At 72.9% G+C, this 110,240-nt stretch carries 110 protein-coding genes (1 of these 110 running past the window's edge); 48 read left to right on the plus strand and 62 right to left on the minus strand.

Annotated elements, in window-relative coordinates; genetic code table 11:
* Positions 1–155: 155 nt before the first annotated feature.
* The 4 genes from ACH4F2_RS27970 to ACH4F2_RS27985 form a co-directional block, all read right to left on the minus strand.
* Complete coding sequence (locus ACH4F2_RS27970; protein WP_055421286.1) at positions 156–530, minus strand: hypothetical protein; 375 nt, start codon at positions 528–530, stop codon at positions 156–158.
* 70 nt (positions 531–600) lie between these two features.
* Positions 601–1,125 carry a roadblock/LC7 domain-containing protein gene (locus ACH4F2_RS27975; protein WP_398135517.1) on the minus strand — a complete coding sequence of 175 codons (525 nt, stop codon included), beginning with the start codon at positions 1,123–1,125 and terminating at the stop codon, positions 601–603.
* A 38-nt stretch (positions 1,126–1,163) separates the two neighbouring features.
* Positions 1,164–1,940 carry a hypothetical protein gene (locus ACH4F2_RS27980; protein WP_398135639.1) on the minus strand — a complete coding sequence of 259 codons (777 nt, stop codon included), beginning with the start codon at positions 1,938–1,940 and terminating at the stop codon, positions 1,164–1,166.
* 2 nt (positions 1,941–1,942) lie between these two features.
* Positions 1,943–2,359, minus strand: coding sequence for a hypothetical protein (locus ACH4F2_RS27985; protein WP_398135518.1), 417 nt, complete (start codon positions 2,357–2,359; stop codon positions 1,943–1,945).
* A gap of 352 nt (positions 2,360–2,711) precedes the next feature.
* On the opposite strand from ACH4F2_RS27985, the gene ACH4F2_RS27990 reads away from it, so the two are divergent.
* Positions 2,712–3,800 (plus strand): YihY/virulence factor BrkB family protein, encoded by a 1,089-nt coding sequence (locus ACH4F2_RS27990; protein ID WP_398135519.1) that lies wholly within the window; start codon positions 2,712–2,714, stop codon positions 3,798–3,800.
* A gap of 50 nt (positions 3,801–3,850) precedes the next feature.
* Here the strand turns inward: ACH4F2_RS27990 and ACH4F2_RS27995 are convergent, their stop codons facing one another.
* Positions 3,851–4,645, minus strand: coding sequence for an SDR family NAD(P)-dependent oxidoreductase (locus tag ACH4F2_RS27995; protein WP_398135520.1), 795 nt, complete (start codon positions 4,643–4,645; stop codon positions 3,851–3,853).
* A 195-nt stretch (positions 4,646–4,840) separates the two neighbouring features.
* Between ACH4F2_RS27995 and ACH4F2_RS28000 the strand changes: the two genes are divergently transcribed.
* From ACH4F2_RS28000 to tgmB, 7 genes are all read left to right on the plus strand, one after another.
* Positions 4,841–5,992: a hypothetical protein gene (locus ACH4F2_RS28000; protein ID WP_398135521.1), complete on the plus strand. Its 1,152-nt coding sequence runs from the start codon at positions 4,841–4,843 to the stop codon at positions 5,990–5,992.
* 262 nt (positions 5,993–6,254) lie between these two features.
* The gene (locus ACH4F2_RS28005) at positions 6,255–6,815 is read left to right on the plus strand and encodes a 2Fe-2S iron-sulfur cluster-binding protein (protein ID WP_398135522.1); all 561 of its coding nucleotides are present in this window, start codon (positions 6,255–6,257) and stop codon (positions 6,813–6,815) included.
* Complete coding sequence (locus ACH4F2_RS28010) at positions 6,816–7,808, plus strand: FAD binding domain-containing protein (protein WP_398135523.1); 993 nt, start codon at positions 6,816–6,818, stop codon at positions 7,806–7,808.
* A gap of 25 nt (positions 7,809–7,833) precedes the next feature.
* Positions 7,834–9,963, plus strand: a complete 2,130-nt coding sequence (locus ACH4F2_RS28015) for a xanthine dehydrogenase family protein molybdopterin-binding subunit (RefSeq protein ID WP_398135524.1) — start codon at positions 7,834–7,836, stop codon at positions 9,961–9,963.
* Positions 9,964–10,460: 497 nt separating this feature from the next.
* Positions 10,461–10,775: a YkvA family protein gene (locus ACH4F2_RS28020; RefSeq protein ID WP_398135525.1), complete on the plus strand. Its 315-nt coding sequence runs from the start codon at positions 10,461–10,463 to the stop codon at positions 10,773–10,775.
* 119 nt (positions 10,776–10,894) lie between these two features.
* Positions 10,895–11,086, plus strand: coding sequence for a putative ATP-grasp-modified RiPP (gene tgmA / locus ACH4F2_RS28025; RefSeq protein ID WP_398135526.1), 192 nt, complete (start codon positions 10,895–10,897; stop codon positions 11,084–11,086).
* A gap of 16 nt (positions 11,087–11,102) precedes the next feature.
* Entirely contained in the window at positions 11,103–12,089 is a 987-nt protein-coding gene (gene tgmB, locus ACH4F2_RS28030; protein ID WP_398135527.1) for an ATP-grasp ribosomal peptide maturase, read from the plus strand.
* Between the two features lie 27 nt (positions 12,090–12,116).
* On the opposite strand, the gene ACH4F2_RS28035 is transcribed toward tgmB, so the two are convergent.
* Positions 12,117–12,332, minus strand: coding sequence for a hypothetical protein (locus tag ACH4F2_RS28035; protein ID WP_210958264.1), 216 nt, complete (start codon positions 12,330–12,332; stop codon positions 12,117–12,119).
* A 108-nt stretch (positions 12,333–12,440) separates the two neighbouring features.
* A complete protein-coding gene (locus ACH4F2_RS28040) occupies positions 12,441–12,926 on the minus strand; it encodes a hypothetical protein (protein WP_398135528.1) in 486 nt (161 codons plus the stop codon).
* Between the two features lie 204 nt (positions 12,927–13,130).
* Between ACH4F2_RS28040 and ACH4F2_RS28045 the strand changes: the two genes are divergently transcribed.
* Positions 13,131–14,099 (plus strand): GlxA family transcriptional regulator, encoded by a 969-nt coding sequence (locus tag ACH4F2_RS28045; protein ID WP_398135529.1) that lies wholly within the window; start codon positions 13,131–13,133, stop codon positions 14,097–14,099.
* A 67-nt stretch (positions 14,100–14,166) separates the two neighbouring features.
* Here the strand turns inward: ACH4F2_RS28045 and ACH4F2_RS28050 are convergent, their stop codons facing one another.
* The 4 genes from ACH4F2_RS28050 to ACH4F2_RS28065 all read right to left on the minus strand — a co-directional run bounded on the left by ACH4F2_RS28050 (position 14,167) and on the right by ACH4F2_RS28065 (position 17,622).
* Positions 14,167–14,430 (minus strand): DUF5133 domain-containing protein, encoded by a 264-nt coding sequence (locus ACH4F2_RS28050; RefSeq protein WP_398135530.1) that lies wholly within the window; start codon positions 14,428–14,430, stop codon positions 14,167–14,169.
* Positions 14,431–14,644: 214 nt separating this feature from the next.
* Positions 14,645–16,414, minus strand: a complete 1,770-nt coding sequence (locus tag ACH4F2_RS28055) for an ABC transporter ATP-binding protein (RefSeq protein ID WP_398135531.1) — start codon at positions 16,412–16,414, stop codon at positions 14,645–14,647.
* Between the two features lie 217 nt (positions 16,415–16,631).
* Positions 16,632–17,180 carry a hypothetical protein gene (locus ACH4F2_RS28060; RefSeq protein ID WP_398135532.1) on the minus strand — a complete coding sequence of 183 codons (549 nt, stop codon included), beginning with the start codon at positions 17,178–17,180 and terminating at the stop codon, positions 16,632–16,634.
* A 28-nt stretch (positions 17,181–17,208) separates the two neighbouring features.
* Entirely contained in the window at positions 17,209–17,622 is a 414-nt protein-coding gene (locus ACH4F2_RS28065) for a hypothetical protein (RefSeq protein WP_398135533.1), read from the minus strand.
* Positions 17,623–17,846: 224 nt separating this feature from the next.
* Here ACH4F2_RS28065 and ACH4F2_RS28070 point away from each other — a divergent pair, with 224 nt between their 5' ends.
* Entirely contained in the window at positions 17,847–18,074 is a 228-nt protein-coding gene (locus ACH4F2_RS28070; protein WP_398135534.1) for a DUF397 domain-containing protein, read from the plus strand.
* A 160-nt stretch (positions 18,075–18,234) separates the two neighbouring features.
* Positions 18,235–19,155 carry a helix-turn-helix domain-containing protein gene (locus ACH4F2_RS28075; protein ID WP_398135535.1) on the plus strand — a complete coding sequence of 307 codons (921 nt, stop codon included), beginning with the start codon at positions 18,235–18,237 and terminating at the stop codon, positions 19,153–19,155.
* Positions 19,156–19,237: 82 nt separating this feature from the next.
* On the opposite strand, the gene ACH4F2_RS28080 is transcribed toward ACH4F2_RS28075, so the two are convergent.
* The 9 genes from ACH4F2_RS28080 to ACH4F2_RS28120 form a co-directional block, all read right to left on the minus strand.
* Positions 19,238–20,056 (minus strand): SAM-dependent methyltransferase, encoded by an 819-nt coding sequence (locus tag ACH4F2_RS28080; protein ID WP_398135536.1) that lies wholly within the window; start codon positions 20,054–20,056, stop codon positions 19,238–19,240.
* 145 nt (positions 20,057–20,201) lie between these two features.
* Complete coding sequence (locus ACH4F2_RS28085; protein WP_398135537.1) at positions 20,202–21,482, minus strand: ABC transporter substrate-binding protein; 1,281 nt, start codon at positions 21,480–21,482, stop codon at positions 20,202–20,204.
* Positions 21,479–22,615, minus strand: a complete 1,137-nt coding sequence (locus ACH4F2_RS28090) for a branched-chain amino acid ABC transporter permease (RefSeq protein WP_398135538.1) — start codon at positions 22,613–22,615, stop codon at positions 21,479–21,481. The genes ACH4F2_RS28085 and ACH4F2_RS28090 overlap by 4 nt, the downstream gene beginning before the upstream one ends.
* Positions 22,608–23,504, minus strand: coding sequence for a branched-chain amino acid ABC transporter permease (locus tag ACH4F2_RS28095; RefSeq protein WP_398135539.1), 897 nt, complete (start codon positions 23,502–23,504; stop codon positions 22,608–22,610). The genes ACH4F2_RS28090 and ACH4F2_RS28095 overlap by 8 nt, the downstream gene beginning before the upstream one ends.
* Entirely contained in the window at positions 23,501–24,301 is an 801-nt protein-coding gene (locus ACH4F2_RS28100) for an ABC transporter ATP-binding protein (RefSeq protein ID WP_398135540.1), read from the minus strand. The genes ACH4F2_RS28095 and ACH4F2_RS28100 overlap by 4 nt, the downstream gene beginning before the upstream one ends.
* On the minus strand, positions 24,298–25,089 hold the full coding sequence (locus ACH4F2_RS28105; RefSeq protein ID WP_398135541.1) for an ABC transporter ATP-binding protein: 792 nt from the start codon (positions 25,087–25,089) through the stop codon (positions 24,298–24,300). Before ACH4F2_RS28105 ends, ACH4F2_RS28100 begins: the two co-directional genes overlap by 4 nt.
* 784 nt (positions 25,090–25,873) lie before the next feature.
* Positions 25,874–27,160 carry a PucR family transcriptional regulator gene (locus tag ACH4F2_RS28110; protein ID WP_398135542.1) on the minus strand — a complete coding sequence of 429 codons (1,287 nt, stop codon included), beginning with the start codon at positions 27,158–27,160 and terminating at the stop codon, positions 25,874–25,876.
* A 117-nt stretch (positions 27,161–27,277) separates the two neighbouring features.
* A complete protein-coding gene (locus tag ACH4F2_RS28115) occupies positions 27,278–30,049 on the minus strand; it encodes a LuxR C-terminal-related transcriptional regulator (RefSeq protein WP_398135543.1) in 2,772 nt (923 codons plus the stop codon).
* A 228-nt stretch (positions 30,050–30,277) separates the two neighbouring features.
* Positions 30,278–31,198 carry an alpha/beta hydrolase family protein gene (locus tag ACH4F2_RS28120; RefSeq protein WP_398135544.1) on the minus strand — a complete coding sequence of 307 codons (921 nt, stop codon included), beginning with the start codon at positions 31,196–31,198 and terminating at the stop codon, positions 30,278–30,280.
* A gap of 420 nt (positions 31,199–31,618) precedes the next feature.
* Between ACH4F2_RS28120 and ACH4F2_RS28125 the strand changes: the two genes are divergently transcribed.
* Positions 31,619–32,503 carry a Gfo/Idh/MocA family protein gene (locus ACH4F2_RS28125; RefSeq protein ID WP_398135545.1) on the plus strand — a complete coding sequence of 295 codons (885 nt, stop codon included), beginning with the start codon at positions 31,619–31,621 and terminating at the stop codon, positions 32,501–32,503.
* A 29-nt stretch (positions 32,504–32,532) separates the two neighbouring features.
* Here the strand turns inward: ACH4F2_RS28125 and ACH4F2_RS28130 are convergent, their stop codons facing one another.
* Together ACH4F2_RS28130 and ACH4F2_RS28135 are read right to left on the minus strand one after the other, a co-directional pair.
* Positions 32,533–32,910, minus strand: a complete 378-nt coding sequence (locus ACH4F2_RS28130) for a hypothetical protein (protein WP_398135640.1) — start codon at positions 32,908–32,910, stop codon at positions 32,533–32,535.
* A 119-nt stretch (positions 32,911–33,029) separates the two neighbouring features.
* Entirely contained in the window at positions 33,030–33,932 is a 903-nt protein-coding gene (locus ACH4F2_RS28135) for a GNAT family N-acetyltransferase (protein WP_398135546.1), read from the minus strand.
* Between the two features lie 395 nt (positions 33,933–34,327).
* On the opposite strand from ACH4F2_RS28135, the gene ACH4F2_RS28140 reads away from it, so the two are divergent.
* Positions 34,328–34,549: a hypothetical protein gene (locus ACH4F2_RS28140; RefSeq protein ID WP_398135547.1), complete on the plus strand. Its 222-nt coding sequence runs from the start codon at positions 34,328–34,330 to the stop codon at positions 34,547–34,549.
* A gap of 91 nt (positions 34,550–34,640) precedes the next feature.
* On the opposite strand, the gene ACH4F2_RS28145 is transcribed toward ACH4F2_RS28140, so the two are convergent.
* The 4 genes from ACH4F2_RS28145 to ACH4F2_RS28160 all read right to left on the minus strand — a co-directional run bounded on the left by ACH4F2_RS28145 (position 34,641) and on the right by ACH4F2_RS28160 (position 39,981).
* Complete coding sequence (locus ACH4F2_RS28145; RefSeq protein ID WP_398135548.1) at positions 34,641–35,129, minus strand: DUF5709 domain-containing protein; 489 nt, start codon at positions 35,127–35,129, stop codon at positions 34,641–34,643.
* Positions 35,130–35,226: 97 nt separating this feature from the next.
* The gene (locus ACH4F2_RS28150) at positions 35,227–36,705 is read right to left on the minus strand and encodes a hypothetical protein (protein WP_398135549.1); all 1,479 of its coding nucleotides are present in this window, start codon (positions 36,703–36,705) and stop codon (positions 35,227–35,229) included.
* Positions 36,706–36,889: 184 nt separating this feature from the next.
* The gene (locus ACH4F2_RS28155) at positions 36,890–39,244 is read right to left on the minus strand and encodes a glycoside hydrolase family 65 protein (protein WP_398135550.1); all 2,355 of its coding nucleotides are present in this window, start codon (positions 39,242–39,244) and stop codon (positions 36,890–36,892) included.
* Entirely contained in the window at positions 39,241–39,981 is a 741-nt protein-coding gene (locus ACH4F2_RS28160; protein WP_398135551.1) for a beta-phosphoglucomutase family hydrolase, read from the minus strand. Before ACH4F2_RS28160 ends, ACH4F2_RS28155 begins: the two co-directional genes overlap by 4 nt.
* Positions 39,982–40,214: 233 nt before the next feature.
* On the opposite strand from ACH4F2_RS28160, the gene ACH4F2_RS28165 reads away from it, so the two are divergent.
* A complete protein-coding gene (locus tag ACH4F2_RS28165; RefSeq protein ID WP_398135552.1) occupies positions 40,215–40,877 on the plus strand; it encodes a nucleoside/nucleotide kinase family protein in 663 nt (220 codons plus the stop codon).
* On the opposite strand, the gene ACH4F2_RS28170 is transcribed toward ACH4F2_RS28165, so the two are convergent.
* Together ACH4F2_RS28170 and ACH4F2_RS28175 are read right to left on the minus strand one after the other, a co-directional pair.
* Entirely contained in the window at positions 40,866–41,300 is a 435-nt protein-coding gene (locus ACH4F2_RS28170) for a DUF3662 domain-containing protein (RefSeq protein WP_398135553.1), read from the minus strand. The genes ACH4F2_RS28165 and ACH4F2_RS28170 overlap by 12 nt on opposite strands.
* Before the next feature lie 90 nt (positions 41,301–41,390).
* Entirely contained in the window at positions 41,391–41,552 is a 162-nt protein-coding gene (locus tag ACH4F2_RS28175) for a hypothetical protein (RefSeq protein WP_398135554.1), read from the minus strand.
* A gap of 252 nt (positions 41,553–41,804) precedes the next feature.
* Between ACH4F2_RS28175 and ACH4F2_RS28180 the strand changes: the two genes are divergently transcribed.
* Together ACH4F2_RS28180 and ACH4F2_RS28185 are read left to right on the plus strand one after the other, a co-directional pair.
* Positions 41,805–42,722 (plus strand): MurR/RpiR family transcriptional regulator, encoded by a 918-nt coding sequence (locus tag ACH4F2_RS28180; protein WP_398135555.1) that lies wholly within the window; start codon positions 41,805–41,807, stop codon positions 42,720–42,722.
* 324 nt (positions 42,723–43,046) lie between these two features.
* On the plus strand, positions 43,047–43,430 hold the full coding sequence (locus ACH4F2_RS28185) for a hypothetical protein (protein WP_398135556.1): 384 nt from the start codon (positions 43,047–43,049) through the stop codon (positions 43,428–43,430).
* Between the two features lie 82 nt (positions 43,431–43,512).
* Here ACH4F2_RS28185 and ACH4F2_RS28190 read toward each other — a convergent pair whose 3' ends face one another.
* Together ACH4F2_RS28190 and ACH4F2_RS28195 are read right to left on the minus strand one after the other, a co-directional pair.
* Positions 43,513–44,001, minus strand: a complete 489-nt coding sequence (locus tag ACH4F2_RS28190; protein WP_398135557.1) for a flavin reductase family protein — start codon at positions 43,999–44,001, stop codon at positions 43,513–43,515.
* A 24-nt stretch (positions 44,002–44,025) separates the two neighbouring features.
* A complete protein-coding gene (locus tag ACH4F2_RS28195) occupies positions 44,026–44,862 on the minus strand; it encodes a hypothetical protein (protein ID WP_398135558.1) in 837 nt (278 codons plus the stop codon).
* Between the two features lie 129 nt (positions 44,863–44,991).
* Here ACH4F2_RS28195 and ACH4F2_RS28200 point away from each other — a divergent pair, with 129 nt between their 5' ends.
* Positions 44,992–45,726 carry a TetR family transcriptional regulator gene (locus tag ACH4F2_RS28200; RefSeq protein WP_398135559.1) on the plus strand — a complete coding sequence of 245 codons (735 nt, stop codon included), beginning with the start codon at positions 44,992–44,994 and terminating at the stop codon, positions 45,724–45,726.
* A 185-nt stretch (positions 45,727–45,911) separates the two neighbouring features.
* Positions 45,912–46,352 carry a Zn-ribbon domain-containing OB-fold protein gene (locus ACH4F2_RS28205; RefSeq protein ID WP_398135560.1) on the plus strand — a complete coding sequence of 147 codons (441 nt, stop codon included), beginning with the start codon at positions 45,912–45,914 and terminating at the stop codon, positions 46,350–46,352.
* A 56-nt stretch (positions 46,353–46,408) separates the two neighbouring features.
* Here the strand turns inward: ACH4F2_RS28205 and ACH4F2_RS28210 are convergent, their stop codons facing one another.
* Together ACH4F2_RS28210 and ACH4F2_RS28215 are read right to left on the minus strand one after the other, a co-directional pair.
* Complete coding sequence (locus ACH4F2_RS28210; RefSeq protein WP_398135561.1) at positions 46,409–46,795, minus strand: PPOX class F420-dependent oxidoreductase; 387 nt, start codon at positions 46,793–46,795, stop codon at positions 46,409–46,411.
* Positions 46,796–46,846: 51 nt separating this feature from the next.
* The gene (locus tag ACH4F2_RS28215) at positions 46,847–48,025 is read right to left on the minus strand and encodes a MalY/PatB family protein (RefSeq protein WP_398135562.1); all 1,179 of its coding nucleotides are present in this window, start codon (positions 48,023–48,025) and stop codon (positions 46,847–46,849) included.
* 231 nt (positions 48,026–48,256) lie between these two features.
* On the opposite strand from ACH4F2_RS28215, the gene ACH4F2_RS28220 reads away from it, so the two are divergent.
* Positions 48,257–49,627, plus strand: a complete 1,371-nt coding sequence (locus tag ACH4F2_RS28220) for a S1 family peptidase (RefSeq protein ID WP_398135563.1) — start codon at positions 48,257–48,259, stop codon at positions 49,625–49,627.
* 67 nt (positions 49,628–49,694) lie between these two features.
* Here ACH4F2_RS28220 and ACH4F2_RS28225 read toward each other — a convergent pair whose 3' ends face one another.
* From ACH4F2_RS28225 to ACH4F2_RS28235, 3 genes are all read right to left on the minus strand, one after another.
* Positions 49,695–50,519 carry an EamA family transporter gene (locus ACH4F2_RS28225; protein ID WP_398135564.1) on the minus strand — a complete coding sequence of 275 codons (825 nt, stop codon included), beginning with the start codon at positions 50,517–50,519 and terminating at the stop codon, positions 49,695–49,697.
* Between the two features lie 57 nt (positions 50,520–50,576).
* A complete protein-coding gene (locus tag ACH4F2_RS28230) occupies positions 50,577–50,762 on the minus strand; it encodes a hypothetical protein (RefSeq protein WP_398135641.1) in 186 nt (61 codons plus the stop codon).
* 150 nt (positions 50,763–50,912) lie between these two features.
* Positions 50,913–52,076 (minus strand): ROK family protein, encoded by a 1,164-nt coding sequence (locus ACH4F2_RS28235; protein ID WP_398135565.1) that lies wholly within the window; start codon positions 52,074–52,076, stop codon positions 50,913–50,915.
* A 154-nt stretch (positions 52,077–52,230) separates the two neighbouring features.
* Here ACH4F2_RS28235 and ACH4F2_RS28240 point away from each other — a divergent pair, with 154 nt between their 5' ends.
* From ACH4F2_RS28240 to ACH4F2_RS28255, 4 genes are read left to right on the plus strand one after another with little or no spacing between them, the layout of a single operon-like run.
* A complete protein-coding gene (locus tag ACH4F2_RS28240) occupies positions 52,231–53,127 on the plus strand; it encodes a carbohydrate ABC transporter permease (protein WP_398135566.1) in 897 nt (298 codons plus the stop codon).
* Between the two features lie 16 nt (positions 53,128–53,143).
* Positions 53,144–54,100 carry a carbohydrate ABC transporter permease gene (locus ACH4F2_RS28245; protein WP_398135567.1) on the plus strand — a complete coding sequence of 319 codons (957 nt, stop codon included), beginning with the start codon at positions 53,144–53,146 and terminating at the stop codon, positions 54,098–54,100.
* A gap of 10 nt (positions 54,101–54,110) precedes the next feature.
* On the plus strand, positions 54,111–55,451 hold the full coding sequence (locus ACH4F2_RS28250; RefSeq protein WP_398135568.1) for an ABC transporter substrate-binding protein: 1,341 nt from the start codon (positions 54,111–54,113) through the stop codon (positions 55,449–55,451).
* 14 nt (positions 55,452–55,465) lie between these two features.
* On the plus strand, positions 55,466–56,668 hold the full coding sequence (locus ACH4F2_RS28255) for a Gfo/Idh/MocA family protein (protein ID WP_398135569.1): 1,203 nt from the start codon (positions 55,466–55,468) through the stop codon (positions 56,666–56,668).
* Positions 56,669–56,726: 58 nt separating this feature from the next.
* On the opposite strand, the gene ACH4F2_RS28260 is transcribed toward ACH4F2_RS28255, so the two are convergent.
* On the minus strand, positions 56,727–57,527 hold the full coding sequence (locus ACH4F2_RS28260) for an SDR family NAD(P)-dependent oxidoreductase (protein ID WP_398135570.1): 801 nt from the start codon (positions 57,525–57,527) through the stop codon (positions 56,727–56,729).
* 49 nt (positions 57,528–57,576) lie between these two features.
* Between ACH4F2_RS28260 and ACH4F2_RS28265 the strand changes: the two genes are divergently transcribed.
* Positions 57,577–58,116: a hypothetical protein gene (locus ACH4F2_RS28265; RefSeq protein ID WP_398135571.1), complete on the plus strand. Its 540-nt coding sequence runs from the start codon at positions 57,577–57,579 to the stop codon at positions 58,114–58,116.
* Here ACH4F2_RS28265 and ACH4F2_RS28270 read toward each other — a convergent pair.
* The 3 genes from ACH4F2_RS28270 to ACH4F2_RS28280 all read right to left on the minus strand — a co-directional run bounded on the left by ACH4F2_RS28270 (position 58,100) and on the right by ACH4F2_RS28280 (position 60,855).
* Positions 58,100–59,038 (minus strand): SDR family oxidoreductase, encoded by a 939-nt coding sequence (locus ACH4F2_RS28270; RefSeq protein ID WP_398135572.1) that lies wholly within the window; start codon positions 59,036–59,038, stop codon positions 58,100–58,102. The two genes, ACH4F2_RS28265 and ACH4F2_RS28270, sit on opposite strands and share 17 nt — an antisense overlap.
* A gap of 99 nt (positions 59,039–59,137) precedes the next feature.
* On the minus strand, positions 59,138–59,767 hold the full coding sequence (locus ACH4F2_RS28275) for an MBL fold metallo-hydrolase (RefSeq protein ID WP_398135573.1): 630 nt from the start codon (positions 59,765–59,767) through the stop codon (positions 59,138–59,140).
* Entirely contained in the window at positions 59,767–60,855 is a 1,089-nt protein-coding gene (locus ACH4F2_RS28280; RefSeq protein WP_398135574.1) for an S-(hydroxymethyl)mycothiol dehydrogenase, read from the minus strand. Before ACH4F2_RS28280 ends, ACH4F2_RS28275 begins: the two co-directional genes overlap by 1 nt.
* Positions 60,856–61,037: 182 nt before the next feature.
* Here ACH4F2_RS28280 and ACH4F2_RS28285 point away from each other — a divergent pair, with 182 nt between their 5' ends.
* Together ACH4F2_RS28285 and ACH4F2_RS28290 are read left to right on the plus strand one after the other, a co-directional pair.
* Positions 61,038–62,792, plus strand: a complete 1,755-nt coding sequence (locus ACH4F2_RS28285; RefSeq protein WP_398135575.1) for an ABC transporter ATP-binding protein — start codon at positions 61,038–61,040, stop codon at positions 62,790–62,792.
* Positions 62,793–62,919: 127 nt separating this feature from the next.
* The gene (locus tag ACH4F2_RS28290; protein WP_398135576.1) at positions 62,920–63,285 is read left to right on the plus strand and encodes a nuclear transport factor 2 family protein; all 366 of its coding nucleotides are present in this window, start codon (positions 62,920–62,922) and stop codon (positions 63,283–63,285) included.
* 126 nt (positions 63,286–63,411) lie between these two features.
* On the opposite strand, the gene ACH4F2_RS28295 is transcribed toward ACH4F2_RS28290, so the two are convergent.
* The 5 genes from ACH4F2_RS28295 to ACH4F2_RS28315 form a co-directional block, all read right to left on the minus strand.
* On the minus strand, positions 63,412–63,912 hold the full coding sequence (locus ACH4F2_RS28295) for a metallophosphoesterase family protein (RefSeq protein WP_398135577.1): 501 nt from the start codon (positions 63,910–63,912) through the stop codon (positions 63,412–63,414).
* A gap of 112 nt (positions 63,913–64,024) precedes the next feature.
* A complete protein-coding gene (locus ACH4F2_RS28300; protein ID WP_398135578.1) occupies positions 64,025–64,204 on the minus strand; it encodes a hypothetical protein in 180 nt (59 codons plus the stop codon).
* Between the two features lie 84 nt (positions 64,205–64,288).
* Positions 64,289–64,708 carry a CBS domain-containing protein gene (locus ACH4F2_RS28305; protein WP_398135579.1) on the minus strand — a complete coding sequence of 140 codons (420 nt, stop codon included), beginning with the start codon at positions 64,706–64,708 and terminating at the stop codon, positions 64,289–64,291.
* 148 nt (positions 64,709–64,856) lie between these two features.
* Entirely contained in the window at positions 64,857–67,304 is a 2,448-nt protein-coding gene (locus ACH4F2_RS28310; RefSeq protein WP_398135580.1) for a SpoIIE family protein phosphatase, read from the minus strand.
* A 384-nt stretch (positions 67,305–67,688) separates the two neighbouring features.
* Complete coding sequence (locus ACH4F2_RS28315) at positions 67,689–69,035, minus strand: S1 family peptidase (RefSeq protein ID WP_398135581.1); 1,347 nt, start codon at positions 69,033–69,035, stop codon at positions 67,689–67,691.
* 564 nt (positions 69,036–69,599) lie between these two features.
* Between ACH4F2_RS28315 and ACH4F2_RS28320 the strand changes: the two genes are divergently transcribed.
* The 9 genes from ACH4F2_RS28320 (at position 69,600) to ACH4F2_RS28360 (ending at position 79,265) form a co-directional block, all read left to right on the plus strand.
* Positions 69,600–69,815, plus strand: coding sequence for a type A2 lantipeptide (locus tag ACH4F2_RS28320; protein ID WP_398135582.1), 216 nt, complete (start codon positions 69,600–69,602; stop codon positions 69,813–69,815).
* 229 nt (positions 69,816–70,044) lie between these two features.
* Positions 70,045–70,851: an HlyD family efflux transporter periplasmic adaptor subunit gene (locus ACH4F2_RS28325; protein ID WP_398135583.1), complete on the plus strand. Its 807-nt coding sequence runs from the start codon at positions 70,045–70,047 to the stop codon at positions 70,849–70,851.
* On the plus strand, positions 70,848–73,070 hold the full coding sequence (locus tag ACH4F2_RS28330) for an NHLP family bacteriocin export ABC transporter peptidase/permease/ATPase subunit (protein WP_398135584.1): 2,223 nt from the start codon (positions 70,848–70,850) through the stop codon (positions 73,068–73,070). Before ACH4F2_RS28325 ends, ACH4F2_RS28330 begins: the two co-directional genes overlap by 4 nt.
* Position 73,071: 1 nt before the next feature.
* On the plus strand, positions 73,072–75,894 hold the full coding sequence (locus tag ACH4F2_RS28335; protein ID WP_398135585.1) for an NHLP bacteriocin export ABC transporter permease/ATPase subunit: 2,823 nt from the start codon (positions 73,072–73,074) through the stop codon (positions 75,892–75,894).
* Positions 75,895–75,996: 102 nt separating this feature from the next.
* Positions 75,997–77,007: a Ppx/GppA family phosphatase gene (locus ACH4F2_RS28340; RefSeq protein ID WP_398135586.1), complete on the plus strand. Its 1,011-nt coding sequence runs from the start codon at positions 75,997–75,999 to the stop codon at positions 77,005–77,007.
* Positions 77,008–77,078: 71 nt separating this feature from the next.
* Positions 77,079–77,258: a hypothetical protein gene (locus ACH4F2_RS28345; RefSeq protein ID WP_398135587.1), complete on the plus strand. Its 180-nt coding sequence runs from the start codon at positions 77,079–77,081 to the stop codon at positions 77,256–77,258.
* 56 nt (positions 77,259–77,314) lie between these two features.
* Positions 77,315–78,346: an iron-containing redox enzyme family protein gene (locus ACH4F2_RS28350; RefSeq protein WP_398135588.1), complete on the plus strand. Its 1,032-nt coding sequence runs from the start codon at positions 77,315–77,317 to the stop codon at positions 78,344–78,346.
* Positions 78,347–78,376: 30 nt separating this feature from the next.
* Positions 78,377–79,021: a HemK2/MTQ2 family protein methyltransferase gene (locus ACH4F2_RS28355; RefSeq protein WP_398135589.1), complete on the plus strand. Its 645-nt coding sequence runs from the start codon at positions 78,377–78,379 to the stop codon at positions 79,019–79,021.
* Positions 79,002–79,265: a CDGSH iron-sulfur domain-containing protein gene (locus ACH4F2_RS28360; RefSeq protein WP_398135590.1), complete on the plus strand. Its 264-nt coding sequence runs from the start codon at positions 79,002–79,004 to the stop codon at positions 79,263–79,265. The genes ACH4F2_RS28355 and ACH4F2_RS28360 overlap by 20 nt, the downstream gene beginning before the upstream one ends.
* Before the next feature lie 150 nt (positions 79,266–79,415).
* Here ACH4F2_RS28360 and ACH4F2_RS28365 read toward each other — a convergent pair whose 3' ends face one another.
* The 6 genes from ACH4F2_RS28365 to ACH4F2_RS28390 form a co-directional block, all read right to left on the minus strand.
* The gene (locus ACH4F2_RS28365) at positions 79,416–79,850 is read right to left on the minus strand and encodes a protease inhibitor (protein ID WP_398135591.1); all 435 of its coding nucleotides are present in this window, start codon (positions 79,848–79,850) and stop codon (positions 79,416–79,418) included.
* 446 nt (positions 79,851–80,296) lie between these two features.
* The gene (locus ACH4F2_RS28370) at positions 80,297–81,904 is read right to left on the minus strand and encodes a ricin-type beta-trefoil lectin domain protein (protein ID WP_398135592.1); all 1,608 of its coding nucleotides are present in this window, start codon (positions 81,902–81,904) and stop codon (positions 80,297–80,299) included.
* A 497-nt stretch (positions 81,905–82,401) separates the two neighbouring features.
* Positions 82,402–82,779 carry a toxin Doc gene (locus tag ACH4F2_RS28375; RefSeq protein ID WP_398135593.1) on the minus strand — a complete coding sequence of 126 codons (378 nt, stop codon included), beginning with the start codon at positions 82,777–82,779 and terminating at the stop codon, positions 82,402–82,404.
* 3 nt (positions 82,780–82,782) lie between these two features.
* The gene (locus ACH4F2_RS28380) at positions 82,783–83,031 is read right to left on the minus strand and encodes a hypothetical protein (RefSeq protein WP_398135594.1); all 249 of its coding nucleotides are present in this window, start codon (positions 83,029–83,031) and stop codon (positions 82,783–82,785) included.
* Positions 83,032–83,129: 98 nt separating this feature from the next.
* Positions 83,130–85,373, minus strand: coding sequence for a glycoside hydrolase family 9 protein (locus ACH4F2_RS28385; protein ID WP_398135642.1), 2,244 nt, complete (start codon positions 85,371–85,373; stop codon positions 83,130–83,132).
* A gap of 193 nt (positions 85,374–85,566) precedes the next feature.
* Positions 85,567–88,653: a glycoside hydrolase family 2 TIM barrel-domain containing protein gene (locus ACH4F2_RS28390; protein WP_398135595.1), complete on the minus strand. Its 3,087-nt coding sequence runs from the start codon at positions 88,651–88,653 to the stop codon at positions 85,567–85,569.
* A 264-nt stretch (positions 88,654–88,917) separates the two neighbouring features.
* Here ACH4F2_RS28390 and ACH4F2_RS28395 point away from each other — a divergent pair, with 264 nt between their 5' ends.
* The gene (locus ACH4F2_RS28395) at positions 88,918–91,296 is read left to right on the plus strand and encodes a SpoIIE family protein phosphatase (RefSeq protein WP_398135596.1); all 2,379 of its coding nucleotides are present in this window, start codon (positions 88,918–88,920) and stop codon (positions 91,294–91,296) included.
* Between the two features lie 143 nt (positions 91,297–91,439).
* Positions 91,440–92,096, plus strand: coding sequence for a DUF4232 domain-containing protein (locus tag ACH4F2_RS28400; protein WP_398135597.1), 657 nt, complete (start codon positions 91,440–91,442; stop codon positions 92,094–92,096).
* A gap of 43 nt (positions 92,097–92,139) precedes the next feature.
* Here ACH4F2_RS28400 and ACH4F2_RS28405 read toward each other — a convergent pair whose 3' ends face one another.
* The 3 genes from ACH4F2_RS28405 to ACH4F2_RS28415 form a co-directional block, all read right to left on the minus strand.
* Positions 92,140–93,108 carry an aldo/keto reductase gene (locus ACH4F2_RS28405; RefSeq protein ID WP_398135598.1) on the minus strand — a complete coding sequence of 323 codons (969 nt, stop codon included), beginning with the start codon at positions 93,106–93,108 and terminating at the stop codon, positions 92,140–92,142.
* A gap of 78 nt (positions 93,109–93,186) precedes the next feature.
* Positions 93,187–93,798: a flavoprotein gene (locus ACH4F2_RS28410; RefSeq protein WP_398135599.1), complete on the minus strand. Its 612-nt coding sequence runs from the start codon at positions 93,796–93,798 to the stop codon at positions 93,187–93,189.
* Between the two features lie 10 nt (positions 93,799–93,808).
* Positions 93,809–94,243, minus strand: a complete 435-nt coding sequence (locus ACH4F2_RS28415) for a nuclear transport factor 2 family protein (RefSeq protein WP_398135600.1) — start codon at positions 94,241–94,243, stop codon at positions 93,809–93,811.
* Between the two features lie 119 nt (positions 94,244–94,362).
* On the opposite strand from ACH4F2_RS28415, the gene ACH4F2_RS28420 reads away from it, so the two are divergent.
* Entirely contained in the window at positions 94,363–94,971 is a 609-nt protein-coding gene (locus ACH4F2_RS28420; protein ID WP_398135601.1) for a TetR/AcrR family transcriptional regulator, read from the plus strand.
* On the opposite strand, the gene ACH4F2_RS28425 is transcribed toward ACH4F2_RS28420, so the two are convergent.
* The 3 genes from ACH4F2_RS28425 to ACH4F2_RS28435 are packed head-to-tail and all read right to left on the minus strand — an operon-like array spanning position 94,946 to position 96,663.
* Positions 94,946–95,146 (minus strand): ferredoxin, encoded by a 201-nt coding sequence (locus tag ACH4F2_RS28425; protein WP_398135602.1) that lies wholly within the window; start codon positions 95,144–95,146, stop codon positions 94,946–94,948. The two genes, ACH4F2_RS28420 and ACH4F2_RS28425, sit on opposite strands and share 26 nt — an antisense overlap.
* A gap of 13 nt (positions 95,147–95,159) precedes the next feature.
* A complete protein-coding gene (locus ACH4F2_RS28430) occupies positions 95,160–96,380 on the minus strand; it encodes a cytochrome P450 (protein WP_398135603.1) in 1,221 nt (406 codons plus the stop codon).
* Between the two features lie 58 nt (positions 96,381–96,438).
* Positions 96,439–96,663, minus strand: coding sequence for a hypothetical protein (locus tag ACH4F2_RS28435; RefSeq protein WP_398135604.1), 225 nt, complete (start codon positions 96,661–96,663; stop codon positions 96,439–96,441).
* Positions 96,664–96,867: 204 nt separating this feature from the next.
* Between ACH4F2_RS28435 and ACH4F2_RS28440 the strand changes: the two genes are divergently transcribed.
* Positions 96,868–97,317 carry a nitroreductase family deazaflavin-dependent oxidoreductase gene (locus ACH4F2_RS28440; protein ID WP_398135605.1) on the plus strand — a complete coding sequence of 150 codons (450 nt, stop codon included), beginning with the start codon at positions 96,868–96,870 and terminating at the stop codon, positions 97,315–97,317.
* Between the two features lie 64 nt (positions 97,318–97,381).
* On the opposite strand, the gene ACH4F2_RS28445 is transcribed toward ACH4F2_RS28440, so the two are convergent.
* On the minus strand, positions 97,382–98,302 hold the full coding sequence (locus tag ACH4F2_RS28445; RefSeq protein WP_398135643.1) for a cation diffusion facilitator family transporter: 921 nt from the start codon (positions 98,300–98,302) through the stop codon (positions 97,382–97,384).
* A gap of 208 nt (positions 98,303–98,510) precedes the next feature.
* On the opposite strand from ACH4F2_RS28445, the gene ACH4F2_RS28450 reads away from it, so the two are divergent.
* Positions 98,511–99,536, plus strand: coding sequence for a glutathione S-transferase family protein (locus tag ACH4F2_RS28450; protein ID WP_398135606.1), 1,026 nt, complete (start codon positions 98,511–98,513; stop codon positions 99,534–99,536).
* Positions 99,537–99,592: 56 nt separating this feature from the next.
* Positions 99,593–99,895, plus strand: a complete 303-nt coding sequence (locus tag ACH4F2_RS28455) for a DUF4235 domain-containing protein (protein ID WP_398135607.1) — start codon at positions 99,593–99,595, stop codon at positions 99,893–99,895.
* Positions 99,896–99,947: 52 nt separating this feature from the next.
* Here the strand turns inward: ACH4F2_RS28455 and ACH4F2_RS28460 are convergent, their stop codons facing one another.
* Both ACH4F2_RS28460 and ACH4F2_RS28465 read right to left on the minus strand, forming a co-directional pair.
* Complete coding sequence (locus tag ACH4F2_RS28460; RefSeq protein WP_398135608.1) at positions 99,948–100,343, minus strand: VOC family protein; 396 nt, start codon at positions 100,341–100,343, stop codon at positions 99,948–99,950.
* A gap of 78 nt (positions 100,344–100,421) precedes the next feature.
* The gene (locus tag ACH4F2_RS28465; RefSeq protein ID WP_398135609.1) at positions 100,422–100,886 is read right to left on the minus strand and encodes a pyridoxamine 5'-phosphate oxidase family protein; all 465 of its coding nucleotides are present in this window, start codon (positions 100,884–100,886) and stop codon (positions 100,422–100,424) included.
* A gap of 243 nt (positions 100,887–101,129) precedes the next feature.
* Here ACH4F2_RS28465 and ACH4F2_RS28470 point away from each other — a divergent pair, with 243 nt between their 5' ends.
* Complete coding sequence (locus tag ACH4F2_RS28470; RefSeq protein WP_398135610.1) at positions 101,130–102,071, plus strand: NADP-dependent oxidoreductase; 942 nt, start codon at positions 101,130–101,132, stop codon at positions 102,069–102,071.
* A 205-nt stretch (positions 102,072–102,276) separates the two neighbouring features.
* Positions 102,277–102,663 carry an anti-sigma factor antagonist gene (locus ACH4F2_RS28475; RefSeq protein WP_398135611.1) on the plus strand — a complete coding sequence of 129 codons (387 nt, stop codon included), beginning with the start codon at positions 102,277–102,279 and terminating at the stop codon, positions 102,661–102,663.
* Here ACH4F2_RS28475 and ACH4F2_RS28480 read toward each other — a convergent pair.
* A complete protein-coding gene (locus tag ACH4F2_RS28480) occupies positions 102,629–103,582 on the minus strand; it encodes a ribose-phosphate diphosphokinase (protein ID WP_398135612.1) in 954 nt (317 codons plus the stop codon). The genes ACH4F2_RS28475 and ACH4F2_RS28480 overlap by 35 nt on opposite strands.
* Positions 103,583–103,773: 191 nt before the next feature.
* Between ACH4F2_RS28480 and otr(A) the strand changes: the two genes are divergently transcribed.
* From otr(A) to ACH4F2_RS28500, 4 genes are all read left to right on the plus strand, one after another.
* On the plus strand, positions 103,774–105,666 hold the full coding sequence (gene otr(A), locus ACH4F2_RS28485) for a tetracycline resistance ribosomal protection protein Otr(A) (protein ID WP_398135613.1): 1,893 nt from the start codon (positions 103,774–103,776) through the stop codon (positions 105,664–105,666).
* Between the two features lie 186 nt (positions 105,667–105,852).
* Positions 105,853–106,515, plus strand: a complete 663-nt coding sequence (locus tag ACH4F2_RS28490) for a DUF4230 domain-containing protein (RefSeq protein WP_398135614.1) — start codon at positions 105,853–105,855, stop codon at positions 106,513–106,515.
* An 85-nt stretch (positions 106,516–106,600) separates the two neighbouring features.
* Positions 106,601–107,140 carry a VanZ family protein gene (locus ACH4F2_RS28495; protein ID WP_398135615.1) on the plus strand — a complete coding sequence of 180 codons (540 nt, stop codon included), beginning with the start codon at positions 106,601–106,603 and terminating at the stop codon, positions 107,138–107,140.
* Positions 107,141–107,270: 130 nt separating this feature from the next.
* Positions 107,271–108,518 carry a ricin-type beta-trefoil lectin domain protein gene (locus ACH4F2_RS28500; RefSeq protein WP_398135616.1) on the plus strand — a complete coding sequence of 416 codons (1,248 nt, stop codon included), beginning with the start codon at positions 107,271–107,273 and terminating at the stop codon, positions 108,516–108,518.
* Positions 108,519–108,533: 15 nt separating this feature from the next.
* On the opposite strand, the gene ACH4F2_RS28505 is transcribed toward ACH4F2_RS28500, so the two are convergent.
* Both ACH4F2_RS28505 and ACH4F2_RS28510 read right to left on the minus strand, forming a co-directional pair.
* Positions 108,534–108,770 (minus strand): hypothetical protein, encoded by a 237-nt coding sequence (locus ACH4F2_RS28505; protein ID WP_398135617.1) that lies wholly within the window; start codon positions 108,768–108,770, stop codon positions 108,534–108,536.
* 66 nt (positions 108,771–108,836) lie between these two features.
* Positions 108,837–109,646, minus strand: coding sequence for an SDR family oxidoreductase (locus ACH4F2_RS28510; RefSeq protein ID WP_398135618.1), 810 nt, complete (start codon positions 109,644–109,646; stop codon positions 108,837–108,839).
* A 171-nt stretch (positions 109,647–109,817) separates the two neighbouring features.
* Here ACH4F2_RS28510 and ACH4F2_RS28515 point away from each other — a divergent pair, with 171 nt between their 5' ends.
* Positions 109,818–110,240 carry the 5' end (the start) of a PHP domain-containing protein gene (locus ACH4F2_RS28515; RefSeq protein WP_398135619.1) on the plus strand. 609 nt of this gene lie beyond the right edge of the window, so only the first 423 of its 1,032 coding nucleotides appear in the window; its start codon is at positions 109,818–109,820; its stop codon lies beyond the right edge, outside the window.

Below are 110,240 nucleotides of genomic sequence, written 5' to 3' on the forward strand. Positions count from 1 at the left end.
TGCTACTGCCGGGGGGCCCGGGGGGGGGGGGGGGGGGGGCGCGGGGGGGCCGGGGGGGGGGGGGCGGCCCCGGCCGGGGGGGGGGGGGGGGGGGGGGGGGGGGGGGGGGGGCCCCCCCCCCCCCCCCCGCGCCCGGTTCCGCGGTTCTTCGGAGGTCAGACCTCCAGGTCGTTCTCGATCCGGCGCAGTTGGTGGCGGGCCATCGCCAGGTTGGCGCGGCTCGCGTCGAGCACCAGGTAGAGGAACAGCCCGTTCCCGCCACGGCCCTTGAGCAGGCGGATCATGTGGTACTGCGTGTTCAGGGTGATCAGGATGTCCTCGATCTCCTCCTTCAGACCGAGGTGCTCCATCGTGCGCAGCTTGGACCGCACGACGTCGGTGTTGCCTGCGGCGGCGACCTCCAGGTTGAAGTCCTTGCCGCCGCCCAGCGTGCCGAGGGCCATCCCGCTGGTGTAGTCGACCAGCGCGGCGGCGGTCGCTCCGTCGATGGAGCTGAGGCATTCCTTGAGCGAGGTCTCCAGGTTGGCCATGCGTGGGTTCCTTTCCGGACGTAATCGGTGCTCGGTTCGTGATCGCTGACGATCGGTGGTGATCGGTTGATCAGGTCAGCCGGCGGTGGCCGCCGGCCTGCGGAGTCGGCTGGTGGGCGGGCCGCTGCGGGGTGCGCACCGGCAGGGTGCCGATGGGGCGGGCCGGGTCCGCCGGGAGTGTCGTGGTGTGTTCGGCGGCCGGGGTGCGACCGCGGTCGTGGCCGAGGCGCGCGACGACCAGCTCCCCGATCCGGGCGCCGCTGCGCCGGCCCTCCAAATGCAGCCGGCCCACGTTGACCCGGCCTTCGGCGAGCAGGGTGAGCACGGCGGCCGGACCGGCGGCGTAGGTGGCGACGTAGCCGTCGGCCCCGCGCAGCAGCAGCTCGCGGAAGCCGCCCCGCGCGGTGGCGTCCGCCATGCGCTGCGCGACGCCGAGGGCGGCGGCGGTGAGCGCGGCAAGGCCTTCGGGTTCGGTGCCCGGCGCGTCGTGGGCCAGGACGAGCCCGTCGACGGTGGCCGCAAGCGAACCGGTCAACTGGGGCACGCGGTTGCGCAGTCGGTGCAGTTCGTCCAGGACGTCGCTCTCGACGGCCATGAGCAGTCTCCTTTCGGCACGCTGGCGACGCGCGCGGATCACAGGGCCTCCAAGGCGGCTCGAAGCCGTCGCAGCAGAGCCGTGTCCGGGTCGTCCCACACGACGCCGTCCGGCTGAGTGGCCGGAGCGAGGGGCTCGGGCGCGGGCGGCGCGGCGGTGACGAGGCCGTCGGCGGCCAGGCGGCGCAGTTCGACGAGGATGTGGTACGTGCGGCAGGCGAGCGCCGAGGCGATCTGGGCGGCGGTGCGGACGCCGTCGACCTGCGTCAGGGTCCGGCTGCGCCGCACCGGCAGGTCGGCGGCGCCGGCGCCGGGCACCCGGGTGAGGGGGACGGTGTCGATGTCGGGGTCCGGCCATATACGGTCCAGCAGCGCGCGCCGGCGTCCGGACTCGCGGACGACGACGTCGACCGGTACGGACCGCACGGTGCCGAGCCAGTGCACCGCACCGGGCCGGAAGCGGTGCGCACGCGCGTCATGGGCGAGGACGAAGTACGCGGCGTCGAAGAGCGCGCCCAGGTGGCAGACCTCCAGTGCCCCCGCGGCGAGCCGGCCGCTGTCCACGAGCCGGTGTCCGACCCGGGCCTGCGTGCCGCCGCGGTCGATCGCGTCCCACCAGCCGTCCGGCGCGAGGGCGCCGCTGCGGGTGAGCAGTGCTCCGAGGTCCGGGGCGAAGGCGGACTCCACGTGCACGACCCGGCCGGCCGACAGGTAGACGATGCCCCGCTCGCCCGAGAGGGCACCGGTCGCCTCCTCGGCGGCGAGTGCGCCGAGCGCCGCCGACGTCGTTCCGTGCGTGGTCCAGGCGGTCGTCAGGGTCATCCGAGCACCAGACGATCCGCCATCTCGGCCAGCCGGATGCGGGCCAGGGCGAGGTTTCCGTCGTGGCGGTCCAGCCACAGGTGGAGGAATACGGTGCTGTCGAACGGGGTGCTGACGAACCTGAGCAGGTGGTAGGCGTCGGCGGTGGTGGCGATCATGTCCTCGACCGGCGGTTCCTTCTCCGGCGCGACGACGGGACCGGCGGCGCCGGGGGCACCGGCCGCCGCCAGGGAGCCGCTCTCCGCGACGTGCCGGGCCAGTTCCGCGGTCTCCGCCGCCGTCGCCTCCCAGTCGCCGCCCGGCGCCTCGCCGACGGCGCCCAGGGCGAGACCACTGATCCAGTCGACCAGCGACGCGCCCCGCGCGCCGGGCAGTCGCATGGCTTCCAGCAGACTCTCGTCGATCCCGGGCACGCCGGATCCCCTCCCCTGCACGGCTGTGTACCGCGAACGTGACGCCGAGACTACGGAAAGTGCACGCATGCGGTGAGCGCTTTGGCATTTTCCAGAGGAACGTGCGCGCGCTGCGGCATACTGCGGTGTTTCGGCCGTGCGAGGGGCCCCGGGGTCCTGCGGGCGGGGGACGGCGCGGGCAGGCCCGCCCCGACGCGGACGGTGGGCGGGACCTGTCCGCGCGGACCACTGTGGAGACGTCCCGCCGCCCCGGACCAGGAGTGGGCGGGCGCCGCTTCGGGTGACGCCGCACACCCGGCACGCATCCCGCGCACGGGTGCGTGGGCACGCCGAGACGGGCAACCCGGGGTCCATGGCCCGACTGCATCTCCCCCATCGCGGGAAGCACACGAAGGACGCCACACCGGAGGGAACGGCGGACGGAACGGCTCCGGACAGGGCGGCGCCCGAGGACTACGGCCCTGGCTCCTCCACCGAGCGTGCCGCTCCCGACTCCCCCACCGAACTGCCGAAGCGCTCGTGGTCCGCACTGCTGCGGCGCGTGATCGCCGAGTTCAAGGACGACGAGCTGACCGACCGCGCCGCCGCCCTGACCTACTACGGCATCCTGTCGCTGTTCCCGGCCCTGCTGGTGCTGGTCTCGCTGCTCGGGATCGCCGGGCAGTCCGCCACCCAGGAAGTCCTGGACAACCTCCAGAAGCTCGCGCCCGGATCCGCGCGGGACATCATCTCCGACGCGGTGGAACAGTTGCAGGCCAAGGCCGGGCTGGGCTCCGTACTGGCGGTGGTCGGCCTGGTCGGCGCCGTCTGGTCGGCGTCCGGCTACATCGCGGCGTTCATCCGCGCCGCGAACGCGGTCTACGACGTGCCCGAGGGGAGGCCGGTGTGGAAGGTGCTGCCGCTGCGGGTCGCCCTGACCGTGGTGCTGCTCGTGCTCGCCGTGGTCAGCGCGCTCATCGTCGTGTTCACCGGCAGCCTGGCCCAGCAGGCGGGCACCGCGCTGGGCCTCGGCGACACCGCGATGACGGTGTGGTCGATCGCCAAGTGGCCGGTGCTGGTCGTGCTCGTCACGTTCATGATCGCGATCCTGTACTGGGCCACCCCGAACGCCCGGGTCCGGGGCTTCAAGTGGGTTTCGCCGGGCAGCCTGCTCGCCCTGCTGATCTGGCTGGTCGCCTCCGCCGGGTTCGCCTTCTACGTGGCCAACTTCGGCTCGTACAACAAGACGTACGGCACCCTGGCCGGTGTCATCATCTTCCTGGTGTGGCTGTGGGTGACGAACCTGGCCATCCTGCTCGGCCTGGAGTTCGACGCCGAGCTGGCCCGGCAGCGGGTGATCGACGGCGGACACCCGCCCGACGACGAGCCGTACGTGGAGCCGCGGGACACCCGGGCCTGGGACGAGGCGGACCGGCGGCGCGCGGCATCACCGGACGAGTGACGCCACCGGCACCGCCGCCGGGCCACGCGTCCGGTACGGCCGCCGGTCCGCTACGGGAGGATGGAGTCGACGTATCCCCCGTCGACACGGACGGCCGCGCCGGTCGTGGCGGACGCCTGGGGTGAGCTCAGGTAGACGACGAGGTTGGCGATCTCCTCCGGCTCGATGAGCCGCTGGAGCAGCGACTGCGGGCGGTGTTCGCGCATGAAGGCGCGCTGCGCCTCCTCCCAGGGCAGGTCGCGGTCGACCAGCTGGTACACGAAGTCCTCGACGCCTTCGGTGCGGGTGGGTCCGGCGATGACGCAGTTCACCGTGACGCCGCTGCCCGCCGCCTCCTTGGCGAAGCCGCGGCCGACCGCGAGCAGCGCCGTCTTGGACATCCCGTAGTGGATCATCTCGGCCGGGATGGCGACGGCGGAGTCACTCGCGATGTAGAGCACCCGGCCCCAGCCGCGTTCCCTCATCCGGGGGAGATGGGCGCGCGTCAGCCTGACGCCCGCGAGGACGTTGATCTCGAAGTAGCGGCGCCACTCGTCGTCGCTGATCTCCAGCGCGGGCGCCGCGCCGAAGACGCCGAGATTGTTCACGAGGATGTCGATGTCGGGCAGCGCCTCCAGGGCCCGCGCGGCGCCCTCCTCGGTACCCAGGTCGGCCGCGACCGGCACGAACGCGCCGTCCGGCACCTCGGCCCGCAGTTTCCCGACGCTCTCCTCCAGTCGGGCGGCGTCGCGTCCGTTGACGCCCACCGTGGCGCCGGCCCGGGCCAGTCCGGCGGCGATCGCCGCGCCGATGCCCTGCGAGGAGCCCGTCACCAACGCGGTTCGTCCGCCGAGGTCGAGGTTCACCGGGTCGCTCCTTCTCGTGCCGTACGGTCGGGTTCGCCGTGCTTTCGCCCACCTTCGCCCATGGCGCGTCCGGGGCCCCGCCGACCGCACCGCGACCGCGTCACGACCCGCCCGGTCGGCGGACCCCCGGGTGCTCTCCGCCGACCTGCCGCGACGATACTTGCCTGTGTCCGTGCACCTGCTTCCCGAGGACTCATGCCGACCTCCGCCACCGCCCACCCCACGACTCCGCCCACGGTGTGGCCCGCTCGCGGCCGCCACGTCGGATCCGCGGCGGAGGACACCGTCCGGCACACCCTGCAGCGGCTGAAGGACAGCCGCGGCATCGACGACTTCCTGGAACTGCCCGAGGAGCGGCCGGACGACGCGGCCGCCGGCGTCCGGATCTTCGAGGCGCGCTGGAAGGCCCCGGGGGCCGTCACCGTGCGGGCCCGGCTGCTCCTGGAGCCGGGCTCGGCCGGAGGTCAGGAGTGGACCATCCTCGCGGAGGCCGAGGAGGCCTGGGACGCCGCCTGGCCCTCTCCCGCCACGATGTTCTGGCCCGACGACCCGGACGTCACCTGGGACCGCGACGCCGCCACGGGGCTGCGGCTGCGGGGCATCAACACCCTGCCGGACGACGACAAGGCGGTACGCCGGCTGCTCAAGGCGGCCGGCCGCAGCCCGTGGAACATCCACGTCGTCGTGCACGAGGCGATGACCCCCGACCATCGCGGCCGGGTACCGCTCGCCGCTCGGCTGCCGCCCGGCCTGCGGCACCTCGTCGTCGAGCACCGCGCCGCACCGCAGCAGCTGCGGGTGGTCAACTGGGCACTGGAGGACTTCGGCGTCCAGGTGCCGCGCGGCGGCGCCGTGGTGCTGCCCGGCACCCCGGCCCCGTCCGGCTACGACGCCCAGGACTTCTCCGTCCGCACCGTCTTCCTGGACGGCTCGGAGCCCGCCGGCCTGATCGCGGCGGTGACGTCCTTCGCCTCGCTGAGCCGGCTGCTGCCGGACGGTGCGCAGGAGGCCCTCACCGCGCTGCGCGAGGACTGGCGGCTGCTGACGGTGGAGGAGGAACTGGAGCGCCAGCGCAAGCTGGTGGCCATGTACGCCGAGGCGCTGGAGGCCATGACGCAGTCCCGGGACCTGTACCGGGAGGCGGCGGAAAGCGCGGCCGAGGCACTGGCCGCGTACCGGGAGTCGGCCGGGTCCGCTCCGGCCGGGCCACCGCCGTCCGCGGCTCCCGCGACCTCCCCGCTGCGGCAGCTGACCCGCACGCTGGAACGCTTCAAGGGCGCCGGCAGAGCACTCCGTCCCGCGCCCGGCCAGGACACCTCCCGGCCGCCGGCCGAGCCCGGCGACTGACGCTCCCGGACCGGGACCGTCACCGGCCGGACCGGCCTCGGTCCCGGGCCGCCCGGTGACGCCGGACCGGAGCCACCGGGCCTCGTACGCGTCACGCACGGCGTGAGCCGGACGCGTGCGTCCGTCCCCCGTGTCCCGTGGTCGCGGGGCCGGGCCGGCGGTGGACCACGGACGACTGAGGGCACCCTCACGTGTCAGCCGGCGCGAGGTGGATACGCGGACGGCACAGCCGCACGGCCCGTCCCGGAAGGTCACCGACGCCATGGACAGCCAGTACGAGGGCGCCGCCCCCGCTTCACCACCGGAATCGTCCCGCTCGCAGACCACGCTCCGCGTCAACGGCAAACCGCACACCCTCACCGTCGACCATCGCCGGGTCCTGCTGGACCTCCTGAGGGAGGATCTCGGGCTCGTGGGCGCCAAGAAGGGCTGCGATCACGGCCAGTGCGGCGCCTGTACGGTCCTGGTCGACGGGCGCCGCGTCAACAGCTGTCTGCAGCTCGCCGTCGCCCTGGAGGGCTGCGAGATCACCACTGTGGAGGGCCTCGCGGGGGACGGCGAGGCCCTGCATCCGATGCAGCGCGCCTTCCTGGAGCGCGACGCTTTCCAGTGCGGGTACTGCACCCCGGGCCAGATCTGTTCCGCGGTCGGCGTGCTCGCCGAGGCCGCGGCCGGGCACCCGTCCCACGTCACCGACCCGGCGGCACCCTCCGGCGAGCCCGTTGCGCTGGGCCGGGAGGAGATCCGGGAGCGGATGAGCGGCAACCTGTGCCGGTGCGGTGCGTATCCGCGTATCGCCGACGCGGTCGAGGACGTGATCTGAGTGAAGCCTTTCGCCTACGTACGGGCCGGCAGCGTCGACGAGGCCACGGACGCGTTCGCCGCCCACCCCGGCGCCCGTTACCTCGGCGGCGGCACCAACCTCGTCGACCTGATGAAGCTCGGCGTGGAGACGCCCGCCGCCCTCGTCGACGTCACCCGACTCCCGCTGGACGCGGTGGAGGAGCTGCCCGACGGTGCGCTGCGCGTCGGCGCGACGGTCCGCAACAGCGACCTCGCGGCCCACCCCGCCGTCCGCGACCGCTACCCGGCGCTGTCCCAGGCCCTGCTGGCGGGCGCCTCCGGACAGCTGCGCAACTCCGCCACCACGGGCGGCAACCTGCTGCAGCGCACCCGCTGCCCCTACTTCCAGGACCTCTCCAAGCCCTGCAACAAGCGGGAGCCCGGCACCGGCTGCGGCGCGCTGGAGGGCGTGCACCGCGACCACGCGGTGCTCGGCCACTCCGAGCAGTGCATCGCCACCCACCCCTCGGACATGGCGGTGGCGCTCGCCGCCCTGGACGCGCGTGTCGAACTGCACGGCCCCGAGGGCACGCGCAGTGTGCCCGCCGCCGACTTCCACCGGCTCCCCGGCATGCACCCGGAGCGGGACACCGAGATCCACCCCGGCGAGCTGATCACCGGCGTGCTCCTGCCGTCCGCCACGGCCCGGCTGCCCTCCGCGTACCGCAAGGCCCGCGACCGGGCCTCGTACGCCTTCGCCCTGGCCTCCGTCGCCGCCGTCCTGCACGTGCGGGACGGGGTGGTGGACCGCGCCCAGATCGCCTTCGGAGCGCTGGCGCACCGGCCCTGGCGGGCGCGGCGGGCCGAGGACGCGCTGGTCGGCGCGGCGCCCACGACGGCGGCGTTCGAGCACGCCGTCGACCTGGAGCTCGCCGCCGCCGAGCCGCTGCGGGACAACGCCTACAAGGTGCCGCTGGCCCGTCGGCTCGCCCTGGACGTACTGGGCCGGCTCGCCCCGCCGGCCACGATCTGAACCCGGCGTCCACGAGGAGGACTCCATGACCGGCACCGAGACCGTCCTGGGCGCTCCAGTCGAGCGCCGGGAGGGGCGGGAGAAGGTCACCGGCACCGCCCGGTACGCCGCCGAGTACGACGCCCCCGGCCGCGCCCAGGCCTGGCCCGTCCCGGCGGCGGTCGCGCGGGGCCGGGTGACCGGCGTCGACACCGCTCCCGCGCTCGCCCTGCCCGGCGTACTGACGGTGCTCACCCACGAGAACGCGCCCCGGCTCGGGGACCCGGACGACCCCACCCTGGCCCTGCTGCAGAGCCCGCACGTCCCGCACCGGGGCTGGTTCGTGGGCCTGGTGGTGGCCGAGACGCTGGAGGCGGCACGGGCCGGCGCCGCCGCCGTCCGTGTCACGTACGAGGCGGAGAACCACGACGTGACGCTCACCGCCTCGCATCCGGAGGCGTACGTCCCCGAGTCGGCCAACGGAGGGTTCCCGGCCGTCACCGGGCACGGCGACCCCGACGGCGCCCTCGCCTCCTCGGCGGCCCGCGTCGACGTCGAGTACCGGATACCGCCGCTGCACAATCACCCGATGGAACCGCACAGCAGCACGGCGCGTTGGGAAGGGGACCGGCTGACGGTGCAATCCTCCAGCCAGGGAACCAGCGCCGTACGCACGGAACTCGCCAGGTTGTTCGAGATGTCCGAGGATCGGATCACGGTCCTGGCGGAGCACGTGGGCGGCGGCTTCGGCTCCAAGGGCACGCCCCGCCCCGACGTGGTACTGGCCGCGATGGCCGCGCGGGTGACCGGCCGGCCGGTCACCGTCGCGCTGCCGCGCCGCTACCTGCCCGCCGTCGTCGGCCACCGCGCGCCGACCCTGCACCGGCTGCGCCTGGGCGCGGACGCCGGCGGACGGCTCACCTCCCTCGTCCACGAGGTGACGACGCACACCTCCCGCGTGAAGGAGTTCGTGGAGCAGGCCGCGGTCCCGGCACGCGTCATGTACGCCACCCCCGCCCTGCGCACGCTCCACCGCGTGGTGCGGCTCGATGTGCCCACGCCGTCCTGGATGCGCGCCCCCGGCGAGTGCCCCGGCATGTACGCGCTGGAGTCCGCGATGGACGAACTGGCCGCCGAGACCGGCATGGACCCGGTGGAGCTGCGGATCCGCAACGAGCCGGACACCGAGCCCGACAGCGGCAAGCCCTTCAGCAGCAGGCACCTGGTGGAGTGTCTGCGCGAGGGTGCCCGCCGCTTCGGGTGGGAGGACCGCGATCCACGCCCCCGGTCCCGCGGCGCCGGGCCCCTGCTGATCGGCAGCGGGGTGGCTGCGGCCACGTATCCGGTCCTGGTCTCGCCCTGCGCCGCCTCGGCGCGGGCGCTGCCCGACGGCGGCTTCCTGGTACGCGTCAACGCCACCGACATCGGTACGGGCGCCCGGACGGTCTGCGCCCAGATCGCGGCCGACGCCCTCGGCGCCCCGCTGGACCGGATCCGGATCGAAGTCGCCGACAGCGACATCGGTTTCGCGCCCATGGCCGGTGGCTCCTCCGGTACCGCCTCCTGGGGATGGGCCGTCCACGAGGTGTGCGTCCGGCTGACCGGCCGGCTGTCCGAGCACTCGGGGCCACTGCCGGACGGGGGGATCGCGGCCGACGCGGACACCTCCGGCACCGCCGACGCCGAGAGCCCCTTCGCACGCCACGCGTTCGGCGCGCACTTCGCCGAGGTCACCGTGGACACGGTCACCGGTGAGGTACGGGTGACGCGGCTGCTCGGCGTCTTCGCGGCGGGGCGCGTCCTCAACGCCCGTACGGCGCGCTCGCAGTTCATCGGGGGCATGACGATGGGCCTGGGCATGGCGCTGACCGAGGACAGCACGATGGATCCGGCGTTCGGCGACTTCGCCGAGTCCGACCTGGCCTCGTACCACGTGCCCGCGCACGCCGACGTGGCGTCCGTGGAGGCGCACTGGATCGACGAGGACGACGCCCACCTCAACCCCATGGGCAGCAAGGGGATCGGCGAGATCGGCATCGTCGGCTCGGCGGCGGCCGTCGGCAACGCGGTGCATCACGCCACGGGCGTCCGCTTCCGGGAACTCCCCCTCACACCGGACCGGGTGCTCACCGGCCTGCTCGAACACGAGCACCCCGCGGGCATGCTGGGTACGTGAGCGCGGCACGTGGTCCGCGCCGGAGGTCCGGCGCGGACCACGTGCCGTGCGCGGCGGGCCGGGCGGTCGACCGCGGCGCGGCTCGCTCCGGGCGGTTCCTGACGGGCGGGTTCCTGAGGAGCGGGCGCACGGGCGGCCGAGGAGTGAACGGCCGGCGCCTCCACGTCGGCCGGCGCGCCCGGCGGGCGCACCGGGTGCGTGCCGGTGGCCGTGGTCGTCTCCCCGCCGGGCAGGTCCACGGCGGACAGGGCGTACTCGGGCGAACGGCGTGATGAAGAGCCGGTAGTCATGGTCTGCCCGTGTGGGTGGGGGCGCGGCCGCCCCGCGTCCCCGACACGCGACTCGCGCTCTGCGCCGACCATGACCCGGTACGTCCGCCCCACCGTGCCGCCGGGAGTGGGCCACAGGGATGAGAGACCCGTCCGCCGGTCTTATCGCCGCGCCGAACGGGCATCCGAGAGAACAGGCGCGTACCGCGCGCCGCAAGGAGGGGCGGGGTGGACACGACCACAGTGGTGATCATCGGGGCGGTGTTGCTCGCGGCGGTCGTCCTCGCGACGGCGGTCGGTGTTCTGGTGCGACTGGTCCGCACCCGGCGGGACCTCACAAGGGCCGGTCTGCCGACGGGCCCCCGGTGGGTCTTCTGGGGCGCCGTCCTCTATCTGGTGCTGCCGACGGACCTGGTGCCCGATCCGGTCTACCTGGACGACGTCGGTGTGCTGCTCCTCGCGCTGCGCTCGGCCCGCGGTTCTCTCGGCGGGCGGCGGGACGGGCGGAAGGGCACCGGCCCGCCCCATGACTACGCAGCGTAAGGAAACCATTCACCCGTTCGATTCGTATAAGTCTCTGGAAGCCGAAGGAAGTCGGCGGACCAGGCGACGGCGCACAAGGGCCGTCGCCTGATCGGCGCAGCACCGACCAGGGAGAGACGATGCAACCGTTCGCGCTCAACTACGCACGGCCGGCAGTGGAGTTGGAAGCCACGACTCCCTACGTCTACGACTCCGGGCTGCAGTTGAACGTGCTCCTGGACGGGCGGGTGGCCGCCCGTGATCACGCGCTACTGAGAGAACTGGGGACCACGACCTCCACCGCGGGGTCGAAGACTCACTTCGACGACTGAACACGGGCCGTCGACAATGACCGTGTTGATCCTTACCTGTGAAGAGGACGTCACCGCGGACATGGTGGTCGTGCACCTGAACGCGTCGGGGGTGCCGGTGGTGCGCCTGGACCCCGCCGACCTGACCGACTCCGTCGCGCTCTCCGGTGAGTTCGTGCACGGCTCCTTCCGGGGCCATCTGTCCTCGGGGGGCCGCCTGGTGAGCATCGGCGGGCTGCGGTCCGTCTGGGTGCGCAGGCCGGGCGGCGCGGCCACGCGGGCCGCCGAACCCTCCGCGTGGCTGACCGAGGAGTCCGGGCAAGCGCTCTACGGCATGCTCCGCGGCTGCGGGGCGCGCTGGATGAACCAGCCCGACGCGGCGCACCGGGCCCGGTACAAGCCCTGGCAGCTGCGTCTCGCGCAGCAGTGCGGGCTGCCCGTACCGGCCACGCTGATCACGACGTTTCCGCGGGCGGCGCGGGAGTTCGCCGAGCGTTACCCGGACCTGGTGGTCAAGCCCGTCTCGGGCGCGCATCCGCAGGACCCGCCCCTGGCGGTGCCGACCAGCAGAGTTGCGCCGGAGGCCGACTTCTCCGCCGTCGCCCACGGTCCGACGCTGCTGCAGCGCCGGGTCGCCAAGCGTGCCGACATCCGTCTCACCGTCGTCGGCGACGAGTTGCTGGCCGCACGGAAGACGGTCCTCGCGGGCCTGGACGCCGACGACGTGGACGTCCGCTTCTCGTCGTCCCCCGAACCGTGGCGGTCCGCCGAGGTGCCGCCCCGCGTCGCGGAGGCCGTCCGCGCCTACTTCCGGGTGGCAGGACTGGCCTACGGGGCCCTCGACTTCGCCGAGGACGGCGACGGCACCTGGTGGTTCCTGGAGTGCAACCAGTCGGGGCAGTTCGGCTTCGTCGAGGTGGACACGGGCCAGCCGATCGCCCGCACCATCGCCGAGTGGCTGGCCCGGCCCGGCGCCGAGGACCCGGCGGTCGCGGGCGACCCGGGCACGACGGTCGTCGAGTGAGGCCGCAGCCGTGCCCGGCCGCCGCCCTCAGTGCGGGCGCGGGCCGGGCAGCAGGGCGGTGCGCTGCCAGCCGGCACCCGGGGACGGCTGCCGTTCGGCGCCGGGCAGGTGGCCGGGTGAGCGCAACGGGCGCATGACAACCTCCAGCTCCCTGCTCACGCGCTCGGCGTCCCGGCGCACCTGCTCGGGAACGTCACCGCGTTCGGCGACGAGTCGGTCGTAGATGGGGGAATCCTGGAACACCCGTCAACGTGCCTTTCGTGTCGTCCGCCCCCGCACGGAGGCGCGACTGAGCAGTCTAGGCGCCCGTCCACCCGGTGGTGCGCATTCGGCCCAGGAGGTGACGACGGCTCACGCGCCGGTCGTGGAGCCGGGCCGGACGATCATGAGGACCGTGACCGTGGCCCACAGCAGGTTGAACAGGCCTGTGAACATGGCGAGCCGGGCCGTACGGGCGCGCTCGACGGGCTGTCGGCCGGCCAGCTGCTCCAGGAGCTCCTCCTGGCGGGGCAGGACGAGGGCGACAAGGATGCCGGCGGCGGCCGCGGTCAGGACGATGGACGTGATGAGCCACGCGTCCCCCAGGACACCCATCGCCGACGCGGTGGCGAAGCCGAGGACCGGCACCGCGATGCCGAGGCCGGCGTAGACCCGGCAGATGCGATGCAGCAGCCGGACGGTGCCCACGTCCGCCGCGTCGGAGCCGCCCCCGGCCCCCGCGGGCAGCGCCACCGTCACCCGCCGGGCGGCCGGCGGGAACATGCTGGCCGCGACGGTGACGGGCCCGATGGCGATGATGGCGGCCAGGACATGGAGGGACAGCAGGATCTTGGTCATCGGTCGGGGCTCCGGAAGGCAGTGACGGGCGATGCGGTGGGAGCCACGTTAGGAAGCGGCCGGGTGATCGCACAGAGGCTGAAACGACAGCTTCCAACGGATTCTCGCCAAGGCCCTCACCAGGGGGTCTCCGGCGGAACGAGGCAGGACGAGGGCTGTGCCCCGGGTGCTGCAGGCGGCGGGAATCCGCCTATCGTGGCGACCATGCACTCGGTGGCGATCCTGGTTCTCGACGACGTGGTGCCGTTCGACATGGCGGCGCCCATGCAGGCGTTCGACTGGACGCGGCTGCCCGACGGGCGCAGCCCGTACCGGGTCCGGCTGTGCGCGGAGTCTCCCGAGGTGCGCACGGACGGGCTCGCCCTCCGTATCGACCGGGGCCTGGAGGCGCTGGAGTCCGCCGACACGATCATCGTGCCGGGCCGCTCCGAGGAGCACGGCCCGCCCTCGGACCGCGTTCTCGCGGCGCTGCGGCGGGCGGCCGGTGCCGGTACGCGGATCGCCTCGGTGTGCGTGGGCGCCTTCGTCCTCGCGGAGGCCGGGCTGCTGGACGGGCTGCGGGCCACTACCCACTGGATCGCGGCGGCGGAACTGGCCCGCCGCTACCCGCGCGTCGAGGTGCAGCCGGACGTGCTCTACGTCGACAACGGGCAGATCCTCACCTCGGCGGGGGCCGCCGCCGGTCTGGACATGTGCCTGCACATGATCCGCCGGGACCTGGGGTCGGCCGTCGCCGCGCATGCCGCCCGGATGTGTGTCGTACCCCTGGAACGGGAGGGCGGGCAGGCCCAGTTCATCGTGCACGAGCGTCCGCCCGTGCCACGGGGCTCGGACCTGGAACCGCTGCTGGAGTGGATCGAGGACAACCTGGCCGGGGAGGTCACCCTCGGGGCGATGGCTGCGCGCTCGGGCATGAGCGAGCGCACCTTCAGCCGCCGGTTCCGCGAACAGACGGGCACCACGCCGTTGCAGTGGCTGCTGCGGGCGCGGGTGCGGCGCGCCCAGTACCTGCTGGAGAACGGCGACCACTCGATCGAACGGATCGCGCGGCAGGCGGGGTTCGGCTCCCCCACGGCCTTCCGGGAGCGGTTCCGCCGGGTGGTCGGCACCACTCCGTACGCCTATCGCGCGGCGTTCCACGGGAAGCCGGCCGACCCGGCGGGCCGCGCGTAGGGCCCGCCTCGCGGATCGGCCCGGCGCTGCCGGCCCGGCCCTCGGGGCGGGCCCCGGGTTCACGGTGTCACACGGCCAGCGACAGGCCGTTCTCCCCGTCCGGTTCCGCCGCGCGGACGGCGCCCGGCGCCCGTCCCTTGGCGAGCAGCAGCGCGTCCGCCTTGGCCACCGCGTCGTGGATGCTGGTCGTCGCCATCATCACGCACAGTGTGTAACTGACGTCCGCCAGCTCGCGCGCCGCCACCGGCTTCTCCCCCTCCGCCTGAGCGATCCGCAGCGACGCGTACCGCGTCAGCAACTTCCTGACGACCTTCGGGTCCGGTTCGAGCACGAAGCGCCCCTCTCTCGAGTTTCGCTGCGTATGCCCGAACCCGGCCGAAGCATTCATACCGTGCTCACCCTTGCTCGCAATTGACGAAATTTCGTCGCTTCCTGTCCGACCGTCATCACGAGCGGCCGATGGCCTGGTTGTCAGGGGCGAGTTCACCGCCCACGCGCTGCCCGCAGCCGCCCGGGCCGGCCCCGTCGAGCACCCGAGCCCGCCGTCAGGCGACCTGGCCGCTGTGCAGTGCCGTGTACGCCCCTCCCCTGCCCAGGAGTTCCTCATGGGTGCCGGTCTCCTCGATCCGGCCGTCGCCCATCACCACGATCCGGTCCGCGCCCCGCACGGTGGACAGCCGGTGCGCCACGACGAACGTGGTGCGTCCGCGCAGCAGCCGGGCCAGCGCCTGCTGGACGAGCGCCTCCGAGCGGGTGTCCAGCGCCGAGGTGGCCTCGTCCAGGATGAGCACCTTGGGGTCCCGTATCAGGGCCCGGGCGATGGCCAGGCGCTGGCGCTGCCCCCCGGAGAGCCGTGCGCCGTGCTCCCCGACCAGGGTGTCGAGGCCCTGCGGCAGCCGGTCGACGAACTCCAGCGCGTTGGCGTCGCGCAGTGCCGCCCTTACCGTCTCCTCGTCGGCGTCGTCCATGCCGTAGGCGACGTTCTCCCGGATCGTGCCGTCGAACAGGATCGACTCCTGCGGCACCACCGAGACGAAGCGCCGGTATGTGCGCAGGTCGAGGGTGTTCATGTCGGTGCCGTCGAGCAGCAGCCGGCCCGAGGTCGGCCGCAGGAAGCCGATGACCAGGTTGAGCACGGTGGACTTGCCCGCCCCGGACGCGCCCACCAGCGCGATGGTCTCGCCGGGCCGGACCGCGAGCGTGAAGTCGCTGACCGCGGGCCGCCCGTCGCTCTCGTAGACGTGCCCGACGCCCTCGAAGGTGACGGCGCCGCGCAGCGAGGTGAGCTCCGCCTTGCCCTCGTTGTCCTCCAGTTCGGGAGCCTGGAGCACCTCGCCGACCGAACGGACGGACTCCAGCCCCTTGGTGATGACCGGGGCCAGCCCTGCCAACGTTGTCGTGGAGTTGGTCAGGGTGGTCAGGAAGGCGCTGAGCATGACGACGTCACCCGCGGTGACCCCCCACACGTCGTAGTACGAGATCAGCGCGGCACCCGCGAGGACCAGCACGCCGACCACGTTGAGCACGACCCAGGCCAGTGAGCCGAAGCGGCCGTTGACCAGGTCCAGGCGGTTGCCGGAGGTCAGCAGCCGGTCCAGGGTGCCGTCCATGCGGCGCAGGGCCTTGCCCTCCAGGCCGTGGGCGCGGGTGACCGGGATGAGCCGGGTCATCTCCGTGACCCGGGAGGACAGGGCCTCGACCTCGTGGCGGAAGTGTTCGTTGTGGGTGCGCAGCCGGGCGCGGAGCCGGGCCACGAGGAGGGAGGCCGCGGGGACGACGACGAGGAAGACGGGCAGGAACTCCGGTGTGCGCACGGCGATGATGACGAGGCCGCCGGTGAGGACGGTGAACGCGCCGAGCCCCGTCTCGGCGGTCTGCTGGACCATCTGCTCCACCGTCTCCACGTCCCGGACGACCTTGGCCTGCAGGACACCGGCGCTGACGCGCGAGTGGTAGCCGATGGAGAGCTGCTGCATGCGTGTGCACAGCGCGGAGCGCAGAGCGGTGCCCATGCGCCGCACGCTGCCGTACAGGAGGCGGACGTACAGCACGTGCAGCGGGTAGTTGACGACCAGGATGAACATGATGATCCCGGTACTGGTCCACAGGTTGCCGATCGGGCCGTGCTGGACGACGGTGTCGATGATGGACGCGGTGATGAGGGGCAGCAGCCAGACGGGGCTGTGCTTGACGGTGAAGACGGCGACCGCACCGGCCAGACGGTGGCGGTCGGCGCGGAACAGGTAGACGAGCGTGCGTATCGGGTGTTCGCCCCGGTAGCGGTGGTCGAGCGGTTTTTCGGGCGGCGACGCCATCGGCGTGGTCCTCCTGGTGACCGAGTGGAGCAAGCGCTTTCTTCCCGCGCTTTCCTACCCCTTCGGCAAGAAGTACGCCACACCGTTCCGCAGGCCGGTACGTCGGCACGTCGCAATACCGGAAGGAGACCCGCGCCTTCTCCCCCGTGGAGGGCGCGGGTCTCCGGTCTCCGAGTGTGCGGGTTTCGGTCCGCGGTTCCGGGCCGGGGTGCCTGATTCAGTCGCCGAGCGTGCGGGCCAGTTCGGTCGTGGCGCGGGTGATCTCGCTGTCGCCCTCGGCCAGCAGCCGCTCCAGCTCGCTGCGCCGGGCGCGGACGGCCTGCCGCGCCGCGCGCTCCCATGCCACGGGGTTCTCCCGGTGGTTGAGCAGTTTGGGGTAGACGGCGGCGGTGGTCTCCCACTGCCGGGCGTCCGCGATGTTCTTGAGCAGCTGGATGATCTGCGCCCGGCAGCTCACCTGGGGCCGCTGTGCCAGTTCCCACAGGAAGGGAACGGTGGCGGCGGTCGCCTGTTCGACGACGAAACCGTACTGGCAGATGCGTTTCCGCAGATCACCGAGGGCCGCGCCGGCGGTCTCCGCGTCACCCCAGGCGACCTTGCGCAGCAGCCGGGGAATGGCCGCGGCCGAGCCGCTGGAGTCCTGGATCTCGCTCCAGGGCACGCCGTCCAGCCCCGCCAGGGGGGCCGCGGTCCGGGGTGAGCCGGGCGGCTGCGCATGACGGTCGGTGCGCTGGGTGCTCGGCTCGGGTGTCGGAGCGCTGCGCATGGTGTGGGGCCCTTCCGCGGCAGTCGGGTCAGGTGAGGGGACGGGTCGGCGACTCGCCCCGGAGGGTCGTGCCCGCCGGAGGCTTCGGGGTCCGGCTCCGTGCCTGCGCGAGGGCGTCGACGACGCACAGGCCGCGTCCGCACTCCTGGAGCGCGGAGCCGCCGGACGGGATGAACACGGGCGCGTCACCCCCGCGACGGGAGACGGCCGGCATCACGCGGCCGGAGTCCGGAGCGAGTTGCGGCCCGGGCTGCGGGGCGCCGGGCATCGCCGACGGCACGGCGTGCGCCCCCGCGCCGGCGGGGTGCCGGCCGAGGGAACGGCCGTCCGGCGCGCAGCGCTTCGCCCGCGAAGCGGGGAACCGCCGCTCCTCCCGGCCGGCGGCGGATCGCGCCGTGCGCGGAAGCCTCCCGGACCGGATCGGCGCGTCTGTCTCCGACACGGGCTCGCCGGACGACCGGAGCGTTGGATGCGCAGGTAACGGCACGGCAACTCCCTGATGCGACGTCAGGACAGGGCGCCCGCCGAGGGGTTGACGCCGCGGCTATTATCCACGCTGACAGCGCTCGCGTGCAATTGCACGAGAAATTGCGCGAAAGAAATCGGACGGGAACGCGCGGGGACCGACGGGACCCGGCCCGCTCCCCGAACGGCAAGGAGACCGCGGTGCCACCAGTGCGCAACGGAGTGCGGGCCAGCTCGCTGGACGCCCGCTGGAAGAAGAGTCGGCACAGCAACGCCGAGGGCAACTGCGTGGAGGTCGCCCTCGTGGACGGAGGCATCGCGATGCGCAACTCCCGGGATCCCGACGGCCCTGCGCTCGTCTACACCTCCGCGGAGGTGGCCGCCTTCCTGGCCGGGGCGAAGGAGGGCGAGTTCGACCACCTGCTGTGAGGCGCCGGCGGTCACCGGGAGGGGGCTGCCGACCGCGGGACGGAGGCGAGACGGAGCCGAAACGGTGGCCAACTACCCCTTTTCCACCGGCAGATGCGGCGGTCAGGGGCCTGATGAGATAGTGTGGTTACTCAAGTCTGCCGGTCTGCTGGGAGCCAGGATGTCCGCCGTGTCGCATCGCCTCTCCCGTCTCGAACCCTATCTGGACCGGGCCGAGCCGGCTCCGACTCTGCTGAAGATGCTCATCGGTGTTCAGCTGGCGGGCTTCCGCGAGGATGCCGGCCTCTCCCAGGACCAGGCGGCACGCGATCTCGGGTTCAGCGCGGCGAAGCTCTCCCGCATCGAGTCGGGCAAGGGCCGCAGGCCCCCGTCGGAGACCGACGTCCGTGCGCTGCTGAAGCGGTACGGCACCGACGCCTACGAGGCCTCGGTGCTGGTCAAACTGTTGCGGCGCGCCGGTGAACCTGGCTGGTGGCAGCGGTACGACAAACGCCTGATGCCCGAGTGGTTCGACCGCCTGGTCGGCCTTCAGGAGGCCGCGGCGACCATCCGGACCTTCGAGATCCAGTACGTGCCCGGCCTGCTCCAGACGGCGGCCTACACCCGGGCCGTGGTCGAGCGGGGCCTGCCGAACGCGTCGGCGAGCGAGGTCCAGCGTCGAGTCGAACTGCGCATGCGCCGCGCCGAGTTGCTGCGTCGCCACGACGCCCCGCAGTTGTGGGCGATCATCGACGAGTCCGTGCTGCTGCGTGTACTGAGCAGCCGCGAGGTCATGCGGGAACAGCTCACACACCTCGTCGAGACGGCCGGACAACCCCATGTGACGCTGCAGATCGTGCCGCTGGACGTGACGAACGCGTCGGCGCCTGCGATACCGGTCACCTATCTGCGCTTCGGCGGCATCGACCTGCCGGACGTGGTCTATCTGGAGCACATCAGAAGCGCCAACTTCCTCGAGGACCGCGACGAGACCGAGGAGTACCGGGTCGTGCTGGACCGCCTGGCCGACGAGGCGTTGACTCCGCGCGAGTCACTGGAGCTGCTGCGCGAGACGATGGCGCAGCGCTACCCCGCGAAGTAGCGAGGCCGCGGGCGAGGCAGCAAAAGGCGCTGGGGCCGCGCCCGGCGTGCGGCCCCAGCGCCTTGCGCGCCGGTGCTCTGCGCTAGCGGAGGCGGCCCAGACCGCCGAACTCGATCCACTCGTCGGTGAGCTGGCGGGGAGCCACCTCACTGTCCGGGCGCCAGGTGGAGACCTCCACCAGGCCCGGTTCCAGGACGTCCATGCCTTCGAAGAGGGCCTCGACGTCCTTCGGCTCGCGCACCCGGCCCCAGTTTCCCCGCGTCGCCTGGCCCATGAAGTCCGTGACGAACTTCCGCACCTCGGCGTCCTCGCTGACCAGTTGGCACATCACCGCGTAGCTCCCGGGTGCGAGCCGCTCGGTCACGCGGCGGACGACCGCCTTCGGGCCGTCGGTGTCGCTGTCCGGGATGCAGTGGAAGACCGAGTTGAACAGCACGGCCACCGGCTGCGAGAAGTCGATCAGACGCCGGGTGTCCGGGTGGGAGAGGATCTCCTCCGTCGCACGCATGTCGGCGTGTATGACGGCGGTCCGGTCGTTCTGGTCGAGCAGCGCCCGGCCGTGGACCAGCACCATCGGGTCGTTGTCGACGTAGACGACGCGGGAGTCCGGGGCGACGCGCTGCGCGACCTGATGCACGTTGTCCTGCGTGGGCAGGCCGGAACCGTGGTCCAGGAACTGGCGGATGCCGTAGTCCTGCGCGAGGGTACGCACGACCCGCTGCAGGAAGCGCCGGTTGTTCAGCGCGAGCCGGCGGGTACTGGGGACGACCTTGTCGAGTTCCCCGACCGCCTCCCGGTCGGCCGCGTAGTTGTCCTTGCCGCCCAGGTAGTAGTCGTACATACGCGCGGCCGTTGGCACGTTGGCGTCGATCTCCGTGGACAACCGCTTGTCGGCTTGCATCGTTCCCCCAGCTCCGTACCGCGCCAACCGCACTGGCATGACAGAGAGTACATCCTAGGGACCTGGCCTTCAGGGAAACCAGTACTCGGACGGAACGGCCGTCAAGCCGCGTGCGGTGAAAGCGACTTGACGGCCCCTCGGATGATCAGCCGCGGGCGGCCAGGTACGCGTCGGCGCCTGGCGCCGGGTGGGCCTCCTCCACTCCGACCAGGCCACCGACGGCCTTGGCGTCGGGCTTCAGCACGTACGTGGACCGGCTGGCAGGCTCGGTCACGTAGGTGAAGTTCTGCGGCGTGCCGAGGCCGGTGTCGGCGTTCTTCTGCGAACGGTGCGCCTTCACCACGGCTTCGCGGGTGAGACTGCCGCCCTCGCAGGCCTTCTTGAGGTCGGCTCCCATCAGCTGGGCGGCGTTGTACCCGGAGAGCACGCCGGAGTCGACCGGCTGCCCCGGGTACTTCTTGCCGTAGGAGGCGACCATCTTCTTGACGCCCGGCAGGTCGGAGCTGACCGCCGGCGCGGCGCTCACCACGTGGACCATGGCTTCCAGCGCCGGTGCCGCGGGAGTCTTCATCAACTGCGGAGAGTAGCCGGGAGCGCTGCTGATGATCGGCACCTGGAGACCGCGGGCGGCGGCCACGCCGGCGAGGGAGGCGGTCTGGGCGGGGCCCGCGCTGATCAGGACCGCCTTCACCCCTGCCTTGCTCAGGGCCGACACCTGCGCCGTCAGATCGGTGTCCGTGGCCTTGATCTTCTGGCCGGCCACCTTGATCCCCGCCTGCTCGGCGGCCCACTCGGAGCCCTCCAGCGCGTTGGCGCCGTAGTCGCCCTCGAAGTACACGTGGCCGATCGTGTCGCCCTTGGCGATCTTCTTGGAGCGGGTGAGGAAGTCGACGGCGGCGATCATGTCGAGGTCGTAGGTGGTGCCGAGGACCTGGACCGCGTCCATGCCGAGCAGGGAGGCCGCCCATGCCTGCGGGAAGGTCAGCATGCTGTCCCGCTGGATGTCGTCGAGCAGGGCCGCGACCACCGGCGAGCCGATGACCTGGGGCAGGGCGACGACGTCCGGGGAGATGTCGGCGTAGGCTGTGACCGCCTTCTGCACGTCGTACCCGTGGTCCTTGACGACGATCTCGACCTTGCGCCCGCAGATGCCGCCCGCGGCGTTGGTCTCGTCGGCCCACATCTGCTGGGCCTGCACGATGCTCTTGCCGAGGGTGGCGTAGGGGCCGGTGAGGTCGGTCAGCGCGCCCAGCTTGATCGCCTTCTCGCTGACTCCGGGGCCGGCCTTGACGCCGTCGGCGGCGTCGTCGGTGCTCCCGCCGTCCCCCTTGGTGCTGCAGGCGGTGCCCGCGAGCAGCACGGCGGCCAGTGCCGCGGCCAGGGCGGCGGTCCGGGTGGTACGGGGCCTGGTGTGCGTGACGTTCACGGGGTGTGCTCCTTGGCTCGTGCGGTGGTGTCGGGGGTCCGGGGTGTGGCTGAGGCGTCGGGCGGGCCGCCGACGGGTGGCTTGCGCCGCAGGCGGGCGCGGGTCCGCCGGGCCAGCCCGTGCAGACCGTCGGGGGCGTACAGCAGGATCACGACGATCGCCGCGCCGTAGAGGTAGCGGGAGGCCTCGGTCGGGCCGATCGAGCCGTCGCCGGAACCCGGGGTCGCCACCAGCGGCAACTGGTCGGCGTAGCGCGTCATCAGCAGGGGCAGCGCGGTGACGAAGACGGCGCCGGCGGTGGCGCCGGCCACGGAGCCGAGGCCGCCGATGACGATCATGGCGAGGTAGTCGACGGAGAGAAGGAGGGAGAAGTAGTCGGGCACGACGCGGCGGAACGAGAGCGCGAGCAGGACACCGGCGAGGCCCGCGTACATCGAGGAGACGACGAACGCGGCCGAGCGGTACTTCGCCACGTGCACACCCATCACGGACGCCGCGGTCTCGCTGTCGCGCAGCGCCACCAAGGCGCGTCCGGGGCGTCCGCGCAGCAGTCCGCGCGCGGTGAACCAGGTGAGCGCGAACAGGGCGAGACCCAGATACCAGAGCCGTTCCTCGGCACCGAACGGCACGCCCATGACCGTCAGTTCCGGGTCGGACTCGGCGAAGGTGAACCCGCCGAGCTCCAGAGGCGGCACCGAGCTTCCGTTGAAGCCGCCGGTGACGGAGTCCGCGGTGAGAAGGACGTGGTGGCCGAGGAAGACCAGGGCGAGGGTGGCCACGCCCAGGTAGATGCCCTTGACCCGCCCGGCGACGGGGCTGAACAGCCCGCCCGCCGCCCCCGCGAGCAGCACGGCGAGGACGAGGGCGACGGCGGGCGGCAGCCCCGGCCCGTTCTCGCCCGCCAGCCATACGTAGCCGTAGGCGCCGACGGCGAGGAAGAAGGCGTGACCGAGGGAGAGCTGCCCCGCGGTGCCGCTGAGCAGGCCGAGCCCGACGGCACCGATCGCCGCGGCCATGGAGAACAGGCCGATGCGCAGCCAGAACGCGTCCAGGTAGAGGGGCAGGGCGCACAGGAGGAGGGCGGGCAGCAGGAGTCCGCCGCGCTTCACGAGGACCGAGCGGAGGTCAGACACGGGCCGCTCCCTTCGCCGCGAACAGTCCGGTGGGTCGTACCAGGAGGACCAGCACCATCACGGCGTACGGGGCGACGTCGCCGAAGCCCTCGCCGAGGACGTGCAGGTCGGACTGGTAGCCGGCGACGAAGGCCTCGGTGAGGCCGATCAGCATGCTGCCGACCAGGGCGCCGACCGGGGAGGCCATGCCGCCGAGGATGGCGGCCGGGAAGGCCTTCAGGGCGATCTGCCCGGTGGTGCGCTCCAGTCCCGGGGCCGGGAAGGCGACCAGGAAGACCGCGGCGAGCGCGGCGAGACCGCCGGCCAGGCACCAGGCGACGGTGCGTACGCGGGTGAGTCGCACGCCCATGAGGGCGGCGGCCTCGCCGTCCTCGGCCGCCGCGCGCAGCGACAGCCCCCACGGCGTGAACCGGAAGAGGGCGAATGCACCGCCGATGGCCACGGCGGACACCAGGATCGCGGCGATGCGGCTGTCGGCGACGGTCACCGGGCCCAGGTCGGTCACCGAGTTGCCCCAGGGGTCGCCGAGCGGCAGCAGGTCGCCGCCGATGCGCCGGGCCAGGTCGGTCACCAGGACGATGTCGATGCCGATGGTGACGATGGTCTGGACGTGGGCGGCCTGCGGGTCGGTTCCGACGCGCTGCAGCACCAGCCGGTCCAGCGCCCCGGCCACGGCCGCCGTCACGAGCACGGCGACGGCCAGTGCCCCGGCGAAGCCGATGTCGTCGTGGAGGACGGCGACGAGGTAGCCGCCGAGCAGCAGGAGCGAGCCGTGGGCGAAGCTCAGGACTCCGGACGCCTTGAAGATGGTGACGAAGCCGAGGGCGATCAGGGCGTAGACCGAGCCGAGGGCGAGGCCGTTGAGGAGGTTGTCGAGGAAAGCGGTCATGCCGCGTCCTCCCCGGTGGTGCCGGTGCCGAGGTAGGCGCGCAGGACCTCGGGGTCTCGGCGGACCTCGTCTGGGGTGCCGTGGGCGATGGCCTTGCCGAAGTCGAGGACGGTGACCTCGTCGGCGAGCCGCATGACCAGCCCCATGTCGTGCTCGACGAGCACGACGGACAGGCCGAGTTCGGCTCGGATCTCCCGGACGACCTCGGTCATGCGGATGCGTTCGGCGGCGTTCATGCCGGCCACGGGTTCGTCGAGCAGCAGTACACGGGGCTCCAGACAGAGGGCGCGGGCGAGTTCCACCCGTTTGCGGTCGCCGTAGGACAGCAGGGCGACGGGTGCGTCGAAGTGGGCGCCCAGGCCGGTGAGTTCGGCGATCTCACGGGCCTTGGCGAGGTGGTCGCGCTGTTCGCGCACGGCGCGCGGCAGACGCAGGGCGCTGGCGGCGAAGCCGGCATGGGACAGGGCGTGGCGGCCGAGCATCAGGTTGTCGGCGACGGTGCCCTGGGTGGTGACGATGTTCTGGAAGGTGCGGGCCACCCCGAGGGCGGCGATCTTGTGCGGGGCGAGGCGGGTGAGCTCGGCGTCGCCGAGCCGTACCGTGCCGGCGGTGGGCCGGTACAGACCCGACAGGACGTTGAAGCAGGTGGACTTGCCCGCGCCGTTGGGACCGATGACGGCGTGCACGGTGCCCGGGGCGACGGTGAAGGATACGTCGTCGAGGGCGACGAGTCCGGCGAAGCGCACGGTCACGTCGCGGACCTCGAGTGCGGGGGGTGCGGCGGTACGGGTGGTCACGCGGCCCCCTGGCTGTCGGCGCCCTCGGCGGTGTCGCCCAGGTAGAGGCGGCGTACGGCGTCCGTGCGGGCGAGTTCACCGGCGGGGCCCGACAGCCGGACCTCGCCGACCTCGAGGACGTGGGCGTGTTCCGCGAGCGACAGGGCCATGCCCGCGTTCTGTTCGACGAGCAGTACGGCGGTGCCCTGGGCGTTGATCTCGCGGACGACCTCGGCGATGCGGTCCACCATCAGCGGGGCGAGCCCGAGGGAGGGTTCGTCGAGGAGGAGCAGGCGGGGTGCGGCCATCAGGGCGCGGCCGATGGCCAGCATCTGCTGCTCGCCGCCGGACAGCAGGCCGGCGGCCTGGCGGGTGCGCTCGGCGAGCCGCGGGAAGAGGGTGAAGACCCGCTCCCGGGCCTCGCGGACCTGGGCCGGGGCGCGCCGGTTCAGGCCGAGCCCGCCGGCCCGCAGGTTCTCGTCGACACTGAGTCCGGCGAACACCCGCCTGCCCTCGGGCACCTGTACGACTCCGGCGCGTACGGCGGCGACCGGGTCCCGGCCGTCGAGGGCCGTGTCGCCGTAGCGGACGTGGCCGGCCGTGATCGCGCCGCGGTGCAGGCGCAGTGTGCCCGAGACGGCCCGCAGCAGCGTCGTCTTGCCGGCGCCGTTGGCACCGAGCAGCGCGACCACGCCGCCGTGCGGGACGGTCAGGGACACGGAACGGAGGGCGGACAGTGCGCGCCCGTACGTCACGTCGAGGCTCTCGACGTGCAGCGCGGGCTCGCCGTCCGGTGGTGCTGCGGGCATCACGGCTCCTTGGGACCGTGCCGAGAGCGGCACGGTGACGGGAAAGGGGGAGCTCACGACAGCACGCGCGCCGGTGGCGGTACAGAGCTGCGGCGCGGGTCGCTGCGGCGTCCCAGTCCCGGACCGGAGACTCTGTGCGGATGCCCAGACCGGGCGCCTGGACGCGCCGGGGGCCGCGCGGTCGCCGGAGCCCGAAGCCACGCCGGAAGGCCACGCAACCGCACGCGTCGGAACACGAGAAGACGGATCCTCCCCGCACGCCGAACAGCTGAAGCCACGCCGCGCGAGAGGCCCCGCGCACCATGGGCGCCGGGGCCCGAAGCGACGCCGGAAAGCGGCCGTCACACACACGCGCCGGAACACCAGAAGACGGATCCCCCCGCGCCGAACAGCTGACAGCCACCCCGCGCCAGAGGCCCCGCACACCATGGGCGCCAGGGCCCGAAGCGACGCCGGAAAGCGGCCGTCACACACACGCGCCGGAACACCAGAAGACGGATCCCCCCGCGCCGAACAGCTGACAGCCACGGCGCGCCGAAAGCCCCACGCTCCATGGGCGCCAGGGCCCGAAGCCGCGCCTGGAGGCGGCCGTCACGCACACGAGGCACGGGAGGGCCCAGGGCATGCCGCAGCGCCGCCCCCCGCCCGCGCGCCGCGGGAACGGGGGCCGAGTCACGCCGGGAGGCCGCGCCGGACGCCCGTTGCCCCACGCCGGCCCTCCCGGCACGCGGGCCGCGTCGACTCGGGGCGCGCTGCCTGGCGGGGGGCCGGGGCCGCGCGTCCCTCAGTCGCGCAGGACGCGCCGGGCGGTCAGGGCCAGGCTGATCTCGACCACGTCGGCCGGACGGGCCAGGGACCGGCCGGTCAGCTGCTCGCAGCGGCGGAGACGGTTGAGGACCGTGTTGCGGTGGCAGTAGAGGCGTTCACCGGCCCGCTGCGCCGAGCCGTCGCAGTCGAGCCACGTGGTGAGGGTCTCCAGCAGCACCTCACGGTCGGCGGGCTCCAGGCGCAGCAGCGGGCCGAGCACCTTCTCGGCGAGGGCGCGGCCGAGTTCGGGGCTGGAGACGACCAGGGCGGCGGGGAGATGGTCGTCGAGTCGCACCGTGCCGCCTTCCGGGGGGCTGACGTCCAGGGCCGTGTCGGCGAGCTTTCGGGCGTCGCCGACGGCGGCGAGTCCTTCCACGGGGCGGCCGACTCCGATCCGGAGGCCGGCGGCCGGCGCGGAGGGCGCGGGCCCGGCACCCTCCGGACCCTCCAGTCCGTCGTCGGCGGCGTCGACCAGGACGATGCCGTAGTCGACGTCCGCCCCGTCGTGCCAGTGGACGCGGGGGCCGGGCGGCACGGCGGCGGCGCGGGCGGCGGCGCGTCGGGCAGCGTGTCCGCCGGTGACGGCCACGACGACGTACCGGCCCTGCTCCGGCAGGCCCAGCACCTGGGCGGCCTCGGGCAGGTCGGCGATGCGGCTGGTGCCGTCGAGCAGGCCGGCCGCCAGCTGCCGGGCCCGGTTCTCGCGGCGCCGGCCGATCTGCCACTCGGTCTGCCGGTAGGCGTCGGCGACGACGGTGCAGTGCTCGTCGACGAAGTTCCACACGTCGGCGGCCACGTGCACGAGGAGCCGCACGTCCTCGGGCGCCGCCTTGGAGGTCTCCTCGACCAGCTGCTGCCACACCAGGGATCCGCCGAGGCGGAAGGCGTGCAGCAGGGCGTCCAGGGGGAGTCCCTGCTCGGCGCGGGTGGCGCCGATCCGCCAGGAGCAGCGGCGGGCCGCGTCCCGCGCGCCGCGGGGGTCGAGCAGCGAGGCGACGCTGTGGCGCAGCGAGCGGTGGGCCTCCTGCCAGGTGGCGGTGGGGTCCTTCGTGATGGCGGCGCGGTACGCCGGCTCCTGCTCCCGCAGCAGGGCCACCAGCCGGTCGGTCAGGTCGGGCAGGTCGTCGAGCAGGGCGCGGGCGGCCCGGTGCAGGACGCGCAGGGCGTCGGCGTCCATCAACGAGGCGACGCTGGGTGTCCGCGGGCGTGGAACGGGCGTCAGCCCGGTGCGGATCGCTGCTCGTGACCGTACGGCGTGCTGCATCGCGGTCCTCCCCGGGCCAGGGCTTGCGGGGGCGCCCCGCGACGGGCTGTCCACCCGTGCCGGGCATGCCCCCTGACTCGTCCTGCCCCGAAGGATGACATACCGTCCGGTCGGTCCCTAGTGTTGTGCACCGGTCTTTTCGGCCGGTCCGGCGTGCTCGGCCTGCTCGACCACGCGGGCCAGCTCCAGGCGGGACCGTACACCGAGCACGGCGAAGACCTTGCGGAGGTGGTAGTCGACGGTGCGGGTGCTCACCGCGAGGGTCAGCGCGACCTCCCGGTTGGTGGCGCCCTCGGCGACGTGCCGCGCGATGCGCAGCTGCTGCGGCGTGAGGCGGGTCAGCCGGCCCGGCGCCCCCGCTTCACCGCCGTGCGACGCCGCTCCGAGCGCCCGCAGCTCAGCGCGCGCCTGCGCCGCCCACACACCCGCACCGCAGCGGTCGAAGCCGGCCAGCGCGGTGCCGAGGCGCCCGCGGGCCTCGCGTGGCCTGCGCCGCCGGCGCAGCCACTTGCCGTACAGCAGCGCGGTGCGGGCCCGTTCGAAGTCGCCGCCCGCCTCGTCGTGCCGGGCGAGCGCGTGCCGGTAGAGGTCGTCGGCGCGGTCCGGCGGGGCGAGGAGGGCGTGGCAGCGGGCCAGCTGCGCGGCGGCCTGCCCATCGGCGCCGAATGCCGCCCAGTCGGCGAAGTCCGCGAGGACCGCACCGGTGTCCTCGTGGCGTCCGGCGAGGACCGAGGCCTCCACGAAGCACGGCACGGCGAGCCGCCACACCGCGAAGTGTCCGCGCCCGGGTCCGGGCAGGACCAGGAGTCCGAGCCGGTCGGCGGCGTCGAAGGGGCGTCCTCGCCCCAGGTCGGCCCGGGCCGCCGCCCACTCCGCCAGGGTGGCTGCCTGAGCCAGTCCGTGGCGCCGGGCGGTAGCCAGCGCGGCCGTCACATGCCGGTCGACGACGTCCGGTTCCTCCTCGATCGACGCCGCGAGGGCCAGTACCGCCCGGTGATGGGCCGCCGTGTTGCGCTGCCCGGCCCGCAGCGCGGTGCGCAGTCCCTCCTCCGCGTGGGCGCGGGCCTGCGGGTGCCGCCCGGCGCGCAGCTCGGCGTAGGCGAGGTACTCCAGTGCCTGCGGCACCAGCGCGTTGGACCCGAGCTGCCGGGCGGCGGCCAGGGCTCGCGCCCCGGCCCGGCGGGCGGCGTCCACGTCGCCGAGCAGCAACGCGGCCGACGCCGACCGCAGCAGCCCCTCGGGCCGGTCGTCGGTCCTGGCCCGTTCCACCACCTGCCCGAGCGGCAGGGCGGCCCGGTCGAGCCGCCCTTCGAGCAGCGCCCGCATACCGACGCGGACGTCGCGCACCGGGTCCGGGGGCGTTCCGGCGGGCTCGCCCGGGTTTCCGCGCCCGGTACCGGCAGCCGGTACCGGGTTTCCGCGCCCGGTACCGGCAGCCGGTTCGGGCGCGAGTGTGGCGAGGCAGGCCGGCAGGTCGCCCGCCGCCCAGGCCGCGTCGGCGGCGGCCAGGGCGGCGGTCGCGGCGTCGGCGGGGGCGTCTTCGGCGAGCAGGGACGCGGCCAGCAGCAGGGACTGGTGGGCGTCGCCGACGGGTCCGTCCCGGAGTTCCGTCAGGCCGCGCACCAGCTCGGCGCGCCCCCGCACCCCGGCCGGTGCGGCACAGCCACGGGCCGCGGCGAGCAGCGGACGTGCCCGGTCGGGGCGGCCGGCGAGCAGGGCGTGCTCGGCCGCGGCCGTGTACCGCTCCGCCCGGACCGGGCCGTCGGCCGTCAGTTCGGCGGCACGGGCGTACGCCGTCGCGCGCAGCTGGTGCGAGACCGCCACCGTGCCGTCGGCCGCCACCGCCGCCAGCCGGTCCGCGAGCGCGGGCGCGGACGCCGGGCCGGTCAGGGACCAGGAGCGGTGCAGCAGTCCCGGGAGCGGGTGACCGTCGCTCTCCAGCACGTCGGCCAGCGCGCGGTGCGCGGCGCGGCGCCGGTCCGGCGCGGCGGTGGCGTGGGCCGTGCGGCGGACCAGCGGACCGTGGAAACGGAGCCGGTCGTCGGCCACGGCGAGCGGCGCGGGAAGCGATTGCAGGGAGGGGGCCGGTGCGGACGCCGGCCGCAGGTGCCGTACGGCGTCGAGGACCGGGCCGGCGTCGGTGTCCGGTCCGTCCGACGCCCGTACGGCCGCCGCCACCACCAGCAGTAGGTCCCGCGCGTCCGCGGACAGGCCGGTCAGCGCCCCGCCCGCCACCTCCGCCAGGGTCCCGGCGTCGGCCAGGGGTCTGGGCAGGGGCCGGTGCCCGCGCAGTTCGGCGGGTGACAGCCGGTGCACGAGGGCGAGGAGCAGGGCCGGGTTCCCCTCCGCCTCGGCCAGCAGTTCCTCGCGGACGCCCGGGTCTGCGGCGCCGTCGGTCACGTCGTCGAGCAGGGCGTCGGCCTCCGGCGGCGTGAGCGGGTCCAGGCGTACGACGGGCAGGTGGGCGTACTCCGGGTCGACGTCGCGGTGTCCGGCGACGGAGAGGAGCAGGCCGACGCGGCCCGCGGTGCGCAGGTGCTCGGCCGCTCGGCCCAGGGCGTTGCGGGCGGGGGCGTCCCACAGATGGGCGTCGTCGACGCACACGAGCAGAGGCGCCTCGCCGGCCGCCGCCCGCAGGGTGTGGAGCAGTTCCGCGGCGGTGGCGCGTGCGCTTGGCTGCGGGCCGGGTCCGAGGTGGAGTACGGGGCCGGCCCGGAAGGAGCGGGCGGCCCAGTGGAGGAGGGCGGTCCTGCCGAGCCCGGGTTCGCCGGCCACGACCAGGTGGCCACTGTGGGTACGCAGCCCGTCCAACAGGGTGCGCACCGCCTGCCGTTGCGCGGTTCGGCCGTGGATGCGCACGGCCGTACGTACGGTCGTCTCTCCGGTCATTCCCGGGAGGTTACGCGCGCGTAACCTGACGCGGAAGCCACCGGTCCGCCGTGGCCCGCCCGGGCGTCGGCCGTGTCACCTGCGGTTGTGCACCGTACGGCCCGGGTCACGTACTGTGCCGCGGCCCAGCGGCCCGGGTCCGAGGCCGTGCGGCGGCACAGCGCGCCGGCGGCGGCCGCTACGTGCCGCGACCGCCGCCGGATGGTACCGGATGGTGCCCTGAGAGTGTCAGGAGCCGTGGGGGCAGTTGCCCCGGTACTCCTCGATGGTCAGGCTCGCGCGGGGCAGCGGGCACAGGAACTGCTCGTAGCGGGTGTCGTTGTCGATGAACCGCTTGAGCCAGGAAATGCTGTACTTCGCGATCGTCGTGTTCGACGTGTTCGGCGAGAAGTGGGAAGCGCTGTTCAGCTCCAGGTAGGCGCGGTCCGTCCGGGACGGCAGGCTGGAGTAGAACGGCTCGGAGTGCGAGGAGACCGGGGCGATGGTGTCGCCGTCGGCCCCCACGATCAGGGTCGGGGTGCTGACCTCGGGCCAGGACTTGTCCAGGTTCCAGGGGGTCAGGGGGATCGCGGCCTGGAGGGACGGACGGGACTTGGCCGCCTCAAGGGTGCCGCCGCCACCCATCGAGTGCCCCATGACGCCGAGCCTGCTGCTGTCGATCCGCCCGCGGACGGAACTGCGCTCGGTGAGGTAGTCCAGGGCCGCCAGCATCTGGCGGCCTCGGGAGTCGGGCTGGTCCAGCGTGGTGTTGGTGTCGATGGTGAACACGACGAAGCCCTGCGAGGCCAGCCGCGGACCGAGCCAGGCCATGGAGGACTGGTACGCGGTGAAGCCGGGCGCGATCACGACGGCGCCGAACGTGCCGTCACTGGTGCTGGTCGGGTAGTAGATCGTGCCGCCGCCGAAGCCGGTGACCGCGAGCGAGGAGACGCTGGTGTCCGCCACGGAGTACGAGCCGCGCAGTGCCTCGATGCTCGACTCGGTGGGTGCCGGGCCGCGCTCGTACGGGTTGTCCGCGGCCTGGGCGCCGGGGCTGGTGAGGGTGCTGAGCGCGACGACGGCGGCCACGGCCGCCGTGACGCCGGCGAGCCGCCGCCGCGTTCCGCGGAACGCCGGGCGCGCGGCGTGGGTGTGGGGGTTCTGCTGCACGAGGAATCGCCCTCTCTGTCGTGGCGAGGGGCCCGGCCGGTGATCGCACACGGGCCCGGGACACGTGGGGTCGCGTCCCGGGACATCCGCCGGACGGACGTCGCCGATGAACTGGCGGTGCCACTGTCGGCGGGGGGGACGGTCGGGGGGATCGGCAATATCACCGGTCTCGTCCGACGGCTGGAGCCGCGGGCCCGGACGGCCGGGCGGGCGAACGGCTGGGCGGCCGGATGAACGGGCGGTGGGGGGCCGGGTGAACGGGCGGCGCCCGTGCAGCCCCGCGTCCCGCGCCCCGTGGTCTTGCCCGGGCACCCGGTCGGTGTGACACGCTCGGCACCGGCCGGGCTGTCGTACGCCGGTCGTCAGGGAGGAACGTCGGCGGACCCGGCACCGGGTTCGGCATCGCGGAGAGGCGACGGCATGCGTATCGGACTGCTCGGCACCGGTCCCTGGGCGGACATGGCGCACGCCCCCGCCCTGCGCCGGCACGAAGGCGTGGACTTCGTGGGGGTGTGGGGGCGCCGGGCGGAAGCCGCCGAGGAACTGGCGGACCGGCACGGTACGCGTGCCTACGAGGACGTCGACGCCCTGCTGGCGGACGTGGAGGCCGTCGCGGTCGCGCTGCCGCCGGCCGTGCAGGCGGAGCTGGCGGTGCGCGCGGCGCGGGCCGGGTGCCACCTGCTGCTCGACAAGCCGTTGGCGGCGACGGTGCCGCAGGGACGGGCGGTGGTCGAGGCGGCGCGTGCGGCGGGCGTCGCCTCCGTCGTCTTCTTCACCGCCCGGTTCCAGCCCGAGACCGAGGCGTGGATCACCGAGCAGGCGGCGGGAGACGGCTGGTTCACGGCGCGGGCGCAGTGGCTCGGCTCGGTGTTCGCCGACGACAGCCCGTTCGCCCACTCGCCGTGGCGGCGGGAGAAGGGCGCCCTGTGGGACGTGGGGCCGCACGCCCTGTCCGTACTGCTGCCGGTCCTCGGTGACGCCCGGCGCGTGGCGGCGGCGGTACCGGGCCCCGGGGACACCGTCCATCTGGTGCTCGACCACACCGGCGGTGCTTCGAGCACGCTCACGCTCAGCCTCACGGCGCCGCCGGCCGCGGCGGGTGCGACCGTGGAGCTGCGCGGCCGGGCCGGCGTGACGCTCCTTCCGGAGGCCGCCGAGGGGCCGGTACCCGCTGTGCTGCGGGCCGCGGACGCGCTCCTCTCCTCCGCCTCAGGCGGGCACCGGCACGCGTGCGATGCCGCGTTCGGCCTGCGGGTCACCGAGATCCTGGCCGAGGCCGAGGCCCTGCTGAGCGAGCGGCGGTGACCTCGGCCGGCCGCCGGTCCGCGCCCGCGTCACCCGCCGGCCGGCTCCTGCTCGAACGGCTCGTCGCTCCACCGGAACCAGGCGCGCTCGCCCCGGATGTGCAACAGGAACTCGGCGACCGGGCCGTCGGGAGAGACCAGCCGCACGCGCCGTTCGATCTCGCCGTAGACCGCCTCCCACTCCTCCCAGTGGCCCTCGGCGTCCCGCTCCACGAGGGCGAGTTCCCGGGCGAAGAGGTCCTGGACGGCGCCGAACGCCGGTCCCGCGCGGAAGTGGCCCGACAGCCAGGGGAAGTCGGCGTCGTCGATCAGGATCTCCCCGACCTCGGCTCCGGTCTCCGCAACCTCCGCTCCCTCCCCCGCGTCCGGCGCCGCGCGCACGTACCAGGTCTCGCCCTCGAACCCCACATCGCCTCCGCCACCCGCCGCGCTGATCACCGTGCGGGACAGCATGCCACCGGGCACCGACACCGGGCCGGAGAACTTCCGGCCCGGTGCGTTCCGGCCCTCGGGCCGCCGGCCCTCGGCTACCGGCTGCCGGCCGCTACGGGGTGGAAGTTGATCCGTTCCCGTACGACCGGGTAGCCGGCCTTGGCGAAGGCGGCGGCCATGGGGTGGTTCCCCCGGTCCGTCGCGGCGGCGACGAACTCCGCGCCCCGCTCGACCAGGAAGTGGGTGCACTCGGCCAGGAGGTCGTAGGCGTATCCGTGTCCGCGGTGTTCCGGCACGACGCCGATGAAGCCGACGCACGGACCGGACGGGTTGTGCGCCGGGATGTGGATGCCCGCGAGCTCGCCCCGCGGGGTGTACGCCACCTGCCACCACTCCCGCGGCGACGGGCACCAGTGGAAGAAGTCGAGCTCCGCCTGTGCGGCCTGGTCCAGGCCGCCCTGCTCGATGTCCGACAGCGCGTGGACGTCCAGGGTGACGGAGTGGATGCGGCGCAGCGCGTCGAAGAACACCGCGTCGTCCGGTTCGGGGCGGAAGTCCAGCCGGCCGGGCCGCTCGGGGAGGCCGCACTCCGGCGTCCACCGGTACAGGAAACGTTCGACCAGGAGGTCGTATCCGGCAGCCCGTGCGGCGCTGAAGCGGGCCTCGGTGGCGGCGCGCAGGGCGGGTTCCTCGCGCCAGGTGCCGGGAGGGTTGAGTTCGAGTTCGACCTGCCAGGGCGCGGTGCGCAGGAGTTCGGCTCCGGCTTCCTCCTCGCCCTCGGCCACGTCGAACCAGTTGACGTTGACGGGTTCGGTGTCGTCGGGGCCGCCCCACCAGGCGGCGCGGGCGACGACGGTTCCGTCGCGCAGGGCGACCCGCTGCCAGTCGGGGCGGTGGCGGGTCAGCCGGTGGCCCTCACGGGCGCTCAGCGGGTCGGGCAGGGTGTCGAAGAGATGGGCGTCGCTCGCGTCGAGCGCGCGGATGACCAGATCGGTCACGGATTCCTCCGGGATGCGTCATGCGTGATGCGCTCCCGGTCAGTCGGAGTACGCCGGGACAACAGGGAGGGAGCGCGGGAGTGGGGTGAACTGCACGGCTCTGCCCTCCTTCCGTCGGTCTCGGGGCGTGGGCCACACGTTATGCGGTATCGCGCGAGTGCGTCCACCGGTTTTCCGGCAGGGCTACCGGCGTGGTCCGGCTCGGCCGCCCGCCGGTTCGGCGTGCGGGAGGCCCGGGGGCGTAGGAGCGTGGTGGTGTGCGTCAGGCGGCGACCTGAACCACGTCGGCCTCCGGATGCGCGGGCGGCTTCCGCATTGAATGGTGTTATCGGGATATCCGGGACCGACAACAGCACGGCACCGAAGCAGCGATCCGGATCCGAGGAGCACTGATCATGACGACGTCACAGCCCGATGCCTCCCGGCCGTCCGAAGCCCGCGCGGGCGACGACCGCGCCACTCCGGACGAACTGCTCCACATCCGCAACGGCACCGACGTGTCCCCGGAGGACGTGGTCCTCGCCGCCGGCCGGGACGTCAACCCGAAGAACCTCGAATGGGCCAGGCGCAAGCTGGCCGAGGAGGGCCCCGCCGCGCTCGACAAGCTGCTGCCCTGACCGGCCGGCGGCCGGGCGTCACGCGGCCCGGGCCGGTGCGCTGCGCACCGGCCCGGGCCGCGTGACACGTGAGGCAGGTACGGCCGGGGCCCTACCGGTCGTTCTCCCGGTCCGGCAGCGCCGTCTCGTCCTCCACCACGTGCATGGCGGCCTCCTCGGCGCCCGCCGCTCCGCCGTCGATGCCGACGTCGTCGGCGACGGTCTCCTTGGTCGTGTCGGTGCGTACGCCCTCGTCGGGGGCGACCAGGCGGCCGGATCGGCCGGTGCCCGCCTCGGGGTCGACCGGCTCGCCCTCGCCGCCGGGCTCGTCGCCCACGCCGTCCCCGTCCGGTGCGGACACGTCGGGTGTCTCCTGGGACAGCCGTTCGTCGAGGGTCTCGCCGTCGTGCTGCTCGGCGGCCGTGGTGCCGTGCTTGGTCACGCCGAGGGGCTTCTCCGGCGGGGAGTAGCCCTCGTCGAGCGTGTCGTCGTAGGTCCGCTCGTCGACGGCGTCCTGGAGGTCGAGGGGCGCGGCGTCCTCCTGCTCCTCGTTGGTTCCGGTGGGCTGGTAGACGTCGTCGGCCATCGGGTCGGTGCCCATCGCTGCCTCCCTCTCGCGCTGCGTCGGCTCGTTGGGTCGGGTGCCCGGTTCGCGTTTCCCGATACGCGATCTCTAACCCGTTCCCCGCCCGGGACCCTCACCCCCGGGGTGCGACGCGGACTGTCAGGTCGGTGATGCGGTGCGCGGTCCAGTCACGGGCGTAGCCGGGCGGGGCGCCGCCCGGGCCGGTGACGGTGGCGACCGGGATGCGGCGGGCGGTGTCCACGATCTCGGCGGCGGTGGTGTTCTCGTTGTTGCCGCTGGTGGCGCCGGAGGAACAGCCGGTGTAGTAGCCGATCGGAATGGACTCGTGTCCGGTGATCAGACAGGGCGGGCGGACACCGAGCCGGTGCAGCCGGTCGGCGACGCGGGCCCAGTCCTCGCGGCTTGCGACGTTGCGGTCCACGGTGCCCTCGAGGACGGTGAGCTGCACCGACAGATGCACGGCCAGCGCGAGCGCGACGAGGGACGCGGCCACCGGGCGCCACCGGCCGTGCTCCGTCCTGGCCAGGTGCCACAGCGCGTCGGCGACCGGGACGGCGAGCAGGGCGTAGGCGGGCTGCAGGAAGCGGGGCGCCGCGTAGCCGATCATGAACAGGTAGGGCAGCGCGGCCGTCACGGCGCAGGCGAACGGGACCAGCGTGCGGGCGGCACGCCGGGCCCGGACCGCGACGACGACGCCGAGAACGGCGACGGCCGGGAGGAAGATCCACCACGCGGTGACCACCGGGTGCGGCATCGACCCGGTGCACGGGCGGCACAGGCCCCGTCCGCCGAGGCTGCGCATCTGGTCGTCGACGGCGATGTTCCAGCCGAGGCCGCCCTGGATCTCGGAGGCCCTCGACAGCCGCTCCCCGAGGCCGCCGTACCAGCCGTACGCCTCGATCACCCACTCCACTCCCCCGGCCGCGAGGCCGCCCACGAGGGCGAGCAGCAGCAGCCAGCGGCGGCGGACGAGGACGAGGACCAGCAGGGGGACGGTCACCCACACCGCGTCGGTGGGCCGCATCCACGTCATCAGCGCGACCCCGGCAACCACGCCCCACAGCGCGGCCCGGCCGGACAGCCCCTGCCAGGCGCGCAGGAAGCAGCCCACGCAGACCAGGGCTCCGATCGCGACCCAGTAGTTGGGCATGGCCTGCGGACCGTAGAAGAGGGTCACCCACAGGGTGGCGAAGAACGCGCCGGCCGTGGCCAGTACGCCGGCCGGGAACAGGCCCTTGAAGGCCCGCAGGGCGAGGTACAGGCCGAGGCCGGACAGTACGGCGAGGTAGACGCGCAGCAGTTCGGTGGAGGACGACCAGGACGCGACGGGAGCCACCAGCAGCGAGACGCCGCGGGAGCGCGGTGCGCTGAAGAAGGCGGCGGGGTGGTGTGTGGTGACCTGGCTGGTGTAGACGATCTCGTCCCAGCCGAGCCCCATCCACGGGTGGACGAAGGCCAGTTGGATCACGGTGAAGACCGCGGCCACCGCCGCGAGCAGGGCGTCGCCGCCGAGGCGCCGGGCGGTGCCGGACGACGACGTCGCCTCGGCCCGCCGTCTGCCGGCGAGCATGGCGTTCGTGCCGTCGGCCATCGTGCACCCCTCACCCCCGCTCGTCGCGGGGCCGCTCGTCCCACCTCCTGCGGCCGGTGGCGGGAGCCCGGAAACCGGGAAACCAAGGTCAAACTAACTCGGGCGCCACGGATACGCAGGATGGAACTCGGCCACTCGAGCCGCCTCGTTCCGGCCCCGTCCTCACCCGCGTCCGGCGGGCCGGTCAGCGGGCGTTGGGGCGGCGGTGCGGGGGCTGTTCGGGGGTGGGGCGCCGTTCGGGTGCCGGGACGGCGCGGGTGACGGGGCCGTCCCCGCCCACGGTCAGCGCGCTCCCGTGGTGGTGGATCGTCAGGGGGGAGCCGTTCAGCAGGGTGTACGTCGCCTCGTCGGCGCCGATCTCCACCCGCAGGCACCGGCCGCGGAACTGGAGCCGGAAGGCGAGGCGGCTGAACTTCTCGGGCAGGCGGGGTGAGAACCGGAGGCTGTCGCCGTCCCGGCGGGTGCCGCCGAACCCGGCGACCAGCGCCATCCACGTACCGGCCAGTGAGGCGATGTGCAGCCCGTCGCGGGTGTTGTGCTCCAGGTCCGCCAGGTCCATCAGGGCGGCCTCGGCGGCGTAGTCGTAGGCCAGGCGCAGATGTCCCGTCTGGGCGGCGACGACGGCCTGGCAGCACGCGGACAGGGAGGAGTCCCGCACGGTCAGCGGCTCGTAGTAGGCGAAGTTGCGGGCGATCTGGTCCTCGTCGCAGTGGGCGTCGAACCAGCTGCCGCAGGTGTACATCGCCAGCACCAGGTCGGACTGTTTGATCACCTGCTTGCGGTAGAGGTCGAAGTAGGGGAAGTGCAGCATCAGCGGGTACTGGTCGGCGGTGGTGCCGGCGAAGTCCCAGCGCTGGTGGCGGGTGAAGCCCGAGTGCTGTTCGTGGACGCCGATCTCGTCGTTGTACGGGATGTGCACGGACTCGGCGGCGTCCCGCCAGGCGGCGCTCTCCTCGTCGTCGACGCCGAGCCGGGCCGCGTCGTCCGGGTGGCGTTCGCACACGTCGGCCGCGGAGATCAGGTTCGACCGCGCCATGAGGTTGGTGTACGTGTTGTCGTAGGCGATGGCGCTGTACTCGTCCGGGCCGGTGACGCCGTCGATGTGGAAGACGCCGTGGTGGTCGTGGTGGCCCAGCGAGCGCCACAGCCGGGCCGTCTCCACCAGGAGTTCCAGGGCCGTGTCGCGTTCGAAGCCGGTGTCGCCGGTCGCCGCCGTGTAGCGCACCGCGGCGTGCGCGATGTCGGCGGCCACGTGGAAGGCGGCCGTGCCGGCCGGCCAGTACGCGGAGCCCTCCGAGCCGTCGATGGTCCGCCACGGGAACGCGGCACCGCGCAGCCCGAGCTGGGTGGCGCGGTCCCGGGCGGCGGGCAGCGTGTCCCGGCGCCAGCGCAGCGCCTCGGCGACGGCCCTGGGCTCGGTGTAGGTCAGCACGGGCAGCACGAACATCTCGGTGTCCCAGAACGCGTGCCCGTCGTACCCGGAGCCGGTCAGTCCCTTGGCCGGGATGGCCCGCTGTTCGGCGCGGGCCCCGGCCTGCAGGACGTGGAACAGGGCGAAGCGCACGGCCTGCTGGATCTCCTCGTCGCCGTGCACCTCGACGTCCGCCCGCGCCCAGAAGTCGTCGAGGTAGGCGCTCTGCTCGGCCACCAGGCCGTCCCAGCCGCTGTGCGCGGCGGCGGCGAGCGCCGCCTCGACCTGGTCGCTCATCGCGGGCCTGGAGCGGGCGCCCGACCAGCCGTGGGCGACCGTCTTCTGCACCCGCAGGCGTTGTCCGGGCTCCAGCACGGAGGTGATGGTCAGACGGGCCACGTCCGTGTTGCTCTCACTGCTGGTGGTGATCTGCCCGGAGGTGTCGACGACGTGGTCGGCGGCCACGGCGACCCTGAGACCACTGCGCCGCGTCCGGTGGACCAGGCGCAGCCGGGACCCGACGGCCAGGTCCTCCTCGGGCTCCAGCGGGGACCGCAGCGCCTTGGCCGTCCGGGGGTCGCCGTCGGGGTCGGGCAGGCTCTCGTTGGCGACGAGCTCGGACTGGATGACCACCCGGGTCCGGCTGTCGACGGGCTCGACCTCGTACTCCACGGCGGCGATGGCCCGCTGGGTGAGGGAGACCAGCCGGGTGGAGCGCACCCGGACGGTCGTACCGGCCGGGGAAGTCCACTCGCAGGTCCGCTCCAGTACCCCGCGCCGCAGGTCCAGGGTCCGTTCGTGCTTGCCGAGCCGGCCGTAGCGCAGGTCGAAGGGCTCGTCGTCGACGAGCAGCCGCAGCAGCTTGCCGTTGGTGACGTTGATGACGGTCTGGCCGGACTCGGGGTAGCCGTAGCCCGCTTCGGCATAGGGCAGCGGGTGCAGTTCGTAGACGCCGTTGAGGTAGCTGCCGGGCAGGCCGTGCGGTTCGCCCTCGTCGAGGTTGCCGCGCCAGCCGATGTGCCCGTTGGACAGGGCGAAGACGGACTCGCTCTGGGCGAGGAGGTCGAGGTTGAGGGCGGTCTCGCGCACGGACCAGGGTTCGACGGCGTACGTCCGGTTGGTGATCACGCCTGGCCTCCCAGTTCGGCGAGGTCCTTGACGACGCGGTCGGCGCCGTGGGCGTAGAGGGCGTCGGTCTGGCCGACGCGGTCGACGCCGACCACGTAACCGAAGTGCCCGGAGCGTCCCGCGTCCATGCCGGCGAGCGCGTCCTCGAAGACGGCGGCGCGGGACGGTTCTACGCCGAGGTCGCGGGCGGCGGCCAGGAAGGTGTCGGGGCGTGGTTTGCCCGGCAGTTTCCGGTTCCGGGCCACCACGCCGTCGATCCGTACGTCGAACAGGCGCTCGGCGTCGATGGAGTGCAGCACGTCGCGGGTGTTGGCGCTGGAGGAGACGATCGCGGTGGCGAGGCCGGCGGCGCGGACCGCGTCGATGTAGCGGAGCGTGCCCTCGTACGGTTCCACCCCGTCGGTGCGGATCTTCGCGAGGAGCAGTTCGTTCTTGCGGTTGCCGAGGCCGTTGACGGTCCGCGCGTCGGCCGGGTCGTCGGGCCCGCCCTCGGGCAGCTCGATGCCGCGGGAGGTGAGGAAGGAGCGCACGCCGTCGGCGCGGGGGCGGCCGTCGACGTACTCGTCGTAGTCGGAGCCGGTGAAGGGGCGGAAGTCCGCGCCGTCCCGCTCGCGCAGGAAGGCGTCGAACGTCTCCTTCCATGCGGCGGCGTGCACCACCGCCGTTTTGGTGACGACCCCGTCGAGGTCGAAGAGGCAGGCCCGGATGGAGTCGGGAAGTCCCAGCTGCGTCGTCATACCCGACACAGTTCCCCGCCGGGGCGGATCCGATCGGTTCCCCTCGGGGGCGCGTCCGATCAGGCCCCCTCGGGGCCGGGACGGATCAGCCCCCTCAGGGCTCGGACCGGTCAGTCCCCCTCGGGGCCAGGACCGGTCAGCCCCCCTCAGGGCCAGGACCGGTCAGCCCCCTCGGGGCCAGGACCGGTCAGCCCCCTCGGGTCCGGGTCCGATCAGGTGACACACTCGGCGGTGTGCCGCTGACTTTCGACGACCTCCTCGCCCGTGCCCGCTCCCTGCCGACGGGCGGGCGTCGCGCGATCCTCGGCATCGCCGGCAGCCCCGGTGCCGGGAAGTCGACGCTCGCCGAGCACCTGGTGCGGGAGCTGAACAAGGCCGGCGAGCCGTGGGTCGCGCACGTCCCCATGGACGGCTTCCACCTCGCCGACGCCGAACTGGACCGGCTCGGCCGCCGGGAGCGCAAGGGCGCGCCCGACACCTTCGACGCGGCCGGGTACGCGGCGCTGCTGCTCCGGCTGCGCGAGGAGGGGGACGGCGACACCGTGTACGCGCCCGGTTTCGAGCGGGTACTGGAGCAGCCGCTCGCCCAAGCGGTGCCGGTACCTCCGTCCGCTCGGCTGGTCGTGACGGAGGGCAACTACCTGCTGCTGGAGACCGGGGCGTGGACGCGGGTGCGCGCCCGGCTCGACGAGGTGTGGTTCTGTGAGCCTGCGGAGACGGAACGGGTCCGCAGGCTGGTGGCACGGCACCAGCGGTTCGGCAAGTCCCACGAGGACGCGGTCGCCTGGGCGCTCGGCACCGACCAGCGCAACGCCGGCCTGGTCGCCGCGACCCGGGACCGCGCGGACCTCGTGGTGCGGGAGGGGGCGATGCCGGCTTTCCGGTCACTCGGTTGAGCCACCGCCGGTGAGGCCCGGCCGGGGCTGCGCGTGCGGGAAGCCGTCGGCGCTGACGTGCGGCATCACGCTGCTCGCCACGCGATAGCGGCCGTTCGGCACGTCGTCGGACCTGGCGATGTGCACGGCCGGCGGGCCTGCCCACTCGTATCCGTGCCGTTCGGCGTGCCGGACCAGACAGTCGGTGAGCACCTGGCCCACCCGGCCGTCGCGGGGCGCCAGTTCATCGTGGACGTCATCGGCGAACACGACGTCGTAGGCGTTGGGGACCATGACCCGGCCCGCGGGCGAGACCACGGCGTTGTCGTCGCATTCGGCGCGAAGGGCGTCGAGGAGTTCGACGGAGTCCCTGCCGAAGACCCGCGCCCAGAGCGCTTCCCAACCGTTTTCCAGGGTTTTCTCCAGCGCGCTGATGGCGCCCATACGGTGTCACCTGCCGGGGGTTTCGGGGCCGGTCGACTCGATGTGGCTCGGCCGACGGTGTGGCACGGTCGTGGCTCGGTCGCGGCGCGGTCATTCCTCGTCGTAGTCGTCGGGGCGGACGTGCGCCTCCTCCAGGGCCTCGCGCATGGTCCGGCCGGTGCCCCCGGGCGGGCGGGGCGCGTCCTCGTCGCGCTGTTCGAGTACGTCGTCGGTGGTTTTGGTCTTCGGCCGGTTCTCTTCCGGGACGGTCATGGCTGCGGCTCCTCGTCCGTGCTGTGGGTGCTTCTGCTTCCGTGACGGCGGGTTCCCGGACAGCGCGGTGCTATCCCCCACGGACGCGATGCCGGGCGGGCGCGTTGCCGGGTCCGTGCGGGGCACGCGATGCCGGATTCGTGCGGGCCTCGCTCCGGCCCGCACAGGCCCCGGGACGGCCTGTGACGCCGCCCGGCCGGAGATGGGGGGTGAGCTATGTTGACCTCCGTGGGAGACAAAGGAGGCGCACCCGTGCCATCGCCGCAGCAGGCACGCGCACAGGCATCGGCGATCACCTCGGGACGGGTGGGCGCGGGAACCGAGGCCTCCCCCATGTCCCGGCTCAGGACGCTGTTCGACCGGCCCCGCCTCTCCCCGGGTCAGCGGCGCATCGCGCAGTACCTCATCGAGCACCTCACCGAGGCGGCGTTCCTGTCGATCACCGACCTGGCCGACCGGGTGGGCGTGAGCCAGCCGTCGGTGACACGGTTCGCCTCGGCGGTCGGCTTCAGCGGTTACCCGGCACTGCGGGAGCGGCTCCAGTCGATCGCGCTGGGCACCCGCGGCGGCGCTCCGGTCGAGGAGAACCGGGGCAACGAACTCCAGGCGGCCGTCGACGCCGAGATCGAGAACCTGGAGAACCTGCGGCACGACTTCGCCGACACCGACCGTGTGATCGACATCGGACGGAAGCTGGCCGCCTCCGCGCCGCTGACCGTCCTCGGGCTGCGCATCTCCGTCTCGCTGGCCGAGTACTTCGCCTACGCCGCCCGCCGCATCCACCCCGACGTGCGCCTGGTGACCCGGGGCGGCACCGTCGCCTACGACGCCCTGCTCCAGTCCCGGGAGGCGGGCGGCACCTGGGTACTGGCCTTCTCCATGCCCCGGCATGCCCACGAGACCCTGAGCGCCGTCCGGGTGGCACGCGGTGCCGGACTGAAGGTGGCGCTGATCACCGACCTGGCGCTCGGCCCCGTCGTGGACGAGGCCGACGTCACCTTCGCGACCGGCACGGGGTCGCGGCTGGTCTTCGACTCCTACGCGGCGCCCGGCGTGATGTGCGCGGCTCTGCTCCAGGCGATGACCGACGCCGATCCGGAGCGGACACAGGCCCGGCTGGAGGAGTACGAGCAGGTCGCCGACCAGCACCAGTTCTTCCTCCGGGACTGAGCCGGGCGCCGCTCCCGGGGGCGGGCGGGGCGATCGGCCGGTGCAGAGGGGAACCATCCCCCGCAAAGCAGGCATGAATGTTTTCATACGCCTTGCAAAGCGGATGGCATATATAAATACTGCTCACGGACCGCGACCCGGCCGCCCTGGAGCGCGTCCACACCTGCGCGAACACGCCCCCGGCCACCGACTCCTGCCCGCCCGGCGCACCGGGGTCGCCCCCTCGGGCATCGCCCGCGCGAGCGCCCTGGCAGTCCCGGCCGGCCTGGGCCGGGACCGCCCCGTCCGTCGCCCCACCCCGTCGACGCCGCACACCCGGAGGCGATGATCATGCCCCTGACGACCACACGCATCAGCCCCGACTGGCCCTGCCAGGTCAAGGCTCCCGGCAGCTACGACTGGGAGCGCTCGGCGGCCAAGTGGCTGCGCGAACTGGTGCCCGCCCGCTACGCCGGCTACCCGGCGCTGATCCGCCACCCGGTGCTGCTCGCCCGCCATGCGCAGATCCAGGTCCAGCACGAGATCCGGGTGGCCCGCACCGCACTGCAGACCGCCCGGGCGGATCTGCCCCGGCTCGGCCTGCCGGAGTCGGTCATCGAGCACACCGTCAAGCTGTACGCGGCGGAGGTTCTGCAGTTGCAGCACATCGCGCGCAGCGTGCGGGCGGTCACCGAGGCGCTGGTCGAGCGGGGCGCCACGGGACGCTGAACCTGCCCGCGCTACCGGGAGTTCTCCGCGTCCTCGGCACACGGGTGCCAAGACGGCGTGGCCGAGTCGCTGTGAGGGCGGGTCAGTCCACCGGATGTCCGGGGTGGATGGTGTGGGCTTCGGCGAGCCGCAGCAGCGATCCGCCGGACGTCTCGCGCCCGCCCCACTCGACCGGTTCGAGAACGTGGCCGACGTGGTCGCCCCCGACGGTCCGCTCCACGACGCGGCCGACGAACCACGCCTCGGCGTCCTCCAGGACGACCGCCCCGCCGTACCCCTCGCGCCAGCGGACCTGCCGGAACTTGTCGACCCGGTCACCGGTCTGCCCGCCGAAGACCTCGGCGGTCCCCCGCTGGTCGCGGGCGAGCAGGTGGACGGCCAGGACGTCGGCGGCCCGCGCCACCCGGAAGGTCCGGTTGACCTCGGAGAGCCACACGACGAACCGCACGGGGTCGAGGGAGCACTGCGAGGAGAAGCCGACCAGGCAGCCCGCCCGTTCCCCGTCCGCCGCGGCCGTCACCACGCACATGTCCGGGTCGAGCCGGTCGAGAAACACGTCCATGCCGTCCATGCTAGGCCCGCCCTCCGGGCGGGGTCATGCCGCGAGCAGCCGTCGCAGGGCCGTCCGCAGAGCGGTGACGAAGGAGTTCCGGCCCGCCTCGTCGAGGGCGTCCAGCGACAGGTACGGGTTGAGGTCCTCCAGCTCGACCAGGAGCAGCTCACCGCCGGGCGCGCGGCAGGCGTCGACGCGCTGGACGCCGTGGTCGATGCCGTTCCACTCGATGAACCGCCGCGCGAACGCGAGGTCTTCCGGGGTGGCGTCGTACGGCTCCAGCCGCCAGCGCCGGTCGGGGTGCGGCGCGTACAGGGCGTACTGGAAGCCGTGGTCGACGAAGTAGAAGGAGACCTCGTAGGCGAAGTCGACACGCGGCTGGAAGAGGACGTCCCCGGCGTCGTCGAGCACGGTTTCCCGCAGGCGGTCCGCGGGCACGAACCGCAGGCCCGCCGAGTCCGCGCCGAGCCTGGGCTTGACCACGTACTCGTCCGCCGGGGGCAGCCGGTGCACGTGCTCCGGCCGGTCGACCGTGGGGATGACCGGGTAGCCGGCCTCGGTCAGGTCGAGGAGGTACTGCTTGCCGGCCATGTCCGCCCGGCCCGTGAGCTGGTTGTAGACGCGGGCGCCGCGCTCGGCCGCGCGCTCGCGGAAGGCGTCGTAGGCGGCCTGATGGCCCAGCACGGGACCGCTGTTGCGTACGACGACGGCGTCGAAGTCGTCCATCAGCGCGGCGGCGTCCACGGGGTGGCACAGGGCCAGGTCGAAGTCCGCGCGCAGGCGGGAGGTCAGGAAGATGTCCTCGTCGCAGTAGCGCCGCCCGCGCGCCTCGTAGGCCAGGTCGGTGACGTACAGGATGCGGGGACGGGCGGATGCCATGCGGGACTCCTCGGTGCTGACCGGAAGCGATCGTATGCGACCGGTACGGCCAGGCGGCAGGGGCACTCAGTTCCCTCCGTACCCTGCACTGAGTGTCACAGGCGCCGATGAGCTGCTACGTTCCCCTGCATGAGCTCCAGCAGTGCGGCGCCCCGTGGCGGGGACGGGACGGATGCGGCGGGTGCCCGGCCGCCGATGCGGGAGGCGCTGGTCGCGGCCGCGTTCCGGCTGTTCCTGGAGCGGGGCTACGAGCAGACGACCGTGGACGACATCGTCGCGCTCGCCGGTGTCGGACGGCGGTCGTTCTTCCGCTACTTCCCTTCCAAGGAGGACGTGGTCTTCCCCGACCACGAGCGGTGCCTGGCCGACATGACGGCCTTCCTGGCGGCTTCACCGGGGGACGCCGACCCCGTGCGACGGGTCTGCGACGCGGCCAGGCTCGTGCTGCGCATGTACGCCGAGAACACGGCCTTCTCGGTGCAGCGTTACCACCTCACCAAAAAGGTCCCCGGGCTGCGCGCGTACGAGCTGTCGGTGGTGTGGCGCTACGAACGCGCCCTCGCCGAGTATCTGCGCGGGCGCCTGGGCGGGCGGCGGGACGGGCTCCTGCGCGCCGACGTGATCGCGGCCGCCGTGGTCGCGGCGCACAACAACGCCCTGCGGTCCTGGCTGCGTTCCGAGGGGCGGGACGACGCGGGCGCCGCGGTGGACCATGCGCTGGCGTACGCGCAGTCCACGTTCGGCGGCCTTCCCGATCCGCCGCGGGCCGGTACGGCCGAGGACGTGGTGGTCGTGGTCTCGCGGCGTGGGACGCCCCTGTGGCAGGTGGTGCGGGAGGTCGAGACCGCCCTCGCCCGCGACTGACGGCCGGCTGCCGCGGCAGCCGGCACCGAACCACAGACGCCGAATTGAGGGTACCGAGTGCCTTTACGGGTGGCACTCAGTGCCATACGCTGTGGGGCGTGCACGGTGGCACGGCGCGCCGCGCACACGCGTGCCCGGCGACCGCGCACGCGGGATTCCGGCCCGAGTGCAGGGAGTTGACCAGCGTGTACCACCACTCAGGAAACGTCGCTCGGCAGGCAGCCGGCTCCGCGACGGGCGTGCTCGACCCCAAGGCCCCCAGCGCCTCGAAGGCCCCTGATGCCCCGGACACCGAGGCCGTCTTCTTCCAGCGCTGCACCTGGTGCGGCACGGCCATGTACCACCGGGTGCTGTGCCCGGTCTGTCGCGGCAGCGACCTTCGGACGGAACGCAGCGACGGCACGGGCACGGTGCGCCACGCCACGGTGGTGCACCGCAACACCCCCGCCGCACGCAACGTGTCCCTGATCGAGATGGCCGAGGGGTTCGTGCTGCGCGGCAGGGTCATGGGGCCGCTCATCGGCATCCACAGCGGGGACCGGGTGCGGCTGTCCACGGCCAAGGACCCGGTACGGGGCCAGCCCGTCTTCCAGCTGGTCGACGAACCGTACCGGGCCTGGACCTGAGCGCCGGTCAGTTGCCCCGAGGGGGGAGGCCGTCGGCTTCCGCGCGAAGCGGCCGTTCAGGACGTGAGCGTGATCCGGATACCCAGGGTGCCGTCCACTCCCCGGCGCAGCCGGCTGCCGAACAGGGTGAGCCGGCCGACGATGCCGTACTTGCGGGCGATCAGCCGGCGGTAGCGGCCGGTGGTGGCCGGGTCGCAGATCTCCGCGGTCGCCGGGACCTGGTCGCCGGTCGGGTTGCCGCGCAGGTCGCAGGGGCCGACCAGGACGTCGGCGCGGTTGCGGACACGCTTGACCTTCCCGGAGCCGGCGGCGGTCCAGACGCCGAGCGAGTCGCCGTCCCGTACGACCCACACCGGTGTGGCGATCGGGGTGCCGTTCTTCCGGTACGTGGTGACCAGCAGGTACTTGCCGGAGCCCAGCCGGGCCAGTGACGCGTCGTCCATGGTCCGGAAGTCTAGGCGCGCCCTTGCCGGCCGGGGCCGCGCGCCCTCCCTTCACGTCAGAGCCGCCGCCATCCTCCGCACCGCCTCCGTGATCACCTCGGGCGAGGCCGCCAGGTTGAGCCGTACGTGTCCCGCCCCGCCGGTACCGAAGGGAATGCCGGAGCTGAGGGCCACCCGGCCGCGGTGGAGGAAGACGTCCGCCGGGTCGTCGCCGAGGCCCAGCGCGCGGCAGTCGAGCCAGGCCAGGTAGGTCGCCTCGCCCGGACGGTGGACGACCCCGGGGAGGTGCTCGGCCAGCAGGCCGGTGAGCAGCCGCCGGTTCTCGTCGATCCCGGCCAGCACGGCGTCCAGCCATGCGATGCCGTCGCGCAGGGCCGCGGTGTGGGCGAGTACGCCGACGTGGCTCGGTCCGTGGCCGACCTCCTCGGGCATCAGCGCCAGGTCGGCGGCGGCACCCGGTCCGGCGAGGGCGAGCGCCGCCTTGAGCCCGGCCAGGTTCCAGCCCTTGGACGCCGACATCAGCGCGAGGCCGCGCTCGGCGCCGGGCACGCTCAGGTACGGCACGAACCGCGCGCCCGAGCCGACCACCGGCGCGTGGATCTCGTCGGCGACGACCCGGACGCCGTACCGCTCGGCGAGGACGGCCACGGCGGACAGCTCGTCGGCGGTGTGCACGGTGCCGGTCGGGTTGTGCGGGCTGCACAGCAGGTAGGCGGCCCGCCCGCCGTCCGCGACGGCCCGCCGGAACGCGTCCTCCAGCGCATCGGGGGCGATCCGCAGGTCCGCGCCGAGCGGCGCCTCGACGACGCGCCGGTCCAGGTGGGTGACGAACTGGTAGAACGGCGGGTACACCGGCGGGTTCACGATCACCGGGTCGCCGGGCCCGGTGACCAGTTTGAGCATCTCGACGACGCCCAGCATCACGTCGGGGACGATCGCGGTGCGTTCCACGGCGAGGTCGTCCCAGCCCCACCGCTTGCCGGCGAAGGCGGCCAGTGCCTCGGCGTAGGCGGTGCCGACGGGGTAGCCGGTGTCACCGAGCTCCATGGCGTCGGTGACGGCGCGCACCACGGGTTCCGCGAGCGGCACGTCCATCTCGGCCACCCACAGCGGCAGTACGTCCGCGGGGTGGGTGCGCCACTTCATGCTCGTACGACGGCGCAGCCGGTCCAGGGTGAGCGCCTGCAAGGGGTTGGGGTCGCCGGGCTGATCCTGCGGGATGCTGGTCATGGGCCACAAGATAGGGGGCCGTGGTGCGTCCGGGAAACGGGGCGGCGGGGTGTGGACGGCGCCGGCGGGGCCTTCTGGGCGGACGCGGCGACGCGCCCGTCCGCCGCGTCCGCGACCGGGTCGCCGGCCCGGTGAACACGGGCGTGCCCGTCCCCGTATGGGAGGAGGGCGTTCGACGTCCGAAGGCCCCCGCGGTGACGACACCGCGCGTCCGGGTTCGGGAGCGCACGCATGAGGCACGCACGACGACGCATCGTCCGGCGAACGGCACGGCTGGCGGCCGTCGGCGGACTCCTGGTCGGGGCGACGATGGTCACCCGGGCCGTGGCGGGCGAACCCTCCGACGTGTCCGCCGCGCCGCACACGTCGGTGCGGACCACGGCCGGCACCGGCGCCGGTCTCGTGTCGCGGCTGGGCACCTCCCGTACGGCGGGCCACTGGGTCGGCTCCGACGGGCGGCCGGTCGTCGCGGTCACCGACGAGCGCACGGCCGAGCGGGTGCGGCGGGCCGGCGCCGAGGCGAAGGTCGTGCGGCACAGCATGTCCGCGCTGAAGTCGGCGGCCCGGGCGCTGCGTTCGGCGCCCCGGGTACCCGGTACGGCGTGGGCGCTCGACTACCGGTCGAACGAGGTGGTGGTACGGGGTGACAGCACCGTCTCCGGATCCGACTGGTCCCGGCTGACGGGTGTCGCGCGGGACATCGGCGAGTTCGTCCGCATGGAGCGCACCGACGGCACGTTCACGACTCGCCTGAACGGGGCGGAGCCGATCCTGTCCACGGCGGGGCGCTGCTCGGCGGGCTTCAACGTGACCGACGGCAGGAGCGACTTCGTCCTCACCGCCGGCCACTGCGGGCCGACGGGGTCCGTCTGGTTCGGCGACGACGGGGGTGACCGGCAGGTCGGCAGGACGGTCGCCGGGAGTTTCCCCGGGGACGACTTCTCCCTGGTGGAATACGCCGACGGGAAGGCGGGCGACGGCGCCGACGTGGTGGCGGTCGGTGACGGCAAGGGGGTGCGGATCACCGGTGTCGGTGAACCGGCCGTAGGGCAGCGGGTGTTCCGCAGCGGCAGCACCACCGGGCTGCGCGACGGGCGGGTGACGGCGCTCGACGCGACGGTGAACTATCCGGAGGGCACGGTCACCGGCCTCATCGAGACCGACGTGTGCGCCGAACCGGGGGACAGCGGGGGCCCGATGTTCGCCGAGGGCATCGCCCTCGGCGTGACGTCGGGCGGCAGCGGCGACTGCGACAAGGGGGGTACGACGTTCTTCCAGCCGCTGCCGGAGGCCATGGAGTCGCTCGGCGTACGGCTGATCGTTTCCCCGCGGGAGGGGGCCGGGCCGGGGGCCGCGCCCTCGTCGCCGGCCGCCACCGGCGGCGGTGGAACCGCGCCGGGCGCCGCGGCACCGGGGGCCGTGGCGCCGGTGCCGGACGTCAACGGCTCGACCCTGCTCTCCCGGCTCACCGACCGCCGGAACGTCGGCCCCGGCATGCTCGTCGTCGCGGGCAGCCTGATCGCGCTGGTGGCCACCCGGTGGATCCGCGCGGAGCAGGACCGCAAGGCCTACCGGCGGCACTACTCGACGACGTGGGGGTGAGCTGTCCGTCCGGGGCGGCGGGGGGCGTCGGGACAGCGGCCCGGCTCTCCGCGAAGCCCACCGGGCTTCAGCCCAGTGTCAGCAGCACCGTGGCCGCCGCCGCGCCGATCAGGCCCACGGCCTGTCTGCGGCCGACCCGTTCGTGGAGGAGGGCGACGCCCAGGATCACGGGCAGTGCCGGGTAGAGGGAGGCGAGGACCACGGCGACCGACAGCAGTTGCCGCTGGGCGGCCAGGAGGTACAGGACCAGGCCGAGGGCGGCACCGGCGCCGATCAGCAGTGCCTCGGCGGCCCGGCGCGGCGGCAGCCGCAGGCGCCCGGTGTGCCGTACGGCGGCGGGCAGCAACAGGAGTACGGCGGCGACGCGGCCGGCCGCCACGGGCCACAGGCCGCTGTCGGGGCCGGCCTGTCCGAGGGCGAGGTACTGGACGGCGACGCCCGCGCTGGCGAGCAGTCCGTCGGTGACGGCGTGGCCCGGTCCGGTGCCGCCGCCGGAGACGAGCCAGAGCGCGGGCACGGTGACGGCGATCCCCGCCCAGGCGACGACACCGGGGCGGTCTCCGAGGACGAGTACGCCGCACAGGACGGAGAGCGCGACACCTGTGACGGCGCTCACGGGCACCACCACGCTCATCGCGCCGCGGCTCAGGCCCCGGTTGAGGAAGTGCATGGCGACGCCGCTGCCCACGCCGGACAGGGCGCCCCACAGCAGGTCCGGGGGGCGGACGCCGGGTGCGGTCACGAGGAGGGCGGCGACGCAGGCGAGCGCGAGCCCGCCGACCTGGCCGAGGAAGGTGACGGCGGCGAAGTGGACGCGCCGGGACAGGAGGCCGCCGGTGAAGTCGACGACGCCATAGCAGACGGCCGAGGCCAGTGCGAGGAGGGCACCCATCCGGTGTGGGTGCCCGGGGACCGGGGCTCCGATGCGCCGAGGAGCCTCAGGTCCCGGTCAGGCGGCCTTCACAGGCTCCGGGGGCGCGGTGGCCCACTCCATGACGAGCCTCTGGTACTCCGCGCGTTGCTCGACGCTCAGTGTCCCGCCCGACCGGAGCCACAGGGCCCGGATCTCCTCGTTGACCTCGGCAGCCGATCGCTCGGAGGAGGGTTCAACAGTGGTGGACATGCTGTGAAGCATACGGCGCCCGGCGTGAAGACGATGTGAGCAATGGCAGGCCAACCGGACATAACGGACCGTGTTGCTGATCACGTCGATCTTCTCATCTGTCAAGGCCTACCAGCGAGTTCGTTCACGCCATCTGTGTTCTGGCGCACACGGTCCGCCTCTTCACATCCGCGCCGCTCCCAGTACGAGCACCTGGATCGCCAACACCGCGGCACCGCGCGCCCAGTCGTGGAAGTCGGACACCCTGGTCTCCAGGCCGACCGGCGCGGCCCGCGGGTGCCGGTTGTCGCGGATGGTGTTCTCCACCACCTTCCCGGCCACGTCCATCAGGCCCACCCCCTCCCCCGCGAGAAGGATCTTCTGCGGCATCACGAAGTTGGCGATCTGCGCCACCAGGGTGCCCAGGGCCCGTCCGGCCTCCTCGACGACCCGGGCGGGCATGGGCTCCCCGGCGGCGGCGGACGCGAGGATCTCCTCGTAGTCCAGGTCGCGGCCGGTGGCGGCCCGGACCTGGTAGCGGATGCTGGGGATGGTCAGCAGCGACACGGCGCTGCCGCGCCGGCCGTCGGGGGTGAGCGGACCGTACGGGTCGAGGATCCAGTGGCGGCCGAAGCCGCGGTCCTCGTCCCCCGGGTACGGCACCCGCTTGCCGCCGAGCACGAGCCCGTACCCGACGCCGGCGCCGATGGTGAGGACGACGAACCGGTCCAGGCCGCGCCCCGCCCCGAACCAGGTCTCGGCCTCCACGAAGGCGGCGGTGTCGTTCTCCACGACGACCGGCAGTCCGGTGCGCTCCTCGACGAGTCCGGCCAGCCGGACTCCCCGCCACCCCAGGAAGGGGGACTCGACGACCACGGCCCGGCCCTCGACGAGCCCGCCGACGCCGATGCCGATGCCGGCGATCCGGGGGCGGCCGCGGGAGAGTTCCCCGGTCATCGCGGCCAGGACGTCGGCGACCTCATCGGGGTCGTGCGTGGTGAGCGCGCGGTCGTGACGGGCGACGATCTCGCTCCTGAGGGTGGTGACGACGCCGTACACCATGTCACCGGTGATCTTGAAGCCGAGGAAGTACCGGGAGTCGGTGACCACGTCGAGCGGCTGTGACGGTCGACCCAGGCGCACTCCGGCCGGCGCGCCCGCCTCGGGGACCTCGACCAGCAGCCGCGACTCGATGAGCGGCTTGGTCAGCCGGGTGAGACTGCCCGGCGAGAGGCCGAGCCGCCGGGCGATCTCGGTACGGGACAGCGGTCCGTGTACGAGTACCTCGATCGCCACGGAGCGTTCTCCTGGGCTCAACGGAAGCCAGCTCTCGGCACTTGTGGGCATGCGATCGAGCCCCACTTTCTTCCGGACCGGAAACAAGAAAGCGATACTAGGCAACTTTACCTTCGGAAACGATGTTCGCGCGAACCCTTGACGCGTTCATTATTCCGGTCCAAAAGTAAATGGACCGAGCCGCCGCATGCGAGGGAGTCCGCCGATGACCGTCGCCTCCAGCAGCCCAGCCGGGAAGCGGGGGGACGGACGTCTCGCCGCGGTGTTCGTCGCCCCGGCGTTCCTGGGTTTCGTGGTCTTCCTGCTCTGGCCGACGCTGCGCGGGATCTACCTGAGCTTCACCCGCTTCAACCTCCTGACCCCGGCCCGTTGGGTGGGCCTGGACAACTACGTGCGGATGGTCAACGACCCCATCTTCTGGGAGTCGCTGCGGGTCACGGTCGTCTACGTGGTCATCAACATCGGCGTGCAGACGGTCTCGGCCTTGGCCGTCGCCGTGCTCCTCCAGCGGCTGACCCGGTCGTCACTGCTGCGCGGGATCGTGCTCACGCCGTACCTGATGTCCAACGTCGTGGCCGGCATCGTCTGGCTGTGGATGCTGGACACCCAGCTCGGCATCGGCAACGAGATCGTCGCCGGGCTGGGCCTCGACCGCATCCCGTTCCTCGCCGACGAGACCTGGGCGGTCCCGACCATCGCGCTGATCAACGTGTGGCGGCACGTCGGCTACACCGCGCTGCTGCTGTTCGCGGGGCTCCAGGCCATCCCGGGCGACATGTACGAGGCCGCCGAGGTGGACGGCGCGAGCGAGTGGCGGACGTTCTGGCGGATCACGATGCCGCTGCTGCGGCCGGTCCTCGCGGTCGTCCTCATCATGACGGTGATCGGCTCGTTCCAGGTCTTCGACACGGTCGCCGTGACCACCGCGGGCGGACCGGCGAACGCCACCAACGTGCTCCAGTTCTACATCTACGGCGCCGCCTTCGGCCGCTTCCAGTTCGGGTACGCCTCGGCGATGTCGGTCGCCCTGCTGGTCGTGCTGAGCGCCATCACCTTCGTCCAGTACCGGCTCACCCGGGCCGGCCGGACCGACCTCGGCTGACGGAGAGGAGAACGAGATGTCCGACACGACCTCCACGGCCGGCACGGCCGGTCCACTCCCCGTGGCCGGCACGACGACGGCACGGCGCGGCAGGCGCCGGCGGCTCTCCCCGGGGCGGATCGTGGCCTGGGCGGTGATGGCCGCGATCGTGCTCATCACCCTGCTGCCCTTCTACTGGATCCTGCGCACCGCGCTGTCCACCAACACCGGGCTGGCCGGCCACCCGGCGCACCCGCTGCCGGTCGACCCGACCACCAGTGGCTTCGAGCGGGCGCTCGGCCTGCAGTCCGCCGAGGAGGCGATCGCGCAGGGCGGCGCGGGCAGCGGGCTCCGGTTCTGGCGGTACCTGCTCAATTCGGTGTTCGTCTCCACCCTGATCACCTTCTGCCAGATCCTCTTCTCCGCCATGGCCGCGTACGCCTTCGCCCGGCTGCGCTGGCGGGGCCGGGACACCGTGTTCGCCCTGTTCCTGGCCGGGCTGATGGTGCCGGCCATCTTCACCCTGCTGCCGAACTTCGTCCTCATCAAGGAGCTCGGGCTGGTGGACTCCCTGCTGGGCATCGCCCTGCCGACGATGTTCATGACCCCGTTCGCGGTGTTCTTCCTGCGGCAGTTCTTCATGAACATCCCCCTGGAGGTGGAGGAAGCGGCCCTGCTGGACGGGGCCGGAAAGGTGCGGGTCTTCTTCCGGGTGCTGCTGCCGATGTCGGCGACGCCCGTCCTGACGCTGGCCGTACTCACGTACATCACCTCCTGGAACGACTACTTCTGGCCGCTGATGGTCTCCTACAGCGACAGCTCTCGCGTACTCACCGTGGCGCTGGCCGTCTTCCGCGCGCAGACCCCGACGACCGGCACCGACTGGTCCGGCCTGATGGCGGCCACTCTCATCGCGGCACTGCCGATGCTGCTGCTCTTCGGTGTCTTCGCGCGCCGCATCGTCAGCACCATCAGCTTCACCGGCATCAAGTGAGGGGACGGACATGCGATTTCGTACGGTGGCCGCTCTGACCGGGGCGCTGGCGCTGTCCCTGGTGAGCGGCTGCGCCCAGGGCGGCGGCGCCGGATCGTCCGCGGACACGGTGACGTACTGGCTCTGGGACACCAACCAGCTGCCCGCGTACCAGGCGTGCGCGAAGGGCTTCGAGAAGCGGAACCCCGGCCTGGACGTGAAGATCTCCCAGATGGGCTGGGACGACTACTGGACCAAGCTCACCGCGAGTTTCATCGCGGGCACCCAGCCCGACGTGTTCACCGACCACATCCAGAAGTTCGGCCAGTTCGCCGACCTGGAGGTGCTGGAGCCGCTCGACGACCTGGGCATCGAGGACGCCGCCTACCAGCCCGGTCTGGCCGCCGGCTGGCTGGGCGAGGACGGCCACCGCTACGGCACCCCGAAGGACTGGGACACCGTCGCGCTCTTCTACAACGAGAAGATGGCGCAGGACGCCGGGCTGAGCGCCGAGGAGCTGAACGGCCTCGCCTGGAACCCGGAGGACGGCGGCACCTTCGAGAAGGCGATCGCGCACCTGACCGTGGACGAGAAGGGCCGGCGGGGCGACCAGCCCGGCTTCGACAAGGACAACGTCAGGGTCTACGGCCTGGCCACCAACGGCGGCGGTGACGGTGACGGCCAGACCACCTGGAGCAACCTCGCCGCGTCCGCCGGCTGGAGCTACACCGACAAGGAGCGGTGGGGCACCCAGTACCGGTACGACGACGACACGTTCCAGTCGGTCGTCGAGTGGTACTTCGGGCTGGCCGACAAGGGCTACATGGCCCCCTTCACCGACTACTCGGTGTCCAACCAGGCCAACGCCCAGGTGGCCGCGGGCCGGGCGGCCGCCGCCTTCGACGGAGCGTGGATGCTCTCGACGTACGCCGGTTTCGAGGGCGTGGACTTCGCCACCGCCGTCACTCCCGCCGGCCCGACCGGCAAGCGGGCCACGATGATGAACGGTCTCGCGGATTCCGTCACCAAGGACGCCCGCAACAAGCCCGGCGCCCTGAAATGGGTGAAGTACCTGGCGTCCGAGGAGTGCCAGCGGACCGTGGGCGGCTACGGCATCGTCTTCCCGGCCACGCCCGACGGCACCGAGGCGGCCGTCGCGGCCTACGCGAAGAAGGGCATCGACGTGACGGCCTTCACCCGGCCGGTCGGCGACAGGAAGGGCTTCCGGACCTTCTCCTACCCCGTCACCAACTACGCCGCGGACGTGCAGGCCCTCATGCGCCCCGCCATGCAGGACGTCTACGGCGGCGGGAAACCGGCGAGCAGTCTCGACGAGACCAACGACCAGATCAACCTGATCCTCGACCAGTGAAGGGCACATCACCCATGACGTTCTCCCTCGGCATCGTAGGTGCCGGTCAGTTCTCCGGCCAGTTCGCCAGGCTGTTCATGGCCCACCCGGGTGTGAGCGACGTGTACGTCACCGACCTGCTGCCGGAACGGGCCGAACAGCTCACCGCCGCCGAAGGCCTCACCGGCACCTTCCCGACCTATGAGGCGATGCTGGAGTCCCAGGCGGTCGACGCCGTCGCGATCTTCACGCAGCGCTGGACCCACGGCCCGCTGGTGCTCCAGGGGCTGGGCGCGGGCAAGCACGTGTACTCGGCGGTCCCCATGGCGATCACCACGCAGGAGATCGCGGAGATCATCGACGCGGTCAAGGCGACCGGGCTGACGTACATGATGGGCGAGACGAGCCAGTACAACCCGGCGACCGTGCACGCCCGCAACCGGATCGCCGAGGGCGCCTTCGGACGGCTCTTCTACGCCGAGGGCGACTACGTCCACGACATGGACCTGGGCTTCTACGAGGCGTACCGGTACAGCGGCGGCGAGGGGTGGAAGGCCACCGCCAGCTATCCGCCGCTGCTGTATCCCACCCACTCGGTGGGCGGGGTGCTGGGCGCCTGGCAGACGCACGCGGTCAGCGTCTCGGCGCTCGGGGTGGTGGACGAGCGCGGGGACGGGGTCTTCGACCGGTCGGTCAGCCAGTTCGACAACGACGTCTCCAACGCGACGGCGCTGTTCGAGGTGGCCGGCGGCGGATCGTTCCGTACGAACGAGTTCCGCCGGGTCGGCTATCCGTCGCACATCCGGGAGTCCCGTTTCCGGTTCTTCGGAACCGAGGCGAGTATGGAGCAGCTCGCCACGGTGGCGCTGTGGCAGGACAAGAACGGGGTGGAGGACATCAGCGAGCTGCTGGAGCCCAAGCCCACCACCTCCCCCGACGACCCGTCCCTCCAGCACGTCGCGCCCACGCTGCGGGCCGCCTTCACCTCCGGTTCGGCGCCGGTGCACGACCGGGCGCGGCTGCCCCGGGTGTTCGACCGGATGAGCAACGGGCACGAGGGCAGCCACCACTTCCTGGCGGACGACTTCGTGACCGCGGTCAACTCCCGGACCCTGCCGTCCGTGAACGCGTGGGTCGCCGCCCGCTACACCCTGCCGGGTATCGTCGCGCACGAGTCCGCGCGGCAGGGCGGGGCCAGGCTGGAGATCCCGGACTTCGGGGACGCGCCGGTGCTGTGACGCGGCCGCGCGAGCCGGGTGCCCGCTTTCCGCAGGTGCCCGGCCCGTCGGCCGACCGTCAGTCCTTGTCGTCCCCCTCCCGGACCGCCTGCCGGAACCCGGTGTTGACCGCGGTCAGCCCGCCGTCGACGACCAGCGTGGTGCCGGTGATCCAGGACGCGTCGCGTGAGGCGAGGAAGGCGACGGCCGCCGCGATGTCCTCCGGTTCACCGACCCGCCCCAGCGGGTACAGCCGCCGGACCGCCGCCAGTTCCTCGTCCCGGCCCGCCCAGGCCGTGGTGCGCACGGTGCCCGGCGCCACGAGATTGACGCGGACACCGCGCGCGGCGGCGTGTCCGGCGAGGGTGCGGGTGAGGGACGCGAGGCCCGCCTTGGCCGCGCTGTAGGCGTGGTTGCCGAAGTCCTGGACGCCGTTGACCGAGCCGATGCCCACGATCGCGCCGCGCCCCGAGGCCGCGAGGTGGGGCAGCGCGGCGCGGCAGCATCGGTAGGCGCCGGTGAGGGTGACGTCGAGGTCGCGGGCCCAGCCCTCGTCCGGTTCGTCCTCGAAGAGCGGGGCGTCGGGTGAGCAGGCGTAGGCGTTGTTGACCAGCACGTCGAGGGCGCCGAAGGTGTTCGCGGCGTGGGCGACGGCCGCCTCGACGGACGTCCGGTCGGCCACGTCGCAGGCGAACGCCTCGGCGAGGAGCCCCTGTTCCGTCAGCTCCCCCGCCGTCCGCCGCGCGGCGGCGAGGTCCACGTCGGTCAGCAACACCCGCGCCCCCTCGGCGGCGAACCGGCGTGCGGTGGCCGCGCCGATGCCCCGGGCCGCGCCCGTGATCAGAACTCCGTGGTCGGTGAAACGCCCTGTGTCCGTCATGGCCCGACGGTACTGCCGCGACGATCACTCGGGCAGGTAGCGTGCCTCCATGTCCGCGTTCCTGCAGCAACTCCCCGCGCTCATAGGTGTCGTCATCGGTGCCCTCGGTTCGTATCTGGCCGTGGTCCGCAGTGACCGGGCCCGGTTCGGCCGTGAGACCGCGGCCCGTTGGGAGGAGCGCAGGCTCGCGGTCTACGCCGACTACGCGCGGACCCTCAAGGCCTCCGTCACGCTGGCCTACCGGATCGCCGCCCACCTCGGCAACGACCCGCACCCGCACCCGCTGCCGCCGCAGGAGGCCGCGCCGGCCCAGGCGGAAGCCACCCTGGCCCGGGACCCCGCCGGGGAGGCACTGATCCTGCTGGGCAGCACGGAGGTGGTGGAGAAGGCCCGGGCCTGGGTCCTGACCGTGCTGGAGATGGAGCGCTTCCTGCGCGAGGAAACGCATGACCCGGACGCCTGGCAGGCCCTGCTGGAGCGGCAGCGCGCAGGACGTGAGGGCTACTACACGGCCGTACGGGAGGACTTGGCGCTGCCCCCGGGCCACGCGGCCCGCTGGCCGCTGCCGCCCGTCAGCGGTACCCGGTGACGTCCGCCGGCTTGTCCGCGTCCTGTACCTCGACGACGTAGCGCCAGGCGTCCGGCCGGCTGCCGTCGAGGTCCGTGAAGCCGTACTCCCGGGCGAGGCCGCCGCTGGAGAAGGACCGGCCGTTGAGGCGCGCCACGTCCGGGTCGGCGGCGAGGGCGGTGACCGCGCGGCCGACGTAGCGGGGCGTCTCGGAGATGGCGAAGTGCGGGACGCGGTCCAGGGCGTCGCGCCAGTTCTCCTCGCGTACGCCGAAGTGGTCGAGCATGATCTCCGAGCGGAGCCAGCCCGGGGTCAATGCGACGGCCGTGGCGCCGCGCGGCCCGAGTTCGTGGCCGAGGGCGAAGGCCATGCGCAGGACGGATGCCTTGGCCAGGTCGTAGAAGAACGAGTTGCGGTAGTGGTCGCGGTTGTAGTCGTCGGTGCCGTCGGTGACCTCGACGACCAGTCCGCCGGGGCGGCGCAGCAGCAGCGGCAGGGCGTGGTGACTGGTGATGGCGTGGGTCTCGACCGCGAGCCGCAGCAGCCTGAGCCCGTTGTCCAGATCGTGCTCCCAGACGGGACTGTCCCACGCGAAGAGGTTCTCGCCGCCCCAGATGTCGTTGACCAGGACATCGAGGCGGGCCTGTTCGCCGGCGATGCGGTCGACGAGCGTGGCGACCTGCGCCGGGTCGAGGTGGTCGGCGGGTACGGCGATGCCGCGCCCGCCGGCCTCGGTGACGAGGTCGGCGGTGTCCTCGATGGTCTCGGGGCGGTCGTACTCCGAGCGCCGGGCGCGGGTGCTGCGGCCGGTGACGTAGACGGTGGCGCCGGCGGCGCCCAGTTCGACGGCGATGCCGCGTCCGGCGCCCCGGGTCGCCCCGGCGACCAATGCGACCCTGCCTGCCAGCGGTTTCCCCGGTGACTTTTGCGGTGACCCTGCCATGTCCGGCTCCCGTTCCTCTCCCGCACGAGCGATGTCGTGATCGAGAGTGCCCGGGAAGCCGGACATCTTCTGTCACCTTTCACGCGTGTCCCGAGAAGGTCAGTGCCCGCGCCTGATCCACTCGTCCAGGTGCGGGGCCTCGGCTCCGATGGTGGTCGGGTCGCCGTGCCCGGTGTGGACCTTCGTCTCGGGCGGGAGGACCAGCAGCTGATCGCGGATCGAGTCGATGATGGTCGGGAAGTGGGAGTACGAGCGGCCGGTGGCGCCGGGTCCGCCCTGGAAGAGGGTGTCGCCGCTGAAGAGGGCGCCGAGGCCCGGGTCGTACAGGCAGACCGCGCCGGGCGCGTGCCCGGGTGTGTGCAGAACGGTCAGGTCGGCGCCGGCGGCCTCGATGACCTGGCCGTCGGTCAGCCAGGCGTCGGGGTCCCGGTCGGGGTGGGTCTGCTGCCACAGCGGCAGGTCGTCGCGGTGCAGCCAGATGACGGCGCCGGTGCGCTCGGCCAGGGCGGGCGCGGCGTTCACGTGGTCGTTGTGGGCATGGGTGCACACGATGGCGGTGAGGCGGCGGTCGCCGACGGCTTCGGCGATCGCGTCGGCGTCGTGGGCGGCGTCGATGACGATCACCTCGTGGTCGTCGCCGACGAGCCAGACGTTGTTGTCGACGTCCCAGGTGCCGCCGTCGAGGCTGAACTGCCCGGAGGTGACGAGGCGTTCGATGCGGGCGGTCATCACAGCACCACCACCGATCGCAGCACGTCACCGGCGTGCATCCGCTCGAAGGCCTTCTCGACCTCGTCCAGCCGGATGGTCTCCGTGACGAACTTGCCGAGGTCCAGGCGGCCCTGGAGGTGGAGGTCGATGAGCATCGGGAAGTCGCGGGAGGGCAGGCAGTCGCCGTACCAGGACGACTTCAGGGACCCGCCGCGTCCGAAGACGTCGAGGAGCGGCAGTTCCAGCTTCATCTCGGGCGTCGGTACGCCGACGAGGACGACGGTGCCGGCCAGGTCGCGGGCGTAGAAGGCCTGCTGGTACGTCTCCGGGCGGCCGACCGCCTCGATGACCACGTCCGCGCCGAAGCCGCCGGTCAGTTCGCGGATCGCCTCGACGGGGTCGCTCTCGCGGGAGTTGACGGTGTGGGTGGCGCCCATGCCCCGGGCGGTCTCCAGCTTGCGGTCGTCGATGTCCACGGCGATGACCTTCGCCGCCCCGGCGAGGTGGGAACCGGCGATCGCCGCGTCGCCGACGCCGCCGCAGCCGATGACGGCGACCGTGTCGCCGCGGCCGACGTTCCCGGTGTTGATGGCGGCGCCGATGCCGGCCATCACCCCGCAGCCCAGCAGCCCGGCCACCTGCGCGGAGACGGCCGGGTCGACCTTGGTGCACTGTCCGGCGGCGACCAGCGTCTTCTCGGCGAAGGCGCCGATGCCCAGGGCCGGGGAGAGCTCCTGGCCGGTCGAGGCGAGGGTCATCTTCTGCTCGGCGTTGTGGGTGTCGAAGCAGTACCAGGGCCGGCCGCGCAGACAGGCCCGGCACTTGCCGCACACCGCGCGCCAGTTGAGGATCACGAAGTCGCCGGGTGCGACGTCGGTGACTCCGGCGCCGACCGACTCGACCACGCCCGCGGCCTCGTGCCCGAGGAGGAAGGGGAATTCGTCGCTGATGCCGCCCTGCTTGTAGTGCAGGTCGGTGTGGCACACCCCGCAGGCCTGGATGCTGACCACGGCCTCTCCCGGTCCGGGATCGGGCACGACGATCGTCTCGATCCGCACCGGTTCGTCCTTGCCCGGTGCGATCACGCCGCGTACTTCCTGCGCCATGGTCTGGACCCCTTCTTCGGCCGTTCAGCGTTCCCCCCCGACCCTACGCGCAACTGATCGACGAAGGGCAGGTGGCAGGGCGCTCGGGGGGATGTGCCGGGACCTGGGCGCGGATCCCCGAGGCTCCGCCGTACGTCCCCGGCGTAGCCTGAGTCGTCCGCCCGCCTGTCGAAGGAGTGTTCGTGAGCACCGCAAAGACGGAGACCGGTCCCCCCGCCTGGCGACTGCTCCTGACATACGTACGGCCGCACCGCGGGTCCTTGTTCGCGGGCGCCCTGCTCTCGCTCGTCACGGGGGCCACCGGGCTGATGCTGCCGCTGGTGGCGCGTGAGCTGATCGACGACCTGTCGCACGACCGGACCATCACCGGCGCACTGCTGGCCATGTCGGGCCTCGTGGTCGCCAACGCGGCGCTCGGCGCGCTGGGTTCGTACGTGCTGCGCCGTACCGCCGAGTCGGTGGTGCTCAGTGCGCGGCGCTCCCTGTCGTCGTACCTGCTGCGGCTGCGCGTCACGGCCGTGGACCGCACCGAGCCCGGTGACCTGATGGCCCGGATCACCTCCGACACGACCCTGCTGCGCGAGGTCACCACCGACTCGCTCGTCGGCCTCGGCACCGGCGGGCTGACCCTGGTGGCGACCCTGGTGATGATGGGCCTGGTCGACCCGGTGCTCCTCGGGGTGACACTGGCGGTGGTGCTGGGGGCGGGGACGGTGCTGGGTCTGATCGTGCCGCGCATCAACCGGGCGAGCCGGCAGGCACAGGACGCGGTGGGCGTGATGGGGGCCGCGCTGGAGCGGATCCTCGGCGCGCTGCGCACGGTGAAGGCGTCCGGCGCCGAGCCCCGGGAGGAGCGGGCGCTGCACGAGGCGGCCGAGGAGTCGTGGCGGCAGAGTGTGCGTGCCGCCAAGTGGTCGGCCGCCGCGGGCAACACGGCCGGGCTGGCGATGCAGATCGCCTTCATCACGGTGCTCGCGGTGGGCGGGGCGCGGGTGGCCACGGAGTCGATCGACGTCGGCACGCTGGTCGCGTTCCTGCTGTTCGTCTTCTATCTGATGTCACCGATCCAGCAGGTCGTCGGCGCGATCACGCAGTACCAGACGGGCAAGGCGGCGCTCGCCCGGATCCAGGACGCGCTGCGCCTGCCCGCCGAGCCGCCGGTCCGCCCCGCCCCGTTGCCGGCCCCCGGCGCGGAACCGGCCGCGGTCGCCTTCCACGACGTCCGCTTCCGGTACGCCGACGACCTGCCGTACATCCACCACGGCGTGACCTTCGACGTGCCGGCCCAGGGCATGACGGCGTTCGTCGGCCCGTCCGGCGCGGGCAAGACCACCGTCTTCTCCCTCATCGAACGGTTCTACGACCCCGGCTCCGGGGAGATCACGCTGGACGGCCGGAGCCTGGCGGACTGGGAACTGGCCTCGCTGCGGGCGGCGATCGGGTACGTGGAGCAGGACGCTCCGGTGCTGTCCGGCTCGCTGCGGGACAACCTGCTGCTGGGCAACCCGGAGGCGGACGACGGCGCCCTCACCACCGTATTGAAGACGACCCGCCTCGACGGTCTGGTCGCCCGGCTGCCGAACGGCCTGGACACACTGGTCGGGCACCGCGGCACCAAGCTGTCGGGCGGTGAGCGTCAGCGCGTCGCCATCGCCCGGGCCCTGCTGCGGCGTCCACGGCTGCTGCTGCTCGACGAGGCGACCTCGCAGCTGGACGCGGTCAACGAGGCGGCGCTGCGCGACACCGTGGCCGACGTGGCCCGCACGACCACGGTGCTGGTCGTCGCCCACCGGCTGTCCACGGTGACGATGGCCGACCGGATCGTGGTGATGGACGCGGGGCGCGTCCGAGCGGTCGGCACGCACCGTGAACTGGTGTCCGCCGATCCGCTGTACGCGGAGCTGGCGGCGACCCAGTTCCTGGCCGCGGGCGGCTGAGCCGCGCCGGACGTGTGAGGAGGGGTGGCCCGGCCACGATTGCCGTGGGCGCCCGGACGGAGGAAGCTCGAGGGTGAGGGCCACGATCGCCCGTTCCCCCGGGCCGCGGCCTTCGAAGGAGGTCGTCATGGGCACCACCGCAGGCTCCGGCTTCGACATCGAAGAACTGCGCCGGGGCATCGAGGGAGAGACGGCGGCACCCCTCGTGTCGCTCTACGCACAGGACGCGGAGATTCGCGTCGTCGACCGGTACGACCAGCCCAGCCGACCCAAGGTCCTGCACGGTCGGCAGGAGATCGCCGAGATGCTCGACGACGTGTACAGCCGCGACATGACACACAGGCTGGAACGCTGCGTCGTCCAGGGCGACCACGTCGCGTTCACCGAGGAGTGCACGTATCCGGACGGCGTGCGGGTGCTCGCCGAGTCGATGCTGTCGCTGCGGGACGGCAAGATCGTCGAGCAGACCACCATCCAGGCCTGGGACGAGTAGCCGGGGGGCGTCCAAGGGCCGCGGGGGCGAGTACGGGCGCCTGCACCGCACGCTGCGGCACCGGCTGCCGAGCGGCTTCCCGCAGGGGAGGCGCACCGTGACCGGCGGAGGCATGCGCGCGGGCTTCTACCGTCGCGGGAGCCGGTGCAGCTTCACCTCCCCGAGCCGGCCGTCGGCGACCGTTGCCGTCATGTAGGTGCAGTACGGCTGCCGGCGCCGGTCGGTCGGCGACCCCGGGTTGAGCAGGCGCAGGCCGGTCTCGGCGGTGGTGTCCCAGGGGATGTGGCTGTGCCCGAAGACCAGGACGTCGAGGTCGGGGAAACGGGCGGCACAGCGTGTCTCGCGGCCCCGGGTGGCACCCGTCTCGTGGACGACTCCGAAGCGCAGGCCACCGAGGTCCGCGTGGGCCACCTCGGGCAGCCGGGCGCGCAGACCGGGCCCGTCGTTGTTGCCGTACACCCCGATCAGTCTGCGGCTGCGGCTCTCCAGCAGGTCGAGGGTGGCCGTGTCCACCCAGTCCCCCGCGTGCAGGACGACGTCGGCGTGCGGGATTTCCGCCAGCAGCGGCGCGGGGAGTTCCTTCGCCCGCTTCGGCAGGTGGGTGTCGGACATGAGCAGCAGGCGCACGGTTCCAGCGTAAGGGAAGGGGTTGATGCGGCTCGTGTGTCCCACGTGTCACGTGTTATGTGCGGCTTGTGCGGCTCAACGGGGGCCTGTGAGCGTCCTCGGGGCTGGGCTGTCAGTCCTCGCCCCTGACGATGTTCGACTCCTGCCCGGCTTGCGGTGCGCGTGCGGCGCTGCCGTCCTCGACGGCCGGTATCCAGGTGCGCACGGCACCCCTGCGCCGCAGGCGGCGGGCTTTCGACCAGCCCGTCTCCTGGCGACGGGCGACGGGTTTCTCGCCGGTGTCCGTGGTCACGAGGCATCATCTTCCTTCTGTGTCCGGAGCCGTTGACCTACGGGTCCCCGTGGGTGACTCTGTGAAACGCCGGGCGCGTGTGCCCTACGGGTTGGGGCGGGCCACACTGATGTCGCCCAGCGCCGACTCCGGGTCGCGCTCCATGGCCAGGTCACCGAGGGAGACGATGCCGACGGGGCGGCCCTCGTCGACGACCGGGACACGGCGTACGGCGTGCTCGCGCATCAGCTCGACGGCGTGGTCCAGATCCTCGTCGGGCCGTACGGTCACCATGTCGTCGCTGCACGCGCCGGCCACGGTGATCCGGTCCGGGTCACCGCCCTCCGCGACCGACCGGATCACCAGGTCGCGGTCGGTGACCAGTCCACGCAGTTCGTCGCCGTCCGTGACCAGGACGGCGCCGAGGTCCCGGTCGCGCATGATGCGGGCCACCGCGGTGACGGAGGTCTGCGGCTCCACGGTCACCGGGTCGCCGGTCATGATGTCGCGGACGTACTGGGTCATGGCGTAGTCCCTCGCTTCCTCGCTCGCTCGTCGTGTGGCCGGCCGGGTACCCGGTGCGGCGGCGCCGGCACCCCGCCGGTGGCGCCGATCCGTGCGGGCCGCACCAGGAAGCCGGTTCCGGTCGGCGCGTCCTCGGGCTCGCCCGGGCTCACCGGCCCAGCGGGATCTCGCTCCAGACCTGCTTGCCCCCGCTGACCGGCAACGTCCCCCACGTCGCCGACATGGCCTCGACCAGGAGGATGCCGCGTCCGCCCGTCGCCTCCCAGCCGATGCTGGTCGGTTTGACGGGTGTACGGGGCGAGGAGTCGGCGACCGCGACGCGCAGCCGGCCGCCGAGCAGGGTCAGGTCGAGGCGGACCCTGCCGTCGGTGTGCACCAGGGCGTTGGTGACCAGTTCGGAGACGATCAGAAGGACGCCGTCGATGTCGTCGTCCGGCACGCCCCAGGTGCGCAGGGTGCGCCGGGTGAAGCGGCGGGCGTGCCGTACGGCCTCGGGCAGTCGCCACACCGACCAGCTCTCCCGCAGCGGGCGAAGGGCCATGCCGTCGTAGCGCACCAGCAGCAGGGCGACGTCGTCGCTGCGGCGGGCGTTGCCGAGCAGGCCGTCGGCGACGAGCCCGAGGTGGGCGGGGTCGGAGGCGGCCAGTGCCTGCGCGAAGTGGTCCATGCCCTCGTCGATGTCGGCGTCCGCTGACTCCACGAGACCGTCCGTGGTGAGGGCGATCAGCGTGCCGGGCCTCAGCCCGAGCGGGCTCATCGGGAAGTCGGCCTGTGTCATCACGCCCAGTGGCGGGCCGCCCGCCACCTCAGCTGTCTGTGTCGTGCCGTCGGGGTGGCGCAGGACCGGGGGCAGGTGCCCGGCCCGGACGCACCAGGCGGAGCCCTCCTCCATGTCGAGGTCGACGTATACACAAGTGGCGAAGAGGTCGCTCTCCATGTCCACCAGCAGCCGGTTGGTGCGGGAGACCACCACGTCCGGCGGATGGCCTTCCACGGCGTAGGCGCGCAGTGCCGTGCGCAGCTGGCCCATGAGGGTCGCGGCGGCGGCGCTGTGGCCCTGGACGTCGCCGATGACGAGGGCGACGTGGTGGTCGGGCAGGGGGATCACGTCGTACCAGTCGCCGCCCAGCTCCAGTCCTGCCGTGCTGGGCAGGTAGCGGGCGACGGCGACCGCGCCGGGCAGCTTCGGCAGCCGGCGCGGCAGCAGCTGGCGTTGGAGCATGCCGACGAGTTCGTGCTCGGCGTCGAAGGCCTGGGCGCGCATCAGGGCCTGCCCGGCGAGGCCGGCGGAGGCGGTGAGCAGGGCGCGTTCGTCGGGGCCGAAGTCGTGCGGGGTGTCCCAGCCGATCAGGCAGGCGCCGGCCATGCGGCCGGCGGCGGGCAGTGGGAGTACGGCGAGGCCGCCGGGGCCGACGTCGGCGAGGGCGGGTTCCAGGTCGCCGGTGCCGGCCGGCCAGATACTGGCCCGGCCCTCGCGCAGCGCGGCGGCGAGGGTGGGCATGGCCCGTACCGGTGCGTCGGGCCACTCGGTGCGCCACTCCAGCCGCCACAGCTCGGGCCAGGACTCGGGCTCGGGCGGGTCGAGCACGGTGACGACCAGCCGGTCGTTCTCCAGCTCGGCCAGTGCGATCCGGTCGGCGCGCAGCGGCCTGCGCAGCGCGGCGACCACGGCCTGGCTGACGTCGCGGACGGTACCGGCGGTGGCCAGCGCGGCGGCCAGGCGCTGGACGCGGGCCACGTCGGTCACGTCGGGGCGCAGGGTGGAGGCGTCGGCGACGGTACCGACGAGACGGGCCGGCCGGCCCTCGCCGCCGGGCAGCAGGCGTCCGCTCAGCCGGAGCCACCTCGGCGGGCCGGCGGGCTGGAGCACCCGGAACTCCAGCTCCCGGTCGCCGATGGACATGTGGCCGGCCTCCGTCACCGACATCAGCGAGGGCAGGTCCTCGGGCACGGTCAGCCCGAGCAGTGTCTCGACCTTGCCGTCGAACTCGCCCGGGGCGAGGCCGAACAGCCGCAGGATGTCGTCGCCGACCTCGACCCGGCCGGTGTCCACGGCCAGGGTGAAGGCGCCCGGCTGCAGTTCCTCGCCCTCGACGGCCACGACCGGGACGGGGGAGGTGACGGCCTCGGCGATCAGCTCCAGGCACGCGCGGTCGTCGCTGTCGAAGCTCTCCGGGCGCTCGGTCACGGCGAGGAGACACCCACCGCCGTTCCCGTGCACGGGCAGGGCGGCGAGGGAGAAGCCACTGGACGGCACGCGCCGCGACTCGGCCGATCCGGCGAACTCCTCGGGCCCGAGCCACACCGGCGTCCCCGCGCGGTGGGCGTCCGCGACCGGGGAGCCACCGGCCGCGGGGTAGCTGTCGCGCACGCCGTACAGGGTCCGCGGCACACCGGCCGACTCGACCAGGCAGAGCAGCTCGGGGTTCTCGCCCGGCGTGTAGAGGCCGGCGAAGGAGGCGCCCGCGAAGACCAGCGCCTGTTCGAGGAACCGGCGCAGCCGCTCCCCGGGGTCCGGGCCGGACGCGATCGCCTTCAGGGCACCCTCGGCACGCGGCGTTCTCGATCCGCGTTCCGCAGCGCCCTCACTGACCACGCCGCCATTACAGCGCTTATGGGACACCTGCGCAGCCCCTGCGGGCCGGGAACCGGCGCTCAGGGGCGTGGAAAGGGCTCGCGGGCCGGTGGAAACGCGCAATGGGGCGCTCGCCGTGCGCGGTGCGGCAACGGGGCAACGGGGCAACGGGGCAACGGGGCAACGGGGAGGAGACACGGTCCCGGGGACACGGGCGGGTGTGCGTGCTCGAGGCAGCCGGCGCACGGGCGCGGGCAGGGGCGCGGACATGGGGTGCGGACATGGGGTGCCGAAGGGCGGCGGTCCGGTCCTCCCGCCGGAGGGCCGGACCGCCTCCGCCGACCGGCCCTGCTGGAGGCCGTCCGGTGGTTCGGGAGCCTTTGCCCGAGGTGTGCGGAGCGAGGATCAGCCCGTCAGACCGGTTCCGTCCGCGCCGGCGTAGCCCGTACCGTCCCCGGCGTCCCCGGCACCGGCGTCTCCGTCGCCGGCCTGGTCACCGCCCCCAACGGCCTCGCCGTCCCCGCCCTCCGCCCCGCCGGCCTGGTCATCGGCGCCGGCCTCCTCACCCGCCTGACCGCCGGCCTCCTCGCCCACCTGGCCCCCGGCCCGGTCGCCCGCACCTGCGTCCGCGTCACCGCCCAGGGTGGCGCCGACAGCCTCCAGGGCGGTGGTGACGGGCTGGAAGAAGGTCTCGCCGCCGACGGCGCAGTCGCCGCTGCCGCCCGAGGTCAGGCCTATCGCCAGGCCGTCCTGGGTGAAGAGGGGGCCGCCGCTGTCGCCGGGTTCGGCGCAGACGTCGGTCTGGATGAGGCCGGTGACCGTCCCCTCGGGGTAGTTGACGGTGGCGTCCAGGCCGAGGACCCGGCCGTTGGCCAGTCCGGTCGTACTGCCCATGCGGAAGACCTGCTGTCCGACCGTCGCCTTGGAGGCCCGGCTGATCTGGACGCTCCGGTCCCCGAGGTTCACCTCGCTCGGCGCCTCGGTCGCGGGGTCGTCGTACCTGACGAGCGCGAAGTCGCCCTCGCCGGGGAAGACCGCCTGGTCGACGGTGGCGATCGGCTGCCCGGCCTGCGCGTCGGACCACTGGTCGTCCGCGACGCCGCAGTGACCGGCCGTCAGGAAGGCGGGTGAGCCGTCGCCCGCGGTGACGTTGAAGCCGAGGGAGCAGCGCGCGCCACCGCCGAAGACGGCGTCGCCGCCCGACACGAAGGTCCTGAAGGTGCCCTCGGACTTCTTGATGGTCGCCATGCCGGCGCCGAGGTCCTCGACGGTGGACTCCAGCCGGTCCCAGTCGGCGCCGGTGACGGTGCTGTCGGCGGTCACCAGGATCTTGTTGGTGCGCGGGTCGAGCGCCCACGAGGTGCCCGGGACGGTCGCCTCGGACTTCAGTGTCTGCGCGCCGGTCCGCAGCTCGGCCATGCTGTTGGCGACCTCGCGGACGTCCGCGCCCGCCTTCTTCGCCTCCACGATGACCCGGTTGTTGTCGCCGGGTACGACGTTGACGACGAGCTGCTGCTCGCCGGCGTCGTAGTACGACCCTGCGAAGGCGTCGCCGAGCAGGCCGGCGAGCTGCGAGGCGAGATCCGACGCGTCCGCCGCCTTCAGGGTCCTCGGTGCCGTCGCGGCGTCGTCCGAGGTGCCGCCGTCCTGTGAGGCGTTGGCGTTCGGCAGCAGGATGGCGGCCGCGCCGAGCGCCACCGCACCGCCTGCCGCGATCGCGGCCCTGCGCTTCGGAATTCGCTTGTGACTCAACCTTCTCGACCTCCTGGGACTGGGTCCGTGCCGCCGGTCCGGCAGCTGTGGGGCGCCTGGATGGCTGTTGGTACGCACGGGCCGGACGGGCCGTTCAATCGAGCCGGACCGACACACTCCGCATCCGGCCGGGCACACCCTGTCGCCTTCGCGGAGCGGAATCTCTGCTTCAGCGAATCTGCACATCGAATGCCCAACCCGGTCACCCGCGTTGAAGGATCTGCACAGGCCGACAGCGCCCAGCGCGTCTTTGGGGCGGGTGTGCCGGATTCGCCTCCGCACGGACAAGGGGTCGCACGGGGCGATGTCGCACTCCATGTGAAGAAGTCGCCGTGAAGGCGTGCGCGCCCCTGCACCATTGGACGCTTCGGCGTCGCAAGTTCGCTGGTGGGAGGGGTGATTGATTGGAAGCGCGGACCGGCCGCGTGCTTTGATCCATCGCACCGCGGGGGCCGCGGAGGGCTCCGGAAAGGGGCGCCCGGCGCCCGCGGTCGCGGCCGTCATCTGTCCCCAGAGGGGGCCGCTCCCCCCTTGTGAAATGGCTATACGAAGGGAAGTTCCATCATGAACTCCACCCCCCAGGTTGAGACCGTCGAGATCTCCGACGCCGACCTCGACAACGTCTCCGGCGGCCTGAACGTGAACGCCGTCGGCACCGTCACCGGCCTGGTGGACGGCATCGCCCCGGTCTCGGGCCTGCTCAACACGGTCGTCGGCACCGTCGAGGGTGTCACCGGCCTGAACACGGCCCCGGTCACGGGCCTGGTCGCCGGTCTCTGATCGCGCCCCTGTGCCGCCGAGTCCCGGAGCCGTCCAGGCTCCGGGGCTTTTCGGCCGTTCTTCCCCGGCTGTTCCTCCGCCGCTCCTCTTCCACGGTTCCCCTTCCGTGTCTTCTCTTCGTCTTCTCTTCGCCTTCTCTTCCGTGAATTCTCTTCCGTGAATTCTCTTCCGTGAATTCCTCCACGGTTCCTTCCGTGGTCTCGCCGGAAAACTCTGGGATACGTCCGACGTGCAGTTCCGCCAACAGGCCCTCGCAAAACTCCAGTCGCCGGAGGAGCTCGACCTCCCGGTGCGTTTCGCCCGCCCGCAGGGCTGGCTGGTGCTGTCCGTGACGGTGGTCGCGATGGCCGCCGCGTCCGTGTGGGCGGTGAGCGGCTCGGTGACCTCCACGGTCGCCGCGCCCGCCATCCTCACGCACGGTCAGGGCAGCTACCTCCTGCAGAGCCCCGTCTCCGGTCAGGTCACCGCGGTCCTCGCACGCCAGGGCGAGCGGCTGGCCGCCGGCTCCCCCGTACTGAAAGTACGGACGAGCGAGGGCGAGACCGTGGTCCGCACGGTCGACGCCGGCCGGGTCAGCGCGCTCGCCGCCACCGTCGGGCAGATCATCCAGACCGGCGCGAACGTCGCCTCCGTGGAGAAGGTCGCCCACGCCGAAGACCCGCTCTACGCCACGGTCTACGTCCCCGCCGAGAACGCCGCGGCCATCCCCGCGCACGCCTCGGTCGACCTGACCGTCCAGTCGGTGCCGACCCAGCAGTACGGCGTACTGCACGGGAAGGTGAAGTCCGTCGACCGCTCGGTGCAGTCGGCGCAGACGATCGGCGCGTTCCTCGGCGACAGCCAGCTCGGCGAGCAGTTCACCAAGGAGGGCAGGCCGGTGGCCGTGACGGTCCGGCTGGACACCTCGGAGTCCACGAGGAGCGGCTACGAGTGGTCGTCCGCGGACGGACCGCCGTTCGACCTGACCTCCATGACCATGGCCACCGGCTCCATCCGGCTGGCCGACGAGCGTCCCGTCGATTGGCTGCTGCCGTGAGCACCGCACAGGAGACCCGGGGCAGGCGCCGCGCCGCCCCGCCGAAGCGCAGGGTACCGAAAAGCCGGGCGAAGACCGTCCGCACGCCCACCGTCCTCCAGATGGAGGCCGTGGAGTGCGGTGCCGCCTCCCTCGCCATGGTGCTCGGCCACTACGGCCGCCACGTCCCGCTGGAGGAGCTGCGGATCGCCTGCGGCGTCTCCCGCGACGGCTCGCGCGCCAGCAACCTCCTCAAGGCGGCGCGCGGTTACGGCTTCGCCGCCAAGGGCATGCAGATGGACCTGGCCGCCCTCGCCGAGGTGACGGCGCCGGCCATCCTGTTCTGGGAGTTCAACCACTACGTCGTCTACGACGGCATGGGGCGCCGCTTCGGCCGCCGCGGGGTGTTCATCAACGACCCCGGCAAGGGCCGCCGCTTCGTGTCCCTGGAGGACTTCGACGGGTCCTTCACCGGGGTCGTGCTGACCATGGAGCCCGGCGACGACTTCACCCGGGGCGGCCGGAAGCCCGGCGTGCTGGGCGCGATGCCGGCCCGCTTGCGCGGCACCGCCGGCACGCTGCCCGCCGCCGTGCTGGCGAGCCTGCTGCTGGTGGCGGTGGGCGCGGCGGTGCCCGCGCTGAGCCGCACCTACATCGACATGTTCCTCATCGGGGGGCAGACCTCGCTGCTCGGCGTGCTCTTCGCGTCGATGGGGGCCTGCGTGCTGCTCACGGTGGTGCTGACCTGGCTCCAGCAGGCGAACCTGCTGCACGGCCGCATCATCTCCTCCACCCTCTCCAGCGCCCGGTTCCTGCGGCACCTGCTGCGGCTGCCGGTGACCTTCTTCTCCCAGCGCAGCCCGGCCGACCTGGTGCAGCGGCTCCAGTCCAACGACGCAGTCGCCGAGACCCTGGCCCGCGACCTCGCCGCCGCGGGCGTCGACGCGATCGTCGTCGTCCTGTACGCCGTGCTGCTGTACACGTACGACCCCCAGCTCACCTTCGTCGGCATCGGCGTGGCACTGCTCAACATCCTCGCGATGCGGATCGTCATCCGCCTGCGCGCGACCCGTACGGCGAAGCTGCGGGCGGACACGGCGCGGCTGACCAACACCGCGTACACCGGCCTGCAGCTGATCGAGACGATGAAGGCGACCGGCGGGGAGGACGGCTACTTCCGCAAGTGGGCGGGGCAGCACGCCACCACCCTGGAGGAGCAGCAGCGGCTGGGGGTGCCGAGCGCCTGGCTGGGCGTGGTCGCGCCGACGCTCGCGACGCTCAACAGCGGGCTGATCCTGTGGATCGGCGGCATGCGCGCGGTCGAGGGGCACATCTCGGTCGGTCTGCTGGTCGCCTTCCAGGCGCTGGTGGTCCGCTTCACGGCCCCGCTGACCCGGCTGAACGGCGTCGCGGGCCGCATCCAGGACTTCGCTGCCGACGTGGCGCGGCTGAAGGACGTGGAGAACTTCCGCGCCGACCCGCTCTACGACCGTCCCGGCGGGATCGACTCCACCCGGCGGCTGCACGGCCATGTCGAGCTGCAGAACGTCTCCTTCGGCTACAACCCGCTCGACCAACCCCTGCTCACCGGTTTCGACCTGGCCGTCGGGCCGGGGCAGCAGGTGGCCCTGGTCGGCGGCTCGGGCAGCGGCAAGTCCACCGTGTCCCGGCTGATCTCGGGGCTGTACGCCCCCTGGGACGGGGTGATCCGCATCGACGGTCAGCGGCTGGAGGACATCCCGCGCGGGGCGCTGGCGTCCTCCGTCTCCTTCGTCGACCAGGAGGTGTTCCTCTTCGAGGGCTCGGTCCGCGACAACGTGGCGCTGTGGGACCCGTCGGTCCCGGACGACGCCGTGGTGGACGCGCTCAAGGACGCCGCGCTGTACGACGTGGTGATGCGCCGTCCGGGCGGCATCCGCAGCGTGGTCGAGCAGGACGGCCGGAACTTCTCCGGCGGGCAGCGCCAGCGCCTGGAGATCGCGCGGGCCCTGGTGCGCCGGCCCAGCATCCTCGTCCTCGACGAGGTGACCAGCGCCCTGGACGCGGAGACCGAACTGGTGGTCATGGACAACCTGCGCCGACGGGGCTGTGCCTGCGTGGTGATCGCGCACCGGCTCAGCACCGTCCGGGACAGCGACGAGATCGTCGTACTCGAGCACGGCACGGTCGTGGAGCGCGGACGGCACGAGGAGCTGGTGGCGCACGGCGGCGCGTACGCGGCGCTGGTCAGGGAGCGGTGAGATGACAACCGTGCACGAAGGACAGGGCGACCTCGTCCTCGGGGCGCTCGGCTCGCTGGGCAGCCGCGTCGACTGCGCCGGCTTCAGCCGCCTGGACCTGGAGGGGCCGCAGGTGCTGTGGCTGGTGGCGTCCGGCGCGGTCGACCTGTTCGCGGTCGACGCCGAGGAACAGGGCCACTGGCACCACCTGGGCCGCCTGGAGGCGGGCTCGGTGCTGCTCGGGCCGGTCGCCGGGCCGCAGCACACGCTGGTCGCGCGTCCGCTGCGGGACTGCGTGGTGCACCGCATCGGGCTGCGCGAGCTGTACCAGCCGGCGAGCACGCAGACCTGGTCCTACGACGAGTACGGCAACCCCCAGTACGTACCGCCCACGACGAGCCCGCTGGAGTACGCCCTCGCCCTCGGCGTGGGCCGCAGCCTGACCGTCCTCTTCCAGGCGCCGATGGCCACCGAGCGGGCGGCCACCCCCACCGACGACGACGTGTTCTGGATGCAGGTCCCACCGGGCAGCGTGCAGTACGGGGCGGTGTACGGCGACGAGGCGGCCGCCGACCTGCTGATGGACCCCGCGCTGTGGCAGAGCATGGTCGACCAGCAGTACCGGCTGCTGACCACGCTGGACCGCTGGATCGAGCAGCTGGAGCGCACCCACGAGACCCGTACGGCGGCCGGCATCAAGGCCGGTGAGGCGGTGCGCGCCCAGGCCGACCGGACGCTGCTGGCCTCCATCGGCAAGCGGTCTGACAAACGCACCACGGCCGCCGACGCCGACGCCACGTACGCGGCCTGCCGGCTCGTCGCCCGCGCCGCCGGCATTCCGCTCGCGGAGCCCGCGCAGAACGGCACGGAGAGCGACCGGCTCGACCCGGTGGAGCGGGTCGCCGTCGCCTCGCGTGTGCGCACCCGGACCGTGCGGCTGGACGGCCGCTGGTGGCGGGACGACGTCGGGCCGCTGATCGGTCACCGGGCCCTGTCCGGGGCGCCGGTGGCGCTGCTGTGGCGGCGCGGCGGCTATGTGGCCGTCCATCCGGCGACCGGCCGCGAGACACCGGTCGAGAAGGCGAACGCCGAGGAGTTCGAGCCGCGTGCGGTGATGTTCTACCGGCCGCTGCCGGAGCGCCGGCTCAGCCCGTTGCGGCTGCTGCGGTTCTGCCTGAAGGGCACACGCGGTGATCTGACCGGTCTGCTGCTCGCCGGACTGGTGACGGTGGCGATCGGCGCGCTGGTGCCGATCGCCACCGGCAAGGTGCTCGGCGAGTTCGTGCCGAAGGCGCAGACGGAACTGATCGTGCAGGTCTGTCTCGCGGTGATGCTGAGCAGCATCGTCGCGGCGGCCTTCATGCTGCTGCAGAACCTGACCATCCTGCGGCTGGAGGGCCGGATCGAGGCGACCCTCCAGCCGGCCGTCTGGGACCGGCTGCTGCGGCTGCCGACGACGTTCTTCACCGAGCGCTCCACCGGTGAGCTGGCCAGCGCGGCCATGGGCATCAGCGCGATCCGCAGACTGCTGGCGGGCGTCGGTCCGACGGTGGCCCAGTCGGTGACCGTCGGGGCGATGAACCTGGGGCTGCTGCTCTGGTACAGCGTGCCGATGGCGCTCGCGGCGATCGGCATGCTGGTGGTCGTCGCCAGTGTGTTCCTGGGTCTCGGGCTGTGGCAGGTGCGCTGGCAGCGGCGGCTGGTGAAGCTCACCAACAGACTGAACAACCAGGCGTTCCAGACGCTTCGCGGGCTGCCCAAGCTGCGGGTCGCGGCGGCCGAGAACTACGCGTACGCGGCGTGGGCGGAGCAGTTCGCGCGCAGTCGTGAGCTCCAGCAGCAGGCGGGGCGGATCAAGAACCTGAACGCGGTGCTCGGCGCGGTGTACCTGCCGCTGTGCACGCTGCTGATGTTCATGCTGCTGGCAGGTCCGGCGCGCGGTTCGATGTCCGCGGCCGAGTTCCTCACCTTCAACGCGGCGGTCACGATGCTGCTGACCTCGGTCACCCAGCTGACCGGCGCGTTCGTGTCGGCGGTGGCCGCGCTGCCGCTGTTCGAGGAGATCAGGCCGGTCCTGGACGCCACGCCCGAGGTGCGCACGGCGAGCACCCGGCCGGGGCCGCTGTCCGGGGCGATCGAGGTACGGCGGCTGTCGTTCCGGTACACCGACGACGGACCGCTGGTCCTGGACGACGTGTCCTTCGGCATCCGGCCGGGCGAGTTCGTGGCGGTCGTCGGTCCCAGCGGCTGCGGCAAGTCGACCCTGCTGCGGCTGCTCATCGGCTTCGACCGGCCGCTGTCGGGCAGCGTCCTGTACGACGGCCAGGACCTGGCCGCCCTCGACCAGTCGGCGGTGCGCCGGCAGTGCGGGGTGGTGCTCCAGCACGCGCAGCCGTTCACCGGCTCGATCCTGGACGTCATCTGCGGCACCGAGCCGTACACGCCCCAGGAGGTGATGGCGGCGGCCGAGATGGCGGGGCTCGCGGAGGACATCAAGCGGATGCCGATGGGCCTGCACACGATCGTCTCGGGCAGCGGGGCGGTCTCCGGGGGCCAGCGGCAGCGGCTGATGATCGCGCAGGCGCTGATCCGCCGGCCGCGCATCCTCTTCTTCGACGAGGCGACCAGCGCCCTGGACAACGAGACGCAGCGCACGGTGATCGAGTCGACCAAGGCCCTCGACGCCACCCGGATCGTGATCGCCCACCGCCTGTCCACGGTGCTGGACGCCGACCGCGTGATCGTGATGGAGGACGGCAGGGTCGCCCAGCAGGGCCCGCCCGCCGAGCTGCTCGCGGACACCGGCGGCCGGCTGCACGAGCTGGTGCGGCGGCAGCTGGCCTGAGGGGGCCGGACGGCGGTCGGCCTGTGCTCCGGACCGCCCGGTTTCCGGCCGTACCGCGCCGCCGGCCGTTGGACCGACGCCAAAATGGGTACCTGCGCCTTCATGCGTATCAGCGTGGTGGATGTGGGCTCGAAGACGGTGCGGCTCATGGTGGCGGACGCCGAGGGCGGGGTGCCGCTGCCGGTCCACACCGCGAAGTGGCGGTTGAGGCTGTCCGAGCAGGTCAAGCCGGGCGGCCCGATCCCCGAGGAGGCCGTGGAGCGGCTCGTGGAGGCGGTCGCCGACGCGAACCGGACCGCGGCCCGCTGGGGGGCGGCCGGCCCGCTGGCCTTCGCGACCACCGTGGTACGCGCCGCGCCCAACCGCCGGGAGGTGCTGCGCACCGTCCGCGCCCGCACGGGCACCGCTCTGTGCACCCTGCCGGGCGAGGTGGAGGCCGAGCTGACGTTCCTCGGGGCCCGGCGCTGGATGGGCTGGCGGGCCGGACCGCTCGCCCTGCTCGACATAGGCGGCGGCTCCCTGGAGATCGCCTTCGGCCGCGGCCGGCTGCCCGACTTCGTGGCCTCGCTGCCGCTGGGGGCGGCACGGCTGACCCACGAGTTCCTCGCGGGCGGCGAGGAGGCACCCCCGCCGGAGCAGGTCCGGGCGCTGCGCCGCAAGGTCCGCCATCAGCTGCGCGACGTCGCGGCACGGATCCGCTGGGAGGGACCCCGCACCGCGGCGGCCACCTCGCGCACGTTCCAGCAGCTCGGGCGGCTGTGCGGGGCGTCGCCGGGACGGCACGGGCCGTTCACGGAGCGGCAGATGCGCTGCTCGGACCTGGGAGAGGCGATCGGCCGACTGGCCGCCCTGTCCGCCGCCGAGCGGGCCCGGCTGCCCGGCATCTCCGCGCCGCGGGCGGCGCAGAGTCTGGCCGGGGCGGTGGTCGGGCACACCGCGATGAAGCTGACCGGGCTGGAAACGGTCACGCTCTGCCCCTGGGCGATCCGCGAAGGCATCCTGCTGCGCCACATCGAGGACGGCCCGTCCTGGTGGGCGGAGGTCATCCGCCGCAACGACGACGCGGCCGCCGCGGCCCCGATGCCCCTGCGGATCGCGACCACGCCCGGCTGACCACGTGGAACGGGCCGATCCCGGGCCCGGGAACACACACGACCGAACGGTACGAGGAGAAGGAGACACCCATGTCCCAGGACGGCGACCGCACCCACGAGCAGCCCGAGACGGCCATCGAGGAGGTCCTGCGGGAGATCAAGGAGTCCAAGCCCCGCGACGCGCAGTCCGACGAGGGCCGGCGCCGGGGCGAGGCCGGGGACGCCACCTCGCCGAACACCGGTGCCCAGCAGGACGCCGAGGGCGAGTGACGCGGGACCGCGCCTGGACGGGGGTGTCACCGCGGTGTCCGGGTACTCGCGCCGCCATGGAGCACCGCCGCGAAGAACCACAGCCGCCGACGGCCCGGGGCCCGCTCTCCGCGGCCGTCGGCACGTACCTGCTCGGAACGGGTCCGCTGCCCGGACCGGAAGCCGTCAGCGCCGCACCCGCGTACGGCGACGACCTCCAGCTCGCCCTGTACCAGTGCTACGAGCTGCACTACCGGGGCTTCGCCGGCGTGCCCCCCGGCCTCGAGTGGGATCCGGACCTGCTGCGCGTCCGGGCCGCACTGGAGCACCGCTTCCTGTGCGCGCTGCGCGCCGACACCCCGGTCCACGACAGCGTGGAGGAGGCGGTCGGGGCGCTGCTCGTCGAGCCGGTCGACGGGAAGGGCGTCAGCCACTTCCTGTGGGACGAGGGCGAGCTGTGGCACCTGCGCGAGTACGCGGCCCAGCGCTCGCTGTACCACCTGAAGGAGGCCGACCCGCACGCCTGGGTGCTGCCGCGGCTGTCCGGGCGCGCGAAGGCGGCGATGGCGGCGGTGGAGTTCGACGAGTACGGCGGTGGCCGCCCCGACCGGGTGCACGCCCGCCTGTTCGCCGACCTGATGACGGACCTGGGCCTGGACACGACGTACGGGCGTCATCTCGACGCGGCCTCCGCCGAGTGCCTGGCCACGGTGAACATGATGTCCCTGTTCGGCCTGCACCGGGCCCTGCGCGGCGCCCTGGTGGGTCATTTCGCGGCGGTCGAGATCACCTCGTCGCCCGGCTCCCGGCGGCTCGCCGAGGCGATGCGCCGCACCGGCGCCGGACCCGCCGCCGAGCACTTCTACGACGAGCACGTCGAGGCCGACGCGGTGCACGAGCAGATCGTGCGCCACGAGGTGATCGGCGGGCTGCTGGAGCAGGAGCCGCACCTCGCGGCGGACGTCGCCTTCGGCATCGACGCCACCGGGTACGTCGAGGACCGCTTCGGCGCCCGGCTGCTCTCCGACTGGCGGGCCGGCCGGTCGTCCCTGCGCACCCGGCTGCCCGAACCGCCCCGCGAACCCTCCGGGGTCTCCCATATTTCGTGACGGCCGGGGTACGTGGGATCCGTGAATCCGATGGTGCTTCCGGGCGTCTACGCCCCTCAGGAGGACACCGCCCTGCTGGCCGGGGCGCTGTCCGACGAGTCGCTCCCGCCGGGCGCGGCCGTACTCGACGTGGGGACCGGCTCGGGCGCCCTCGCCCTGGCGGCGGCACGGCGGGGCGGCCGGGTGACCGCGGTGGACGTGTCGTGGCGCGCGGTGTGCGCGGCCCGGGTGAACGCCGCGCGGGCCGGGCTGCGGGTCCGTGTCCGGCACGGCAACCTCTTCACGCCCGTACTCGGTGAGTCGTTCGACCTCGTGCTGGCCAATCCGCCGTACGTACCGGCACCGGGCGGTGGCCGCCGGCCGCGCGGTGCGGCGCGGGCCTGGGACGCCGGCCACGACGGCCGGCTGGTCCTGGACCGGATCTGCCGGGAGGTGCCCGCCCTGCTGCGTCCGGGCGGTGTGCTGCTGCTGGTGCAGTCCGCGCTCAGCGATCCCGGGCGGACCGTCGGGTGTCTGCGTGAGGCGGGTCTGAAGGCCGCGGTGACCCGGCGGCAGCGGATCGCGTTCGGTCCGGTGGTGCGCGGCCGGGAACGCTGGCTGCGCCAGCGCGGGCTGCTGTCCCTGGCCGACAACGAGGAGGAACTGGTGGTCGTCCGTGCAGAACTCCCCGTCTGACCCCCCGCGTCCCTCCGGTCCCTCGGGCGCCCCGCGCCGGGTCAAGGCCCAGCGCAGGGGGCCGCTGCTGGTGGAGGGCCCGGTGGAGGTGGAACTGGAGGACGGGACGACCGTGTCGTCCGACCGCTTCCGGGTCGCGCTGTGCACCTGCCGCCGAAGCCGGCGCTACCCCTGGTGCGACACCAGCCACCGCGCCAGGTCGTCCGGGACCGGTGACAGTGGGGGGCCGGCGGTGGAGGACTGACAGCTCCGCGCCGTGGTTCCGGGGAGGACGGCGGACGGCCCCACTCCGTCCGCCGTCCCCGGTGCGGGACCGTGCGTCCCGTACGGCGGCGCTCGCACTCCCCAGTAGCGAGCCGCCGGTCACGCCGCACGGGTCGGGCGGTCCCGGTCCTCAGAACGTGAAGACGCTCGCGCTGCCCGCGTTCTTCACGCACTCGTTGGCGAAGGTGTGCTCGTAGGAGAGGTGCCGGCCCTGCCAGACGCCGTCGACGGTGACGACGACGGGCGCGTACTCCCGGGTGCACAGCACACCGGTGCCGGCCGTCAGCGCGACGAAGTCGCCGCCCGCGCCCCGCAGCTCCGCGCAGGCGAGATCGGGGGCGGGGTGGGTGCCGGAGGCCTTCGGGGCACAGGTCAGGGTGACCGCGCGTAGCGGTACGGCGGTGGCAGCGCTCTCTCCGTGCCCCACGGTCAGCACGAGGGCCGAGGGGGCGTGGAGCGACGCGGGGGCGGTGGCCGGGGAGGCGAGGGAGGCCCCGGCGAGGGGCCCGCAGACGGCGGTTGCCGTCAGGCCCAGAGTCGCTGCCCAGCGCGCGGTGTTCCGCATTGTGTGCATCCTTCCGCTCGGTACGAGGGTGTCGCCGGCCGGCTCGGTCGGTGCCGGAACGGCGAGCGCGAGTCTGCCGAGTCCGTCGCCGAAACTCATCTCGACCCCACGGGTTTCGGTAACCTTGCGTATTGAATCAGTGGCGTGAAGTCACGGAATTCGAACGTTCCAAGTCCGGAACAGGGTGGTTCTTGATCGGTTATTGAGGCCTGAACTGGCCGAATGGCGCGATCCACGCGTTCGTCAATAGGCCTGAAACACTCCTGCAACGAATCCGTTCCCCTGGCCGTGGGCCTCGATACTCGCCGGTACGGTCCCGTCGGGTGCGTCGCGGGCGGCGCCCGTGACGGCAGCGCCGCGCACCGACCGGGCCGCCGGCGGTGCGGCACCCGATGCGTGTCGGCGGTGCGGCACCCGATGCGTCGCCCGCGGTCCGCTGTGGCCGGTCACCTGCCCGGCAGCTCCACCCGCCGCGCGTCCGGGGCGCCGGTGCCCGCGATGGACAGGGAGCCTTCCGCCGCCGGTACCGGTTCGGTCCGCCAGCGCTGGCCGTCGGAGCCGTCACGCACCTTCACCACGAGCTCGGCGTCCGTGGTGACGGTGGTGGCGGCGAGGGCGAGCTGCTTCTGCCGGCGCGGCACCAGCTCCCCCTGCCCGGTCAGGTCGTAGCGCACGTCGTCGCCCCGCCCGGTGCCCTCGTCGGCGCAGGTACCGAGGATGACGGCTCCGGCGTCCGCCTGCGAGTCCAGACACAGCCCCGGGTCGGCGACGCTGCGCAGCAGCCCGTCGTCCTCGTAGGTCCACTGCTGGGTCCACGCATCGGAGCACACCGCCAGCCGGGTGCCCGTTCCCGCCTTCGGCTCGCCCCGGACGTCGAGGCAGAGGTCCGCGGCGACGTTGCGCAGCCGCGTACGGTCCGCCGCCGTGGGCAGCGCGGCCGCACCGGGCGGTTTCGGACGGCTGGTCGCTGAGGCCACGGCGTCGCCGCCGACGGCGCCGGTGGAGGCGGCCGGATCGGCGCCGTCGCCGTCGTACGACCACACGCTCACCACGAGCACGATCGCCATCACTCCGGCCGAGGCCGCGCCGAACCTCCCGAGCACCGACCGGCCGGAGCGCGGCCGGCCCGGGTTCGGGCGTACGGGCGCGGGAATCCTGGCCAGCAGCCCGGGGCGTCCGCCCCGGTGCCGGGCGGCGCCCTTGGCGAGGGTGCCCGGTGTCGCCCGTCCCGGACGGGAGTCGAGATAGCGCCGGGCCCCCCAGCCGAGTACCGCTTCGGCGATCAGCGCACCCAACTCGCCCTTGAAGTGGCCGAGTTGTTCAGCCGCGTGCCGGCAGTGGCGGCAGTCCGCCAGATGCCCCCGGACATCCGGCAGCAGAGCGCCGCCGCGGCGGATCGGGACGTCGAGGAGGCGGCTGTGGAAGCGGCACTCCTGACTCGACGCCAACTGTCCATGGGCGTGCAGACAACCCTCGCGGAATTTCTCACGCGCTTGTTCGAGGGTGGCCGACGCGGTGTCGGTATCCATGCCGAGCAGACCGGCCGGGGCGCTAATGGGCTCACCTTCGACCTCCGTGTGCCACAGCAAACAACGGGCCGGACCGGGAAGCGAAGCGAATGCCCGCGCGGCCAGCGCGCGGTTTTCCGGAGTCAGGGACTTCGCCGCCCGCATACCACGTCCGCCGGCGGGTTTGAGGAGCTGGGGAAGAACGCCGGACATCTCGTCGTCGGCGGACCACTGCCGGACCGTGTCCCGTACGGCCACCAGCAGCCGTGGACGCAGCGCGGTGGCGGGCTCGCCCTGGGCGAGCCGGTCGGTCACCCGGCGCCAGGCGGCGGCGGTGACCATAGCGGTGACCTGGCCCGACGCGGCGAGGCAGATGGTCGCGTAGTCGTGGGCGGGCTGCCAGTGGCGGGCCATCAGCAGCGCGGCGGCCTGGGCACCCGCGCTCTTGGGGCCGTCCCTCAGCCGCGCGGCGAGGAACTCGTCGGACTCCCCGGGATCCCCGCCGGACGGCGGGTACGCGGGTCGAGGAGGATGGGGGGTGGGCACTGAGGCGTTTCCTTCCCACGCGCAGGTGAGCCAGAGATCCTGGTCGCCGAAAAGGCATCCTGATTGGTGTATACCTTTTGGGCGCGGTGTGGGGAGCGCGAATTCGCGGCGGCGAAATCTGGCCTGATTCATCCGGGCACGCGCGAGACCCGGCCTTCACCCCCCGCACGGGTGCTTCACTCTCGCACGAACCACTCATGGTCAACAAGCGAACCGGGTGACACGAGCCCTGTTTGAAAGAAGGTCAATTCGCGCGGCAACTCGTGCGGCTCGCACCGGCTTTCGGCTTTCTCCACGCGCCCCGTGTGAAACACGTGCACACACCGGTGCCCCGCGCACTCTGCCGGAACCCGCCCCGGCCCGGTGGACTGGCGGTGGCCCTTCTCGGAAGGCCCCGCGCGGGGCGGCGGCTGTCCTGCGCGCGCGGCCGCCGGCCCCGTTCCTCCCGCCCTCGGTCGGCGGCCCCGAGAAGAGGGCCGCGCCGGTCCGCCCGGGTTTCAGATCTGCCAGGCACGCAGCCGGTCGGCCGCGCCGTAGACGTCGGTCCCGCCGGACTTCAGGTCGCGCGCGAGGTCGACCAGCGCGCCGTAGGGCGGGTCGATGCCGACGCCGCTGGCGTACATGTAGGCCACGGCCGTCGCGCAGGCGAAGCGTGCGTTGGCCGAGGGCAGGGGCCCCAGCACGACGAGGGTGTGCAGCAGGGCTGCGGCCCGCCAGGCGGGGTCGGAATTCACCCCCAGACGGGGTGGGTCGACGCGGTGCCGGGCGACGGCGGCGACGAGCGCGGAGAAGTCGTTGACGGTGGGCGGCTCCGGCAGCACCTCCTCGTGGCGCTGGAGCAGCCAGGGCACGTCGATGTGCAGAACCTGCGCCATGGGTCAGGCGGCCCGCCCCTCGCCCCTGACGGGCGGTGGTTCGTCGTCGGGGAAGGCGGCCGCGAACTCGTCGGCGTGGGCCGAGAAGAAACGGCGGAACACGTCCGCCCCCTCCTGCAGCGCCCGGTGCCGGGCTATGTCGGCGGCGGCGGCCTCCCGCACGAGCGCCTTCATCGACGTACCGCGTTCCTTGGCGATCTGCCGCAGGTCCTCGAGCTCGCGGTCGCTGAACTCCACGTTCAGAGCTGGCATGCCTCCCAAGGTACCGCGCAGGTACTGACCCGTAAATATCCACAGGTCACAGAGGTGCTATGCGGGTACCCCGGGAGGCGGTCCGGGCAGTGGTGCGGTCAGCTCTGGTCCGCCACGAAGGAGGCCATCCGGGCCAGTGCGGCGTTCCAGTTGATGGTGTGCTCGTTGGTCGACCAGGACTGGATGTCGTCGATGAAGCAGAACTGGGCGACGCAGCCCTGGAGTTTGCTCTGCGCGTAGGGGTCCTGGATGTTCGAGTTCGGGCCGCCGGACAGGGTGCCGTCGGGCGGGGCCGGCAGCGCCGGGTCGAGCTGCTTGGCGTACCAGCGGCTGTGCTGGTTGTGCGCGTTGACCTCGCCGTAGCCGGTGACGTACGACATGTTCAGCGCGTTGCGGCCCAGGATGTAGTCCATGCCCTGGAGCGCGCCGTCGCGGTATTTCGAGGCGCCGGTGATGTCGTAGGCGGTGGCCAGGACGACCGCGTTGTTCAGGATCTGGTGGCTGGAGCCCCAGTCGTAGACGTTGCCCTCGGGGGCGTAGGGCATGCCGTACGGATGCGCCTTCAGCGTGGCCAGGTACTGGTCGGCGCCCCGGACGACGGAGCGGCGCACCTTGTCGACGCCGGGGAGCCGGTTCGGCACGGTCGCGAGGTCCAGGCGTGCCGCCGCCGCGGTGCGCGCCCAGTCGAAGCCGAGCGGGCCGAAGATGTCGGCGGTGTGGACCGGGGACTTCAGCACGTACTCCTTGAAGTCCCGCTCCCCCGTCGTCAGGTACAGCTCGGCCGCCGCCCAGTAGAACTCGTCGTCGACGCGGCTGTCCGGGTAGGCGCCGCCGCCGATGCCGTCGCTCTCGTCGGCCAGCACGTCCGGGTGGGCCAGCGCCGCCGCCCAGGCCTCGCGGGCCGCGTCGAGCGCCTTCGCGGCGAACTCCCGGTCGTAGGGGCGGTAGAGGCGGGCCGCCTGCGCGGCCGTGGCCGCCAGGTTGAGGGTGGCGGCGGTGGTCGGCGGGTGCAGTTCGCGCTTTTGCGGGTCGTCACTGGGCAGCAGCGGCAGCCCGGTCCACGCCTCGTCGTGGATCTTGTGGTGGGCCATGCCGGCCAACGGCTGCCCGTCCGGCACCTGCATCTTCAGAAGGAAGTCCAGCTCCCAGCGCACCTCGTCGAGGAGGTCCGGCACCTTGTTCCCGCTCTCGGGAATGTCCAGGGTGCCGTCGCCGAGCTTGGACGGCTCGCCCGTGCGGGCGTGCAGTGAGCGCTCGTAGGTGCTGAGCAGCTCCCAGGTGGAGATGCCGCCGTTGACGACGTACTTGCCGTGGTCTCCGGCGTCGTACCAGCCGCCGGCGACGTCGAGCGAGTAGTCGCAGACACCGGGCTGGCACGGCACCTGGGTGTCGCCCTGGTTGGGCGCCACGCCCACGTGTCCGGCCGGGCGGGCGTAGCCCGGACGCAGGTCGCCGCTGATGGGGGTGCCGCTGCGCTGCGTGTAGTAGTACTTCGCGGAGTCGGTGCGCAGCCGCTCGTAGGCGGCCGTGCCGATGTCGAACGGGCGGCTGGTCTCCCCGTCCGCGACCAGGGTGTAGCCCTCCCCGCGCTTCTTGTGAAGGCCGAAGTCGATCGAGTGGACGTTCTGTCCGGAGGAGGCGTCCACGCCGCGCGGCGTGCTCCAGCCGTGGGCGACGACCCGGCCGCCGTCGTTCTTCAGCTGCCAGGGCAGGCGCGAGGTCGCGTCGGTGACCAGCGTGGCGTTCTTCGGACCGGACGGCAGGTAGCCGACCTGGTTCACCCGGACCCGCGGCCCGGTGTCCGGCACGTACGGCTCGGGGGCCACGCCGCCCAGCAGGGACACGTCGTCCACGCAGAACCGCCAGGCGTCGGGGGTGCCGCCGAGCTGGAAGCCGACCTGGCCCTGGGTGGTGTCGACGGGTGAGGTGAAGGTGTAGGAGTAGGTGTTGCCGGAGACACTCAGCTGCGGGCTGACCTCGTGGTAGGTGTCGTACGGGGACACCGACAGGCCCACGATCGCCCGGACCACGTGGTCGGCGGGCGTACCGGTCGCGGAGAAGGAGAGCTTGTACGACTCCCCCGCGACGAGGGTGATGTCGTTCTGGCCGACGGCGGCGTCCCAGCGGTTGGCTGTGCCGCCGGGGGCGTCGGCGCACAGCCGGCCGTCGGACACGTCCGCGGTGACGTTGCTGCTCGCCCACCAGGAGTCGGTGCCGTTGTCGAAGGTGCCGTTCTTGACCTGCTCGGTCTCTTCGGCTCCGGCCGGGGCGGCGGGCAGCGCGGTGACGGCCGCCGCCAGTAGCGCCGTCAGGGAGACGAGGGCGGTTCTGCGTCGTGTCAGGCGTTGCGTCAGGCGTCTTGTCACGTCCGGGCTCTCCTCGGAGGAGGTGCGGGTGGCGCGCTCGGATCACAGTGCATGGGAGCGCTCCCAAAAGCGGTCGCAGGACATGCTTGTGGGAGACATGACATTCCGTCAACGGTCCGGACGGGACCGGACGGGACTCGTTTCCCGTCCGGACCGTGTCGTCCGGGTCTCAGGCGGCGGGCGCTTCCAGCCGGCTGACCCGGATCGCTCCCTCCACCTCGCCGGGGTGGCCGCTGGTCATCGTGAGGCGGACGCGGGAGCCGCGCAGCGCGTCGAAGGTGATGACGGTGGGCGCGTCGGACTCGGAGGCCCAGTCGGTCCGCGCCCCCTGAGCCGCGCGCCAGACGCGCCCGTCCCAGACGGCGACCTCGACCGTGGCGGGCAGGCTGTGCGTGGCGTCCACGGTGAAGGAGACCTCGATCCGGTCGTAGACGCGCCGGCGGCCGTGGTCGACCGAGACCCAGTCCTCGGCGCGGGCCCCCTCGAAGGCGGGCAGCAGGGCGGTGGCCGCCTTGTGGAAGCCGTTGGACCATCCCGTAGCCGGGTCGCCGTCGAGCATGGCGGCAGGGAGCGTGTCGGGGCGGCCGGAGTAGCTCGCGTCCGCGTGCGGGTGGTCCACGGGCGCCGGGTGCTCGGGCCGGAACTCCGCGGCGGGTGTGGTGGCACGGGTCGCGGCCCGGCGGGCGCGGACGGTCGCCGTGTCCGTACGCAGCCCGTCCGCTCGGGCCGTCACCCGCACCGTGCCCGGCCGGGTGCCGGACCGCACGATGGCGAGGGCCTTGCCGTGGAAGGCGGTGCGGGTACTGGCCTGGTAGCGCTCGGCGCTCTCCTGGCGGCCGTTGTCCAGTCCGGCCAGGGAGCCGCCCGCGACGTCGAAGGAGATAAGGTGCTCGGCGCCGGGCACCACCACACCGCGCCGGTCGACCACCTCGGCGGTCACGAAGACCAGGGAGCGGCCGTCGGCGGCGACGCTCTCGCGGTCCGGGGTGAGACGTACGGCGTGCGGCGCCCCGGCGGTGCGCAGGACGTCGGTGGCGACCGCCCTGCCGCCGCGCCGGGCGACGGCCTTCAGCTCACCCGGCTCGAAGGGCACCTTCCAGGTCAGGTGGAGCTTGCCCGCGCTGCCGTTCGGACTGGTGTAACTGCCGGGGTAGGGGCCGTCGGTGAAGGTCTTGTCGTCGCCGGTGGCCTCGGTGGTCTCCAGGTACGCACGGCCGTCGACGGTCTTCTTGGTGTCGAACGTGCGGGTGCCGAGGGACTTCCCGTTCAGGAACAGCTCGACGGTGTCGACGTTCGCGTACGCCCAGACCTCCACGGTGTCGCCCGCCCGGTGGTTCCAGCCGGCCGGCAGCAGGTGGACCATCGGTTCGTCCGTCCACTGGCTCCGGAACAGGTGGTACATGTCCTTCGGGAAGCCGGCGGTGTCCACCGCGCCGAAGAAGGACGCCTTGACCGGGAAGACGTCGTACGGCGTCGGCTCGCCGATGTAGTCGATGCCGGACCACAGGAACTGGCCGGCGAACCACTTCCGGTCCCGGTCCTTCTTGTGGCCGTACTCACCGCTCATGGTCCAGGAGGCGAGGTTGTTGTCGTAGGACGAGGTGGCCCGGCCTCCCGGGGTGTGGTTCTCGCCGGTGTTCAGGCGTTCCGGCTCCTGGTAGGTGCCCCGCGTGGAGGTCTCGGACGACGACTCGGACTCGAAGAGGAACAGGTGCGGGTAGGCCGCGTGCAGGTCGTCCACCGACTTGGCGGTGTTGTAGTTGAGGCCGAGGCCGTCCAGCTTGGCCAGCATCAGGTCGGCCGCGGAGCCCTTGGCCGGCATCCGGCGGTACTTGTCGGAGCCGATGATCAGCGGGCGGGTGTCGTCGGCGGCCCGGATGGCGTCGATGATCCGGTCGGCCATGGCGAGTCCGGCGGTGGAGGTGGAGTCGGGGACCTCGTTGCCGATGGACCACATCACCACGGCGGGCGAGTTGCGGGCCGCGAGCACCATCTCGGTGGCGTCCTTCTCGCACCACTCGTCGAAGAACCGGCCGTAGTCGTAGCGGTTCTTGCCGGTACGCCAGCAGTCGAAGGCCTCCACCAGCATCACGATGCCCATCTCCTCGCAGACCTCGATCATCTCGGGCGAGGGCGGGTTGTGGGAGGTGCGGAAGGCGTTGACGCCCATCGACCGCATGATGGTCATCTGTCGGCGGATCGCGTCGATGCTCACCGCGGCGCCGAGGGCGCCGAGGTCGTGGTGCAGGTCGACGCCCTTGATCTTGGCGTACCTGCCGTTGAGGTGGAAGCCCTCCTCGGGGTCGACGTGGAAGGTGCGGATGCCGAACGGGGTGCGGTAGGTGTCGACGGTCCGCCCGGCGACGCGCAGTTCGGTGTGCAGGGTGTAGCGGTGCGGGGTCGCGAAGTCCCACAACCGGGGGCGGGTGACGATGAGTTCGTGGGTCTCGCCGGCCTCGCCGGTGACGTCGGCCGTGGAGGCGGCGCGGGCCACCGTGCGTCCCTCGGCGTCCTTGACCGTCGACCTGATCTCGACCTCGCGCGTGGCCCCCGAGGCGTTCACGACGGACGTCTCCACCCGGACGACGGCACGCTCCTCGCTCACCCGCGGCGTGGTGACGTACGTGCCCCAGCGCCGTACGTGCACCGGTTCGGTGACGACCAGGCGGGCCTCGCGGTAGATGCCGCTGCCGGAGTACCAGCGGCTGCTCGGCAGCCGGTTGCGCACCTGGACCGCGAGGACGTTCTCGGTGCGGCCGTCGGTGTGCACCAGGTCGGTGAGGTCGAGGGCGAAGCCCGTGTAGCCGTAGGGGTGGCGGCCGATCTCCCGGCCGTTGCAGTGGACGCGGGAATCCATGTAGACGCCGTCGAACTCGACCGAGATCCGCTTCCCGGCGAGGGCGGGCGGCAGGGTGAACGCGAGCCGGTACCAGCCGACTCCGCCCGGCAGGAAGCCGGTCCCGCTGGTGGTGCCGTACTCGGTGGTGGGCGTCTGTTCGATGCTCCAGTCGTGCGGGACGGCGACCTCGCGCCACGCCGAGTCGTCGTGGGCGGGGTCGGCGGCGTCGGTCGAGTCCTCGGCCGCTCCGTCGGGGTCGACCAGCCAGAAGCGCCAGCCGTCGCGCAGGGCGACGGTACTGCGGCCCGTACCGCTGCCCGTCGCGTCCGCGGCCCACGCCGACGGGGCTCCCAGCACTGCCCCGGCCGCCGGTGCCGCGGCGGAGGCGATCAGAACCGATCTGCGTGTGACCGTCATGACGGATCTCCCTCGTCAAGCTCATCAAGGCTCAGAAGTACTCACAACTGATCGTGAACAAACAGATTCTGACGCCGTGCCACACGCGGACGTCAAGGGTACGGAAAGCTCTTTCTTTCCCGGGCGGCCCGGGCGTCCCGTGGCCCGAGCGTCCACGGAACGGTCACGAGCCCAGTGGTTCGGGTCCGCACGGTGCCCGGACGCACTAGGCTGGGGCCAGGTGACGCGCTGTTCACCGTGGGTGTGCGCAATGGAGTGGCGACGATGAGTCCGGTCAACCCGTTCGACGATGCCGCCACGGCCCGCGCGGTGATCGACGACTCCGGCACCCTGCGGGAGTGGAACGAGGGTGCCCGCCTGCTGCTGGGCCACCGGGCCGCCGACGTCGTGGGTCGCCCCGCCGCCGCACTGCTGGCCGACGGCGGCGACGACACGGGCCCCCGACCCGGCGACGAGCGCTGGAACGGCACCCTGGCACTGCGGCACCGTGACGGACACACCGTGTCCGTGTGGGTGCTCGCCCACCACAGACCGCCGCGGGACGGCGGCCCGGGCACGTGGCTGGCCGTCGCTCCGCCGCACCCCGGCCCCGGCCGTCCGGACGACCCACTGGTCAGAGCGGCCCTCACCCAGTCCCCCTGCGCCACGATGATCTTCGACGACCGGCTCCGGCTGCGCGGCGTCAACGACGTCATGGCACAGCTCCTCGGCCTGCCGGCGGACCGCGTCCGTGGTCTGCGGCCCACCGACATCGGCAGCAAGCGGCAGAACACCGAGCTCGAACAGCACATGCGGCAGGTGCTCGCCACCGGCCGTCACCACGACATGCACACCCACCTGAAGGCCACCGGCGAGAGCCGCGCCCACGCGTGGCACGCCGGCATCGCACCCCTCACCGACGCCGACGGACAGGTCCGCGGCGTCTGTGTGAGCGCCCACGACTTCACCGAACAGCACCTCTCCCGGGAGCGGCTGCAACTGGTCAACGAGGCCAGTGTGCGCATCGGCACCACGCTCGACGTCACCCGCACGGCCCAGGAGCTGGCGGACGTGTGCGTCCCCGCGCTCGCCGACTTCGTGAGCGTCGACCTGCTGGACCCGCAGGAGGACGGCGGTGAGCCCGCCGCCGTGTCGGCACCGCCGGTGGGCCTGCGCCGCGCGGCCCACCAGTCCGTCAACCCGGGCTGCCCTGAGGCGGTGGCCGAGCCGGGCCGGCTGGACGTCTACCCGGCCGGCTCGCCCCAGGCCGAGTGTCTGGTCGCGGGGCGCGCGATCGTGGCCGCGGTGCCCAGCGGCGATCTGGAGCGGTGGCGGGAGTGGGATCCCGTACGCGTCCGGCGGGTGGAGGAGTACGGCATCCACTCCACGATGTCCGTGCCGCTCCAGGCCCGCGGCACCACTCTCGGCGTCGCGGTCTTCACCCGGTTCCGGCGGCCGTACGCCTTCACGGACGACGACCGGCTGCTGGCCGAGGAGGTCAGTGCCCGCGCCGCCGTCTGCATCGACAACGCCCGCCGCTACTCCCGCGAGCGCGAGACGACGCTGACCCTGCAGCGCAGCCTGCTCCCCCGGTGGCTGCCGCCCACCGCCGCGGTGGAGGCGGCCTCCCGTTACCTGCCGGCGGCCCGCTCGGGGGTCGGCGGCGACTGGTTCGACGTCATCCCGCTGTCCGGGATGCGGGTGGCCATGGTCGTCGGGGACGTCGTCGGCCACGGCATCCAGGCCTCGGCCACCATGGGCCGGCTGCGCACCGCCGTCCGCACCCTGGCCGACATCGACCTGACCCCCGACGAGTTGCTCACCCACCTCGACGACCTGGTCGTCCGGCTGTCCGAGGAGTCCGGCGACGACGGCGCGGGCGAGGTCGGCGCCACCTGCCTGTACGCGGTGTACGACCCGGTGTCGCGGCGCTGCGTCCTGGCCCGGGCCGGGCATCCGGAGCCCGTCCTGGTGCCGCCGGACGGTCCGCCCCGACAGGTCGGACTGCCCTCCGGGCCCCCGTTGGGCGTGGGCGGGCTGCCGTTCGAGTCCGCCGAACTGGAGCTGCGCGAGGGCAGCGTGCTGGCGTTCTACACCGACGGGCTGGTCGAGAGCCGCGACCGGGACGCCGACGCCGGCCGGGCGCTGCTGCGCGAGACCCTGGCGGCCGCCGCCGGCTCCCTGGATGCGACCGGCGACCGGGTGATGCACGCCCTTCTCCCGCCGGGCGGCGCCGCCGACGACGCGGCCCTGCTGCTGGCCCGTACCCGGGGACTGCCCGCGGGCCAGGTCGCCACCTGGGACATCCCGGCCGATCCGTCGCTGGTCGCCCCCGTCCGCAAGCAGGTCGTCGAGCAGTTGTCCTCCTGGGCCCTGCTGGAGGCGTCCTTCACCGCCGAGCTGGTGGTGAGCGAGCTGGTCACCAACGCCATCCGGTACGGCACTCCCCCGATCCGGCTGCGGCTGATCCACGACAGGGCCACGCTGATCTGCGAGGTCTCCGACACCAGCCACACCGCGCCGCACCTGCGCAGGGCCAAGACCTGGGACGAGGGCGGGCGGGGTCTGCTGCTGGTGGCCCAGCTCACCCAGCGCTGGGGCAGCCGGCACACGGCCGAGGGCAAGACGATCTGGGCCGAGCTGGGACTGCTCGACGAGGAGTGAGGCCGAGCGGCGCGCCCCCGTATCCGGAAGTACGCCCCTCGTTTCCCGGGCCTCGGGGCGGGACACTCGAAGGCACAGGGCGTACGGTGCCCCCCGCACGGGGCGGGCCGTGCGCGAGAAGCCCACGGGAGTGTGGAGAAGCGATGGCGAACACGTCCCAGCCCGTACGCCGCACGGCCCTGCTCGCGAGCGCTGTCGCGCTCCTCGGACTGCTGAACGCCTGCGGCAGCCAGAGCAGTACGTCGGGCGCCCCACAACCCACCGAGGCTCCCCGCACGACCCCTGCGGACACCGGTGCCGCCACCAGTACCGCCCCCGCACCGGCGGTCACCACCGCGCCCAGCGACACCGCCGGATCGGCCTCCGCCTCCGCCCGCACCGACGGCCGCTGCCACACCTCCGAACTGCGCGCCGCCGTCGGCCGCGTCGACCCGGGGGCCGGGCAGCGGAACTTCCCGATCGTGCTGACCAACGCCTCCGGGCGCACCTGCACCCTGTACGGCTATCCGGGCGCCGCCTTCGTGGACGCGTCCGGCAGGCAGCTGGGCCCGGACCCCGAACGCGAGCCCGCCTCCCCCCGGACGGTCTCGCTGACGCCGGGGAAGAGCGCGTGGGCCGGGCTGTCCTTCTCCAGTCCGCAGATCAGCGGCGCCCGCACCGCGGCTCCGGCGGCGCTGCTCGTCACCCCGCCGGACGAGCGGGACCCGATCGAGGTCGAGTGGACGGCCGGTGAGGTCCCGGTGGGCGGCGACGAGTCGTCGGTGTCCGTCACCGCCCTGGACGCCGGAACGGGCCCCTGAGGCGCACCCCGGAAGCGCCCCCTCCGGGGCTTCGTGTCCGGGATCAGTGACCGGCGATCGGGTGGGGCGCGTAGGGCCGCTCCAGCTCCTCTGTCTCCTTCTCACTGAGCGTCAGTTCGACCGCCGCCACGGCGTCCTCGATGTGCCCCGGCTTCGACGCGCCGATGACCGGCGCGGTCACCGTGTCCTGGTGCAGCAGCCAGGCAAGCGCCAGCCGGGCACGCGGCACGCCGCGGTCACCGGCGATGCGCGTGACGGCCTCGACCACGGCGCGGTCGCCGTCCTGGTAGAGCGTGCTGCCGAAGTCGTCGCCGGCACTGCGCTCCGTGGTGGTGTCCCAGTCGCGGGTGAGCCGGCCGCGGGCGAGCGGACTCCAGGGCAGCACGCCGACGCCCTGGTCCGCGCAGAGCGGCAGCATCTCGCGCTCCTCCTCCCGGTAGACGAGGTTGTAGTGGTTCTGCATGGACACGAACTTCGTCCAGCCGTGCCGCTCGGCGGTGTACTGCATCTTGGAGAACTGCCAGGCGTACATCGAACTGGCTCCGATGTAGCGGACCTTGCCCGCCTTCACCAGGTCGTGCAGGGCCTCCATCGTCTCCTCGACCGGTGTCTGCGCGTCGAAGCGGTGGATCTGGTAGAGATCGACGTAGTCGGTGCCCAGGCGCCGCAGGCTGTGGTCGATCTCGGTCATGATCGCCTTGCGGGACAGTCCGCCGCCGTTGGGTCCCGGCCGCATCCGGCCGTGCACCTTGGTCGCGAGCACGATGTCGTCCCGGCGGGCGAAGTCGCGCAGCGCCTTGCCGACGATCTCCTCGCTGGTGCCGTCGGAGTAGACGTTGGCCGTGTCGAAGAAGGTGATGCCGGCCTCCACCGCCTGCCGGATCAGCGGGCGGGAGGCCTCCTCGTCGAGGGTCCACTCGTGCGTGCCGCGCTCCGGCACGCCGTAGGTCATGCAGCCCAGGCAGATCCGTGACACGTCCAGGCCCGTCGAACCGAGCTTCACGTACCGCATCGTTGCTGCTCCTGTCTTCAGGATCATCAGTACCGATGGGGAGCGTACGTCTTCGCGCGGGCTGGCAGCCGGGGCGGGTCAGCGCTGCCCGAGCAGGTCCAGCGCCCGCTCCCAGCCGAACTCCGGGCGGCCGCCGTCCTCCGTCTCCCCGGCGTACGGGTCGCCGAAGCGCACACCCATCCGGCGCAGCCGTGCCAGGCTCTCCTGGTACGCGGGATGGGAGGCCAGTGCGTCGGCCACGCAGGGCAGGACGGCGACGGGAACGCCGAGGCCGCAGGCCTCGCACAGGGTGGCCAGGGCGAGGGTGTCGGCCATGCCGGCGGCCCATTTGTTGACCGTGTTGAACGTGGCGGGCGCGACCACGACGGCGTCCGGCGCCGGGAAAGGGCGCGGTTCGCCGGGGCGGCGCCAGGCCGACCGGATGGGGCGGCCGGTCTGCGCCTCGACGGCGGCGGTGTCGAAGAAGCCGCCCATGGCGACCGGTGTCGCGAAGACCCCGACCTCCCAGTCGCGTTCCTGCGCGGCGGTGATCAGCCTGCTCACGTCACAGGCCACGCCGGCGGCGCAGACGACGACGTAGAGGAAGGGTTTCCCCGGCTTCTCGGGATTCTCCGGGTTGCCGGGATTCCCCGGGTTCCCGGGTTCTTCACCGTTCTCGGGTTCCTCGGCGTTCCGGGGCTGTTCGCTCACCCCAAAGACCCTACTGAACGGGCCGCGGGCCGTGGATGCGGCGGTCCGTCTCCTCGATGCGTACGTCGTTGATGCTCGCCTCCCGCCGGGTCATCAGACCGTGCTCGTCGAACTCCCAGAGTTCGTTGCCGTAGGAGCGCCACCACTGGCCGTCGGCGTCGTGGGACTCGTACTGGAAGCGGACGGCGATGCGGTTGCCGTCGAAGGCCCACAGGTCCTTGCGCAGTGCGTACTCGTGCTCGCGCGCCCACTTGGCGGTCAGGAACTCGACGATGGCGGCGCGGCCGGTGAGAAAGGTGTCGCGGTTGCGCCAGACCGAGTCCTCGGAGTAGGCGAGCGCGACCTTGTGCGGGTCGCGGGTGTTCCACGCGTCCTCGGCGTCCCGGACCTTCCGGGCGGCCGTTTCGCGGGTGAACGGCGGCAGGGGCGGGCGGGCGGTCGTCATGGTCGAACCTCCGTCGGCAGAAACGGAGAACGAGCGTTCTCCGCATGGCTGCTACCGTAGGAGAACGCACGTTCTCGCGTCAAGGAACGCATCGAGGCACACATCAGGGAAGAGGCCCCATGGACAGCGAGGTGGCCCGCGAGCGGGCCCTGGACGCGGCGGAACGGCTCTTCTACGGGCGGGGCGTCCAGGCCGTCGGCATGGACGACGTCCGCAGCGGCTCCGGTGTCTCGCTCAAGCGCCTCTACCAGCTGTTCCCGGCCAAGGAGCAGCTCGTGGTGGCCTGTCTGGAGCGACGCGACGTGCGCTGGCGGGGGCAGCTGGCGGAGTACGTCGACCGGTACGAGGAGCCCGGCTCACGGCTCCTGGCCGTCTTCGACTGGCTCGGACGGTGGTTCGCCGAGCCGGACTTCCGCGGGTGCGCCTGGATCAACGCGTACGGCGAACTGGGGGCCACGTCTCCCCCGGTGGCGGACCGGGTACGCGCGCACAAGGCGGCGTTCCGTGAGTTCCTCGACGGCCTGGCGGCCGACGCGGGACTGCCCGCCGCGGTGGGCGGGCAGCTGTTCCTGCTGGCCGAGGGTGCCATGGTGACGGCGGGCGTCACGGGCGGTACGGCACCCGCGCGCCAGGCGCGTGAGGCGGCGCGGGTGCTGCTGGGCGCCGCCGGGGCTGACGTCCCGGCGGCGGACGCTCCCGCGGTCAGCCCACCGTCCGCGACACGGTGACGGCGCCGACGGGACACGCCCGGGCCGCCTCCCGCAGCAGTGCGCTGCCCCCACCGTCCTCCCGGCCGGGCCGGACGGTGCCGTAGCCGTCGTCGTCCTGCGTGAACACGTCCGGGGCGGTCAGGGCGCACTGGCCCGCGCCGACACAGGTGTCCTTGTCGATGCCGATGTGCATGTCCGCCGGCCTCCTACCAGGTCACGGGGAGTTCCAGCATCCCCTGGATCGTGTCACCGGGCTTGAAGGGGATCTCTGGTGCCGGGGCGGCCAGGCGCAGCGTGGGCAGCCTGGCGAAGAGGCTGTGCAGGGCGATCTCCATCTCGGCGCGGGCCAGGTTCTGGCCCAGGCACTGGTGGATCCCGAACCCGAAGGCGACGTGATGGCGGGCCGGACGGTGCCAGTCCAGTGCGTCCGGCTCGGGGTAGACGGTCTCGTCGCGGTTGATGACGGAGGTCGAGAAGACGACCCCGTCGCCGGCCCGGATGGTCTGCCCCTCCACCTCGATGTCCTCGGTGGCCTGCCGCAGCAGCCCGTCCGCGATCGACAGGACGCGCATCAGCTCCTCGACCGCACCGGGCAGCAGCGCGGGATCCTCGCGCAGCTCGGCCAGTCGCCGGGGGTTGTCCAGGAGGGTGTAGGTGCCGAGCGAGATCATGTTGGCGGTCGTCTCGTGGCCGGCGACGAGCAGGATGACCGCCATCGCGACCAGCTGTTCGCGGTCGAGGGCGCCCTCACTGAGCTGGTGGCGGACGAGGTCGTCCAACAAACCCTCGCCGGGCGCCTTCCGCTTGCGCTCGATCAACTCGCCCAGGTACGCCTCCAGCCGGCCGCGGGCGTCCTGGGTGTCGGCGGGCGCGGGGCCGCGCAGCAGCCGGCGGGACTGTTCCTCGAAGAAGTCGTGGTCGGCGTAGGGGACGCCGAGCAGCACGCAGATCACCATCGAGGGCACGGGCAGCGCGAACGCCGTCACCAGCTCGGCGGGCGGTCCCTGCGCGATCATCGCGTCGAGCCGTTCGTCGACGATCCGCTGGATGCGCGGGCGCAGGGCGGCCGCGCGTTTGAGGGTGAAATCGGGGAGCACCATCCTGCGCTGGGCGCGGTGTTCGGGGTCGTCGACACCGAGCAGGGCGGTCTTGCGGCCGCGTACCGCGGCGAGGCGCGCCGAGCTGGCGGGGAACCCGTCGCGGGTGCGGTCGGTGGACAGCCGCTGGTCGGCCAGCAGCCGGCGGGCCGCGGAGTGTCCGGTCACCAGCCACGCCGGGCGGCCGTCGAAGAGGGTGATCCGGGCCAGCGGCCGGGCGGCGCGCAGCGGGTCGTAGGCGGCGGGAGGGTGGTAGGGGCAGGTGCGGTCCTGCGGGAAGGCGACGGGTTCCGTCGTGTTCCCGTCCGTCGTCGTGTCGGTGTCCGTCATGGAAGACCTCGCAGACGAAGGGTACGTCGTGCCGGTCCTCATTAGATGCCCCGGGCATCTACAGGGCGACGTCAAGTTCGGCCAGATCGGTGGCGGGAGCGAACTGGCCGGGGATCGCCGCCCGGCCCCCGTACGGTGGACGCCCTGGCCACGGCGAGGCTGTCCTCGTGTACACGTGGTGCCGGACGACGAGAGCGTCCCGTACGGTCAGCTGCCGGGCGAACGTGGCGCGATAGGGCCGTCCGGTGGCCGCGGCGGTCTGCCGGATCCCGCCGCGGGCCACGGCCTCCACGCCGTCGAGCGGGATCCGCTCGATCCGAGCGCCCGTCCGGCCCCCGGAACGTGGTGGGCGGCGCGATGACGTGCGGGGTGATCCCGCTGTCACGTCGGGGCCGGCGGGCGGGATGGGGTAAGGATGGATCCTGCGCAGGCCGGTGTTGTACCACGGTGCCGGTCAGCCGTACGACACGACGATGGGACGGAAGCCATGCCTCTTGAGGGCGAGTACGAACCCAGCCCGACGCAGTGGGTGCGTGAACAGGTCGAGCTCTACGAGAGCTCGGGCGGGACGAAGGGCACGACGCTGATGGACACGGGGATGCCCGTGATCGTGCTGACCACGCGGGGCGCGCGCAGCGGCAGGCTCCGCAAGACGCCGCTGATGCGCGTGGAGCACGAGGGCCGCTACGCCGTGGTCGCCTCCCTGGGCGGGGCGCCCAAGCACCCGGTCTGGTACCACAACGTCAAGGCCGATCCTCACGTGGAACTCCAGGACGGCCCCGTCAAGCAGGACATGACGGCCCGTGAGATCACCGGCGCGGAGAAGGCCGAGTGGTGGGAGCGTGCCGTCGCGGCGTATCCGCCGTACGCCGATTACCAGAAGAAGACGGACCGGGAGATTCCGGTCTTCGTGCTGGAAGCGGCCGACGGGAACTGAACCCGGCGGGCGAAAGTTTTCCGGATCCGCGTGCATGGCCCGGCGCCGGCCGGGAACACGTCGTTCAGGCCCCGCCGCGTTCCCCCGTCGCGGCGGGGCTTTCCGCTGTCTCCCGGGCGAGCCGGTCGGTGACGTCGAGAAAGATCTGCCGCGCTTCGGGAACGGTGCGCGCGACCGACCTCTTGATGCGGACGGCGACCTCCTCCACCCGCTCGCTGTCCAGGCCGGGCACCAGGTCGACGCGGGCGGCCACCAGGGTCGAGTCGAGGCCCGTCTTCATCGTGAACAGCGCCTCGACGCTGTCTATCTCCGGCTGGGCCCGCAGCAGCGACCGGATGCGGTCGCCGGTCTCCGGGTCGGCGGCCTCGCCGATCAACTGGTCGCGGGCCTCTCGGCCCAGCCGGTACGCCACGAACACGAGCAGCGCGCCGATCGCGAGTGAGGCGCCGGCCTCCCACACCACCTGGCCGGTGACCATGTGCAGGACCATGCCGGTCATGGCGAGGGTCACGCCGAGCACCGCGGTTCCGTCCTCGGCGACGACCGTGCGCAGGGCCGGGTCGCGCAGGCCGGTGGCGAGCCCGCCCTGGCCCCGCACCTGGTGCAGGGCCCGCAGCAGCGAGCCGCCCTCGGCGAGCAGGGCGACAGCGAGCACGATCAGTCCGGCCACGTAACCGCCGAGTTCCTCCTGGGCGCCCGTGCGCAGGGCCTCGACCCCCTGGAAGACGGAGAAGCAGCCGCCCATGACGAAGATGCCGACGGCGGCCAGGAGCGACCAGAAGAACCGCTCCTTGCCGTAGCCGAAGGGATGCCTCCGGTCGGCGGGGCGGCGGCTGCGGCGCAGTGCGGCGAGGAGGAAGACCTCGTTCATGCTGTCCGCCACCGAGTGCGCCGCCTCCGACAGCAGCGCGGGCGACCCCGCGACGAAGCCGCCCACCGCCTTGGCGACGGCGATCACCAGGTTGGCCGCCAGCGCCACCAGCACGGTGACGCGCGTCCTGCGGTCGGCCTTCCCTTCGGTGTCGCGGCCGGGCTTCGGGTCCTGCTTCTCTTCCGCGGCTGTCCCACTCACGAGGGGCCGACTGCCCCCGGCCGACGTGGCTCACACCCCCTTGTGGGTGGCCCACCAGTGCCGACGGCCGAAAACGGGGAACGCGTCCCCCAGGGCACACGGACGACTGGGAGGCAGACCCATGAGCGGTGACGGCGGGACGCCCGGCAACAGCGGCTACGGCAGGAAGGCGTTCAAACGGTCCAGGAGCCACTTCGCGGACCGGATCACCGCGGACGGCCGGGACGGCTGGCCGGTGGCACCGGGCCGGTACCGGCTGGTGGTGAGCCGGGCCTGTCCATGGGCGAGCCGTGCCCTGGTCTCGCGGCGGCTGCTCGGCCTGGAGGACGCCCTGTCGCTGGCGGTCGCCGACCCCCTCCAGGACGATCGCAGCTGGCGCTTCACGCTGGACCCGGACGGCCGCGACCCGGTCCTCGGCATCCGTTACCTCAGCGAGGCCTACGACAGGCGCGAGACGGGCTACCCGGGCGGGGTGAGCGTGCCGGCGGTCGTGGACGTCCCCAGCGGGAAGCTGGTCACCAACGACTACCAGCAGATCACCCTCGACCTCGCGACCGAGTGGACGTCCCTGCACCGGCCGGGCGCACCCGACCTGTACCCCGACGCCCTGCGCGACGAGATCGACGACGTGATGGCGGGCGTCTACGAGGACGTCAACAACGGTGTGTACCGGGCGGGCTTCGCGACCGGCCAGGAGGAGTACGAGGCCGCGTGCGCGGGGGTGTTCCGGCGACTGGAGCGACTGGCACCCCGGCTGGAGCGGCAGCGCTACCTGGTCGGCGACACGATCACCGAGGCGGACATCCGGCTGTTCACTACGCTGGTCCGCTTCGACGCCGTCTACCACGGCCATTTCAAGTGCAACCGCTGGAAGCTGACGGAGAACCCGGTGCTGTGGGGGTACGTCCGCGACCTGTTCCAGACGCCCGGCTTCGGCGACACCGTCGACTTCGACCACATCAAACGCCACTACTACCAGGTACACACCGGCATCAACCCGACGGCGATCGTGCCCCTGGGGCCGGACCTGTCCGGCTGGCTCACGCCCCATCACCGGCAGGAACTGGGCGGCCGGCCGTTCGGCGACGGGACGCCGCCGGGGCCGGTCCGCGCCGACGAGACGGTACCCGTGCGGGGCAGGCCCTGACGGTACGACCGGCAGGCGCCGCCCCCGATCCACTCACCGAACCCGAGGAGATCCACATGGCCAGGAAGAAGAAGCAGAAACTCCCCCTCGCCTACAAGCCCGTCGGCTTCGCGCTGGGCTGGGTGGGCGGCACGCTGGCCGGGCTGGCGTTCCAGAAGACGTGGAAGGTGATCCGGCACGAGGACAACGCTCCCGACGCGCTGGACCCGGACCGCGGCTGGGGAGAGATCCTGCTCGCCGCCGCGATCCAGGGCGCCATCTTCGCCGCGGTGCGCAGCGCCGTGGACCGGACGGGCGCCAAGGCCATCGAACGCTCGACCGGTGTCTGGCCGGTCGGTGACAAGGGCGGGCGGGACTGACCGCACCGGGCACCGCCCCTCCCTGTCGCCGACGGCACCCGGCGGGCTGCCGCTAACCCTGCTTGGGTGCCGTCGGCGTGGTGCCGCGTCGGAGGGTGAAGGAGTGGCCCGCCGGGTCGGAGAAGCCGCGCTCCTCGTACGGGCCGGCCGGGTCCTTCGCCTCCACCGGGCGCCCGCCGAGCCCGACGATCCCCCGCTCGGCCTCGTCCAGGTCCTCCACCACGAAGTCCAGGTGCGCCTGGAGGGAGTTCTCGGGGCGGGGCCAGCTCGGCGGGGTGGCGTTGATGTCCCGCCGGAACGCCATGCGGAATCCGGCGGGCCCCTCGATCTCGATCCGGTTGGCGGTCACGTCGGTCTCTTCCGCGCCCAGCAGCCCCTTGTAGAACTCGGCAAGCTTCTCGGGCTCGGCGCAGTCGAGCACCACGACGCCCGCGTTGACCAGTGCCATGTCTCCTCCGAAGGATTCCGGGCGCGGGACGGTCGTGCCCCGCGCCCTGTACCTTGCGGATATCCCGGCCCGGCCGAATCAGTCGGTCGGCAGCCACCGGCCGTCGCGCATCAGCTCGCGCCCCTCGAGCTCGTTGGCCTCGCGCCATGCCTGGATCCGCTGCGGGTGGACACGGAAGTACAGGTAGGGCGTGGCGAGGGCGCGCGGGTCGAAGCCGGTCTTGACCGCGAACAACTCGGCGTCCTGCTCCGGTAGTTCGACGGGTTCCACGGTCTCGACGGTACCCTCCACCATCACCACGTCACGGGTCGGCCCGATGCCGACGCGCGCCCTGCCGCTCGCTGCCAGGTTGCGGCCGGTGGGACTGGCGGCGGGGGTGGAGAACAGCAGGTAGGAGCCGTTCCAGAGGAAGGACAGGGGGACGAGGTACGGCATGCCCGAGGAGCCGTCGGCCGTGGCCACCCAGGCGTCCTCGTCGTGGTCCATGCGGTGCAGGGTGTCGTGCTTGCGCTGTTCGGCGCTCCGGGCGGGTGACGGAGTCATCTGCGCGCGGCCTCCTGATACTGATGCGGCGTCATGGTCGGTCGGTGGCCCCGATGGTGCCATGCGGCGGGACCAGTACCGAAGATCACGACCGGGCGCCACGTGGATCACTCAGGGTCGGGCAGCCTCGTACTCCTTCTCGGGGCCGGCTCCCCCGGGTGCCTTCCGGCCCGGGGAATGACACGATTTCGTCGAGGTCGCAGAGTCTGCCGTTGAAGCCCTCCCCGAGTTGCGAGGTTCCCGATGAACACCATGCGCGCCATCAGCCAGGACGCCCTCGGCGGCCCCGAGGTTCTGAAGGAAGTACGGCCTCGGCGCCCCGAGCCGCGCCCGAACGAGGTGCTGGTGCGGGTGCGTGCCGCCGGGGTGAACCCGACCGACTGGAAGCACCGGGCGAACGGCGGCTTCCTCGGTGAGCCGCCGTTCGTCCTGGGCTGGGACGTCTCGGGCGTCGTCGAGGCGGTGGGGATCGGCGTCGCCGCGTTCCGTCCCGGCGACGAGGTCTTCGGCATGCTCTCCTATCCGTTCGGCCACGGCTCCCACGCGGAGTACGTCACCGCCCCCGCGCGCACCTTCGCGCCCAAGCCGTCCGTGATCGACCACGTCCAGGCGGGCGCGCTCCCCCTGGTCTCGCTGACCGCGTGGCAGGCGCTGGTGGAGCGGGCGGACCTCCGGCCGGGGCAGCGGGTGCTGATCCACGCGGCGGCCGGCGGGGTGGGCCATGTGGCGGTACAGATCGCCAAGGCGCGGGGTGCCCACGTGATCGGCACCGCCAGCGCGGGCAAGCACGAGTTCCTGCGTTCCCTCGGGGCGGACGAGACCGTGGATTACCGGGAGACGGACTTCGCCGAGGCCGTGAAGGACGTCGACGTGGTCCTGGACACGATCGGCGGCGACACGTCCCTGCGCTCGCTGCGCGTGCTGCGTCCCGGCGGAGTGGTGGTGTCGATCCTGCCGGTCGGGTCGGACGAGTTCTACGAGGAGGCCGAGCGGCTCGGCGTGCGTGCGGTGCGGATGCTCGTGGACGCCGACCGGGCCGGCATGCGGGAGATCGCCGGCCTGGTCGAGTCGGGGAAGCTGCGGGCCACGATCGCGCGGACGTTCCCGCTGGCCGACGCGGCCGAGGCGCACGCGCTCGGCGAGACCGGCCGCACCACGGGCAAGCTGGTCCTCGTGGTCGACTGACCGGCCGGGTCGACCGGTCAGCCGACCGGCCGACCGGCTGACGGCTGACCGGCTGACGCGTCGACGCACTGACGCACCGAACCGATCCGACTGCGAGATTTCGATGACATATGTCAATCGAAGATGCTCAAACTCGCTCGGCCCGGGTAACTTCCCGAGCAGCATGGGTAATTGGGCCCCGTATCAGGTTGGAGGCAAGGTCGTCGTGCGGCAGGAACCCGCGTCGTCCACCTGGCAGCTGCGCGTGCGCCACGACCGTGGGCACACGGTGCTGGAGTTCCGGGGCGAGATCGACATCGCGTCGGCCGGGGAGATCGCCCCCCGCCTGGACCGGGAGACGCGGCGCCCCGGCGCCCCGGTCGTGCTCGACCTGAGCGGGATCGAGTTCTTCGACTGCTCCGGGCTACGGCTGCTGTACCGGGCCCGAAGCCAGGTGCTCGACCGGGGCGGGCAGGTGCACCTGGTGTGTGCCCACCCGCTGACCCTGCGCATGCTGAGGATCACCGGCCTGGCGCGGCTGCTGCCACCGCGGCCGGCCCTGGAGGACGTGCTCGGCGTCAGCCGGCCGGCGGGGCGTCGAACAGGGCGCTGACCGACTCGCCGTTGTGGATGCGGCGCACGGCCTCGGCGAGCGCGGGGGCGATGGACAGGACCCGCAGCTTCTCCGCGTGGTCGTCGGCCGGCACCGGCACCGTGTTGGTGCACACGATCTCCAGCACGTCCGGCTGCTCGCTGAGCCGCCCCAGCGCACCGGCCGCGAACAGCCCGTGCGTGCAGGCGAGGCGGATCGTGCGCGGCCCGGCCTCCCGCAGCCGGTCGAGGAGCTCCAGCACGGTGCTGCCCCTGGCGATCTCGTCGTCGAGCACGATGACGTCGCGCCCGGCGACGTCCCCGATCACGGCGCTGATGCTGACCCGGTCGTCCGCGTACCGCTGCTTGGCGCCGGCCGCCACCCGGGCGCCGAGCATCCGGGCGAACGCCGCGGCCTCCTTGGCGTTGCCCAGGTCCGGCGAGACGACCGTGGTGCGGGACAGGTCGTACCGCCGGAAGTGCGCGGCCAGTTCGCGCAGCGCGTGCAGATGGTCGACCGGGACCGAGAAGAAGCCGTGCACCTGGGGCGAGTGCAGCGTCATGGCGAGCACCCGGCTCGCGCCCGCCGCCACCAGCAGGTCCGCCACCAGACGCCCGCCCAGCGAGATGCGGGGCGCGTCCTTCTTGTCGGAGCGGGCGTAGGAGTAGTGCGGCATGACGACGGTGATGCGGCCGGCCGACGCCCCGCGGGCCGCGTCGCACATCATCAGCAGTTCGACGAGATGTTCCTGGACGGGCTTGACCAGCGGCTGGACCAGGAAGACGTCCCGCTCCCGGCAGTTGGCCCGCAGCTGCACCTCCAGGCAGTCGTTGGCGAACCGGCTGACCCGGGCGGGGCTGAGCGGCACACCCAGATGTGCGCAGACCTCCTCGGCCAGCTCGGGATGGGCACTACCGCTGAACACGGCGATGTCTCGCACGGACCGCTCCTCGCGTGATCCTGTCCGGCCGGGGGCCTCAGCTTACGGAAATCCGGTTGCGGCGGGCCCGGAAGGTGGGGCCATGATGGTGCCGTCCGTGATTCCTCAGGTCAGGATCCCTCGCATGCGCCGACTCCTCGACATCACCCAGTGCCCCTTCCGGCCCACGGTCATCGAGGACTCGACTTCGTATGCACATCCCGCACACCCCGCACACCCCCGGCATCCTGAACATCGGCATCCTGGCCCACGTCGACGCCGGTAAGACCAGCCTCACCGAACGGCTCCTGTTCGACCACGGCGCCATCGACCGGCTCGGCAGCGTCGACGCCGGCGACACCCGTACGGACGACGGCGGGATCGAGCGCCGCCGCGGCATCACCATCCGTTCCGCCGTCGCCGCCTTCACCGTCGGCGACACACAGGTCAACCTGATCGACACCCCGGGGCACTCCGACTTCGTCGCCGAGGTCGAGCGCGCCCTGGAGATCCTCGACGGCGCGGTGCTGCTGCTGTCCGCCGTGGAGGGCGTACAGGCGCGGACCCGGGTCCTGATGCGCACCCTGCGGCGGCTCCGGTTGCCCACGCTCGTCTTCGTCAACAAGATCGACCGGGCAGGCGCGCGCACCGAAGCCCTGCTCACCGACGTCCGGCGCCTGCTGACGCCGCACGTCGTGCCGCTGACAGAGGTGACGGACGCCGGCACCGCGCACGCCCGCGTCGCGCGCCGCACGCCGGACGAACGGACCGCCGAGGCGCTCGCCGAGGTCGACCCGGACATCCTCTCGGCGCTGGTGGACGGCCCCGCGCCGACCGCCGGGGAACTCGCCGCCGCGCTCGCCGCCCGCACCGCCGACGGCTCGCTCCACCCGCTGTACCACGGCTCCGCACTCGGCGGCCAAGGCGTCGCGGAGCTGGTGGCGGACCTGGTGCGGCTGGTCCCGCCCGCCTCCCCTGCGGCGGCCGGCCCCGCGCCGCGCGGCACGGTCTTCGCCGTACGCCCCGGACCGGGCGGCGAGCGGACGGCGTACCTGCGCCTGTACGACGGTGAGGTACGCCCGCGCCAACGGCTGACGTTCCTGCGGCGCGAGTCCGACGGCCGGACCACCGAGGTCCCCGGCCGGGTCACGCACCTGGACGTGGTCGGTGGGGCCGGGACACTCACCGCCGGGAACATCGCCACGCTCGGCGTTCCCGGCGGCCTGCGCGTCGGGGACCGGCTCGGCGACCTGACCGACCGCGCCCCGCAGTTCGCACCGCCGACCCTCGAGACCCTCGTCCGCGCCCGGCGTACCGGGCAGGCGGCGCCGCTGCGCTCCGCCCTGCTCACCCTGGCCGACCAGGACCCGTTGCTGCACGTCCGCCCGGCGGCGTCCGGCGCGACCACCCTGCTCCTGTACGGCGAGGTACAGATGGAGGTGCTCGCGGCGACGCTGGCCGAGGACTTCGGCATCGAGGCGGAGTTCGCGCCGGGCCGCGTCCGGTTCCTGGAGCGCCCCGCCGGCACCGGCGAGGCCGCGGAGGAGATGCCGTGGCTCGACCGCACCCGGTACTGGGCGACGATCGGGCTGCGCGTCGAGCCGGGGCCGCGCGGCTCGGGCGGGGTGTTCGCCTACGAGACGGAACTCGGGGCGCTCCCCCGCGCCTTCCACCAGGCCGTCGAGGAGACGGTGCACGCCACGCTGCTGTCCGGTCTGACCGGCGCCGCGGTCACGGACTACCGGGTCACCCTGATCCGCTCCGGATTCAGCTCGCCGGTGAGCACCGCCGCCGACTTCCGCGGACTGACCCCGATCGTGCTGCGCCGGGCCCTGCGCCGGGCGGGGACACTGCTGTACGAGCCGTACCACGCCTTCGAGGCGGAGGTCCCGCCGGACACGCTGGCGCCCGTGACGGCCCAGCTCGCCTCGCTGGGCGCGGACTTCACCGGTACGACGGGCGGCGACCCCGCCTGGCTGATCACCGGCGGGCTGCCGGCCCGGCGGGTGCGGGAGGCCGAGCTGCGGCTGCCGGGACTCACCCGCGGGGAGGCCGTGTGGTCGTCCCGGCCGTCCGAGGACCGCCCGCTCAAGCCGCCGCACTGAACCACCACCCTCGACCACCACCCTCGACCACCACACTCAACCACCACACCGATCCACCACACCGTCCACCACGCTGAGCCCCGTACGCGCCCCGCCGTGCCTCCGTCTCCCCTCCCCTCCCGTCAACTGCTCTGTCTGGCAAGGCAGATGGAGGGCATCCGGACAGTAGGAAGGAGGGCCGTCGCCATGACGACTCCCGTCAGGAACCTCCCCGGGCGCATGCCCGGCTGGGCGAAGGCGCTCAGCGCGATCGTGCTGGTGCTCGTCGTGCTGTTCGCGGGGCTCCGGCTGAGCGTCGTCCCGGGTCTGAAGGACCTGTTCGGCACCGAGACCCAGGACCGTTCGGGCCCCGCGCTGCTGACGTCCATCCAGGACCTCAGCCGCTACGAGGCGGCATCAGGCAACTTCCAGGTCGTCGTGGACCTGGAGAAGGACGCCAAGCTCCTGCCCGACGCGATCCGCGGCACCCGCACCCTGTACGTCGGTGCGGGCACCGTCGACGCCTACGTCGACCTCGGCAAGGTGGACGAGGACGACGTGACGGTCAACGGCGACCGCACGTCGGCCACGCTCCGGCTGCCGCACGCCGCGCTCGGCGAGCCCGCCCTCGACCCCGAGCGTTCCTACGCCGTGTCCAAGCAGCGCGGGCTCCTCGACCGCCTCGGCGACCTCTTCTCCGACAACCCGAACGGTGAGCAGGCCGTGCAGAAGCTGGCGTCCCGGCACATCGGGGACGCGGCGAAGGACAGCGGCCTCAAGGCGCGCGCCGAGAGCAACACCACGGCGATGCTCCAGGGCCTGCTGCGCTCCCTCGGCTTCGAGGAGGTGCGGGTGACCTACGGGCCGTGAGAGCGGCAACCGCTCACCCCGCATCCACGACCGTCCGGCGGGTAACCGCACCCCCCTGCGGGGAAGTCGACGACTGGAGGACCGAATGGCTCGTGCCGCCTCAGGGCCGCGCTCCCTGCTGCGCCCCCGCACTGCCAAGGCCGGGGACGCCGACCGGCGCGAACGGCGCCCGCTCGCCCTCGCGTTGCGCCTGCTGGCGATGGTCTGCGCGTTCGTCTTCATGGTGGCGTTCGCGGTGGTGCTGGCACGGCTGACCCTGCATCCCTCCCCCGCGTCGGAGGCGCTGACGCACACCAACATGCGTCCCGGCCGCTCACTGAAGGCCTATCTGGACCAGCCCGCGCTGCGGGACGCCGTCAAGCAGATCGGCGGCAACATCGTTCTGGGCGTCCCGTTCGGTGTACTGGTTCCGGTCGTCGCGCCGCGCACCCGCGGGCTGCTGCGGGTGCTGCTGCTGACGGCCGCCGTGATGCTGCTGGTGGAGTTCGCGCAGGGCGCCCTGGTCACCGGGCGGGCCTTCGACATCGACGACGTCATCCTCAACACCACCGGCGCGCTGGTCGGTTACCTGCTCCTGGGCCGGCGGATGAGCCGTGCGGTCCATGCGCGCCGGCCCCGGAAGTGACGGTGGGCAGGGCGGTCCGGACCACGGTATTGACGAGGTCTTAATTCACTCCTTGAATCAAAGGGCGACACCCTTACCCCCCACCTCGGTCGGCGCTCCCGTGCCGGGACGCCGTACGGAAGGGAAAGCCGTGGCCCATCGACGCCTGCTCCGCAGATGCCTCCTCGCCGCCGCTCTGTCCGCCGGGCTGGCCGCGTCCCTCGTGACCGGCCCCGCCCGGGCGGAACCGGAAACCGCCGGGACCGCCGGCGACGCGGCCGCCGCCGTGACGTTCTCCGACACCTTCGACGGCCCGGCCGGTGCGGCCGTCGACTCCTCGAAGTGGCAGATCGAGACCGGCGACAACGTCAACAACCACGAACGGCAGTACTACACGTCCGGCAACCGGAACGCGGCCCTGGACGGCCAGGGCCATCTGGTCATCACGGCCCGCAAGGAGAACCCGGCCGACTACCGGTGCTGGTACGGAACCTGCCAGTACACCTCCGCCCGGCTCAACACCTCCGGGAAGTTCACCGCGCAGTACGGTCACGTCGAGGCCCGCATGAAGGTGCCGCGCGGACAGGGCATGTGGCCCGCGTTCTGGATGCTCGGCACCCCGGTGAACTGGCCGGACTCCGGCGAGATCGACATCATGGAGAACGTCGGCTTCGAACCCTCCACCGTGCACGGCACCATCCACGGCCCCGGCTACTTCGGCGCGGGCGGCATCGGTGCCGGCTACACCCTGCCGGGCGGCCAGGCCTTCGCGGACGGCTTCCACACGTTCGCCGTCGACTGGGCGCCCGACTCGATCACCTGGTCGGTCGACGGCAACGTCTACCAGCGGCGCACCCCGGCCGACCTGGGCGGCAGGCAGTGGGTGTTCAACAAGCCGTACTTCCTGATCCTCAACCTGGCGGTCGGCGGCTACTGGCCGGGCGATCCGGACGGCTCCACGGTCTTCCCCCAGTCGCTGGTGGTGGACCACGTCTCGGTGACCACGAGCGACTCGGCGCCCGGCGGAACGATCCGGGGCCTGGCCGGCAAGTGCGCGGACGTCGCCGCGGCGGACTCCGCCAACGGCACCCCCGTACAGCTGTACGACTGCAACGGCACCGCGGCCCAGCGGTGGACGGTGGGCTCCGACGGCACGGTCCGGGCGCTCGGCAAGTGCCTGGACGTCAACGCCGGCGGCACGGCGGACGGCACGGTCGTCCAGCTGTGGGACTGCAACGGCAGCGCCGCACAGCAGTGGGTCGTCACCGCCGCGCGCGACATCGTCAATCCGCAGGCCGACAAGTGCCTCGACGTCACCGGCAACAGCTCGGCCAACGGCACCCGGCTGCAGATCTGGACCTGCACGGGCGGCGCCAACCAGAAGTGGACGGTCGGCTGAGGCCCTGGACCGGCGTCAGTGCAGCGTCCAGGTGAACTTGTCCCCGCCCACCCAGCGGACCACGTCCGGGTCGTCCAGGTCGTGGACCGTGATGCCGAAGGCCGCGGCGGCCAGCAGGACGTCGGTGACGGCCTTGGCCTCACCGACCACCTGGCCGTCGATCTCCACGATCCGGAACGGCGGCGTGCCCGGCTGCACCTGGAGCACGAGGATCCGCGGACTGCCGATGTGCGGGCTCTCGATTTCGGTCATGCCTAGAGGGTAGGCCGCAACCCGCACCCGCGGCCGTGCGGACGGACCGCCGAGCGGCGCGGTTGCTCAGGGCCGGCGCCAGTCGTCGCCCGTCAGATGGGATCCGGCCATCGGACCCATCCGGAGCATTCCGCCGTCGACACTCCAGGAGGCGCCGGTGACGTACGAGGCGTCGGGCCCGGCGAGGAAGGCGATCACAGCGGCGACCTCGCGGGCGTCGCCGGGCCTGCCGAGAGGCACGCCGGGCCGGCGCTCCGTGTGCGGGTCGGTGTCCTCTTGGCCGGTCATGGGCGTGGCGATCTCGCCGGGCGCCACCGCGTTGACGGTGATGCCGTGCTCGGCGAGCTCGATCGCCATGACCTGGGTGAGCAGGCCGAGGCCGCCCTTGGCCGCGCAGTACGGCGCGGCGCCCACCCGCGGCTGGTGCTCATGGACCGAGGTCACGTTGACGATCCGGCCTCCGTCACCCTGCCGGATCATGCGCCGGGCCGCGTTCTGCCCGCACAGGAACGGGCCGGCCAGGTCGACGTCCAGGACGTGCCGCAGGTCGGCCAGTCCCAGGTCGAGGAAGGGCGTGGCGGTACCCGTACCGGCGTTGTTGACCAGGACGTCGATCCGGCCCAGCCGCTCGCACAGCCCGTCGACCGTGTCCGCGGCCTCGGGCAGCCGGGTCAGGTCCACCCGGGCGGTCGCGGCCCGGCGTCCCAGGGCACGCACCTCCTCGGCGGTGCGCTCGGCGCCCTCCTCGTCGTTGTGCCAGGTGATGCCGACGTCCATCCCCGTCTCGGCCAGGCGTACGGCGGTGGCGCGGCCGATGCCGGAGTCGGAGCCGGTGATCACGGCCACCTTGGCGTCGGACGGGCTGGGGCTGGGCATGACGGCCTCCTCTTGGGCGCTCCTCGGCTGTGCGGCCCCGCGGCACGCGGCGGTGCGCGGGGCGTCGCAGTACCCGGGTGTGGCAGGCGCAAACCGCCGGGTCCGTGGTGCGGGTCCCGGAGCGCTGGGGAACCCTGGACGTGCCGGAGGAAGCCGCTGGAGGAGGTGGCGATGGACCCCGCCGACGCGCTGGGCCCCGTGGAGGCTCTGGAGCGGATCGCGTTCCTTCTGGAACGGTCCCAGGCGCCGACCTACCGTGTCCGCGCCTTCCGCACCGCGGCCCGGGTGCTCGGTGAGCTCCCCGCCGACGAGCTGCGGGAGCGGGCCGGGTCACTGGAGTCGCTCAAGGGCGTCGGACCCAGGACGGCACAGGTCGCGCGCGAGGCACTGTCCGGGCAGTTGCCCGGCTACCTGGAGAAGCTGGAGGGCGAGGCCGAGGCCCCGCTCGCCCTCGGCGGTGAACGACTGCGGGAGCGGCTGCGCGGCGACTGCCATCTGCACTCCGACTGGTCCGACGGGGGCAGCCCGATCGAGGCGATGGGCCGGGCCGCGGCGGCGCTCGGGCACGAGTGGGCGGCGCTGACGGACCACTCG

Origin of the sequence: Streptomyces sp. NPDC017890 (assembly GCF_044328675.1) — a bacterium.
Lineage (GTDB): Bacteria > Actinomycetota > Actinomycetes > Streptomycetales > Streptomycetaceae > Streptomyces.

Excerpts from the sequence above, each read along its gene's own strand:
- ACH4F2_RS27970 (WP_055421286.1), bottom strand. The coding sequence starts at position 530 with ATGGCCAACCTGGAGACCTCGCTCAAGGAATGCCTCAGCTCCATCGAC.
- ACH4F2_RS27975 (WP_398135517.1), bottom strand. The coding sequence starts at position 1,125 with ATGGCCGTCGAGAGCGACGTCCTGGACGAACTGCACCGACTGCGCAAC.
- ACH4F2_RS27990 (WP_398135519.1), top strand. The coding sequence starts at position 2,712 with ATGGCCCGACTGCATCTCCCCCATCGCGGGAAGCACACGAAGGACGCC.
- ACH4F2_RS28000 (WP_398135521.1), top strand. The coding sequence starts at position 4,841 with ATGCCGACCTCCGCCACCGCCCACCCCACGACTCCGCCCACGGTGTGG.
- ACH4F2_RS28005 (WP_398135522.1), top strand. The coding sequence starts at position 6,255 with ATGGACAGCCAGTACGAGGGCGCCGCCCCCGCTTCACCACCGGAATCG.
- ACH4F2_RS28015 (WP_398135524.1), top strand. The coding sequence starts at position 7,834 with ATGACCGGCACCGAGACCGTCCTGGGCGCTCCAGTCGAGCGCCGGGAG.
- tgmA (WP_398135526.1), top strand. The coding sequence starts at position 10,895 with ATGCAACCGTTCGCGCTCAACTACGCACGGCCGGCAGTGGAGTTGGAA.
- tgmB (WP_398135527.1), top strand. The coding sequence starts at position 11,103 with ATGACCGTGTTGATCCTTACCTGTGAAGAGGACGTCACCGCGGACATG.
- ACH4F2_RS28040 (WP_398135528.1), bottom strand. The coding sequence starts at position 12,926 with ATGACCAAGATCCTGCTGTCCCTCCATGTCCTGGCCGCCATCATCGCC.
- ACH4F2_RS28045 (WP_398135529.1), top strand. The coding sequence starts at position 13,131 with ATGCACTCGGTGGCGATCCTGGTTCTCGACGACGTGGTGCCGTTCGAC.
- ACH4F2_RS28055 (WP_398135531.1), bottom strand. The coding sequence starts at position 16,414 with ATGGCGTCGCCGCCCGAAAAACCGCTCGACCACCGCTACCGGGGCGAA.
- ACH4F2_RS28060 (WP_398135532.1), bottom strand. The coding sequence starts at position 17,180 with ATGCGCAGCGCTCCGACACCCGAGCCGAGCACCCAGCGCACCGACCGT.
- ACH4F2_RS28075 (WP_398135535.1), top strand. The coding sequence starts at position 18,235 with ATGTCCGCCGTGTCGCATCGCCTCTCCCGTCTCGAACCCTATCTGGAC.
- ACH4F2_RS28080 (WP_398135536.1), bottom strand. The coding sequence starts at position 20,056 with ATGCAAGCCGACAAGCGGTTGTCCACGGAGATCGACGCCAACGTGCCA.
- ACH4F2_RS28095 (WP_398135539.1), bottom strand. The coding sequence starts at position 23,504 with ATGACCGCTTTCCTCGACAACCTCCTCAACGGCCTCGCCCTCGGCTCG.
- ACH4F2_RS28105 (WP_398135541.1), bottom strand. The coding sequence starts at position 25,089 with ATGCCCGCAGCACCACCGGACGGCGAGCCCGCGCTGCACGTCGAGAGC.
- ACH4F2_RS28110 (WP_398135542.1), bottom strand. The coding sequence starts at position 27,160 with ATGCAGCACGCCGTACGGTCACGAGCAGCGATCCGCACCGGGCTGACG.
- ACH4F2_RS28115 (WP_398135543.1), bottom strand. The coding sequence starts at position 30,049 with ATGACCGGAGAGACGACCGTACGTACGGCCGTGCGCATCCACGGCCGA.
- ACH4F2_RS28125 (WP_398135545.1), top strand. The coding sequence starts at position 31,619 with ATGCGTATCGGACTGCTCGGCACCGGTCCCTGGGCGGACATGGCGCAC.
- ACH4F2_RS28140 (WP_398135547.1), top strand. The coding sequence starts at position 34,328 with ATGACGACGTCACAGCCCGATGCCTCCCGGCCGTCCGAAGCCCGCGCG.
- ACH4F2_RS28145 (WP_398135548.1), bottom strand. The coding sequence starts at position 35,129 with ATGGGCACCGACCCGATGGCCGACGACGTCTACCAGCCCACCGGAACC.
- ACH4F2_RS28150 (WP_398135549.1), bottom strand. The coding sequence starts at position 36,705 with ATGGCCGACGGCACGAACGCCATGCTCGCCGGCAGACGGCGGGCCGAG.
- ACH4F2_RS28160 (WP_398135551.1), bottom strand. The coding sequence starts at position 39,981 with ATGACGACGCAGCTGGGACTTCCCGACTCCATCCGGGCCTGCCTCTTC.
- ACH4F2_RS28170 (WP_398135553.1), bottom strand. The coding sequence starts at position 41,300 with ATGGGCGCCATCAGCGCGCTGGAGAAAACCCTGGAAAACGGTTGGGAA.
- ACH4F2_RS28175 (WP_398135554.1), bottom strand. The coding sequence starts at position 41,552 with ATGACCGTCCCGGAAGAGAACCGGCCGAAGACCAAAACCACCGACGAC.
- ACH4F2_RS28185 (WP_398135556.1), top strand. The coding sequence starts at position 43,047 with ATGATCATGCCCCTGACGACCACACGCATCAGCCCCGACTGGCCCTGC.
- ACH4F2_RS28190 (WP_398135557.1), bottom strand. The coding sequence starts at position 44,001 with ATGGACGGCATGGACGTGTTTCTCGACCGGCTCGACCCGGACATGTGC.
- ACH4F2_RS28195 (WP_398135558.1), bottom strand. The coding sequence starts at position 44,862 with ATGGCATCCGCCCGTCCCCGCATCCTGTACGTCACCGACCTGGCCTAC.
- ACH4F2_RS28200 (WP_398135559.1), top strand. The coding sequence starts at position 44,992 with ATGAGCTCCAGCAGTGCGGCGCCCCGTGGCGGGGACGGGACGGATGCG.
- ACH4F2_RS28210 (WP_398135561.1), bottom strand. The coding sequence starts at position 46,795 with ATGGACGACGCGTCACTGGCCCGGCTGGGCTCCGGCAAGTACCTGCTG.
- ACH4F2_RS28215 (WP_398135562.1), bottom strand. The coding sequence starts at position 48,025 with ATGACCAGCATCCCGCAGGATCAGCCCGGCGACCCCAACCCCTTGCAG.
- ACH4F2_RS28220 (WP_398135563.1), top strand. The coding sequence starts at position 48,257 with ATGAGGCACGCACGACGACGCATCGTCCGGCGAACGGCACGGCTGGCG.
- ACH4F2_RS28225 (WP_398135564.1), bottom strand. The coding sequence starts at position 50,519 with ATGGGTGCCCTCCTCGCACTGGCCTCGGCCGTCTGCTATGGCGTCGTC.
- ACH4F2_RS28230 (WP_398135641.1), bottom strand. The coding sequence starts at position 50,762 with ATGCTTCACAGCATGTCCACCACTGTTGAACCCTCCTCCGAGCGATCG.
- ACH4F2_RS28235 (WP_398135565.1), bottom strand. The coding sequence starts at position 52,076 with ATGCCCACAAGTGCCGAGAGCTGGCTTCCGTTGAGCCCAGGAGAACGC.
- ACH4F2_RS28240 (WP_398135566.1), top strand. The coding sequence starts at position 52,231 with ATGACCGTCGCCTCCAGCAGCCCAGCCGGGAAGCGGGGGGACGGACGT.
- ACH4F2_RS28245 (WP_398135567.1), top strand. The coding sequence starts at position 53,144 with ATGTCCGACACGACCTCCACGGCCGGCACGGCCGGTCCACTCCCCGTG.
- ACH4F2_RS28250 (WP_398135568.1), top strand. The coding sequence starts at position 54,111 with ATGCGATTTCGTACGGTGGCCGCTCTGACCGGGGCGCTGGCGCTGTCC.
- ACH4F2_RS28255 (WP_398135569.1), top strand. The coding sequence starts at position 55,466 with ATGACGTTCTCCCTCGGCATCGTAGGTGCCGGTCAGTTCTCCGGCCAG.
- ACH4F2_RS28260 (WP_398135570.1), bottom strand. The coding sequence starts at position 57,527 with ATGACGGACACAGGGCGTTTCACCGACCACGGAGTTCTGATCACGGGC.
- ACH4F2_RS28265 (WP_398135571.1), top strand. The coding sequence starts at position 57,577 with ATGTCCGCGTTCCTGCAGCAACTCCCCGCGCTCATAGGTGTCGTCATC.
- ACH4F2_RS28270 (WP_398135572.1), bottom strand. The coding sequence starts at position 59,038 with ATGGCAGGGTCACCGCAAAAGTCACCGGGGAAACCGCTGGCAGGCAGG.
- ACH4F2_RS28275 (WP_398135573.1), bottom strand. The coding sequence starts at position 59,767 with ATGACCGCCCGCATCGAACGCCTCGTCACCTCCGGGCAGTTCAGCCTC.
- ACH4F2_RS28280 (WP_398135574.1), bottom strand. The coding sequence starts at position 60,855 with ATGGCGCAGGAAGTACGCGGCGTGATCGCACCGGGCAAGGACGAACCG.
- ACH4F2_RS28290 (WP_398135576.1), top strand. The coding sequence starts at position 62,920 with ATGGGCACCACCGCAGGCTCCGGCTTCGACATCGAAGAACTGCGCCGG.
- ACH4F2_RS28305 (WP_398135579.1), bottom strand. The coding sequence starts at position 64,708 with ATGACCCAGTACGTCCGCGACATCATGACCGGCGACCCGGTGACCGTG.
- ACH4F2_RS28320 (WP_398135582.1), top strand. The coding sequence starts at position 69,600 with ATGAACTCCACCCCCCAGGTTGAGACCGTCGAGATCTCCGACGCCGAC.
- ACH4F2_RS28335 (WP_398135585.1), top strand. The coding sequence starts at position 73,072 with ATGACAACCGTGCACGAAGGACAGGGCGACCTCGTCCTCGGGGCGCTC.
- ACH4F2_RS28340 (WP_398135586.1), top strand. The coding sequence starts at position 75,997 with ATGCGTATCAGCGTGGTGGATGTGGGCTCGAAGACGGTGCGGCTCATG.
- ACH4F2_RS28345 (WP_398135587.1), top strand. The coding sequence starts at position 77,079 with ATGTCCCAGGACGGCGACCGCACCCACGAGCAGCCCGAGACGGCCATC.
- ACH4F2_RS28350 (WP_398135588.1), top strand. The coding sequence starts at position 77,315 with ATGGAGCACCGCCGCGAAGAACCACAGCCGCCGACGGCCCGGGGCCCG.
- ACH4F2_RS28355 (WP_398135589.1), top strand. The coding sequence starts at position 78,377 with ATGGTGCTTCCGGGCGTCTACGCCCCTCAGGAGGACACCGCCCTGCTG.
- ACH4F2_RS28365 (WP_398135591.1), bottom strand. The coding sequence starts at position 79,850 with ATGCGGAACACCGCGCGCTGGGCAGCGACTCTGGGCCTGACGGCAACC.
- ACH4F2_RS28375 (WP_398135593.1), bottom strand. The coding sequence starts at position 82,779 with ATGGCGCAGGTTCTGCACATCGACGTGCCCTGGCTGCTCCAGCGCCAC.
- ACH4F2_RS28380 (WP_398135594.1), bottom strand. The coding sequence starts at position 83,031 with ATGCCAGCTCTGAACGTGGAGTTCAGCGACCGCGAGCTCGAGGACCTG.
- ACH4F2_RS28390 (WP_398135595.1), bottom strand. The coding sequence starts at position 88,653 with ATGACGGTCACACGCAGATCGGTTCTGATCGCCTCCGCCGCGGCACCG.
- ACH4F2_RS28395 (WP_398135596.1), top strand. The coding sequence starts at position 88,918 with ATGAGTCCGGTCAACCCGTTCGACGATGCCGCCACGGCCCGCGCGGTG.
- ACH4F2_RS28400 (WP_398135597.1), top strand. The coding sequence starts at position 91,440 with ATGGCGAACACGTCCCAGCCCGTACGCCGCACGGCCCTGCTCGCGAGC.
- ACH4F2_RS28405 (WP_398135598.1), bottom strand. The coding sequence starts at position 93,108 with ATGCGGTACGTGAAGCTCGGTTCGACGGGCCTGGACGTGTCACGGATC.
- ACH4F2_RS28415 (WP_398135600.1), bottom strand. The coding sequence starts at position 94,243 with ATGACGACCGCCCGCCCGCCCCTGCCGCCGTTCACCCGCGAAACGGCC.
- ACH4F2_RS28420 (WP_398135601.1), top strand. The coding sequence starts at position 94,363 with ATGGACAGCGAGGTGGCCCGCGAGCGGGCCCTGGACGCGGCGGAACGG.
- ACH4F2_RS28425 (WP_398135602.1), bottom strand. The coding sequence starts at position 95,146 with ATGCACATCGGCATCGACAAGGACACCTGTGTCGGCGCGGGCCAGTGC.
- ACH4F2_RS28430 (WP_398135603.1), bottom strand. The coding sequence starts at position 96,380 with ATGACGGACACCGACACGACGACGGACGGGAACACGACGGAACCCGTC.
- ACH4F2_RS28440 (WP_398135605.1), top strand. The coding sequence starts at position 96,868 with ATGCCTCTTGAGGGCGAGTACGAACCCAGCCCGACGCAGTGGGTGCGT.
- ACH4F2_RS28450 (WP_398135606.1), top strand. The coding sequence starts at position 98,511 with ATGAGCGGTGACGGCGGGACGCCCGGCAACAGCGGCTACGGCAGGAAG.
- ACH4F2_RS28455 (WP_398135607.1), top strand. The coding sequence starts at position 99,593 with ATGGCCAGGAAGAAGAAGCAGAAACTCCCCCTCGCCTACAAGCCCGTC.
- ACH4F2_RS28460 (WP_398135608.1), bottom strand. The coding sequence starts at position 100,343 with ATGGCACTGGTCAACGCGGGCGTCGTGGTGCTCGACTGCGCCGAGCCC.
- ACH4F2_RS28465 (WP_398135609.1), bottom strand. The coding sequence starts at position 100,886 with ATGACTCCGTCACCCGCCCGGAGCGCCGAACAGCGCAAGCACGACACC.
- ACH4F2_RS28470 (WP_398135610.1), top strand. The coding sequence starts at position 101,130 with ATGAACACCATGCGCGCCATCAGCCAGGACGCCCTCGGCGGCCCCGAG.
- ACH4F2_RS28490 (WP_398135614.1), top strand. The coding sequence starts at position 105,853 with ATGACGACTCCCGTCAGGAACCTCCCCGGGCGCATGCCCGGCTGGGCG.
- ACH4F2_RS28495 (WP_398135615.1), top strand. The coding sequence starts at position 106,601 with ATGGCTCGTGCCGCCTCAGGGCCGCGCTCCCTGCTGCGCCCCCGCACT.
- ACH4F2_RS28505 (WP_398135617.1), bottom strand. The coding sequence starts at position 108,770 with ATGACCGAAATCGAGAGCCCGCACATCGGCAGTCCGCGGATCCTCGTG.
- ACH4F2_RS28510 (WP_398135618.1), bottom strand. The coding sequence starts at position 109,646 with ATGCCCAGCCCCAGCCCGTCCGACGCCAAGGTGGCCGTGATCACCGGC.